Annotated in this window: 104 protein-coding genes, 3 tRNA genes and 1 pseudogene (2 of these 108 running past the window's edge); 45 read left to right on the forward strand and 63 right to left on the reverse strand. The window is 63.4% G+C overall.

All coding sequences use genetic code 11. The features are described from left to right. From ABHM97_RS13740 to asd, 4 genes are all read left to right on the forward strand, one after another. Positions 1-658: the 3' portion of a thymidylate synthase gene (locus tag ABHM97_RS13740; RefSeq protein WP_284986457.1), read on the forward strand. The gene continues 146 nt to the left of window position 1, outside the view; the window shows 658 of its 804 coding nt (coding positions 147-804); the start codon falls outside the window, past its left edge; its stop codon occupies positions 656-658. Further along, a complete protein-coding gene (locus ABHM97_RS13745; RefSeq protein WP_349471151.1) occupies positions 655-1254 on the forward strand; it encodes a dihydrofolate reductase in 600 nt (199 codons plus the stop codon). The genes ABHM97_RS13740 and ABHM97_RS13745 overlap by 4 nt, the downstream gene beginning before the upstream one ends. A 10-nt stretch (positions 1255-1264) precedes the next feature. Beyond that, a complete protein-coding gene (locus ABHM97_RS13750) occupies positions 1265-1486 on the forward strand; it encodes an NF038396 family protein (RefSeq protein WP_235517158.1) in 222 nt (73 codons plus the stop codon). Positions 1487-1607: 121 nt separating this feature from the next. Next, positions 1608-2750 (forward strand): aspartate-semialdehyde dehydrogenase, encoded by a 1143-nt coding sequence (gene asd, locus ABHM97_RS13755; RefSeq protein WP_235517159.1) that lies wholly within the window; start codon positions 1608-1610, stop codon positions 2748-2750. A gap of 22 nt (positions 2751-2772) precedes the next feature. Here the strand turns inward: asd and ABHM97_RS13760 are convergent, their stop codons facing one another. Beyond that, positions 2773-3456: a DUF559 domain-containing protein gene (locus tag ABHM97_RS13760; protein ID WP_349471152.1), complete on the reverse strand. Its 684-nt coding sequence runs from the start codon at positions 3454-3456 to the stop codon at positions 2773-2775. Positions 3457-4179: 723 nt separating this feature from the next. Beyond that, positions 4180-5304, reverse strand: a complete 1125-nt coding sequence (locus ABHM97_RS13765) for a winged helix DNA-binding domain-containing protein (RefSeq protein WP_349471153.1) — start codon at positions 5302-5304, stop codon at positions 4180-4182. 85 nt (positions 5305-5389) lie between these two features. Between ABHM97_RS13765 and ABHM97_RS13770 the strand changes: the two genes are divergently transcribed. Next, entirely contained in the window at positions 5390-5869 is a 480-nt protein-coding gene (locus tag ABHM97_RS13770) for a hypothetical protein (protein ID WP_235517162.1), read from the forward strand. Between the two features lie 45 nt (positions 5870-5914). Here the strand turns inward: ABHM97_RS13770 and ABHM97_RS13775 are convergent, their stop codons facing one another. From ABHM97_RS13775 to ABHM97_RS13805, 7 genes are all read right to left on the reverse strand, one after another. Continuing rightward, a complete protein-coding gene (locus tag ABHM97_RS13775; protein WP_349471154.1) occupies positions 5915-6982 on the reverse strand; it encodes a UDP-N-acetylmuramate dehydrogenase in 1068 nt (355 codons plus the stop codon). Positions 6983-6991: 9 nt separating this feature from the next. Continuing rightward, positions 6992-8266, reverse strand: coding sequence for an MFS transporter (locus ABHM97_RS13780; protein ID WP_349471233.1), 1275 nt, complete (start codon positions 8264-8266; stop codon positions 6992-6994). Between the two features lie 41 nt (positions 8267-8307). Next, complete coding sequence (locus ABHM97_RS13785) at positions 8308-8745, reverse strand: MaoC family dehydratase (RefSeq protein ID WP_257370581.1); 438 nt, start codon at positions 8743-8745, stop codon at positions 8308-8310. 2 nt (positions 8746-8747) lie between these two features. Further along, the gene (locus ABHM97_RS13790; protein WP_284986452.1) at positions 8748-9197 is read right to left on the reverse strand and encodes a MaoC family dehydratase N-terminal domain-containing protein; all 450 of its coding nucleotides are present in this window, start codon (positions 9195-9197) and stop codon (positions 8748-8750) included. 30 nt (positions 9198-9227) lie between these two features. Next, entirely contained in the window at positions 9228-9452 is a 225-nt protein-coding gene (locus tag ABHM97_RS13795) for a DUF3188 domain-containing protein (RefSeq protein ID WP_349471155.1), read from the reverse strand. 105 nt (positions 9453-9557) lie between these two features. Continuing rightward, positions 9558-10472 (reverse strand): DUF2797 domain-containing protein, encoded by a 915-nt coding sequence (locus tag ABHM97_RS13800; RefSeq protein ID WP_502921289.1) that lies wholly within the window; start codon positions 10470-10472, stop codon positions 9558-9560. Between the two features lie 2 nt (positions 10473-10474). Beyond that, entirely contained in the window at positions 10475-11338 is an 864-nt protein-coding gene (locus tag ABHM97_RS13805) for an HpcH/HpaI aldolase/citrate lyase family protein (RefSeq protein ID WP_235517166.1), read from the reverse strand. A gap of 375 nt (positions 11339-11713) precedes the next feature. Here ABHM97_RS13805 and ABHM97_RS13810 point away from each other — a divergent pair, with 375 nt between their 5' ends. From ABHM97_RS13810 to ABHM97_RS13825, 4 genes are read left to right on the forward strand one after another with little or no spacing between them, the layout of a single operon-like run. Then, positions 11714-12736, forward strand: a complete 1023-nt coding sequence (locus tag ABHM97_RS13810; protein ID WP_349471157.1) for an ABC transporter substrate-binding protein — start codon at positions 11714-11716, stop codon at positions 12734-12736. A 2-nt stretch (positions 12737-12738) separates the two neighbouring features. Further along, a complete protein-coding gene (locus ABHM97_RS13815) occupies positions 12739-13629 on the forward strand; it encodes an ABC transporter ATP-binding protein (RefSeq protein WP_349471158.1) in 891 nt (296 codons plus the stop codon). After that, entirely contained in the window at positions 13629-14537 is a 909-nt protein-coding gene (locus tag ABHM97_RS13820; RefSeq protein WP_349471159.1) for an ABC transporter permease, read from the forward strand. The genes ABHM97_RS13815 and ABHM97_RS13820 overlap by 1 nt, the downstream gene beginning before the upstream one ends. Before the next feature lie 55 nt (positions 14538-14592). Further along, positions 14593-15525: a TauD/TfdA dioxygenase family protein gene (locus ABHM97_RS13825; RefSeq protein WP_257370586.1), complete on the forward strand. Its 933-nt coding sequence runs from the start codon at positions 14593-14595 to the stop codon at positions 15523-15525. A gap of 97 nt (positions 15526-15622) precedes the next feature. Here the strand turns inward: ABHM97_RS13825 and ABHM97_RS13830 are convergent, their stop codons facing one another. From ABHM97_RS13830 to ABHM97_RS13850, 5 genes are all read right to left on the reverse strand, one after another. Next, positions 15623-16576, reverse strand: a complete 954-nt coding sequence (locus tag ABHM97_RS13830; protein ID WP_349471160.1) for an aldo/keto reductase — start codon at positions 16574-16576, stop codon at positions 15623-15625. A gap of 15 nt (positions 16577-16591) precedes the next feature. Further along, positions 16592-18346 carry a glycoside hydrolase family 13 protein gene (locus tag ABHM97_RS13835; RefSeq protein WP_257370588.1) on the reverse strand — a complete coding sequence of 585 codons (1755 nt, stop codon included), beginning with the start codon at positions 18344-18346 and terminating at the stop codon, positions 16592-16594. A gap of 78 nt (positions 18347-18424) precedes the next feature. Continuing rightward, complete coding sequence (locus ABHM97_RS13840) at positions 18425-19336, reverse strand: carbohydrate ABC transporter permease (protein WP_235517173.1); 912 nt, start codon at positions 19334-19336, stop codon at positions 18425-18427. After that, positions 19336-20250 carry a carbohydrate ABC transporter permease gene (locus ABHM97_RS13845; RefSeq protein ID WP_235517174.1) on the reverse strand — a complete coding sequence of 305 codons (915 nt, stop codon included), beginning with the start codon at positions 20248-20250 and terminating at the stop codon, positions 19336-19338. Before ABHM97_RS13845 ends, ABHM97_RS13840 begins: the two co-directional genes overlap by 1 nt. Positions 20251-20272: 22 nt before the next feature. Then, positions 20273-21544, reverse strand: coding sequence for an ABC transporter substrate-binding protein (locus ABHM97_RS13850; RefSeq protein ID WP_257370695.1), 1272 nt, complete (start codon positions 21542-21544; stop codon positions 20273-20275). 232 nt (positions 21545-21776) lie between these two features. On the opposite strand from ABHM97_RS13850, the gene ABHM97_RS13855 reads away from it, so the two are divergent. Beyond that, a complete protein-coding gene (locus ABHM97_RS13855) occupies positions 21777-22988 on the forward strand; it encodes an ROK family protein (RefSeq protein WP_349471161.1) in 1212 nt (403 codons plus the stop codon). A 13-nt stretch (positions 22989-23001) separates the two neighbouring features. Here ABHM97_RS13855 and ABHM97_RS13860 read toward each other — a convergent pair whose 3' ends face one another. From ABHM97_RS13860 to ABHM97_RS13880, 5 genes are all read right to left on the reverse strand, one after another. Then, the gene (locus ABHM97_RS13860; protein WP_235517177.1) at positions 23002-24570 is read right to left on the reverse strand and encodes a Na+/H+ antiporter; all 1569 of its coding nucleotides are present in this window, start codon (positions 24568-24570) and stop codon (positions 23002-23004) included. Between the two features lie 94 nt (positions 24571-24664). Further along, positions 24665-25321 (reverse strand): SDR family oxidoreductase, encoded by a 657-nt coding sequence (locus ABHM97_RS13865; protein WP_349471162.1) that lies wholly within the window; start codon positions 25319-25321, stop codon positions 24665-24667. Between the two features lie 65 nt (positions 25322-25386). Beyond that, positions 25387-25460, reverse strand: a tRNA-Met gene (locus tag ABHM97_RS13870). 61 nt (positions 25461-25521) lie between these two features. Continuing rightward, positions 25522-25593 (reverse strand) — tRNA-Thr (locus ABHM97_RS13875). A 118-nt stretch (positions 25594-25711) separates the two neighbouring features. Next, complete coding sequence (locus tag ABHM97_RS13880; protein WP_349471163.1) at positions 25712-25828, reverse strand: LysM peptidoglycan-binding domain-containing protein; 117 nt, start codon at positions 25826-25828, stop codon at positions 25712-25714. Between the two features lie 9 nt (positions 25829-25837). Between ABHM97_RS13880 and ABHM97_RS13885 the strand changes: the two genes are divergently transcribed. Further along, complete coding sequence (locus ABHM97_RS13885) at positions 25838-25987, forward strand: hypothetical protein (protein WP_349471164.1); 150 nt, start codon at positions 25838-25840, stop codon at positions 25985-25987. 155 nt (positions 25988-26142) lie between these two features. Here ABHM97_RS13885 and ABHM97_RS13890 read toward each other — a convergent pair whose 3' ends face one another. From ABHM97_RS13890 to ABHM97_RS13905, 4 genes are all read right to left on the reverse strand, one after another. Beyond that, a complete protein-coding gene (locus ABHM97_RS13890) occupies positions 26143-28290 on the reverse strand; it encodes a DEAD/DEAH box helicase (RefSeq protein WP_349471165.1) in 2148 nt (715 codons plus the stop codon). Between the two features lie 397 nt (positions 28291-28687). Continuing rightward, positions 28688-29341 carry an MOSC domain-containing protein gene (locus ABHM97_RS13895; RefSeq protein WP_235517182.1) on the reverse strand — a complete coding sequence of 218 codons (654 nt, stop codon included), beginning with the start codon at positions 29339-29341 and terminating at the stop codon, positions 28688-28690. A 30-nt stretch (positions 29342-29371) separates the two neighbouring features. After that, positions 29372-30046 (reverse strand): response regulator, encoded by a 675-nt coding sequence (locus ABHM97_RS13900; protein WP_235517183.1) that lies wholly within the window; start codon positions 30044-30046, stop codon positions 29372-29374. Beyond that, entirely contained in the window at positions 30043-31542 is a 1500-nt protein-coding gene (locus tag ABHM97_RS13905; RefSeq protein ID WP_349471166.1) for a sensor histidine kinase, read from the reverse strand. Before ABHM97_RS13905 ends, ABHM97_RS13900 begins: the two co-directional genes overlap by 4 nt. A gap of 151 nt (positions 31543-31693) precedes the next feature. Between ABHM97_RS13905 and ABHM97_RS13910 the strand changes: the two genes are divergently transcribed. The 4 genes from ABHM97_RS13910 to ABHM97_RS13925 are packed head-to-tail and all read left to right on the forward strand — an operon-like array spanning position 31694 to position 36337. Beyond that, entirely contained in the window at positions 31694-32413 is a 720-nt protein-coding gene (locus ABHM97_RS13910; protein ID WP_349471167.1) for a Tat pathway signal protein, read from the forward strand. A gap of 2 nt (positions 32414-32415) precedes the next feature. Beyond that, entirely contained in the window at positions 32416-33621 is a 1206-nt protein-coding gene (locus ABHM97_RS13915; protein ID WP_284986435.1) for a glutathionylspermidine synthase family protein, read from the forward strand. Further along, positions 33618-35144, forward strand: a complete 1527-nt coding sequence (locus ABHM97_RS13920; RefSeq protein ID WP_349471168.1) for an APC family permease — start codon at positions 33618-33620, stop codon at positions 35142-35144. The genes ABHM97_RS13915 and ABHM97_RS13920 overlap by 4 nt, the downstream gene beginning before the upstream one ends. A 17-nt stretch (positions 35145-35161) precedes the next feature. Next, positions 35162-36337 (forward strand): acyl-CoA dehydrogenase family protein, encoded by a 1176-nt coding sequence (locus tag ABHM97_RS13925; protein WP_349471169.1) that lies wholly within the window; start codon positions 35162-35164, stop codon positions 36335-36337. Between the two features lie 75 nt (positions 36338-36412). Here the strand turns inward: ABHM97_RS13925 and ABHM97_RS13930 are convergent, their stop codons facing one another. Then, positions 36413-37810 (reverse strand): MFS transporter, encoded by a 1398-nt coding sequence (locus tag ABHM97_RS13930; protein WP_349471170.1) that lies wholly within the window; start codon positions 37808-37810, stop codon positions 36413-36415. Beyond that, positions 37807-38337 (reverse strand): winged helix-turn-helix transcriptional regulator, encoded by a 531-nt coding sequence (locus tag ABHM97_RS13935; RefSeq protein ID WP_349471171.1) that lies wholly within the window; start codon positions 38335-38337, stop codon positions 37807-37809. Before ABHM97_RS13935 ends, ABHM97_RS13930 begins: the two co-directional genes overlap by 4 nt. A gap of 159 nt (positions 38338-38496) precedes the next feature. On the opposite strand from ABHM97_RS13935, the gene ABHM97_RS13940 reads away from it, so the two are divergent. Beyond that, positions 38497-40614, forward strand: coding sequence for a phosphocholine-specific phospholipase C (locus ABHM97_RS13940; protein ID WP_349471172.1), 2118 nt, complete (start codon positions 38497-38499; stop codon positions 40612-40614). An 82-nt stretch (positions 40615-40696) separates the two neighbouring features. Here the strand turns inward: ABHM97_RS13940 and ABHM97_RS13945 are convergent, their stop codons facing one another. From ABHM97_RS13945 to ABHM97_RS13955, 3 genes are all read right to left on the reverse strand, one after another. After that, the gene (locus tag ABHM97_RS13945; protein ID WP_349471173.1) at positions 40697-41860 is read right to left on the reverse strand and encodes a cystathionine gamma-synthase; all 1164 of its coding nucleotides are present in this window, start codon (positions 41858-41860) and stop codon (positions 40697-40699) included. A gap of 59 nt (positions 41861-41919) precedes the next feature. Beyond that, positions 41920-43305, reverse strand: coding sequence for a cystathionine beta-synthase (locus ABHM97_RS13950; protein ID WP_235517193.1), 1386 nt, complete (start codon positions 43303-43305; stop codon positions 41920-41922). Positions 43306-43369: 64 nt separating this feature from the next. Next, positions 43370-43762 (reverse strand): VOC family protein, encoded by a 393-nt coding sequence (locus tag ABHM97_RS13955; RefSeq protein WP_235517194.1) that lies wholly within the window; start codon positions 43760-43762, stop codon positions 43370-43372. A 142-nt stretch (positions 43763-43904) separates the two neighbouring features. On the opposite strand from ABHM97_RS13955, the gene ABHM97_RS13960 reads away from it, so the two are divergent. After that, positions 43905-44876 carry a DNA-3-methyladenine glycosylase family protein gene (locus ABHM97_RS13960; protein WP_349471174.1) on the forward strand — a complete coding sequence of 324 codons (972 nt, stop codon included), beginning with the start codon at positions 43905-43907 and terminating at the stop codon, positions 44874-44876. Here the strand turns inward: ABHM97_RS13960 and ABHM97_RS13965 are convergent. Next, on the reverse strand, positions 44873-46549 hold the full coding sequence (locus ABHM97_RS13965; protein ID WP_349471175.1) for an AMP-binding protein: 1677 nt from the start codon (positions 46547-46549) through the stop codon (positions 44873-44875). The genes ABHM97_RS13960 and ABHM97_RS13965 overlap by 4 nt on opposite strands. An 83-nt stretch (positions 46550-46632) precedes the next feature. On the opposite strand from ABHM97_RS13965, the gene ABHM97_RS13970 reads away from it, so the two are divergent. Beyond that, on the forward strand, positions 46633-46911 hold the full coding sequence (locus tag ABHM97_RS13970) for a putative quinol monooxygenase (RefSeq protein WP_211712056.1): 279 nt from the start codon (positions 46633-46635) through the stop codon (positions 46909-46911). A 96-nt stretch (positions 46912-47007) separates the two neighbouring features. Here ABHM97_RS13970 and ABHM97_RS13975 read toward each other — a convergent pair whose 3' ends face one another. Further along, positions 47008-47385, reverse strand: coding sequence for a thioredoxin family protein (locus ABHM97_RS13975; RefSeq protein ID WP_211712055.1), 378 nt, complete (start codon positions 47383-47385; stop codon positions 47008-47010). A gap of 126 nt (positions 47386-47511) precedes the next feature. Between ABHM97_RS13975 and ABHM97_RS13980 the strand changes: the two genes are divergently transcribed. The 3 genes from ABHM97_RS13980 to ABHM97_RS13990 are packed head-to-tail and all read left to right on the forward strand — an operon-like array spanning position 47512 to position 50003. After that, the gene (locus tag ABHM97_RS13980) at positions 47512-48219 is read left to right on the forward strand and encodes a TetR/AcrR family transcriptional regulator (protein WP_349471176.1); all 708 of its coding nucleotides are present in this window, start codon (positions 47512-47514) and stop codon (positions 48217-48219) included. Next, on the forward strand, positions 48185-49210 hold the full coding sequence (locus ABHM97_RS13985) for an ABC transporter ATP-binding protein (protein WP_349471177.1): 1026 nt from the start codon (positions 48185-48187) through the stop codon (positions 49208-49210). Before ABHM97_RS13980 ends, ABHM97_RS13985 begins: the two co-directional genes overlap by 35 nt. Beyond that, positions 49203-50003 (forward strand): ABC transporter permease subunit, encoded by an 801-nt coding sequence (locus tag ABHM97_RS13990; RefSeq protein WP_349471178.1) that lies wholly within the window; start codon positions 49203-49205, stop codon positions 50001-50003. Before ABHM97_RS13985 ends, ABHM97_RS13990 begins: the two co-directional genes overlap by 8 nt. Here ABHM97_RS13990 and ABHM97_RS13995 read toward each other — a convergent pair. Further along, positions 50000-50545: an acyl-CoA thioesterase gene (locus ABHM97_RS13995; RefSeq protein ID WP_349471179.1), complete on the reverse strand. Its 546-nt coding sequence runs from the start codon at positions 50543-50545 to the stop codon at positions 50000-50002. The genes ABHM97_RS13990 and ABHM97_RS13995 overlap by 4 nt on opposite strands. A 165-nt stretch (positions 50546-50710) precedes the next feature. Here ABHM97_RS13995 and ABHM97_RS14000 point away from each other — a divergent pair, with 165 nt between their 5' ends. Then, entirely contained in the window at positions 50711-50932 is a 222-nt protein-coding gene (locus ABHM97_RS14000; protein ID WP_235517202.1) for a hypothetical protein, read from the forward strand. Positions 50933-50968: 36 nt separating this feature from the next. Next, on the forward strand, positions 50969-51727 hold the full coding sequence (locus ABHM97_RS14005; RefSeq protein ID WP_349471180.1) for a potassium channel family protein: 759 nt from the start codon (positions 50969-50971) through the stop codon (positions 51725-51727). Positions 51728-51860: 133 nt separating this feature from the next. Here ABHM97_RS14005 and ABHM97_RS14010 read toward each other — a convergent pair. Together ABHM97_RS14010 and ABHM97_RS14015 are read right to left on the reverse strand one after the other, a co-directional pair. Beyond that, a tRNA-Tyr gene (locus ABHM97_RS14010) sits at positions 51861-51942 on the reverse strand. 128 nt (positions 51943-52070) lie between these two features. Continuing rightward, positions 52071-52337 (reverse strand): hypothetical protein, encoded by a 267-nt coding sequence (locus tag ABHM97_RS14015; RefSeq protein ID WP_349471181.1) that lies wholly within the window; start codon positions 52335-52337, stop codon positions 52071-52073. Between the two features lie 182 nt (positions 52338-52519). Between ABHM97_RS14015 and ABHM97_RS14020 the strand changes: the two genes are divergently transcribed. Next, the gene (locus ABHM97_RS14020) at positions 52520-53011 is read left to right on the forward strand and encodes a YajQ family cyclic di-GMP-binding protein (protein WP_017200185.1); all 492 of its coding nucleotides are present in this window, start codon (positions 52520-52522) and stop codon (positions 53009-53011) included. Between the two features lie 331 nt (positions 53012-53342). Here ABHM97_RS14020 and ABHM97_RS14025 read toward each other — a convergent pair whose 3' ends face one another. Then, positions 53343-53840: a hypothetical protein gene (locus tag ABHM97_RS14025; RefSeq protein WP_349471182.1), complete on the reverse strand. Its 498-nt coding sequence runs from the start codon at positions 53838-53840 to the stop codon at positions 53343-53345. Between the two features lie 565 nt (positions 53841-54405). Between ABHM97_RS14025 and efeU the strand changes: the two genes are divergently transcribed. The 3 genes from efeU (at position 54406) to efeB (ending at position 57924) form a co-directional block, all read left to right on the forward strand. Continuing rightward, a complete protein-coding gene (gene efeU / locus ABHM97_RS14030; RefSeq protein ID WP_235517204.1) occupies positions 54406-55260 on the forward strand; it encodes an iron uptake transporter permease EfeU in 855 nt (284 codons plus the stop codon). A gap of 43 nt (positions 55261-55303) precedes the next feature. Beyond that, positions 55304-56491 (forward strand): iron uptake system protein EfeO, encoded by a 1188-nt coding sequence (gene efeO / locus ABHM97_RS14035; RefSeq protein ID WP_349471183.1) that lies wholly within the window; start codon positions 55304-55306, stop codon positions 56489-56491. Positions 56492-56586: 95 nt separating this feature from the next. Then, positions 56587-57924, forward strand: a complete 1338-nt coding sequence (gene efeB, locus ABHM97_RS14040; RefSeq protein ID WP_502921292.1) for an iron uptake transporter deferrochelatase/peroxidase subunit — start codon at positions 56587-56589, stop codon at positions 57922-57924. A 124-nt stretch (positions 57925-58048) separates the two neighbouring features. On the opposite strand, the gene htpX is transcribed toward efeB, so the two are convergent. Both htpX and ABHM97_RS14050 read right to left on the reverse strand, forming a co-directional pair. Beyond that, positions 58049-58918, reverse strand: coding sequence for a zinc metalloprotease HtpX (gene htpX / locus ABHM97_RS14045; RefSeq protein ID WP_349471185.1), 870 nt, complete (start codon positions 58916-58918; stop codon positions 58049-58051). A 104-nt stretch (positions 58919-59022) separates the two neighbouring features. Next, positions 59023-60293 (reverse strand): annotated as a pseudogene (locus ABHM97_RS14050) (MFS transporter). Between the two features lie 84 nt (positions 60294-60377). Here ABHM97_RS14050 and ABHM97_RS14055 point away from each other — a divergent pair. From ABHM97_RS14055 to ABHM97_RS14070, 4 genes are all read left to right on the forward strand, one after another. Further along, on the forward strand, positions 60378-61139 hold the full coding sequence (locus ABHM97_RS14055) for a hypothetical protein (protein ID WP_349471186.1): 762 nt from the start codon (positions 60378-60380) through the stop codon (positions 61137-61139). A gap of 30 nt (positions 61140-61169) precedes the next feature. Next, positions 61170-61646 carry a Fur family transcriptional regulator gene (locus tag ABHM97_RS14060; protein WP_257370618.1) on the forward strand — a complete coding sequence of 159 codons (477 nt, stop codon included), beginning with the start codon at positions 61170-61172 and terminating at the stop codon, positions 61644-61646. A gap of 13 nt (positions 61647-61659) precedes the next feature. Beyond that, positions 61660-63141, forward strand: a complete 1482-nt coding sequence (locus ABHM97_RS14065; RefSeq protein WP_257370619.1) for a catalase — start codon at positions 61660-61662, stop codon at positions 63139-63141. 124 nt (positions 63142-63265) lie between these two features. Continuing rightward, positions 63266-63901, forward strand: coding sequence for a DUF2461 domain-containing protein (locus ABHM97_RS14070; RefSeq protein WP_349471187.1), 636 nt, complete (start codon positions 63266-63268; stop codon positions 63899-63901). 126 nt (positions 63902-64027) lie between these two features. Here the strand turns inward: ABHM97_RS14070 and ABHM97_RS14075 are convergent, their stop codons facing one another. The 6 genes from ABHM97_RS14075 to ABHM97_RS14100 all read right to left on the reverse strand — a co-directional run bounded on the left by ABHM97_RS14075 (position 64028) and on the right by ABHM97_RS14100 (position 71741). Further along, a complete protein-coding gene (locus tag ABHM97_RS14075) occupies positions 64028-65581 on the reverse strand; it encodes an APC family permease (protein ID WP_235517212.1) in 1554 nt (517 codons plus the stop codon). Positions 65582-65738: 157 nt separating this feature from the next. After that, positions 65739-66155: a DUF779 domain-containing protein gene (locus ABHM97_RS14080; protein WP_235517213.1), complete on the reverse strand. Its 417-nt coding sequence runs from the start codon at positions 66153-66155 to the stop codon at positions 65739-65741. After that, positions 66155-67165, reverse strand: coding sequence for an alcohol dehydrogenase AdhP (gene adhP / locus ABHM97_RS14085; RefSeq protein WP_235518613.1), 1011 nt, complete (start codon positions 67163-67165; stop codon positions 66155-66157). The genes ABHM97_RS14080 and adhP overlap by 1 nt, the downstream gene beginning before the upstream one ends. 42 nt (positions 67166-67207) lie before the next feature. Continuing rightward, a complete protein-coding gene (gene exaC / locus ABHM97_RS14090; protein ID WP_235517214.1) occupies positions 67208-68731 on the reverse strand; it encodes an acetaldehyde dehydrogenase ExaC in 1524 nt (507 codons plus the stop codon). Positions 68732-68827: 96 nt separating this feature from the next. Beyond that, positions 68828-70177 (reverse strand): GAF domain-containing protein, encoded by a 1350-nt coding sequence (locus ABHM97_RS14095; RefSeq protein WP_235517215.1) that lies wholly within the window; start codon positions 70175-70177, stop codon positions 68828-68830. A gap of 121 nt (positions 70178-70298) precedes the next feature. Beyond that, on the reverse strand, positions 70299-71741 hold the full coding sequence (locus ABHM97_RS14100; RefSeq protein ID WP_349471188.1) for an FAD-dependent oxidoreductase: 1443 nt from the start codon (positions 71739-71741) through the stop codon (positions 70299-70301). Positions 71742-71857: 116 nt separating this feature from the next. Between ABHM97_RS14100 and rarD the strand changes: the two genes are divergently transcribed. Together rarD and ABHM97_RS14110 are read left to right on the forward strand one after the other, a co-directional pair. Continuing rightward, on the forward strand, positions 71858-72922 hold the full coding sequence (gene rarD / locus ABHM97_RS14105) for an EamA family transporter RarD (RefSeq protein ID WP_349471189.1): 1065 nt from the start codon (positions 71858-71860) through the stop codon (positions 72920-72922). A gap of 153 nt (positions 72923-73075) precedes the next feature. After that, on the forward strand, positions 73076-75481 hold the full coding sequence (locus ABHM97_RS14110) for a polysaccharide lyase 8 family protein (protein WP_349471190.1): 2406 nt from the start codon (positions 73076-73078) through the stop codon (positions 75479-75481). A gap of 188 nt (positions 75482-75669) precedes the next feature. On the opposite strand, the gene gabT is transcribed toward ABHM97_RS14110, so the two are convergent. Further along, positions 75670-77025, reverse strand: a complete 1356-nt coding sequence (gene gabT, locus ABHM97_RS14115; protein WP_349471191.1) for a 4-aminobutyrate--2-oxoglutarate transaminase — start codon at positions 77023-77025, stop codon at positions 75670-75672. Between the two features lie 56 nt (positions 77026-77081). Then, entirely contained in the window at positions 77082-78512 is a 1431-nt protein-coding gene (locus ABHM97_RS14120; protein ID WP_349471192.1) for a gamma-aminobutyraldehyde dehydrogenase, read from the reverse strand. A gap of 143 nt (positions 78513-78655) precedes the next feature. Here ABHM97_RS14120 and ABHM97_RS14125 point away from each other — a divergent pair, with 143 nt between their 5' ends. The 3 genes from ABHM97_RS14125 to ABHM97_RS14135 all read left to right on the forward strand — a co-directional run bounded on the left by ABHM97_RS14125 (position 78656) and on the right by ABHM97_RS14135 (position 82141). Next, entirely contained in the window at positions 78656-80098 is a 1443-nt protein-coding gene (locus ABHM97_RS14125; RefSeq protein ID WP_235517221.1) for a PucR family transcriptional regulator, read from the forward strand. Between the two features lie 67 nt (positions 80099-80165). Continuing rightward, complete coding sequence (locus ABHM97_RS14130; protein ID WP_349471193.1) at positions 80166-81464, forward strand: MFS transporter; 1299 nt, start codon at positions 80166-80168, stop codon at positions 81462-81464. Further along, on the forward strand, positions 81461-82141 hold the full coding sequence (locus tag ABHM97_RS14135) for a FadR/GntR family transcriptional regulator (protein WP_235517223.1): 681 nt from the start codon (positions 81461-81463) through the stop codon (positions 82139-82141). The genes ABHM97_RS14130 and ABHM97_RS14135 overlap by 4 nt, the downstream gene beginning before the upstream one ends. Before the next feature lie 3 nt (positions 82142-82144). Here ABHM97_RS14135 and ABHM97_RS14140 read toward each other — a convergent pair whose 3' ends face one another. The 6 genes from ABHM97_RS14140 to ABHM97_RS14165 all read right to left on the reverse strand — a co-directional run bounded on the left by ABHM97_RS14140 (position 82145) and on the right by ABHM97_RS14165 (position 89370). Next, on the reverse strand, positions 82145-83509 hold the full coding sequence (locus ABHM97_RS14140; protein WP_349471194.1) for an MBL fold metallo-hydrolase: 1365 nt from the start codon (positions 83507-83509) through the stop codon (positions 82145-82147). An 81-nt stretch (positions 83510-83590) separates the two neighbouring features. Further along, positions 83591-85057, reverse strand: a complete 1467-nt coding sequence (locus ABHM97_RS14145; protein WP_235517225.1) for an FAD-dependent oxidoreductase — start codon at positions 85055-85057, stop codon at positions 83591-83593. A 20-nt stretch (positions 85058-85077) separates the two neighbouring features. Next, on the reverse strand, positions 85078-86355 hold the full coding sequence (cobA, locus tag ABHM97_RS14150) for a uroporphyrinogen-III C-methyltransferase (RefSeq protein ID WP_349471195.1): 1278 nt from the start codon (positions 86353-86355) through the stop codon (positions 85078-85080). 90 nt (positions 86356-86445) lie between these two features. Beyond that, positions 86446-87264 carry a DNA alkylation repair protein gene (locus ABHM97_RS14155; RefSeq protein WP_349471196.1) on the reverse strand — a complete coding sequence of 273 codons (819 nt, stop codon included), beginning with the start codon at positions 87262-87264 and terminating at the stop codon, positions 86446-86448. Between the two features lie 15 nt (positions 87265-87279). Continuing rightward, the gene (locus ABHM97_RS14160) at positions 87280-88191 is read right to left on the reverse strand and encodes a glutaminase (RefSeq protein WP_235517228.1); all 912 of its coding nucleotides are present in this window, start codon (positions 88189-88191) and stop codon (positions 87280-87282) included. 135 nt (positions 88192-88326) lie between these two features. Further along, positions 88327-89370, reverse strand: coding sequence for an LLM class flavin-dependent oxidoreductase (locus ABHM97_RS14165; RefSeq protein ID WP_349471197.1), 1044 nt, complete (start codon positions 89368-89370; stop codon positions 88327-88329). A gap of 158 nt (positions 89371-89528) precedes the next feature. On the opposite strand from ABHM97_RS14165, the gene ABHM97_RS14170 reads away from it, so the two are divergent. After that, complete coding sequence (locus tag ABHM97_RS14170) at positions 89529-91451, forward strand: hypothetical protein (protein ID WP_349471198.1); 1923 nt, start codon at positions 89529-89531, stop codon at positions 91449-91451. A 131-nt stretch (positions 91452-91582) separates the two neighbouring features. Continuing rightward, complete coding sequence (locus tag ABHM97_RS14175) at positions 91583-92002, forward strand: hypothetical protein (protein ID WP_235517231.1); 420 nt, start codon at positions 91583-91585, stop codon at positions 92000-92002. A gap of 50 nt (positions 92003-92052) precedes the next feature. Here ABHM97_RS14175 and ABHM97_RS14180 read toward each other — a convergent pair whose 3' ends face one another. After that, positions 92053-92610, reverse strand: coding sequence for a dihydrofolate reductase family protein (locus ABHM97_RS14180; RefSeq protein ID WP_349471199.1), 558 nt, complete (start codon positions 92608-92610; stop codon positions 92053-92055). Positions 92611-93313: 703 nt separating this feature from the next. Here ABHM97_RS14180 and ABHM97_RS14185 point away from each other — a divergent pair. Next, entirely contained in the window at positions 93314-93934 is a 621-nt protein-coding gene (locus ABHM97_RS14185) for a DUF305 domain-containing protein (RefSeq protein WP_349471200.1), read from the forward strand. 88 nt (positions 93935-94022) lie between these two features. Here ABHM97_RS14185 and ABHM97_RS14190 read toward each other — a convergent pair whose 3' ends face one another. From ABHM97_RS14190 to ABHM97_RS14230, 9 genes are all read right to left on the reverse strand, one after another. After that, the gene (locus tag ABHM97_RS14190) at positions 94023-94967 is read right to left on the reverse strand and encodes an ABC transporter permease (RefSeq protein WP_211712003.1); all 945 of its coding nucleotides are present in this window, start codon (positions 94965-94967) and stop codon (positions 94023-94025) included. Next, positions 94957-95688 carry an ABC transporter ATP-binding protein gene (locus tag ABHM97_RS14195; RefSeq protein WP_211712002.1) on the reverse strand — a complete coding sequence of 244 codons (732 nt, stop codon included), beginning with the start codon at positions 95686-95688 and terminating at the stop codon, positions 94957-94959. Before ABHM97_RS14195 ends, ABHM97_RS14190 begins: the two co-directional genes overlap by 11 nt. Before the next feature lie 95 nt (positions 95689-95783). Beyond that, entirely contained in the window at positions 95784-96929 is a 1146-nt protein-coding gene (locus ABHM97_RS14200; protein WP_349471201.1) for an ABC transporter substrate-binding protein, read from the reverse strand. A gap of 152 nt (positions 96930-97081) precedes the next feature. Then, entirely contained in the window at positions 97082-98035 is a 954-nt protein-coding gene (gene mmuM, locus ABHM97_RS14205; protein WP_349471202.1) for a homocysteine S-methyltransferase, read from the reverse strand. A gap of 99 nt (positions 98036-98134) precedes the next feature. Further along, positions 98135-99538, reverse strand: a complete 1404-nt coding sequence (locus tag ABHM97_RS14210) for a sulfate adenylyltransferase subunit 1 (RefSeq protein WP_349471203.1) — start codon at positions 99536-99538, stop codon at positions 98135-98137. Next, positions 99539-100585 (reverse strand): sulfate adenylyltransferase subunit CysD, encoded by a 1047-nt coding sequence (gene cysD, locus ABHM97_RS14215; protein ID WP_349471204.1) that lies wholly within the window; start codon positions 100583-100585, stop codon positions 99539-99541. Then, entirely contained in the window at positions 100582-101301 is a 720-nt protein-coding gene (locus ABHM97_RS14220; protein ID WP_235517238.1) for a phosphoadenylyl-sulfate reductase, read from the reverse strand. Before ABHM97_RS14220 ends, cysD begins: the two co-directional genes overlap by 4 nt. Beyond that, complete coding sequence (locus ABHM97_RS14225) at positions 101298-103034, reverse strand: nitrite/sulfite reductase (RefSeq protein WP_349471205.1); 1737 nt, start codon at positions 103032-103034, stop codon at positions 101298-101300. The genes ABHM97_RS14220 and ABHM97_RS14225 overlap by 4 nt, the downstream gene beginning before the upstream one ends. A 135-nt stretch (positions 103035-103169) precedes the next feature. After that, on the reverse strand, positions 103170-103931 hold the full coding sequence (locus ABHM97_RS14230) for a sirohydrochlorin chelatase (RefSeq protein ID WP_235517240.1): 762 nt from the start codon (positions 103929-103931) through the stop codon (positions 103170-103172). On the opposite strand from ABHM97_RS14230, the gene ABHM97_RS14235 reads away from it, so the two are divergent. The 3 genes from ABHM97_RS14235 to ABHM97_RS14245 all read left to right on the forward strand — a co-directional run bounded on the left by ABHM97_RS14235 (position 103932) and on the right by ABHM97_RS14245 (position 106300). Then, positions 103932-104603 (forward strand): trimeric intracellular cation channel family protein, encoded by a 672-nt coding sequence (locus tag ABHM97_RS14235; RefSeq protein ID WP_235517241.1) that lies wholly within the window; start codon positions 103932-103934, stop codon positions 104601-104603. Between the two features lie 13 nt (positions 104604-104616). Continuing rightward, on the forward strand, positions 104617-105039 hold the full coding sequence (locus tag ABHM97_RS14240; RefSeq protein WP_211711993.1) for a hypothetical protein: 423 nt from the start codon (positions 104617-104619) through the stop codon (positions 105037-105039). Between the two features lie 391 nt (positions 105040-105430). Then, positions 105431-106300 (forward strand): type IV toxin-antitoxin system AbiEi family antitoxin domain-containing protein, encoded by an 870-nt coding sequence (locus tag ABHM97_RS14245; RefSeq protein WP_349471206.1) that lies wholly within the window; start codon positions 105431-105433, stop codon positions 106298-106300. A gap of 125 nt (positions 106301-106425) precedes the next feature. Here the strand turns inward: ABHM97_RS14245 and ABHM97_RS14250 are convergent, their stop codons facing one another. The 3 genes from ABHM97_RS14250 to ABHM97_RS14260 are packed head-to-tail and all read right to left on the reverse strand — an operon-like array spanning position 106426 to position 109672. Further along, on the reverse strand, positions 106426-107529 hold the full coding sequence (locus ABHM97_RS14250; RefSeq protein WP_235517244.1) for a polyprenyl synthetase family protein: 1104 nt from the start codon (positions 107527-107529) through the stop codon (positions 106426-106428). Between the two features lie 9 nt (positions 107530-107538). Continuing rightward, positions 107539-108882 (reverse strand): geranylgeranyl reductase family protein, encoded by a 1344-nt coding sequence (locus ABHM97_RS14255; protein ID WP_349471207.1) that lies wholly within the window; start codon positions 108880-108882, stop codon positions 107539-107541. Between the two features lie 28 nt (positions 108883-108910). After that, positions 108911-109672, reverse strand: a complete 762-nt coding sequence (locus ABHM97_RS14260) for a demethylmenaquinone methyltransferase (RefSeq protein ID WP_211711989.1) — start codon at positions 109670-109672, stop codon at positions 108911-108913. A gap of 91 nt (positions 109673-109763) precedes the next feature. On the opposite strand from ABHM97_RS14260, the gene ABHM97_RS14265 reads away from it, so the two are divergent. From ABHM97_RS14265 to ABHM97_RS14275, 3 genes are all read left to right on the forward strand, one after another. Next, positions 109764-111110, forward strand: a complete 1347-nt coding sequence (locus tag ABHM97_RS14265) for an isochorismate synthase (protein ID WP_349471208.1) — start codon at positions 109764-109766, stop codon at positions 111108-111110. A gap of 158 nt (positions 111111-111268) precedes the next feature. Next, positions 111269-112066, forward strand: a complete 798-nt coding sequence (locus tag ABHM97_RS14270; RefSeq protein ID WP_309992532.1) for an ABC transporter substrate-binding protein — start codon at positions 111269-111271, stop codon at positions 112064-112066. Positions 112067-112146: 80 nt separating this feature from the next. After that, a protein-coding gene (locus tag ABHM97_RS14275) for an amino acid ABC transporter permease (protein WP_211711986.1) crosses the window boundary here: on the forward strand, positions 112147-112751 show its 5' portion. The gene runs 187 nt beyond the window's last position; the window shows 605 of its 792 coding nt (coding positions 1-605); its start codon is at positions 112147-112149; the stop codon falls past the right edge of the window.

Here is a 112751-nt window from a genome sequence, read left to right on the forward strand (position 1 = left end):
CACCAAACGGGTTCACTTCAAGTCCGTGGCAGTGGAGCTTCTGTGGTTCCTCCGCGGCGACTCGAACGTGAAGTGGATGCAGGACCAGGGCGTCTCCATCTGGGACGAATGGGCGGATCAGGACGGCGAGCTCGGGCCGGTATACGGAGTCCAGTGGCGCAGCTGGCCCACTCCTGACGGTGGACATATCGACCAGATATCCGAGGTCATGAAGGGCCTGGCCAGCAACCCGGATTCACGACGACACATTGTGTCCGCGTGGAACGTGTCCGAGCTCAAGGACATGGCCTTGCCACCATGCCATGCGTTCTTCCAGTTCTACGTGGCAGACGGCAAGTTGTCCTGCCAGTTGTACCAGCGTTCGGCGGACACTTTCCTGGGCGTCCCCTTCAACATTGCCTCGTACGCCCTGCTCACGCTCATGGTCGCGCAGCAGTTGGGCCTCGAACCCGGTGAGTTCGTGTGGACGGGTGGGGACGTCCATGTCTACGACAACCACGTGGAGCAGGTTGCCGAGCAGCTCAGCCGCGAACCGTACGAATACCCGCAGCTGAAGATCCTCCGCAAACCTGACTCGATCTTCGACTACACCCTGGACGACTTCGAGGTTGTGGACTACCGCCACCACCCCACCATCAAGGCGCCGATCGCCGTATGAGCACGCCTTCCGCCGACGTTCCCGCGCAACTCCCCGGCGTCATCTTTACCCAGGAGACGGCTGCCGCCATGACCGGGATCGGAATGATCTGGGCCCAAACCAAGGCTGGCGTGATCGGCAAGGACGGCAGCATGCCGTGGCACTTGCCGGAAGATTTGAAGCACTTCAGCCAACTCACCACCGGTCACCCCGTCATCATGGGACGCAAGACCTGGGAGTCATTCCCCGCGAAGTACCGCCCCTTGCCAGGGCGCACCAACATCGTAGTGACCCGGAACGCTGAATGGGCCTCCACGCCAGAAGCAGAAGGTGCACTGGTGGTTTCCTCGCTTGACGAGGCCCTCCTGGAATCCCAGTTCGCACCCGGCGGCCAGAAGGTGTGGATCATCGGCGGCGCGCAGATTTTCGAGCAGTCCATGAACCTCGCCAACCTTGCAGTGGTCACCATCATCGATGCCGACTTCGACGGCGACACTTTCGCGCCTGAACTCGGTGATGATTGGACTTTTGACACCATGGCGCCGGCCGAGGGCTGGCTCACCGCCAAAAATGGTACAAACTACCGGTTCACCTCGTGGCGCCGGAACGAACGCTAGGAACGACTGCATGCTGAAGAAACCCGAAACCCTGTTCGTGCTGGGCTACATGCTGCTGCCGCTCTTTGCCCTGATCTCCGCCATCGTGGGCCTGACGATGATCCTGGGCGGAAACAAGATCGTGGGCATCATCATCCTGGTGATCGTGACCCAGGTATTCACGTTTGGCTCATTCTTCGCCGTCCGGGCACGCAAAGCTGCTCTGGTTCAGGAGCATGAAGCCGGCAACTAGCTTTCCAGCCGGAAGCGGGCGTGGAGGTTGGATCGGCCGCCTGGCCGGGTGTCGTCGTCGTGCGTCCCGCCCGTGACGTAACCAACAGCGGCAGTCCGCTCCGAAAGTTTAGACTTGGTGAATGACTACAGCAGCTAATCCGTCCGTTGGACTGGTCGGTTGGCGTGGCATGGTCGGCTCCGTCCTGATGCAGCGCATGCAGGAAGAGAACGACTTCGCCAACATCAACCCGGTATTTTTCTCCACCTCGAATGCAGGAGGTGCCGCCCCGTCCTTCGCTGAGGGGGCAGGCAAGCTCGAGGATGCGTTCGATATTGAGACGCTGGCCAAGCTGCCTATTATTGTCACCGCCCAAGGTGGCGACTACACCAAGCAGGTTCATGGTGAACTCCGCAGCCGTGGCTGGGACGGCCTCTGGATCGACGCTGCTTCCACCCTGCGCATGAACGACGACTCCATCATCGTGCTGGACCCCATCAACCGCGACGTCATAGACGCAGGCCTTTCCGGCGGGGTGAAGGATTTCATCGGCGGAAACTGTACGGTCTCCTGCATGCTGATGGGCCTCGGCGGCCTCTTCAAGAACAACCTCGTGGAGTGGGGTACGTCCATGACGTACCAGGCCGCTTCCGGTGGCGGTGCCCGCCACATGCGTGAGCTCCTGAACCAGTTCGGCACCCTCAACAACGAGGTCAGCAGTGAACTGGAAGATCCCGCCTCCGCCATCCTGGAGATCGACCACAAGGTCCTCGCGGCACAGCGCACCGGCGTTGACGCCACCCAGTTCGGCGTCCCGTTGGCTGGCTCCCTGATTCCCTGGATCGATGCCGACCTCGGCAACGGCCAATCCAAGGAAGAGTGGAAAGCCGGCGTAGAAACCAACAAGATCCTCGGCACCGGAAACGGTACCGCCGGCAAGGACCACATCGCCATGGACGGTCTCTGTGTCCGCATTGGTGCCATGCGCTCCCACTCGCAGGCACTGACGCTCAAGTTGCGTGAGGACCTGTCCGTCACCGAGATTGAGAACCTTCTGGCCAAGGACAACGAGTGGGCCAAGGTTGTTCCCAATACCAAGGAAGCCTCCATGGCGGACCTGACCCCGGTGGCTGCGTCCGGCACGCTGGACATCCCCGTGGGCCGTATCCGCAAGCTCGAAATGGGCCCGGAATACATCAGCGCCTTCACCGTGGGCGACCAGCTCCTGTGGGGTGCAGCCGAGCCGCTCCGCCGTATGCTCAACATCGCGACGGGCAAGCTCTAGTACCCGCCCGCCCCGAACGTCGCTAACCCGCTGTTCTGTTGCTGCCCAGCAACGGAACAGCGGGTTTTCGACTTCCTGCCTTGGCCAAGGCGGTTTTGAGCAGACGCTCAACCTCCCAGGGCCTGCTGAGGTCTCCCCACTCGATCCTGATGACGTTCCAGCCCATTGCCATAAGGGCTTTCTCCCGCCGCCGCTCCTGGAATATGACGTCCTCAGTTGGTGCGTAGTCGAAGTACTTGGCTCGACCATCGAACTCAAGGATGAGCTTGTGGTCCCTCCAGCCGAAGTCTCCCCTGTAGGTTCCGATGGGCGTCGTGACCTCTACCTGAAGGTCTGCGCCAACGATGCCGAGCCGGTCCAGAAGCGCACGTGTGCGCGTCTCCCCTACTGATTCGGACCTCCCATCCATGGCGTCCAGGATCCGCCACAAGCGTCGGGCACCCCGCGTGATCGCTCCGGTGCTTAGGTAATCCCGCAGAACCTGCGGATCAGCACCCTTTCGAAGAGCTTGGTCCGCGATTACCAGAGCCCGCTCAAAGTCCAAGGTCCGTGCACAGTCCACCACGGTGCGCTCAAGGCTGGTGATCGGGATGGGCCTTTGCCAGGGGGCCAGCACCTCGACGATCTCAGTACCCGACAGCGGCCCTCCGTGGGCCACGACATCGTCACCAGAGCTCCCCTGGGACGGGGAAAACGGTGTGGTCACGTGCACCTGGGCACCACTGTCCCAAGGGGAACATCCGTGCAACCGTGCGGCACTGACATGACTGTAGACACTGGTTGTCCGCGCGCCACGATGATGCGCCTCTATACGCAGCAGGTCCTGTTCCCATGGCTTTCTCCGATGCCAATCCTGGGCCCTGACGTAGGCACCACGCCTAAGCCTGATCAGTTTCCCGGAGCGGACGCCAGTTGTGAGCACCCGATCACTAAAGCCGAGTCCGGACAAGTCTGCTGTTGTCGCTACCGAGGTGCCGGGCCAGAGGCGCGAGATGTGGTGATCAAGTTTCTTTGTTTGCATGTGTCCATCCTCCGGGCGCGCGGACATAGCCCACCATGGGTCAGTTCCCGTATGTGGACAACCCCGACCAGCCCATCGGAGTCGGGGCGCCGAGGAGTGCCCCAGCCCTCCCACTTCCCACCCAAACCCGTGGCCAACCCGCTCCAACGTCGTTGGGCAGCGACGGAACAGCGGGCCAGCAACGGATTACCCGGCCCACGCCCAGACCTACCCACACGGCCCCACCCAAACCCGTCGCCAACCCGCTCCAACGTCGCTGGCCAGCAACGGAACAGCGGGCCAGCAACGGATCACCCGGCCCACCCCCCGAGCCACGCCCACCGCCCCACCCAAACCCGTCGCCAACCCGCTCCAACGTCGCTGGCCAACCACGGATCAGCGGGCAAGCAACGGAACAGCGGGCCGGCCTCAGCTCGCCATGAACTTCAGGTACGCCCGTCCCTGAGCCTGGAACGCCCGCTCGGCGGCAGGACCAAGCTCGCCTGCAAACGGTTCCGGGACCACCCCGGCGTTCTTCCCGGAGCCCAAATGGGCCCAGGTCCCGACTACGTCGCCCCCGGACACGATGACGCGCTTGAAGACGCCGTTCTTCCCCGGCACCACCCGTTCGGCGTACTCCGGGGCGAGAACCAGGCTGCGGTCCTGGTAGCCGAGAAGGTATTCGTCAAACCCAGGCAGTGCCAGCAGCGAGCGGGAGCCGGGAACGCCGTCGTCGAGCATTACTGCCGCTTGGGGTGACAGCCAGTAGCTGGCGCCGCGGAATTGAAGCTCCTCCAGGCGGTCCCGCACGGCTGCCAAGGCAGCGCGGGCCTCGGTGAGCGGCACTTGGCTCCACCACGAAAAGTCCTTGATGGTCGCCGGACCGTGGCCCCGGAAGTACCGGAAGAGGAGTTCGGCTATCCCTTCCTCACGGCCCAGGTCCCTGGACTCCGGAATCCAGTCCTCGAAGGGTACAAACAGTTGCTGGACGCCGGCTTTTCCGCCAGAGGCCGCCATGGGTCCTTGGACCAGCCACGCTTCGCGGCACAAAGTTCCCAGGATGTGGATGCCCCGCTGGGAGGTAGTGGGCTGGCCGGCTTCCTCAAAAGCGGTGAACAGCTGTTCGCGGGTTGCCCCGGCGGCACCCTCTCCTGTCTTGAGGACTTCGGCGGTTTTGTAAGCTATGTCCCGGCAGTGGCTGATGTCGTCGGCAGTAATGGCCAGTTCGCGGTGCCGCCCCGCCACGACGGTTGCCAGCCGACCGCTAGTGATCCCCAGGATCCAGCGCAGATCTTCGGGTGCCAGCAGGTGCAGGGTCCCGCGCATGGGCCAGGAACGAACCACCGTCCCGGCATCGAGGGCTGCGCGGACGTCCGAGGCCGCAATACCGGGCACGCGTTGCCCCACAGCCCAGAAAGCCATTCCCAGATCCTGGGCCTGCATGGCGGTCATCCAGCGGACAGCGTCGGCGATACCGGGGAAGCCTCCGGCCAGCAGGCCCTGGCTGGCGAGCCGGAGCCGGCCCATGACGCGGGGAGTCAGCGGTGTAGGCATGCTTCATCCTAAGAGCGCGTTCGGGCACAGGGAACCTTGCCGTGCCTCCCAGCCGTCACCCAGCAGGGGAACCTAGGATGAGTTCATGCTTTTTGGTGACCTCGCTCCGTTCGTGCGGCCGATGAGCCGGTGGTTGGCTACCGCCGGCTGGTTCTGCACGCTCGTTGGACTTGGTGCCGGGCTGATCGTGGCCGTCGGGACCGGCGTCAGCCTTTCTCCATCGATGCAGGCCATCCAAACCGTCAGTCTGGTCGCAACGGCTACGGCCGCGCTCCTCATTGGAACAGCGGCGGCCAGCCAGCCCGTGTCCGATCGTGATGATGACGCCCCCGAGCCGTGGTTCTACCCGGCCGCGGCCGCCCAGGTCCGCAGCTTCCTGCTCGGGTCAGTTGTCATGCTCCTGGGCTTGGTGGGCTTCGCTGCAGCCGGGCTGTTCATGCCGAGTGGTCCCTCGCCCCAGAGCATCGCGTTCAGCCAGATATTCCTTCTGGGCTCCATCAGTTGCGGGTTGACGTTCTTGCTGCTCAACAAGGTCCTGCCGATCGCCGAGCGGCGAACACGCTAGGACCGCCGAGGGGCAAGATCCTGGGAGCCCCCCAGCGAACGCGCCTTAGAGGGACACACCGATCAACAGCGGCTCCGGGTGCAGCTCAATACCAAAACGCTCGACGACGCCGGAACGCACCTCGCGCGCGATCGCCACCATGTCCGCGGCTGAGGCTGACCCACGGTTGGTGATGGCCAACGTGTGCTTGGTGGACAGGGACGCCCGGCCCCCGGAAACACTGCCCTCCTCAAGCCCGAAGCCCTTCCCGAACCCGGCTTGGTCGATGAGCCAGGCGGCGGAGAGCTTCACCAGTCCATCCGTTCCGGCGGGGTACTGCGGTGCGTTCGCGGGCAGCCCCGCGGCGCGCTCTGCGGGCACGATCGGGTTGGTGAAGAAGGAGCCGGTGGAGTAGGTATCCCGGTCCTCTGCGTCCAGTACCATTCCCTTGGAGGCCCGGAGCCGGAGGACTTCACGGCGGACATCGTTGGAGTAGGCGCGCTTGCCTGCCTCCACGCCCAGCACCCGGGCCAGCTCGGCGTACCGGATAGGGGCACTCATCCGACCCAGCGGCAACTGGAACTCGACTGTCAGGACCACGTAGCGCGGCGAGCCCTCCACCGTGGTCTGCTTGAGGATGGAGTCGCGGTATCCGAACTTGAGCTCGGAGTTGGTGAAGGTCTGCACGGCGTTGCGTTCACGGTCCCAGGTCCGCACGGCCGCAATGGTTTGAGATACGTCGGCACCGTAAGCTCCCACGTTCTGCACGGGCGTAGCTCCTGTGGCACCCGGAATGCCGGACAGTGCTTCCAAGCCGGACCATGCGTGCAGGACGGCGTGTTGGACCAGGGCGTCCCAGTTGTGGCCGGCCTGTACCACCACCGACACGCCTCCGCAGCTGTCCTCGGAGTTCACTGTGAACCCTTCGGATGCGATCTTCAGGACAGTGCCGGGGTAGCCTTCGTCCGAGATGAGAAGGTTGGATCCGCCGCCGATGATGAGGAGTTTTTCGCCTGCAGCGTCAGCCGACCGTACGGCGTCGATGATTTCAGCCTCGGTGCGGGCCTCCACAAAGTTTCCTGCGGGGCCGCCAACAGCGGCGGTGGTCAATTCGGAAAGCAGCGTCTGGGTCACCAATCAAGCCTAACGGGCTTCGTTGGGCTCCATGGACTTCCTTGTGGTTTGGCCGGCGAGGGGAGCCAGGAAGAAGCTGACAACCAGCATCACAAGAGGTGCAAGCAGGGAGTGGAGGATGCCAAAGTGTTCGGCCAGCAGGCCAAGGAGCGGCGGTCCGCACAGAAACGCACCGTAGCCAATGGTGGAGACGACGGAAACGCGGGCGGCAGCGTGCACGGGGTCATCAGCTGCGGCGGACATTCCCACCGGGAACCCCAGCGAGGCACCGAGGCCCCAGACCGCCAAGGCCACGAACGCGAGCCAGGGCACCGGAGAAAACACAAAAAGCGCCAGACCCACGACGGCGGTGGCCGAGCACCAGCGCATCACCACTACCCGCCCAAAGCGGTCAAGGATGACGGTGCCGGCGAAGCGTCCAATAGTCATGAACGTCACGAACAGTCCGTAGCCAACCGCTCCTGCCGCGTCCGATTGGCCGTAGCCGTCGGACAGTGCCAAAGCCACCCAGTCTCCAGCAGCGCCTTCGGCCAATGCCAGGCCGAGGACAAGTACGCCGATCAGCAGCGTTCGACGGTCACGCCAAGCAAGGGCCACGAGCCGTTTGTTGTCCAGTGGTGCAGCCGCGGTCCCGGTTTCCGCCGTAATAATGGGCAACGGTCCAGTAGAAGGGTCCTGGAAAGTATCGGTTTCCTCCGGACGCGGAGCACGGGCCGGCGCCGCAGTCTTCTCGGCCCGGAAGAAGAATCCTGCGGTCACCACGGAGCCCGTCACTACGACGCCCGCGATGAGGAAATGCCAGAACACGGCCAGGTGCACGGCGGCGGCCCAGGCACCAAACCCCGCAGCCGCGACAGTACCGAGGCTGAAGGCGCCATGGAGGTGCGGCATGACGTGCCGTCCCAGAGCCCGCTCCATGGCTGCGCCTTCGACGTTGGACGCCGTATTCCAGCTGGCAGTGCCAAGGCCCAGTACCACCAAACCCGTGGCAACAACCGCGGGGTTCGCCGCGATGGACGCCCCGACGCCAACAGTGACCAGGCCTGCCCCCACCATGCAGCTTCCAATCCAGCTGGTGAGTTTGGGCCCGAGCCGCAGCACGATGAGCCCGGATGCGGAGATCGAAATGAACGACGCCACGGTCATGCACATGAGCAGAAGCCCGATGCCGCCGGGGGTCAGGTTCAGTCCGTCACGGATCGCCGGGAGCCGCGACACCCACGTGGCGAACGCAACGCCGCTGGCCGCATAGGACGTCAGGACAGCGACGCGCCACTGGATCATCTGGGTCGCAGTGGCGCGTTGCGGGGAAGGGTTCGGTTGATTCAAGAGACCTTCACGACCGCCTGCGACTTCATGAGGACTTTCTGTCCGCCGGCGACGACAGTGAGGTCGATACGGGCGGTGTGGGCGTCGGCGTCGAGGGCTCCCACCACACCGGTGACATCGATGACAGCGCCGGGTTCGTCCGTGCCGGTGGTGTCCGTGACCAGGACTGGTTTGGTGAAGCGGGTCTGGTAATCGACGACGGCGGCCGGGTCGCCCGCCCAGTCACTCACCAGCTGCACTGCGGCTCCCATGGTGAACATGCCGTGCGCAATAACTCCGGGCAGTTCAACCGAGGTAGCGAAGGCTTCGTTCCAGTGGATCGGGTTGAAGTCGCCCGAGGCCCCCGCGTACTTGACCAGGTCCTGGCGGGTGACGTCGATGCTGCGGGTACCGATTTCCTGGCCAACAGCAAGTTCTTCGAATGTGAGGCTCATGGTTACTGTCCCTCTCCGCGGACCAGGATGGATGAGGTGGTGGTGGCGACCTTTTCGCCCGCTTCGGTGGAAATTTCGGAGCGTGTGGTGATCATGGCCCCACCACCCATGGCCCGGACGCCGTCGACATGCAGTTCGGCCACGAGACGGTCACCGGCAACAATGGCGCGGTGGTGCGTAAACCGCTGGTCGGCGTGGACCACGCGGGAAAAGTCGATGCCGGACGCGGGGTCCTGTACAAGCTGCGCGTCTGCGCGCTGGGCGACGATGATGGCGAACGTTGGCGGGGCTACGAGGTCGCTGTGTCCGAGGGCTTTGGCCGCCTCCACGTCAAAGTGCGCGGGGTTGGTTGCCTTCACGGCCTGGGCGAACTCGCGAATCTTTTCGCGCCCGACGTCGTATACCTCTGCGGCAGGGTAGCTTCGGCCCTGCAGGTCCGGATTGATACTCATGATCCAACCCTATCGGCCCGAAGGGTTGGTTTACTTCCTGTAGTCCTTGCGGATTTTCTGGCCGCGGACCACGAGCCCCGCAACGTGCAGGAGCAGGCCGACGCCGATCAGCGGAAGCGATGCCAATGCCAGTCCCTGGTTGCCGGACGTGTTGCCCACAATGCTCAGGATAATTCCGACGGCGATCAGGCCCATGGCGCCAAAGACCAGCACTTTGTAGGACGTAGGGGCGGTGGCCCAGAATTCGTTCAGCACCGTCCAAGTCTACCGGCGGGCGTTGAAGGGGTTGCGTTGCGGGGCCCACTCTGCGCCCCACGACCACGAAATACCCCGCACAACAGGCCCCACAACGGGAGGGGGTTAGAAGAGGGAGTCCTGCAGGGCCGGTATCTCGGTGGTGTGCGGGCCGAACTCCACTTCGCGGCCCTTCAGGGCACCGAGGTCTGCCACGAAACTGCCTTCAACCTCGTTTCCCGAAGCATCGGGGAGGCCAACCAAGGCGATTGCTCCGCTCAGCGAGCGGACCCGCACACCGTGCCCACCGCCGTCGAACGTTGCCGGATAACGGTGGCGAAGGCCGGTGTGCGCGGCGCAGAGGGTGTCGGCCAGCTCGGGCCTCTCCCACTCTTCCTCCACCACCGCGTAACCGGTCATGGCCAGGCCGCCCAACAGTTCCCGCACGCGCCCGGCATGCCGGCGGTTCGCAGCGGCAAGCTCGACGCCGGAACGCGGCTCCACCAGGCCGGTCACCTTTGCCGCCGAGCGGACCTGCTGGACGAGGCCGAGTTCGCGGGTTACCAGGTCCTCCAGGACACGGACAATGCGGCCGTCTTCGGCGTGCGCCACGTAGGAGGCATGCACGGCGCCCTGTTCAGCAAGGCGGTTCCACTTGCGTGGCGCTGAAGCTGTCCCGACCTTGCTTGCACCGTTCGCGAAGGTGGCCACGTAGAGCCAGTGCGGTTGCATGAGGTAGGCCCTCAGCCCTGACGGTACGGAGCCACCCCGGTGGAAGTCATGCATCAACCGCGGCTCGTCGCGCGCAAAGCACGCACCGCACTGCTTGCCCCGCTCCGCCGGGGCACCACTGGGGCAGGGAACATACGTCCGGTCTCCGGGTCCGTGGACCCTTGTATGGCCAAGGCACCACAAACCGGGGGCAACGCGAAGGCCCAGGGACGTACCCCGGGCCAACGCAACATCAGTAAATTCCGCCTGCGGCGACCACAGTCTCAACGCAGGGACGGAAGAGTCCCATGAGACTCCGTGGACCATCATCCCTACAGGGAAGGCTGGACTCCGAAAGCCACTGCGAGCTTCATGATCTTCTCGGCACGGCCCAAACGCGGGAGATCGGAACCGTCGCGGATGACACGGCCGTTGGCTTCGAAGTCGTTCATGAAGTCCGTGGCCCAGGCGACGTCTGACGGGGTGGGGCTGATGACTTCGTTGATGACCGTGGTCTGGTCAATGGCCAGGCACAGCTTGCCGGTCATGCCCATGGTCACGGTGATGCCGGTCTGCTCGCGCAGGATCGGGTGGTTGGTTCCCACGGTGGGTCCGTCGATGGGGCCCGGCAGGTTACCGACGCGGCTGGCGACAACCAGCTTGGCGCGCGGGTAGGCCATGGCCTCGGGCGTGGCCGCCATGCCGGTGTCGCGGCGGAAGTCGCCGGAACCGAAGGCGAGGCGGAAAGCGCCCTGCGCACGGGCGATGTGGTTGGCTTCCTCGATGCCGAGGGCCGATTCAACCAGGGCCACAACGGGGGTCTTGCCATCCATGCGGTGGTACGACTCGGTGACCTGGTCAGCGGACTCGGTCTTGGCGAGCATGACACCCAGAAGTCCGGGCGTGCCACGCAGTCCGGCAAGGTCGTCGGCCCAGAACGGACTGGTGGCGTCGTTGATCCGGACCCATGCCTGTCCACCTGCGGTCAGCCAGTTCACCACGTTCTCGCGGGCGGCATCCTTCTGGGAGGGGTCTACGGCGTCTTCAATGTCGAGGATGATCGCGTCTGCCCGCGAACCCGCAGATTCTTCAAAAAGCTCCGTTTTCATGGCATTGACAAGAAGCCAGGAACGGGCGATATCGGCAGGAATATTGCGGGTAGGCCGAATGGACTCGGCGGCGATGCTAGACGTCATGTATCTACCGTATCCGTCCCGCGCGCCGCAAGGCGAAGAATTTCGCCCGGTTGTGAGGATCAATACGAACTAAACCCCATATGACTGTGGGGTCCGGCAGTATGAACGCCCGACGGCGGTACCCGCCAGTCACACGACGCCCACCGGACGTTGTTGTTCACAGGGCTCAACGCAGCGTCTTGTGTCCCCCGGTTGCCGGGAATTGCCCGCGATTTCTTCCCGTGTCGGGCTGTTTCGTTGCGTTTCCGGGCGTTACCGCGGCACTTTCCAGCCACCGTCGAAATGGGCTTTCATCGTTCCCAAGCCGTTGCACGGGTATTACATCTCCGGCATCGGCCGACCACCCAACACCCCCATCATCTGAAAGTAGCTCCCATGAAACTGCATCTGCCCCTCCTGAGCGTCGCGGCCGCCGTCGTACTAGCGCTGACGGTGTCCGGCTGCGGCGGTGCAGCCGAAGCCGGACAAGCCAACCAAGCAGGCAACGAGGTCAAGGAACTCCGCTACCAGGGCTCAGCGAACAACGTGACCTTCCCCGAACTCGCAGCGGACCTGGGCTACCTGGGCGACCTGAAACTGAACTGGGTTGGCAACACCACCAGCGGCCCGCAGGACATCCAGTCGACAGCGACCAACCAGACCGACTTCGGCGGCGCCTTCTCCGGTGCGGTGGTGAAGCTGATCGAGGCCGGAGCGCCCGTGAAGGGCGTCGTCAACTACTACGGCTCGGACGACAAGAACTTCAGCGGATACTACGTCAAGGCAGACAGCGACATCAAAGGTCCGAAGGACCTGATCGGCAAGAAGATCGCGGTCAACACCCTCGGTGCCCACCACGAGGCAGTCATCAACACGTGGCTGACCAAGAACGGACTGAGCCAGGACGAAATCAAGCAGGTCCAGCTTGTCCCGCTGGCACCGAACGACACCGAGGAAGCGATCCGCCGCGGCCAGGTCGATGCCGGAACGCTCGGCGGGATCCTGCAGGACCATGCCGTCGAAGCAGGCGGACTGCGGTCCCTCTTCAGCGATGTCCAATTGTTTGGATCGTTTGCCGGCGGGCAGATCGTGCTCCGCAACGACTTCATCGAGAAGAACCCCAACACCACCCGCACCTTCACCACAGGCGTGGCCAAGGCCATCAAGTGGGCAACGGAAACGCCGCGCGCGGAAGTGATCGCCCGCTTCACCAAGATCATCGAAAGCCGCGGCCGTAACGAAAGCACAGCCAACCTGAAGTTCTGGAAGAGCCCGGGCGTTCCGGACGCAGGCGTGATCAAGGACGAGGACTTCACCCGCTGGGAGGCCTGGCTCAAGTCCTCGGGCATCCTCAAGGGCGACCTGGCGCCGTCCAAGTACTACACCAACGACTTCAACGACCTCGCGAAGAAGGGATAGCCATGACGGCGAAAATCAGCTTGCGCAACGTCAGCAAGGAATTCACGGTCCGCGCCACCAAGACTGCTGCGGCCACCCGGTTGACCGCCATCGATGGGCTCAGCCTTGACGTCCGCGACGGCGAATTCCTCACCCTGGTGGGACCAAGCGGCTCCGGCAAAACCACCCTGCTGGACCTCCTCGCCGGCTTATCATCCCCGACGTCCGGCGAAGTCCTGGTGGACGGCAAACCGGTTACCGGTCCGGGCAAGGACAGGGCCGTGGTGTTCCAGCAGTACGCCTTGTTTCCGTGGCGGACGGCGTCAGCCAATGTGTCGATCGGCCTCGAAGGGGTGGGTCCCGACGGGAAGAAGCTGAATCGCCGGGAACGTGCGGCAAAAGCCAAGGAGTACTTGGCGTTGGTAGGCCTTGCCGGCTTCGAGGACCGCTACCCGCATGAACTCTCCGGCGGAATGAAGCAGCGGGTTGCCATCGCCCGCAGCCTGGCCTATGAGCCGGACGTGCTTCTCATGGATGAGCCGTTCGCCGCACTGGATGCCCAGACCCGTGAACAGTTGCAGGACGAACTGCTCCGGATCTGGAAGGCAACCGGCAAGACGATCGTGTTCATCACCCACGGCATCGACGAGGCCGTTTACCTCGGCGAGCGCGTTGCCGTGCTGAGCGCGCGACCGGGGCGGCTCAAGGAGATCGTGGACATAAACATCCCGGACCGTGAAGGCGACGAAGACAGCCGTTCCAACCCTGCCTTTGTTGAGCACCGGCACCAGGTCTGGACCCTGCTGCACGACGAAGTCCGCCGGGCACAGGACGCCGGGCACCGCAAGATCCTCCCGGATGGCAGCGCACCGGACGAACCTGTGACCACCACTATTGAAAGGAGCGCGGCCTGATGACCACCACGTTGGCACATCCAGAAACCGCAGCCTCCGCGGCTGACGCACGCACCGCCGTCGAACCTTCCGTGACGGCAGCCGCCGGAGAGGGTACGACGCCGGCACCCGGAATAGTGCGTCGTGTCGCCGCGGTGCTTGGTTCAGCCGTGTGGAAGTCCGCGGCGGTCCTGGCGTTCCTGGCGCTGTGGGAGTTGGGGCCCACGTACTTGGCGAGTCCCTCCACCCGGGTGTTCCTGCCACCGCTGCACGAAGTGCTCCTGGCCTGGGGCAAGCTTTTTGAATCCGGCACCATCCAAGGCCACATCGCGGCCAGCCTCACGCGCTCCGTTGCGGGCTTCGGCGCCGCGCTGGTCGCGGGTGTCTCGCTGGGTTTGCTGATCGCTTGGTACGGGCGGCTGAACTCGGTCCTGAACCCGCTGCTGGAGCTGTTCCGCAACACGGCGGCCCTGGCGCTCCTGCCTGTGTTCACGCTGTTGCTGGGCATCGGCGAGGAATCCAAGATCAGCATCGTGGCCTACGCGGCCTTCTTCCCGGTGCTGCTGAACACCATCGCCGGGGTGAAGACCGTGGATCCGCTCCTGATCAGGGCAGCGCGTTCCTTGGGACTCAACAGCTTCCGGCTCTTCCAGAAAGTCATCCTGCCCTCCGCGGTGCCCACGATCTTCACGGGCATCCGCATGGCCGGTACCGCATCCATCCTGGTGCTGATCGCCGCCGAAATGGTGGGCGCGAAGGCTGGCCTGGGCTACCTGATTGTCAATGCGCAGAGCAGCTTCCTGATCCCGGACATGTACGCGGGCATCCTCACGGTGTCCTTGCTGGGCCTCGGTGTGAACTTCCTGCTGGTGGCCTTGGAACGGCACTTCTCCCGGTGGCGGACCGCCGTCGGTTCTGCAGCCTCCTGAATTTTTACCCGTGGCGACCCAGCCACACACATCACAGAAACGAAAAGGAAAAACAATGACCGTCATTACCGAAACCAAACTCGAGTTCGCCAAGCTCGGCTCCCGCATCGGTGCCGAAATCCGTGGGCTGGACATCAGCGGAGACCTCAGCGAGGAAACCGTGGCGCAGATCAGGGCAGCCCTCAACGAGCACAAGGCGCTGGTGTTCCGCGAGGCCAACATCCTCACGGATGAGGCCCAGGTGAAGTTTGCTTCACACTTCGGACCACTGACCAAGGCCCACCCGACCGTGGCTTCGGTGGAAGGGGAAGAGAACGTCCTGCCCGTCGACAGCGAAAACGGCTCGGCCAACAACTGGCACACGGACGTCACGTTCGTGGTGAACCCGCCGCAGGCATCCACCCTGCGCAGCATCGACCTTCCGGCCTACGGCGGAGAGACGCTGATTGCCTCCTCGGGCGGGGCTTACCAGGACCTGCCCGAGGAACTGCGCACCTTCGCGGACAGCCTGTGGGCCATCCACACCAATGACTACGACTACTCGGTGCCCAAGAACCTGGAGCACTCCAACGCCGAGGAACGTCGCAAGGAGTTCACCCGGCTGAAGTTCGAGACCGCCCACCCCGTGGTGCGGGTCCACCCATTGACCGGCGAGCGCGGATTGTTCATTGGGGGCTTCGCGCAGCGGCTTCGCATCGTGGGCCTGTCCAACACGGAGTCCAAGGACATCATCCGCCTGCTTCAGGCGTATGTGACGCGACCGGAGAATGTGGTCCGCGTGAACTGGGAGCCCAACCAGGTGGTTTTGTTCGACAACCGCATCACCCAGCACTACGCACCGGACAACTACGATGGCCAGCCGCGCAAGCTCAACCGAGTGACCATCGCCGGCGACATCCCCGTAGGCATCGACGGAAAGCCAAGCCAGGCGATCCAGGGTGACTCCAGCACGTACTCCGTGGTGGCTCCGGCCAGCCCCGTCTCGTAGCCATGTGTTGCTGTAAGCACCCAACTGAGTCGCAGCTGAGCGCGTTTTGAGAGGTCATCACGCACACAGCTGCGGCTCAGTTGGGTTAAAACCAGCGTTACGGGATGTTGCTTCCCCTCGCCGATATCCATAGTCCGTACCACTCGGCACGGGACATGCCGGCGGCCACAGAGGCGGCATCAGCGCATGCGCGAATACGCGCGGGGTTAGTGGTCCCTACAACAGGCGAGATCCCGGCCGGGTGCTTCATCAGCCAGCCCAGCAGCACTGATTCGGGCGTGGTGTTCTTCCCGGCCGCCAACTGTGCAAGCTTGTCTGCAGTTGCCGATTCGGCCGGCGAAAGCTCTGCAGACTGCGTCCCCGTAAAACGGCCTTGGGCCAGGGACCCGTACGCCTGAAGTTCCACCCCATTAGCCACGCAGTACTCGACGGTCCCGTGCGGAAAGCTGTAGCCCCGGCCTTCCGGATGGTTCACCAGCACGGTGCTCTCCACCCAGTCCCGCCGCAGCAGGCTCATTTCCAACTGGTTGGCCACGATGGGTGTCTCCAACTCGTCCTGGAGGAAGGCAATCTGCGCGCCGGACATGTTGGACACCCCCAACTGCCGCACCTTTCCTTCTGCCATCAACTGCCCGACGGCGGCCGCCACCTCATGCGGGTCCATCAGGGGATCCGGCCGGTGCAGGAGCAACAGGTCCACGTAATCCGTTTGAAGACGTTTCAGACTCCCGTTGACCCGTTCAAGGATGGCTTCCCGGCTGAGGTCGTAGTGCGTATCCAACCCCCGCTCCCCCAGCCTGATCCCGCACTTGGTCTGCAACTGGATGTTTTCGCGCAGGCCCTGCGAACGGGCGAGGACCTCCCCAAAAACTGCCTCGGACTTGCCGCTGCGGTAGATGTCCGCATGATCGAACAGCTCAACACCGATCCCGCGCGCGGCGTCAATCACTGCAGCGGCCTGGTCGATTTCCGCAGCTCCGTAGGACGTACCGTCCCACGATCCGCCAAGTCCCATGCAGCCGTATATAAGGCGTCCACGCCCGTTCGCCATAGCGTCAGTACTCCCCTACGCCTTGCTGACAACCCAGGCAGTGGTGTTCGACGGCAGTTTGCCCTCTTCCAATGGTCCGCTGGAGACCACAACCTCGCCCTCAGGAAGATCAACGGGCTCACTGCCGAAGTTGGTCAGCGTGTGCCACCCTCCGGGACGGCTGAAGTGCAGCACATCCGGGTTGCCGGTCTCCACCCATTCGAGTTCCTCATCGGCCTGGAGTTCGCTTCGCAGGTGCAGCGCCTTCCGGTACAGCTCAAGCGTGGAACCCTCAACGCCGTCCTGCTTGGCCACTGCGTACTCCGCAAACCACGCAGGCTGCGGGAGGTGCGCGCCGCCGGACCCGAAACCGAACGACGGGCCCTGCGCTGTCCACGGCAGCGGGACACGGCACCCATCACGGCCGATCTCCACTCCCGGGTTGCGGAAGAAGGACGGGTCCTGACGCTCGGAGTCGGGAATCTCCGTCACTTCGCGCAAGCCCAGCTCTTCACCCTGGTACAGGTACGCGGAGCCCGGCAGCGCAAGCAACAACAGCGTTGCGGCGCGGGCGCGACGCAAGCCAAGTTCGACGTCGAGCTCCTCAGCCGGCGCGCCGGCCAGAAGCCAGCCCTTGCCGTCCTGGCCCTTGGGTTCGCTGCCGGTGATGTCCTGCGCGGCGTTGGTTCCCTGTGCCACTGAGCCGCCCTTCGGCAGCCCGTAACGGGTGGCGTGGCGGACGACGTCGTGGTTGGAGAAGACCCACGTTGAAGATGCGCCGGATTCCTTGGCGTGGACCAGGTTGTCCGTGATGATCTTCCTGAACGATGCGGCGTCAAAGTCGGACTGGAGCAGGTCGAAGTTGAAGGCCTGGCCCAGTCCCTCAGGGCTGGCGTACCGGGCCCGGCGGGACTCGTGGACCCATGCCTCGGCAACGGCTGTCCGCGGCGGGTTGTATTCATTGAAGAGCTTGCGCCACTCGGCGTAGACCTCGTGCACCTCGTCACGGTCCCAGAAAGGGTGGGAGCCATCGGTGAAACCGTCGGTTCCGTGCGCCTTCTTCAGCAGGTCTGCCTTCATGGGCATCGGCTCGGACAGGTCCTTGGCCATGCCGTGGGCAACATCGATGCGGAAGCCGTCCACACCACGGTCCGACCAGAAACGCAGGGTCTTGAGGAAGTCTTCGCGGATTTCCGGGTTCTCCCAGTTAAAGTCCGGCTGTTCCTTGGCGAAGATGTGCATGTACCACTGCCCGGGAGTGCCGTCCGGCTCGGTGATGCGCTCCCAGATGGGACCGCCAAAGACGGAATCCCAGTCGGAGGGAGGAAGCTCACCGTTCTCGCCCTTGCCGTCACGGAAGATGTAGCGCTCGCGGGCGGCCGACCCTTTCGGCGATGCCAGGGCCTCCTTGAACCATTCGTGACGGTCCGAAGAGTGGTTGGGCACGATGTCCACCACGATCTTGATCCCTGCCGCGTGCAGGGCTGCTGCCATCTCGTCGAAGTCTTCCAGGGTTCCCAGCTTGGGGTCCACATTGCGGTAGTCATCCACGTCGTAGCCGCCGTCAGCCAGGGCCGAGGGATAGAACGGGCTGAGCCAGACGGCATCGATTCCCAGTTCCTTCAAGTACGGGACCTTGGCTGTGATGCCCTTGATGTCGCCCAGCCCATCCCCGTTCGCGTCGTGGAAGCTGCGGGGATAGATCTGGTAGACCGCTGCTTGGCGCCACCAGTTCGGATCCGTCATGCGTCCGGCGTCGGTACGGTGTGCCTGCGTAGTGGGGGTGCTCACGGAACTCCTTTGATTTAGATTCTAAATTTAGATCCCGGACCAGTATGAAACGCTGGACGCGGGAAGGTCAACAGTGGGTCAGCCCTTGACTGCGCCTTGGGTGACGCCCGCCATGACCCACCTCTGGGTAAAGAGATACGCAACGATCGCGGGTGCCATGGCCATGAGGTAGGACGCGAAGGACACGTGGTAGTTATTGCTGAATTGGGTCTGGAAGAGGTTCTGCCGCACCGGGAGGGTCTGCAGGGCCGGATCGGAAATGATCAGGGACGGCATCATGAAGTCGTTCCAGGCATAGAGGAACGCGAAGATGCCCACCGTTGCGCTCATCGGCGCCAGCAGCGGAAAGATCAGCTTCCAGAACGTTTGCCACGTCGTGGCACCATCGATCCGGGCGCTCTCTTCCAACTCCATGGGGATTGAACGGAGGAACGCGGTGAAGAGCAACACGCTGAAGCTCAGTTGGAACATGGTGGCGAGCAGGATGACGCCGAAGGGATTGTCCAGGCCCAGCCGGCCGGTGAGCTGGATTTGCGGCAGTGCGACCACAGGGAACGGGATGAACATGGCCGCGAGCAGGTAGAAGAACGAGTACCGGAACAGCTTGCGCTCCCAGTTACGCACTATCGCGTACGACGCGAACGCAGCCAGGATGATGGTTGCCACCACCGTGCCTGCCGTGACCAGCAGCGACATGGCAGCGCCGACGGGGAAGTTCGTCAACGTCCAGGCCTGGACGAAGCCGTCCAGGCTGAATGGCGCCGGGAAGGAGAACGCATTGCCGTCAACTGCCTGCCCCTGGGTCTTGAACGCCATGGAAACCGTGACGTACAGGGGAAGCAGGACAGTAACGGCGCACAACAGGAGGATGGCGGTCCCCGACCAGTTGGCCCGCTCCGGCTTAACTCCCGCAGCGGAGCGGGAACGTCCGACGGCGGTGCGTGGCTTGGTTTGCCGGGCTTCGGTTTCGATGGTGGCTTGATTGGTCATCAGAGGGCATTCCGTCCGCGGGTCAACGAGAGCTGTACAAGGGAAATCAGGATGGCGACAACGAAGAAGATCGTTGCGTTGGCCATCTGGTAGGCGTAGTCGCCGCCGTTGAAGCCGGCGATCACGGTCATTGCGATGCTTCGGGTCGAGGTTCCCGGGCCGCCGTTCGTCAGCCCGACAATGATGTCGTAGGCGTTCAGGAAGCCCTTGAACCCGAGAATGATGTTGATGACCACGTATCCGGCCACCAGCGGGAGGGTGATCTTGACGAGCTGCTGGAACTTGCTGGCGCCGTCGATGTCCGCTGCCTCATAAACATCCCCGGGAACAGCGACCAGGCCCGCGATGTAGATGAGCAGGGCGCCGGGAACTGCCTGCCACGCGGTCACCAGCACGATGGCAATCCATGCCAGGTCCGGGTTGGCCAACAGGCTGCTTTCCAGCCATGGAATCCCTGCTGCCGCCCCGGCCGCGGGCAGCGAGTTGGAAAACAGGAAGTTGAAGACGTAGGCGATGATGATGCCGGAAACCACCATGGGGATGACGAAGACGGTGCGCAGCGCAGACTTCATCCGGATACGCGAGGTCAGGCCCACTGCCAGGAGGAAGGCCACGACGTTGACGGCGATTACCGTAACCAGCGAGAAACCGAAGGTGAAAAGGTAGCTCTGCAGGATCGCAGGATCACCAAAGATTGCAACATAGTTGGTGAGGCCAACGAACTTCCAGTCACCGATGCCAATGGAATCCGTGAAGCTGAAGAAGATACCGATGATGGCCGGGACGGTGATGGCAAGGGTGAACAAGAGAAGGCTGGGCAGAAGGAAGAGGTAGAAGATCGGTTCGACGGGACGCTTGGCGCGTTGCCGGGGAAGGCCCCTGCCGGAGGTGGTTTTGTTGGTGAGGATTGACATTTCTTGGCTCCAGGGTCCGGCGCTACTGGCGAAACGCCAGGCGCGCCCAATCTGCGTCGAGGGTGCGGAGGGTGGATTCAGGTCCCGCGCCGAAGACGAGCGCCTGGGTGTAGTTCATGATCGGGATGGTCTTTGGCACCAGGACCGAGGGGCCCTGATAGACCTTTCCCTGCTCGTAGTACCCGGCCATGCCCGCGATCCGCGGGTCCGGGACCACCGTGGAGTCCTTGGTTGGGGTAAAACCGAGCTGGGACTTGTTATAGGCGTCCATCACTTCCGGCTTGTACAGATACTCAAGGAAGTCACGTGCGGCGTCCTTGTGCTTGGACGCCTCAGGAATCCACGCGGCGAGGTCCACGTTGACGCGGACGCGCAGGTCCTCCGGATTCTCGGTCATCGGCAACGGGAAAGTCCCGAGCTTGAGGTCCGGTGCGGTCTTGGCCACTTCGCTGAATGCCCAAGGCCCCTGCAGGTACATGGCCGCCTTGCCTTGTGAAAAGGCCAGGTTTCCGTCGCCATAGGCCCGGCTCGCCGCATCCTTATTGACGTAGTTCTTGGTCAACTGCAGCATCCTGGAAACCGGCTGGTCGAAGTCTTTCTGGAACGACACCGAGGAATCCGGACCGACGCCCGTTCCTTCATCGGCGAGCTTCTTGAAGAAGTCAAGGGTGTCCACTTGACCGCCAACGGAGTAGTCGAACCATCCCTGCGCGATGGTCCAGTCGTCCTTCCACGTGGCGTAGAACGGCGTCACGCCAGCGGCTTTCAATTTCTCGCAGGCGGCGATCAGCTGGCTCCAGGTTGTCGGGACCTCAATGTTGTTCGCAGCGAAGATGTCCTTGTTGTAGATCACGGAGGACGCCATCACCGAATAGGGAAGGGCACTGGTACGCCCTGGGTACTTGCCGTACTGGTCCATCAACGGCTGGAGGTCTTCCCTGATGCGGGAGGCAGCGTTGGTTCCGGAAAGATCGCTCAAAACCCCGCGCTGGACGAACCGGGACGATTCCATGTTGTAGTTGGCCAGTGCAATGTCCGGCGGGTTGCCTCGTACGAAGCTGGCTGAGACGACGTCGACGCCGGAGGTGTCCATGACAACCTGCGTCTTGTCCTGCGAAGCGTTGTAGTCGGCAACGAGTTTGCCCATGAAGCCGATGGCCTCACGCTTACTGAACGTGAACCGGATTGTTTCCTTGCCCGGTTCGCCCGTGCAACCCGAGAGGAGGCCTGCCAGCAGGGCCAGCCCCAGCCCCATCGCTGCCAGGCGTTTCTTGCGTGTCGATTGTGCAGACACCATAGTCCTTTCATCCTGCGGACCCCAACGGCCGCGTCACCATCAGAGGGCCATCCGTCCTGCCCGCCGAGTTTAGATAGGAGATAAATTTACAACCTAGCGCTAAGCTTGGGTGACGGCCGCCACACCGTCAAGACTTTCGGCGAAATGTGTCGGGATCTAAATTTATGAACTAAATTTAGAGAGGCCGCTGTCTCAGTTCCTGCAGGCGGTCGGGAAAGTGAGGAAGCGCATGCTGACCGGTACCGCACCGTCAACGCAGCTGGTCCGCCGGGTTAACGCCAGCGCAATGCTCAAGGCAATGCGCGGCGCGGGAGTCGTTACAGGCACCGAACTGATGGCCTCCACCGAACTGTCGCGTGCCACCGTCATCTCGATCTGCGATGAACTGGTCCGGCTGGGATGGCTCCAGGAACTGGAAAATCAACGGGTGGCCGGAGATTACGTGAAGGGCCGCCCGGCCCGCCGCTTCGTCTTCGACAACAGTGCGGCCCACGTCCTGGGCATAGACATCGGTGCCACCAAGATCACCACCATCGCGGCGGACATGGCCGGCACCCCCCTGTCCCAGGTCACCATGCCCTTCCGGACCGACAACGTGGCCGCCGATGAACGGGCCGACGTCCTGGACCGCATCGCTGCAGATGCCATGCACAAGGCCGGCATCACGGCCAACTCCGTCCTCGCCGTATCCGTCGGCGTAGCTGCCCCCGTCAACCGCCAAGGCGAAGTGCCCACGGTCCAGGAATTCTGGCGCTCGTTCGATGTGCGCCGAATAGTTTCCGAGCGGCATGGCTGGCATGTGCTCCTCGAAAACGACGCTAACCTTGCGGCCCTGGCCGAACGGTGGCAGGGAACAGCCCAGGGAGTGGACAACCTGGTGGTCATGCTGGCCGGTGACCGCCTGGGCTCGGGCATCCTCGAGTCAGGACGCCTGCTCCACGGCCAACTGGGCGGCTTCGGCGAGCTCGGCTACCTCGACAACGTCGACGGCGTCGGCGACACCTACGGAATTGCCCACTACGCTGCCTTGTGGGGCCGCGAAGCCCTCAAAAACGACGCTGCCTCGGCGCTCGGCGGCCTGTGTGGAGGTGACCCATCAGCCCTGACCGCAGAGATGGTCTTTGCAGCGGCAGCCGACGGCGACCCGGCCGCGCAAAGCGCCCTGGACCGTTTGGCACATCGAATGGCCCGGGTCATCGGCTCGATCAGCACCCTGGTGAATCCCGAACTGGTAGTGATCGCGGGCGGTGTCGCAGCGTCCGCCAACGCCCTGATTCCCGCCATCGAACAGCAGTTGCCGGAGTTCACCTTCACTCCCCCACGACTTGCCAGCTCCACCCTGGGCGATGGCATCGTGTCTCTCGGAGCGGTTCGTCACGCACTGGACTACGTGGAAGAGAATGCCCTGGACCTCTCCCCTGCGTCGTTGAACAGAGCCTAGGCTTGCCCGGGACTTAGTCGGGCATCGACATGGTCCGGAGGTCCAATTGCCGCAGCACCCTGTCAGCCACCTCCGGGTCGGTCCCGGGCTCGTTACGCGCTGAGACCACTTCCTGTCGGGCGGCGTCCAGCGCGATCGTCTGAACGGCGATTGACAGTTCCCGCCCGCGTTTGCGCTTCTCGGCCGTGGTCTCGTTCTGCAACGTGCCATCCAGCAGCTCGGCGTGAAGCCGGCGCATCTTCTCCTTGACCAAGGCCACCTTCTCAGCAGGCAATTCCTTCATGAGGTCGTGTTCCTTCAGCGCCGCAACGGCCGCCGACTGGGCACGCCGTGCCAGGACCCGCGCTGCGTCCTGTTCGTGCGAGCCATCCTCGGTGGCCTTCAGGACCCGCATCAGCCACGGCAACGTCAAACCGGGGAGGACCAAAGTGGCCAGGAGGACGGCGCACGCAATGACCAGGATCTCGTGCCGGGCCGGGAAATCGCTGCCATCGGGCAAAGTCATGGGGAGCGCCAGAGCCAAGGCCAGCGTTGCCAGCCCACGCATACCGCACCACGTCAGGATCAGCACCTCCTTGGGGGACGTCGGCAGGAGGTTACGCCGCCGTCGGGCTGTCAGGGAGAGCAGGCCCAGCCAGAGGAAGCGCACCACGAAGACCAGGACGCAGATCACCACGGCCATGCCGATCATCCCGAAAATGGCCGTCCCCTCATCCCGGATGACGTGACGGATTTCGAGGCCCACCAGGCCGAAGGCCAACCCCGTGGCGAGCAGTTCCACCACGTCCCAGAAAGCCGTCCGGGTGATCCGTTCGGCAGCGTCCTGGGGTCGCGTATGGCGTTGCAGTTCCAAGGCGGTTACGACGACGGCCACCACGCCTGAGGCGTGCAGCTCTTCCGCGAGGATGTACGCGGCGAAAGGCACAACAAGGGTGACAGCGCTTCTGGCCACCATGGAGGTAACAAGCTTGGTGATGACCTTGGTCACCCAGCCCATCGCGATGCCGATGAGGATGGCCAAGGCCGCGCCCACGACGAACTGAAGTATCACGTTCGGCCCCACGTCACTGCCTGAGACCGTTGCCGCCACTGCGGCCTGGAAGATCACGATTGCCGCAGCATCGTTGAACAGGCCTTCACTTTGGAGGACTGTGATGAGCCGCCGCGGCATATGGACGCGTCCGGCAACGGATTCCACGGCTACAGGGTCCGGGGGTGCCACCATGGCGCCCAAGGCTATGGCGGCAGGTATGCCGATGCCGGGAATCATCAGCCACGCGGCGCCGGCTACCGTGGCAGTGGACACCACCACCAGGGCCACAGCCATGAGCAGCAGTGTCCGCCAGCGCACGCGGAAGACTGCCCAGGAACTCTTCTGCGCCGTGGCGAACAGCAGTGGCGGGAGGAAGATCGGCAGGATCAGGTCCGGCGAGATCTCAAACTCGGGAAAGCCCGGAATGAACGTCAGTGCTACAGCGAGCAGCAGCATCAGCACCGGATACGGAAGGCGCAGCCGGTCGCCAAGGCCCACAGCCACCACCGTCGCAAGCAGCAGCCCGATAATGAGCGCCAACTGATCCATAACCCTGCTTCCCCAGATGTTGTACGGCCCTTCCCGGCATTGCCGAAAAAGTTCCCTACCAACATATCCCGGGTCATCCCCCGGTCAGGAGCAGTCAGTCCTTGGTCAGGGCGTCCACCACGTCTTCGGTGCCGTCTTTGAAGGGGATCGTCCGGTGGGCTGTCCCCGGTAGTTCCAGGACGGCAGCGGCCACCAGCGCAACGTTCGCCCGTGACGTTTGGGTCCCGTCTGCTGTGTTGCGGGGGTCCGTTTCGATCAACCCCGTGGCCGGCTCATCCGTCAGCGTGCCCGGACCCAGGACAGTCCAGTCCAGGTCTGTGCTCCGCAGGTAATCGTCGGCGGCAGCCTTGGCCTCGGCGTAGGCGAAGAAAGGATTGTCCGGTGGCACGCCGTGGTCCTTGGCGGCCCCAAGATAGGAGACCATCACATATCGTGAAACGCCGGCTTGCCCCGCAGCATCCATGGAGCGGATCGCGGCGTCCCGGTCCACCGCATAGGTCCTGTCCGGGTTGCCCCCGCCAGCTCCGGCCGACCAGACCACGGCGTCGTGGCCGCTGAGCGCCTGGGCGAGTTCCGCCGTCGTCGAGTTCTCCACATCCAGCACCTCAGCAGAGGCTCCCGTTTCCGTGACATCGGACACATGGTCGGGATTTCGGATGAAGGACGTGACATCGTGACCTTCGCCACTGAGGATTTTGGACAGATGCAGGGCCACTTTGCCGTGGCCGCCAATGATTGCGATTCGGCTCATGGACCCATTCTGTCCCAGGAAACGAAAAAAGACCCCGCAGGTGAATTCTGCGGGGTCTTGCTCTGTAGCGGTGGGGAGGCTCGATCTCCCGACCTCACGATTATGAGTCGTGCGCTCTAACCAACTGAGCTACACCGCCACGAATGAGAAAAACCTGTGTCAAGCCGGTCAAAACCGCCCTGACACAGGCCCTCATTCAGAGCCCCCCACCGGAATCGATCCGGTGACCTCGTTCTTACCAAGAACGCGCTCTACCACTGAGCTAGGGGGGCAACGAGTAAATACTCTACCGGACGTTTTCAGAAGCTACAAATCGGCGAAACGACGCGGAAAAACCGCCGCGACACAATTTGCAAAAGTGCCCCGGAGTTGATCTCCGAATGGAGAAGATCAGGGCAAGCGGAGCACCTGGCCGGGGTAGAGAAAATCGGAATTTGGCACGGTGTCCGCGTTGCTTGCAATCAGGGCACCGAGGTCCACACCAAACTGGGCCGCAATCCCACTCATGGTGTCCCCGTGCTCAACCACCACCTCGGTGACCCTGCCGGCACCCGGGGAGAGCCCAGCGGAGCCCTCAGGGGCGCCCTCCTGGGCTTCCTGCGGCTGCCTGGCGCTGTCGGTGTCTGCCTCCGCCTGCCTGGCCGCCTTCTCGCCCGCGCACCGTAACCCGGTCTCGTACGAAACAGCCGGCGTACAAGGGCGGGCCCGGCCAACAATCCCGGGACAGTGCTTAAACGCAACAGGGGGCCGGCTCGAAAGCCGACCCCCTGAGGGAACTACTGAGTGGTCACCGCCAAGCGGTGATTACCACCGGGCCGTGTTTACCACTTGCCCTTACGGTTGAAGTCGCGGTGTCCGCCTTCGCCGCCACTGCGGGGCTTGCGTGCGCCGTCGCCGTGACCACCGAAGCGGGAGCCGCTGGCCTGGCCGCGGTCGCGGTCGCCGAAGCTGCCTGCGGTGCGCTCGGAACGGTCGCTGTAGGAGCGTCCGCCACGGTCAGCGGAGGTACGCTCGCCGTCGTTCTTGCGGAAGTCCTTCTTGAAGCCGCCGTTGCCCTTGAAGTTGCCGCCACCACGGTTTTCGCGGTCGCCGTAGCCACCACGTCCACCGCCGGAGCCGCCACGTTCGCTGTTGGGCCTGCGGCCGTTGTCCAGCTCAAGGTGGATCAGTTCGCCACCAATGCGGGTGCGGGACAGTGCGCGCAGCTGCTCGGGGCTGAGGTCTGCCGGGAGCTCCACCAGGGAGTGGTCCGAGCGGATGTCGATGCCACCGATCTGTGCGGAGGAAATGCCGCCCTCGTTGGCAATGGCGCCCACGATCGACCCCGGCATGACGCGCTGGCGGCGTCCGACGGCGATCCGGTAGGTTGCATTGCCCTCGGTGAGTGCACGGGTCGGGCCGCGGGAACCGAAGCCGTCCTTGGAGCGCTCACGCTTCTGGTACTCAGGAGCTGCAGGCAGTTCCTTGACCAGGAGGGGCTGACCACCCTGGGCCATGACGGCCAGGGCTGCGGCAATCTCCGAGGCCGGCACGTTGTGCTCTTCCTCGTAGGAGGAGATGAGGTCGCGGAATGCTGCAACATCCTCGGACGCCAGGGTCTCGGTGATGCGCTCGGCGAACTTGCCAAGGCGCAGCGTGTTCACGGTCTCGGCGGCGGGCAGGTGCATCTGCTCCACCGGCTGGCGCGTGGCCTTCTCGATGGAACGCAGCAAGTACTTCTCTCGCGGCGTCATGAACAGGATCGCGTCACCGGAACGGCCTGCACGGCCCGTGCGTCCAATGCGGTGCACGTAGGACTCGGTGTCGTGCGGGATGTCGTAGTTGATCACGTGGCTGATGCGCTCAACGTCAAGGCCACGGGCCGCGACGTCGGTGGCCACGAGGATATCGATGCGGCCTTCTTTCAGCGCGTCAACAGTGCGCTCACGCTGCTGCTGCGGGATATCGCCGTTGATGGCGGCAGCCTGGAACCCGCGGGACTTCAGCTTGTCGGCGAGGTCCTCGGTAGCCATCTTGGTGCGCACGAAGGCAATAACGCCGTCGAACTCTTCAACTTCGAGGATGCGGGTGAGTGCGTCCAGCTTGTGCGGGCCCATGACCTGCAGGTAACGCTGGCGGGTGTTGGCACCGGTGGTGGTCTTGGACTTCACCGAAATCTCAGCCGGGTTGTTCAGGTACTGCTTGGACATGCGGCGGATCTGGCCCGGCATGGTGGCAGAGAACAGGGCAACCTGGCGGTCCTCGGGGGTCTGCTGGAAGATCTGCTCCACGTCATCGGCGAAGCCCATGCGCAGCATCTCGTCAGCTTCGTCCAGCACGAGGTACTGGAGTTCGGACAGGTCCAGGGAACCCTTGGCGATGTGGTCGATCACGCGGCCGGGGGTACCGACAACAACCTGTGCGCCACGGCGAAGGCCGGCAAGCTGCGGACCGTATGCCGAGCCACCGTATACCGGGAGAACGGTGAAGTCATCGATGTGCTTGGCGTAGGAGGTGAAGGCCTCGGCAACCTGAAGGGCCAGTTCACGCGTGGGAGCCAGGACCAGGGCCTGGGTCTTGCGGGAGGGGCCGTTGAGATCGTGGAGCTCTGCCAGGCGGGACAGGGCAGGAACAGCGAACGCTGCGGTCTTGCCCGTACCGGTCTGGGCCAGGCCCACGACGTCGCGGCCCTCAAGGAGCAGCGGAATGGTGGCGGCCTGGATGGGAGACGGCTTTTCGTAGCCAACATCCTGGAGTGCGGCCAGAACGCGGCCATCGATGCCGAGCTCGGCAAAGCGGACGCCTTCTTCGTCGTCCTCAGCCTTGGGGGCGGGAGCGTCGGTGGAGGCGGGGGCTGCAGTCTCGGCTGCAGCGGTCTCGACGGGGGCAGCGGCAGCAGCCGGTGCTTCGGCTTCGGCGGGAGCGGTGGTCTCGGCTTCTGCGGAGACGGTGTTCTGGGCGTCGAAGTCTTCGTTGAGATTTTCGGTCATAAGGGGAAATTCCTCATCCATAGGGCATCGGCGCGACCCGGTTGGGCTGGCCGCAGTACTCGTCGCGAAGAGACAGGGAAAAGGTGCCCTGCTTTCGCAAGAAGTCCGGCGCTATCGCAATCCCATGGCAGGACTTCCCGCTGCATCTCTTGGCTGCTATCCCAGCAGTCTGTACAGCGTTTTCTTTAGCCGGCTCTCCCTATGAAAATGCCCGCACACAGTTGCGGGCCCCAACACTTACCAGTCCTGCCTCAAGAATTGGGCAGGATAAAGGGATTTCCGGAGTGGGGGATATTTCAAGTGTAGGGCACAGGACGTAAGGTCCGCGACCCGAAGTCCGGTGAGCTTGTTCACATTCTCCCGGCCGGGTAGTGAACGCAGGCCCGCAAAGCCGGTTTCAGAGGCCGCTGCGGCGCAGGACCTTTTCGAACTTCGCGTGATATTCGTCCTGCAGCCGGATCTCCCCGTCTGCCTCGGCATCCAAAAGGGCCTGGATGAGCTCCGGGGTGGGTTCACTGAACCACTGGCCCACGGTGACACCGTGCTTCGGAACGAACGTGCGGTGGATGTGGTCCCCTGCCGAGATGGTGCCGGCCCGGATCACCCTGAGGTAGTTGCCAACCCTGCCGGCCTGCGTGAACCTCTTCACCCACTGTGGCTCGTCGACTGCCCGTTGGAAGGTGGCGCAGGGAACCCGAGGCGAGGTCACTTCCAGTTCCACGTCCAGACCGATCCTCCAGCGTTCGCCGATCACCGCGCCCGTGGTTTCGATTCCGGTGACGCGCAGGTTCTCGCCGAAGAAACCTGGTGCGAGCTCCCGTCCCAGCTCCGCCGACCAGTAGTCAGCGTCCTCCTGCGAATAGGCGTACAGTGCCTGGTCCTCTCCGCCGTGGTTGGCCCGGTCCGCCTGCACATCACCATGGAGCCCGAGTTTGTGTACCTTGACCGGCCCTTCAACGGGACGCTTGTCAATGGCGGTGACGCCCACGTTGCCGGGATCGGGCAGCAACTGGTGGACACGGCAGACGGCCAGGAGGGAAGCGGTGTTCATGGACAACAGTGTACGGATGCCCACACCGAACTAGGGATCGAAACGGTAGCCCATGCCCGCTTCCGTGTGGAGGTGGCGTGGCTCCGCAGGATCCCTCTCCAGTTTCCGCCGGAGCTGGGCGATATACACCCTGAGGTATTGGGTTTCCTTGGCGTACGCCTGGCCCCAAACCTGGGTGAGGATCTGTTGTTGGCTCACCAGTTTCCCTTTGTTGCGGACCAGCAACTCCAGAATGTTCCACTCGGTGGGGGTCAACCGCACGTCCGCACCATCCCGGACGATCTTCTTGCCCGCCAGGTCCACTACGAAGTCGGCGGTGGCCAGGGTGGGTTCTTCTTCTCCGGTGACTACCCTGCGGGAGGCAACGCGCAACCGGGCAAGAAGCTCATCCAGACCGAAAGGCTTGGTCACGTAGTCGTCCGCACCGGCGTCGAGCGCTTCCACCTTGTCTTCGGACGCGTGCCGGGCGGACAGCACGATGATGGGCATGTTGCTCCAGCCGCGGATACGGCGAATGACCTCCACACCGTCCATGTCAGGCAGGCCGAGGTCCAGGACCACAATCTTGACCGGTTGCTTGGCCGCGGCATTCAAGGCATCGGCGCCGTTTCCCACGGTCAGGGCCTGGTAGCCGTGGGCCTGGAGGGTGACCTGCATGGCGCGTGCGATGCGCGCCTCGTCCTCAACGATCAGCACCAAAGTCACAGCTGCTCCCCGGTCCACAGCGGCAGCGTGACCACCAGCGTCAGTCCACCACCCGGCGTCGGCTCCGCCGCGAGGCTTCCACCCATGGCCTCGGTGAATCCTTTGGCGACCGCAAGCCCCAGCCCGATCCCACCGGCAGGGCCCGGTGTGGGCGCATCTCCAAACCGCTGGAACGGTTGGAACATGGTGAGGACCTCCTGTGGGCCTATCCCCTGCCCGTGATCGACAATCCGCAACTCGCTGGCCGGCCGCTCCCCCAAGGTGATCCCCGCACCGGCCGAGGCCCTCAGCACCACGTCCGAGTCAGGTGCATACTTCACAGCGTTCTCCACAATGTTCGCCACCACGCGTTCGAGCATGCCGGTATCAGCCTGAACCGGTGGGAGGTTGGGCGGCAGTTCGTTGCGGAGACGGTCCCGGGGAATGCCTTGCACCGCTTCCGGCAGCACGTCGGCCCACGCAGTACCGGTCAGCAACGGATTGACGGCGTCCGCAGTGATGCGCGACATGTCCAGGAGGTTGTCCACCAAGTGGTCCAGCCGGTCCGCATAATCCTCAATAGTCTCCAGCAGCTCCCGCTCCACATCCGGCGGAAAATCCACGTCGTCCTGGCGCAGGCTGCTGACCGCCAATTTGATCCCGGCCAACGGCGTCCGCAGGTCATGCGACACGGCGCGCAGGATGGAGGTGCGCATCTTATTGCCCTCCGACAACCGCACGTTATCGCGCCGGCTCTGCACCAGCTGCTGCCGCTCTCGCACGGCGACAACGAACGCGCCGAAGGCCGCAAGCATCCGCTGATGCTGCGGCGATAACGGCCCGCCGCGCAGCAACAGGGTGTAGTGGGGATCGACGACGGCGGCATGGTCTGCGGCGGCATGGGTCACCGGTGCATCTGAGCCGGCAGTGGCAAGGACACGCCACTCCGGTGCCGCACCCTGCGCCGTAATTCCCTGGCTCCCCAGCAGTGTCACCGCCTCCATGCCCAGATTGCCACGGACCTTCTCAAGGAACGACTCCAGGCTGCCGTCGGAGCTGAGGATCCGCAGGGCCAGCTCGCTGAGCGCCGTGGCCTCCGCCCCCGACCTCGCAGCTTCCTGCGCCCGCCGGGTGGCCAGGCCCACAGCAAGCCCTACCCCACACGCCACGGCAAGGAAGACCACCACGGTGAACAGGGTGCTGGGGTCCGCGATGGAGAGCGAACCCACAGGGTCCGCTGAGAAGTAGTTGAGCAGGAAGCTGCCCAGCACAGCTGCCACTACAGCCGGCCACAAGCCCCCGATCGCGGCCACGGCCACTGCAACCGCCAGTTGCAGGAGCATGATCATCGCAAAGTTACGGAAACCCAGCACCGTGACGAGAAGTTCGACGGCGGGAGGCAGCAATAGTGCCAGGACCAGCCCGCTGATGACCCTACCTTGGCCGATGCCCCGCACCGATGGAAGCCGCAGCAGTACGCCGTCCTCGCCGTTGCCGTGTGTCTCAGGTGCCGCCATGGCTACATCCTTACACGGTTGCTTGGTGGGCAGTTGTCCCCATGTGGGACTGTCACCGGTGCCAGCGATGCGCTTAGGTACTAGGCTTGCTCTGAGCATTCTGGTCCGGCGTGGCGCCGGACACTTCCACGGTCTATCCAGGGGGATACGCATGGGCCCAAAAGACAACCCTGACGCTGCCGGCACCAACGGCAACGGCGGGGACAACAACCCCGATTTCGCAGCGGGCAACAATCCGCCCAAGCCCCCGCCCTGGCAGGTGCCCAAACCCGAACTCCACCCCGAACTGTTCGCGCCCGTTGAAGAACCGGCCCAGGAACAGCAGAACAAGACCCGAGCCACCAGCAAGGGCAAGAAGCGAACCGTACCTGCTGGGGCATCCCCGGACCAGGCAGGAACTCCTGAACCCGGCCAGCCCCTGCCCGTTATTGATCCTTTCGCCAAGGAACGCGAACGCGGCGCGGCGGAAGCAGCCAAGAAGAAGAAGCGCTCGCAGCGCCGCACCGTCGTGGTGGGCCTGGGCGTGACTGCCTTGTTGGCCGGAACCATTACCGCGATCGTGGCCAGCAACGAGCAGGAAGCCGACTACGCCCAGGTTTGCTTCAACGAGGAAACCGGCGAGCGCGTCGACGACAACCAGTGCGACAACAGCAGCTCGGCGGGCCGCAGCTCGGGCGTCTACGCCTGGTACTTCTACTCGCGGGGCGCCAGCGTCCCGGCTGTCGGGCAGAACAGGTCGGCCTACCCGAGTTACACCAAGAACGTGCCGTCCGGCGCCAAGTCGTCCACCGGGTACAGCACCAAGGGCGGCACAGTGAGCCGTGGTGGCTTTGGCAGCAGTTCCAAAAGCGGCGGAAGCTCGGGAGGCTAGGGATGCGTCGACTACCCTCCGTGCCGAGGCCGGACTGGAAGAAGAAGATCGAAGAACAGGGCCTGGTTTTTTCCACCACCACAATGCCCGATGGCCGCAAGATCGAATACTGGAACGAATCGGCGTACTACGAATTCACCATGGACGAGGTGGAAACGCTGGAAAAGACCGCCGAGGACATGCACATCATGTGCTTGGAAGCGGCGAAATACCTCGCTACCGGCGCCATGGGCGACATCGGGATCGGGCCACAGGCGCTGGAGCTTGCCAGTGACTCCCTGCTGGCTGCGGACATGGACATCTATGGCCGCTTCGACTTCATCTATGACGGCAAGGGCGGTCCAGCGAAGATGCTGGAGTACAACGCCGATACCCCCACAGGGTTGATCGAAGCTTCGGTGGCCCAGTGGTTCTGGCTTCAGGACGTCTTCCCGGAAAAGGACCAGTGGAACGGCATCCATGAGGCCCTGATCCGGCAGTGGAAGAAGCTGCAGTTCCGCACCGGCATGAGCACCCTGCACGTGGCCCACTCCGAGGCTGAGGAGTCAGGCGAAGACTGGATGACGGCCGCCTACATGCGGGACGTCGCGAGCCAAGGCGGGTGGACCACCATCGGCATCAACATGTCCGATATCGGCTGGGACCCGAACCTCAACCGCTTCGTGGACCTGGACAACTTCATGATCAGCACCATGTTCAAGCTGTACCCGTGGGAACTCATGATGAAGGAGCCTTTTGGGCAAAGGCTGCTGCAGCGTGCCCACAATCCACGCTGGGTTGAGCCTGCCTGGAAGATGCTGCTGTCCAACAAAGCCCTGCTCGCAGCACTCTGGCACCTCTACCCCAACCACGAGAACCTGCTGCCCGCGTACCTGGGAGACCCGGGTCCGCTCAAGGAATGGGTAGCCAAGCCGTTGCATGGACGTGAGGGCGACAACATTCGCATCCACGCCCCCGGCATCGACATACAGCAGCCTGGCGGTTACGGCAGGGAAGGCTGGTGCTTCCAGCAGTACCACTCCCTCCCCGACTTCGACGGCAACCACCCGGTCCTGGGCCTGTGGGTAGTGGATGGTGAATCCGTGGGCTGCGGCATCCGCGAATCGGACGGCCCCATTACGGACTACTTCTGCCGCTTCGTGCCCAACACCATCGATGCCCCGGCGCCTGTGGCGCCCCCTGCTACTTCCTACGGAGCTGCCCTATGAGCACTGAAATTACGACGCCGGGTGGCGGCACGGCGGGCGGCGACCGTTCCGCCGTCGTGCCTTCCAAAGGCCTCCGCGCCGGAATCCTGGACCTGGGCGACTCCGTCATGCTGGGCCTGGCCTCCACCGCGCCCGTGTATTCGCTGGCCGCGACGCTGGGGCTCATTGTGGCTGTCAACGGCAACTACACTCCACTGATCCTGGTCCTCGGCTTCATCCCGGTTCTGTTCATTGCCTATGCCTTCCGGGAACTCAACAGCGCCATGCCCGACTGCGGCACCACGTTCTTTTGGGCCCGCAAGGCCTTTGGTCCGTGGGCTGGATGGCTTGGCGGCTGGGGGGTTGCCCTGGCCGGGATCGTGGTGTTGGCCAACCTGGCCCAAATCGCCGGCAAGTATCTCTGGCTGCTGGTGGGCGACGGTTCCCTGGCGGACAACACCTGGTTGGTGACGGCCACGGGAGTGCTTTTCATTGTGTTCATGACGTACGTGAACCATCGCGGGATCCGGCTTGGCGAGCACGTCCAGCGCACCCTGACGTACATCCAGTACATTTCCTTGGGCATTTTCGCCGTGGCCATCGTCTTCAGGATCACCGGCGGCGCGCCTGAAGGGCAGCCTTTCGACATCGAATGGTTCAACCCCACGGGGGCCTTCGCGGACCCAGGCGCCGTGGTGCACGGGGCTCTCCTGGCGCTGTTCATTTATTGGGGCTGGGACACGTGCTTGGCGCTCAACGAAGAAACCGAGAACCCGGCGAAGACCCCGGGCCGCGGCGCCGTCATTTCAGCCACCGTCCTCCTGGCCATCTACGTTTCCGTGGCGCTGCTGGTCATGATGTACGCCACCATCGGCACGGACGGCATCGGGCTGGGCAATGAAGCCAACCAGGATGACGTCTTCCTGGCCATGAAGGACGTTGTGCTGGGCCCCTGGGGTTGGTTGATCGTTGTTGCCGTGCTGGCCTCCGTCCTGTCCTCCACCCAGACCACCATCCTTCCGACTGCCCGCGGAACCCTGTCCATGGGTGTTCACGGAGCCCTCCCTCCGCGTTTCGGCAAGATCCACGAGCGTTTCCAGACGCCGGGTTTCTCCACGCAGGTCATGGGCGTGGTGGCCGTTGTCTATTACGTAGCCATGAGCTTCCTCAGCCAGAACCTGCTCTCCGATTCCATCAGCGCCATCAGCCTTTTCATCGCGTTCTACTACGCCTTGACCGGGTTCTCCTGCGTCTGGTTCTTCCGTTCCACGCTGCGCGACTCAGCCCGCAACCTGTGGTTCCGTGGCATCCTGCCGTTGCTCGGCGCGCTGTCCCTGACCGCTGCGTTCTTCATCTCGGCCGTGCAGATGTGGGATCCGTCGTACGGCGACACCCGGATATTCGGCATCGGTGGCGCGTTCGTCAGCGGCGTCCTGCTCCTGGCCCTCGGCGTGGTGCTGGCCGTTGTGTGCAGGTTCGCGCCGTCCACCCGCGGGTATTTCACGGGCGAACGTGCCGAGGCTGGGATCGTCCGCGGCGAGTAGCCGCCTAGGATGCTGGAATGAGCGATTCAACGACGAACCCCTCCGACATCCTGGCGCTTGATTCCTTGTTGACGGCGGACGAGGTAGCCCTCCGTGACAGGGTGCGGGACTACACAGCGCAGCGGATCAGGCCGAACATCGCCCGCTGGTATGAGGACGCCGTCTTTCCCCGGGAAATTGCCCCTGAACTGGGTGAGCTTGGGGTGCTGGGAATGCACCTGGAGGGGTATGGATGCCCCGGCAGGACCGCGATCGAATATGGCTTGGCAGCGATGGAACTGGAAGCCGGCGATTCCGGGATCCGCACCTTTGTCTCGGTGCAGGGCTCCCTCGCCATGACGGCCATCCATAAGTGGGGTTCCGAGGAGCAGAAAGAGCGATGGCTTCCGCGGATGGCGGCGGGCGAGCTGATCGGCTGTTTCGCCCTGACGGAGCCGACGGCGGGTTCGGACCCGGCGTCCATGACCACGTTTGCCCGACGGACCAACGACGGTTGGGTCCTGGACGGAGCCAAGCGTTGGATTGGCCTCGCCTCGATCGCGGACGTCATGGTGGTGTGGGCCAATACCGAGGACGGCATCCGCGGTTTCCTGGTCCCGGCGGGAACCCCAGGAGTGACCGCTACGCCGATCGAACCAAAGTTGTCGATGCGCGCCTCGATCCAGTGCGATGTGACGTTCGACGCCGTGGGACTGGGAGCGGACGCGATCCTCCCGGGCGCTGCGGGGTTGCGGGGGCCGTTCACTTGCCTGAACGAGGCACGTTACGGAATCGCGTGGGGCGCGATGGGTGCAGCACGGGATTCCTACGAGGCAGCCCTGGACTACGCGGGCGAACGTTTGCAGTTCGGCCGCCCCTTGGCCGGATATCAACTGACGCAGGAAAAGCTGGTGAACATGCTGGTGGAGATCCAGAAGGGCACCCTCCTGGCCCTCCACCTGGGCCGTTTGAAGGACGCCGGTCACCTGGAGCCGCAGCAAATTTCGCTCGGAAAGCTGAACAACGTCCGTGAGGCCATCAAGATCGCCCGGGAGGCACGGACCATCCTGGGCGGGAACGGCGTCACGCTGGACTACTCCCCTTTGCGCCACGCCAACAACCTGGAGTCCGTTCGGACCTACGAGGGCACTGACGAGGTCCACACCCTCATCCTGGGGCAGCACATCACGGGGATCGGGGCATTCCGCGGCTAACGGCCCCGAGTTGCGAGGCCCGCTCTGCGCTTTCCCCGGCCGAAATACCGTGCAGAGCGGGCCCAACAAACGCCATCAAGCCACCGCGGCTGGCACTTTCTTGGCGGCGTCCTTTCGGATGGTGGCGCTGATGACGGCCGCCACGGTGCACATGGCGGCTGCGCCGAGCCAGGCGTAGTTGTAGTGTCCGGTGGCGTCGCGAATGAACCCGGCTGCCAGTGCTGCGGCAGCGGCACCGAGCTGATGGGCTGCGAATACCCATCCGAACACCACGGAGCCGTCAGCGCCGAACACTGACCGGCAAATCGCTGCTGTGGGAGGCACGGTGGCAACCCAGTCGAGCCCGTAGACCACCACGAAGATGATCATGCTCGGTTCCACCGATGAGCCCAGCAGCAACGGCAGCACCAGCAGGCCGATCCCACGGAATTGGTAGTACACGGCCAGCAGGACCTTGGGGTTGAACCGGTCGGTGAGCCAGCCGGAGGCGATAGTCCCCACGATGTCGAAAATTCCGACGACGGCCAACAGGCCCGCCGCTGTGGTTTCCGGCATGCCGTGATCGTGGGCGGATGGAATGAAGTGTGTGCCGATAAGCCCGTTGGTGGTGGCTCCACAGATAGCGAACCCGGCCGCCAGCGCCCAGAAGGTACGGACTTTACTGGCACGCTTGAGGACCTGCAGGGCACGGACGGCAGCGTTGGCGGAGTCGGACGTTGCCGGCGACGCAACCACAGCGCCGGCTGCGCCTGACAGCGGCGGCGTGGTACCGGCGTCGGCGGCTACGGCGTCGGCGGCTTCCGCATTGGGTTCTTCTGCGCCATAAGGCAACACCCCGACGTCGGCCGGTGAGTTCCGCAACCAGCGCAGCACCAGCGGAACCACGGCGAGGGCACCCGCGGCAATGAGCAGGGAAGCACCCCTCCACCCGGGGTTCTGGGCGAGCGCTGCGATGAATGGCAGGAAGACCAGCTGTCCGGCTGCGCTTCCCGCGGTGAGGATCCCGATGACCAGGCCACGGTTCTTTGCAAACCAGGTGTTGGCAATTGTCGCGGCGAAGACCAATGCCATGGATCCCGTGCCGAGCCCGATCAGGACGCCCCACGTGAGCAGGATCTGCCAGGACTGGTTAACGAAGACCGTCAGTGCCGAGCCCAGACCGATCAGGCACAAGGCCAGCGAGGTGACTTTGCGGATGCCGAACCGTTCCATCAGCGCGGCGGCGAAGGGCGCGGTCAACCCGAACAGGACCAGGTTGATGCTGACGGCCAAGGACAGCACCGTGGTTGACCACCCGAACTCCTGCTGGAGGGGGACCATGAGCACGCCTGGTGCCGCCCGGAACCCGGCCGCGCCAACCAGCGCCAGAAAGGCTACCGCGGCAACGATCCAGGCCGGATGCAGGCGTCGTCGTTTGCCCGAGGGAGCGCCTTTTGTTCCGGCGGGGGTTCCTGTGAGGTCGGGAGCGGTCATGCGGGAACCTCCGATGTGAGGACGGAAGCGTGGTTTTCGCGGGGTGCCACGGCGAGGGGAAGGGGATGGTCGCTCCGCTTGAAACTGTGCCAGCTGGTGTTGGCGGCAGTCAGTGCGACGCCGCAATGCGCGCAGGTGTCAGCCGACGATGTCGCTTGCCCACAGTCTGTATGGATGACTCGCATGTGGGAGACCTCGTTGGGGGCGTTCAGGTGCTTTTCGGCCCAGATGATGATGGCGTTCAGGACAGGGAGCGCGTCCTCGCCCTTGGGAGTGAGGACGTATTCCTGGCGGGTACGTGCTCCGTCCTGGTACGGGCGTTGGACGAGCAAGCCGGATTCAACCAACCAGGCCAGGCGTTTGCTCAGGACATTGTCTGCCACCTCGAGCCGCCGTTTGATGGCGTCGAAGCGGCCGTTTCCAAAGAAGATTTCGCGGAGGACCAGGCTTCCCCATGGGTCGCCGAGGACATCCAGGCCGCGGGCGAGGCTGCACGTGCGGGCGGACCAGTCAGATCGGAGGGGCATGTGCACCAAAGTAGCTGACTTCTCTAAAGAAAGCCAGAGTCCCGGCACGCCCCGGTGGTTTGCCGCGGTTTCATCATCGGTTCATCTGGAGTGCCTAAGCTGGCGTGGTCAACCCTGACCATGAAAGGCCCCTTGATGTCCTCGCACTCCCCTGACTTGGTGAAACGTTCAACCGATGGCTCGGCCGGACTGTCCCGCCGCGGCTTCCTCGGCACCGCTGCCGCAGCCACGGCACTGGCCGCGACCGGATCCCTGCTGCCTCCGTCCGTCCAGGCGGCGATGGCCAAACCCGTTCCGCCAGGAAACCTCCAGTCCATCAAGCATGTGATCGTGCTGATGCAGGAAAACCGTTCCTTCGACCACTACTTTGGTGCCCTTCGCGGCGTCCGCGGCTACGCCGACAAGTCCGTCACCCGCCTGCCCAACGGCAAGTCCGTGTTCGAACAGCCCCGCGCCACCGGGGAGACGGTGTTGCCCTTCTCCCTCCGCAAGGCCGCCGAACTCGCCGGCCGGCCAGGCTCGGACATCCAATACCTTGGCGACCTCGACCACTCCTTCGCCGGCACCACCACGGCTTGGAACAACGGCTGGTGTGACAAATGGATTCCCGCCAAAAGCGCCTCCACCATGACGTTCTACGAGCGCCAGGACATCCCGCTGCAGTACGAACTCGCTGACACCTTCACCATCTGCGACGCCTACCACTGCTCCGTCAACGGTTCCACCAACCCGAACCGCACCTACCTTTGGAGCGGCACTACGGGCAACGAACCCGGGAGCAGCAAGAGGGCCGTCACCAACGCAGCCTACGGCTACGACCACGGCGGATACGACTGGACCACCTACCCTGAGCGGCTGGAGCAGGCCGGTATCCCGTGGCGGATCTACCAGGACTGGGACAACTTCACGGACAACGCCGTGGAGTACTTCCAGACATTCAAGGCAATTGGCAGGAAGATGCTGGCCTCCGTAGACGGCAAACTGCGCACCACCGAAGAGTTCTACGACAGCCTCGCCGGCAAGGACCCTGCAGAGCAGGATCGTCTTCTCGCCCAATTGGAAGCGGGCCGGAGCACACTGACCGATGCCGAAAGGTCGCTGTTCGACAAAGCCATGTGGAGGGGGCGGCCCAACACCCTCCTTGAACGCCTCAGCAACGACATCGCCAACGGCACCTTGCCACAGGTCAGCTGGCTCGTCCCGTCGGCGGCGGATTCCGAACACCCCGGAGCTTCCACGCCCGTGGGCAGTGCCAACTTCGTGTACCGCCTGCTGGATACCATTGCCAGCGATCCCGCGACATGGGACAGCACGGCCATTTTCCTGAACTTCGATGAGAACGACGGCTACTTCGACCACGTTCCGCCGCCCGTCCAGCCGCGCCCGGCCTCCGGCGAATCCACGGACTGGACCACGGCACGGCCTATCGGCCTGGGCCCGCGCGTCCCCATGACCGTGGTCTCCCCCTGGACGATTGGCGGCGTGGTCAGCTCCGAGGTCTTCGACCACACGTCCGTCCTGAGATTCCTGGAGCTATGGACCGGCGTCGAGGAACCCAACATCTCGCCATGGCGGCGCGAGGTCTGCGGTGACCTCACCGGTGTCTTCAACTTCGATTCCCCGGGCACGCCCCCAACCCTCGACCACCCCGCCCCGGTGCCCGCCAAGATCAGCCGCTGGCACCCGAATCCCCCTGCCGTCCAGGTTGCCCCGATCCAGGAAACGGGCACCCGGCCTGCCCGGCCGCTGCCGTATCGGCCGCGGGTTTCCGCCACGGTCCAGCGGGGGAAGATCAACCTGGCCCTTGCAAACAGCGGGACGCGCTCCACCCATTTCACCGTCTACGGTTACGCGGGCGAAGTCTCCGAACCCCTGCACGCGGATGTCACGGGCAGCCGGACCGTTGAACTCCCGCTGGCCACGGGAACGTTCGACGTCGTTGTCACCGGACCCAACCGGTACCAGTACGAGCTGAAAGGCACGACGGCGGGTGCGGCCTCCGGCGTCGACGTCGCCGTCACGGGGCGCCGCGGTAAGAAAGCCGTGGAAATCGAAGTGCGCAACGCGGGCAATGCGACCGTGACGGTTTCACTGGAGTCGTTGCAATACGTTGCCGGCAAGGAAACGGTGAAGCTCAAGCCGGGCCAGAGCAGGAAGATCGGCTGGGACACTGCAAACGGCTGGTACGACGTCCAGGTCACCTCCGCGGAGGACAGATCCTTCAGGCGTCGGCTGACCGGCCGTGAGGAAGACGGGCAACAGGGCATCTCGGGCTAGCGAGTCCCCCGTTCCCGCCTCTGTCCGTCACGCCCACCGTAGAAGGGTGGGTGTGGCGGGCAAGAGCGGGTTCACGCGATGGTTAGCCGATCTTGGCGAAAGCCTGCTCGAGGTCCGCAATCAGGTCCGCTGCGTCCTCGATGCCACAGGACAGGCGCAGGAGGTTCACGGGAACGGCAAGTTCTGTGCCCTTGACCGATGCGTGGGTCATTTCCGAGGGGTAGTTCATGAGCGACTCGATGCCGCCCAATGATTCCGCGAGCGTGAACACAGTGGTGTTCTCGGCAACGGTCCGGGCCGCTGCTTCGCCGCCCTTGAACTGGACGGAGACCATGCCACCGAACTTCTTCATCTGCTTCGCCGCGAGATCGTGGCCGGGGTGGTCCGGGAGGCCCGGGTAAAGCACCGCTTCAACCTCGGGACGCTGCAGCAGCCATTCAGCAACGGCCTGGCCGTTCTCGCTGTGGCGATCCATGCGGACGCCCAGTGTCTTCAAGCCACGGGTCGTCAGGAACGCGTCCATGGGACCGGAGACGGCACCCACTGCGAACTGGATAAAGCCGATCTTCTCCGCCAGCTCAGCGTCCTTGACCACAAGGGCACCACCTACGACGTCGGAGTGCCCACCGATGTACTTGGTGGTCGAGTGGACCACGACGTCCGCGCCCAAGGCGAGCGGGGTCTGCAAGTAGGGAGACGCGAAGGTGTTGTCGACCACCAGGAGGGCCCCGGCGTCGTGCGCTACGGCGGCGAGCGCCTCAATGTCGGTGATCTTCATCATCGGGTTGGACGGCGTTTCGACCCAGACAATACGTGTCTTGTTGGCCCTGACTGCCGCAGCTACGGCATTGAGGTCGGACATGTCCACGGGGGTGTTGCCGATGCCCCAGTCCCCCAATACACGGTTGATGAGCCGGTAAGTGCCACCGTACGCATCGTTGCCGAGGACGATGTGGTCACCGGGGCGGGCCAGTGCGCGGATCAGTGAGTCTTCGGCGGCGAGGCCGGAGCCGAAGGAAAACGCGGCCGATCCGCCTTCCAGGGCGGCCAGCTGTTCCTGCAGTGCGTCACGTGTTGGGTTGCCACCGCGGCCATACTCGTAGCCGGACCGCAGGTTGCCGATGCCGTCCTGCGCGTAGGTGGTGCTGAAATGCAGCGGCGGAACGACTGCCCCGGTCCGGGGCTCGAAAGCTTGTCCCGCGTGAACGGCTCGCGTGTTGAATCCGGCGTTGTTGTTGGCAGTCATGGAAGCACCTCTTTGTTTCTTGAAGGTTTGTTCGTTCAGCGGGTGGATGGGGCGCACGCTTAGTTGCTCAGGTACGCCAAAAGGTCGTGACGGGTCAGGATGCCCACCGGGGCCCCCGCGAAGGTCACCATGACCGTATCGACGTCGGACAGCAGCTCACGGGCGGCGGAAATGGTTTCCAGCGAGCCGATGACCGGGAGGCGTTCACCCATGTGTTCGGAGATCTTGTCTGCCAGCTTGGCTTCGCCACGGAACAGCTTGCTGGTGAGGCTGCGTTCGTCCACGGCACCCAGGACCTCGCCCATGACCACAGGCGGTTCCTGCGAGAGGACCGGGATGTGGGAGACACCAAACTCGTTCATGATATTGATGACGTCGCGGACGGTTTCGTTCGGGTGGATATGCACCAGGTCCGGCATTTCGCCGGTCTTGGACTTCAGAACTTCACCCACCGATGCTTCCTCGCCACCGGAAAGGAAGCCGTAGGAGCGCATCCATTGGTCGTTGAAGATCTTGGCAAGGTATCCACGGCCGGAGTCCGGAAGAATCACCACGACGACGGCGGACTCATCCAAATCCTTGGCCGCCTCGAGGGCCGCGACCACGGCCATGCCGGACGAGCCTCCCACCAGGAGTCCCTCCTCGCGGGCAAGGCGTCGCGTCATGGAGAACGAGTCGGCATCCGAGACGGCGATGACCCGGTCAGGGACGGCGGGATCGTAGTTGGCCGGCCACATGTCCTCGCCCACACCCTCAACGAAGTAGGGCCTGCCGGTGCCGCCGGAGTAGACCGAACCTTCCGGGTCCGCCCCGATGACCTTGACCGGGCCGCCGTCGGACTCTGCCCGGTCGGCTGAAACCTGCTTGAGGTACCGCCCGGTGCCGGTGATGGTGCCGCCGGTACCTGCGCCGATCACCACGTGCGTGACCTTGCCGTCGGTGTCGTTCCAGATCTCCGGGCCGGTTGATTCGAAGTGGCTGCCTGGAGCGGCAGGATTGGAGAACTGGTCAGGCTTGAAGGCGCCCGGGATCTCCTTGACCAGGCGGTCGGACACGCCGTAGTAGCTTTGCGGGCTTTCGGGAGCAACGGAAGTGGGCGTTACCACCACGTCAGCGCCATACGCCTTCAGGACCGCACGCTTGTCCTCTCCCACCTTGTCCGGCACCACGAAGATGCACTTGTAGCCCTTTTGCTGGGCCACGAGCGCCAAGCCCACGCCTGTGTTGCCCGACGTCGGCTCAACGATGGTTCCGCCCGGCTTGAGCCGGCCATCCTTCTCGGCATCTTCGATCATCTTCACGGCGATCCGGTCCTTGATGGACCCGCCGGGATTGATGTATTCGAGCTTGACCAGGACGGTGGCTTTGATGCCGTCGGTGACGTGGTTGAGCTTGATGAGCGGCGTATTGCCGATGAGGTCCAACACGGACTGGGCGTACTTCATAGATACAAAGCTACCGCTTGCCTGCGCCCAGCCCTGCCTCAGCCATGTGGGCCGCCACCCCCGACTAGCTACCCGCCCCCGGATCAGTTTGCCAGAGGCCCATGATGTTTCCTTCGGTGTCCTTGAAGTAGGCGTACCAGCCCATGGTTGGTACCGCGTCTTTCCCTTGAACCACACTGCCTCCGGCCGACTCCACCTGCGCAAGGGCCGCGCCGATGTCATCGACGTCGATGGTCAGTATGGGAGTCCTCAGCGCCTCCGTCCGGGGAAACAGGGCACCGTTGATGGCACCTGGCTCCTTGGGGGCACCGGTCTTCTCGTCGGATGGGGTGGTCATGGCGATGGTGTAGTCCATCCCCTGCATGGGGCTGAGGTTCCAGCCGAAAGCACTCTGGTAAAAGGTGTTTGCCCGTTCTTTGTCATCCGTGGGGATCTCGAAATGCACTATTGCGGCCATGGTTGGCGCTCCTTGTTCCTGGAAGTCTTTCCTGGGATGCGGCGCGGCCCACCCGTGCCACATCAGGGAGTCTAGACCCGGGCGGCCGCTGCCGTAAGGGGCTATTAATGGGATTGTCAGCCGGGCGTGGGACCATGAAAACATGACCATCGCAGAAGCCCCGCCACGCATTGCGGCCGCGGCAGATGCAGCCATCAGGTGGCATCCCGGCAGTTCCTTCCGTTTGGATCAGACCATGTTCCCCCTCATGCGGGGCAACGCCGATCCATCTTTCGCTTCGCACTCCTCCGGTTATTGGATGGCGTTCACCGCTGCTTCGGGACCGGTTACGCTGCGTCTCTCGGGAGGCGGCCTCGGGGCTGGCTGCTTCGTGGATGCCCAGGCGTGGGGCCCCGGCGCCGCGGATGCCGTGGCCGGGGTGCCCAGGTTGCTCGGCGCCGCCGACGACTGGTCCGGTTTCGATGAACCCGCCTTCCATGCCACGCTCCCCCGTCTGGTCACAGAATCACGACGACGGAACCTGGCTGTGCGGCTACCCTCCACCGGGCGGATGGTTGACTCATTGGTGCCCACCATCCTGGAGCAGAAAGTCACCACCTTGGAGGCACGGCGCGGGTACCGGGACCTGATGTACAGGTATGGAACGCCGGCCCCTGGCATGGCCCCCGCGGGGCTCCTCGTTCCCCCAACCGCCCGGCAGTGGTTGGCCATCCCATCATGGGAGTGGCACAAAGCCGGAGTCGGGCCACAGCGCTCGGCAACAGTCATGCGGGCGCTGCAGTCCGCCGTCGCGCTTGAACGTCTCGCGCAACTGGACTCAGCGGAAGCCGGAGCCAAGCTGCAGACCATCCCGGGCATCGGGATCTGGACCGCCGCCGAGGTGGTCCAAAGGACCCACGGCTGCCCCGACTCGATTTCCGTGGGCGACTACCATTTGGCTTCCTACGTCGGGTACGCGCTGACCGGACAGAAGACCGACGACGCCGGCATGATCGAGCTGATGAAGCCCTGGCAAGGGCAGCGGCAACGGGTGGTCCGGATGCTGTACTTGAGTGGCTTCCGGAAGCCCACGTTCGGGCCCCGGATGACAGTGCAGGACCACCGCTCCCATTAGAGGTGGAGGCGGGAGACCGCCTCTTGGCGCATGTCCACTTTCCGTACCTTGCCGGACACCGTCATGGGGAAGCTCTCGCGGACATCCACGTAGCGCGGGATCTTGTAGTGGGCCAGTTTGCCCCGGCAGTACTCGGCCAGGTCCGCGGCAGTCAGCGGACCGGCTCCGGGTTTGAGGATGATGCAGGCCATGAGCTCCTCGCCGTACTTTTCGTCGGGGACGCCGATTACCTGCACGTCCTGGATGGACGGGTGCAAGTACAGGAACTCCTCGATTTCACGCGGGTAGATGTTTTCACCACCGCGGATCACCATGTCCTTGATCCTGCCCTCGATCACGAGGTAGCCGTCCTGGTCCATGCGGGCCAGGTCGCCGGTGTGCATCCAGCCCTCGTCGTCGATGGCCTCGGCGGTCTTGTCCGGCTGGTCCCAGTACCCCTGCATCACGGCGTAGCCCCTGGTGCAGAGCTCACCAATCACTCCCCGCTCCACCACCTCACCGGTTCCAGGATCAACGATCCGGCTCTCGAGGTGCGGCATGGTCCGTCCCACGGTGCTGGTCCGCTGCTCCAACGTATCTCCGGCGCGCGTCATGGTGGACACGGGCGAGGTCTCGGTCATGCCATAGCAAATGGCCACATCCACCATGTGCATCTCATCGATGACCCGCCGCATGACCTCGATGGGACACAGGGATCCTGCCATGACACCTGTCCTCAGAGTCGACAGATCATAGGAGTCGAAATCCTCCAGGGCCAGCTCCGCGATGAACATGGTTGGAACGCCGTACAGCGAGGTCCCGCCGAAGTCCTGCACCGCTTCCAGGGCCGCCGACGGGCTGAACCCACGGCTGGGAATAATGGTGGCAGCCCCGAAGCTCAGCGCATTCAGGTTGCCGATCACCATGCCGAAGCAGTGATAGAAGGGCACCGGAATCACCACACGGTCATGCTCTGTATAGTTCAGGAGCCTGCCGATCGAGTGTCCGTTGTTGAGGATGTTGTGGTGGGTCAGGGTGGCGCCCTTCGGGAAGCCCGTGGTGCCCGAGGTGTACTGCAGGTTGATGGCGTCGTGTGGGTCCAGTCCGGCCATGCGGTCGCGTAGCGCTGAGGGCCCGACGCCGTCAGCTCGGGTCAGCAGCTCGGCGTAGGACAGTTCGTGGCCGGCTTCGGGGACGCCGGCCGTGAGCCCGTTCGCCGGGTTGCCCGGGAGGAACACCACCTCGCGAAGCTCTGGACAGGAGGCAGCCGCGGCACGCGCCATGCCCACGTAGTCGCTGTTCCTGTCAGAGGGCGCAGCAACCAGTATCCGCATGCCGTTCTGCTTCACCACGAACTCCAGCTCATGGCTGCGGTATGCAGGATTGACGTTGACCAGCACCGCGCCGATCTTCGCTGTGGCGTACTGCAGGATGGTCCACTCAGCGCAGTTGGGGCTCCAGATACCCACCCTTTCGCCCTTCGCCACGCCCGTGGCCAGCAGCGCGCGGGCCAGGCGGTCGACGTCGTCGTTCAGCTTTTGGTAGCTCCAGCGGCGGGCGTCCCCTCCCGGTGTGGGCGCCGCCTCGATCAGGGCATCCCGGAGGGGAAACCGGGCGGCGATGCGCTCAAAATTGGCACCAATGGTCTCTTCGAGCAGCGGGACGTCAGTGTCTCCGGCGGTGTAGGACAACATGACGGAACGCTACCAAGACAGTGCCCGCAACAGAACCGTCATGACCTCCAGCGCCGCCGTGTCCTGCCGGTAGGGTTGGAACCATGAGTGCACCCATTGACCTGCAGGCCACATTTATCCCCAACGAGGGCGAGTTCTTCCGCGTGAAGCTCGCTTTGGAAATCGCGATCGATGAGGTCGTCAACGAACCCGGCTGCATCCGTTACGAACTGACGGAAGCCACCGAAGAAAAGCTCGTCCTCACGGAGCGCTGGGAATCCGAGGAACTCCTCGAGAAGCACTCCAAGGGCATCGCGGTGCAGGACCTCAACGAGTCGCTGAGCGCCCTGCTTGCCGAGCCCGTCAAGCTCGACAGGCTCTAAGGATTCGCCGGAGGCTGCGAGAACGCCTTAAAGCACCGAGGTCGCCGGAATTTTCCGGCGACCTCGGTGCGTTTCCGGCGAATTCACCGGAGGGGCTTAGCTTTCCTGGGCCTCGGCACGGGCCTTGGCAACGTGGGCGTGGACTTCTTCCATGTCCAGGCCCTTGACGGCCTCAATGACCTGTTCCAGCTGGGGTCCGTTGAGGGCGCCGGGCTGGGAGAAGACCAGAACCTTCTCGCGGAAGGCCATCAACGTGGGGATGGAAGTGATCCCGGCTTCGGCGGCGAGCTGCTGCTCGGCTTCGGTGTCCACCTTCGCGAAGACGACGTCAGAGTGCTTCTCCGAGGCTGCCCCGTACGTGGGAGCAAACTGACGGCACGGGCTGCACCAGGCAGCCCAGAAATCCACCAGGACAATATCGTTGTCCTCGATGGTCGATGCGAACTGTTCTCCAGTGATGTCAACTGTAGCCATGCTTCCACGGTACGCGACCCTGCCTGCTATGTCCCGCGGTGTTCGCTTCCCGCGTCACAGGGAATAAAACCAGCCCCCTCCGTACACCTCTTGCCAGCGACTGAACAGGTGTTTAGTGTTTGAAACATGCGTTCAGTCGCAGAGGATCTGACCACCCGCGCACGCATCCGGGACGCCGCCATCGGGCTCTTCGGACGTGAAGGTTTCGCCCGTGCCACGGTCCGCTCAGTGGCCACCAAGGCGGGAGTAAGCCCGGGCCTGGTGATCCACCACTTCGGCAGCAAGGCCGGGCTCCGTGAGGCCTGCGACCAGCACGTTCTGTCCCAAACCGCCACCCAAGGCCGGGAGAAGACGGACCCGGGAACAACCCGGATGCTTATCCAGGATTACCTCAACCACCCCGACGAATACGCCGATGAGATCGCCTACATCCGGCGCGCATTGAGCGATGAATCAGATGCCGGCAACGCGTTTTTTGACGGCGTGGTCAACCAGACAGAGGACATCATCAACGCCGGCATCCAGGCCGGAACCATCCGGGCCTTTGCGGATATCCGGGCCACCGCCGTCGTCATCGCTTCCAACAGCCTGTCCATGCTCATGCTGGGCAGGCACCTGTCCCGGGTGCTGGGCGCTCCGGTGTCCGGGCCACACGGCATCGGCCCGGAGTTGCTGAGGGAGCTGACGTTGCCCGCCCTGGATGTCTACACGAACGGTTTCTACACAGACTCGCGGTTCCTTGATGCGGCCCGCGAAGCCCTCCAACAACAAGAAAGCACCACCGAAGGGAGCATGCCCCGTGACCCAGGCAATCGTCGTCGAGGGGTTGCGTAAGAAGTTCGGCCGTCGCGAGGTCCTGCACGGACTGGACTTCGCCGTCGAGGCCGGAACGGTGTTCGGAGTCATCGGACCGAACGGCGCAGGGAAAACCACCACCATGCGCTGCCTGCTGGACATCATCAGGCCCAGCGCGGGAACCATATCGGTGCTGGGCCAGGATCCGCGGCACGCGGGGACAGGTCTTCGACGCCGGATCGGGTACCTGCCAGGTGAGCTGCAACTTGAAAACCGGACCACCGGACGCCGCATGCTGGATCACTTCGCGGCAATCAGCGGGCCAGTGGAACAGCGCTACATCAACGAGTTGGCGGAACGGCTGAACCTGGATCTGGACCGGCAGACCCGCAAGCTCTCCAAGGGCAACAAACAAAAGCTCGGTCTTCTGCAGGCGTTCATGCACCGACCCGAGCTGCTGGTGCTGGACGAACCCACCAGCGGCCTGGATCCCCTGGTCCAGCAACAGTTCCACGCGATGGTCCGTGAGGCGGTCGGTGCCGGCGCCACGGTGTTCCTCAGTTCTCACGTCCTCAGCGAAGTCCAGCAGGCAGCAGACGCGGTAGCCATCCTTCGCGACGGCGACATTGTCACCGTTTCCACGGTGGAAGCCCTCCGCACCGCCGCCGTGCGGCAGCTGAAGTTCAACGCAATAGGCACACGGACGGACGACGTCGGCGCGTTGCTGGCCAGGGTGCCGGGAGTCGCCAACGTGGTAGTACGGGAGCTCCCCGCCGACGGCCATGCGGCCAGGACAGTGGAGGCCACCGCCTCGCTCTCCGGACCCGTCCAGGCCCTTGTCCAGGAGTTAGCGCGTTTGAACCTCACGGACCTTGTGCTCGAAGAACCCGATCTTGAAGAAGCGGTGCTGACGCTTTACGCAGGAAGTGACGTTGCGGAATCGGATAACACCGGTATATCTGACGGCGCCGCAGCCAACCGCAGCCCTGGAGCCGGCCGCAACCTTAAGGAAGGGGCACACCATGCCTAGGATCCTCCCACTCTTCACAAAAGCCCTGACGGACTCCTGGCGCTCCACCCTCGCGTGGGCTTTGGGCCTCACCGGAGCGTGCATGCTGTACCTGCCGATCTATCCCTCCATCGGGGGCAGCTCGCAGATGCAGGAGCTGATCAATGCGTTGCCACCACAGATGACCAAAGCCTTGAACTACGACCAGATCGCGACCGGTCCCGGCTATACGCAGGCCACCCTGTTCGGGTTGATTGGCTTCCTGCTGATGTCCATGGCTTCCGTTGGCTGGGGCGCGGCCGCTGTTGGCGGCGACGAGGAATCAGGGTTGCTGGAACTGACACTGGCGCACAGCGTTACCCGTGTTCAGGTGGTGCTGGAGCGGGCACTGGCGATCGTTGTCCGGGTTGCAGCCCTCTCCATCCTCGTCTTCGTGTTGGTGCTGGGACTGAACGGTCCGGCGCAACTGAATATCGACGTCGGGCATCTCGCCGGCGCTGTCCTGCTGTTCGCCGCGCTGGCCTTGCTGAGCGCGACGGCCGCGCTCTTCGTGGGCGCCCTGACGGGCCGGAAGGTGTTCGGCGTCGCGGCTGGTGCCGCCGTGGCGGTCCTGGGCTACGTCTTCAACGCCGTGGGCAGGCAAAGCCCCAAGGTTGAGTGGTTGCTGAACCTTTCGCCCTACCACTGGGCATACGGCAACTCCCCGGTGGTCAATGGGGCCGATTGGGGAGTTGCCGCGGGATTGCTCGGGATCTCGGCAGCACTGATCGTGCTGGCGGCCGTGGCACTGCAGCGGAGGGATGTGGGAGTCTAGCTCCACGCATGCGGGGCTGGGCGGCGTGCTCCCGGGAGGGCATTGTTCTCCCGCCATTCATGGATCCATTCCGGCAGTTCAAGGCCTGCGGGAGGTGCACCGAATTCTGCGATGATTTCTTCCTGCGTGACCGGCTTGCCCTTGTGGACCAAGCGGGTAGCGATGTGCGCGCGGGCGTAGATCTCGCCGTCCACCACCATCCGCTGCTCAAAGTAGATGGCTTTGGTGTCCAAGCCAATGATGCGTGTTTCGATGCTGTATTGCTGCCACAGCTGCAGGGATTTGCGGAAGGCAATGGTCTCCCCGGCTGCAACCGGGGTCCATCCGCGTTTGCGCATCTTGCTCCAGATACCGCTGCGGACCATGAGGTCGAACCGGCCCAGGTCCATGAGCGAGAAATACATGCCGTTGTTGACGTGCATAGCGATGTCAATGTCCGTCGGCAGCACCCGCAAAGGCAGGGACGACTCCTCCCACACGCCCAGCCGGGGGCGTCGTGACGAGGTGAAAAGCAGCATGAGAGTGCGAATTAACAGGTGCATACCGCAATGTTACCCGCGGGTAACTTCCGAGGGAATAGACGAGTCCGGATTGGACGCATGCCGCACTCTATGTCCAACGATTGCACTAACGTTTACCGCCGGTTCATCAAACCCGTGCACAATATCTGGAACTGTATCGATGGAAGAACATACAAGGGGACCCCTTTGAGCACGCTGCAAACCACCACGCCTCACGGTGAAGTCTGGCCGGAACTCTCCCGCCACCAGGTTGTTGTCCTTCAGGATGCCCGCGGCAACCGCATCGAAGGAACCATTGACGGTATGACCAATGACCGCAGCACCCTGTGGATCCAACTCAAAGGCGGCCTGGGCCGGCAACTGATTCACTACCTGGATGGTTACTGGCTCGAAGCACCTGCCGCCTAACGCAGGCGTGGCTTCCGCGGTGGCTAGTATTCCCCTATGACTCAATCGCGATACCGCGACCTGGTGGAATGGCCGCTCATGGCCACGGCACTTATCTTCCTCACTGCCTACGCCTGGCAGGTCATCGGGCGCGTCGACGGTGCAGCGGGTACGCCCTTCGAAGTCATCATGTGGATCACATGGGGCATCTTCGCGCTGGATTACTTCGTAAACCTCTGGCTTGCCGAGAACAGAACACGCTGGTTCCTGTGGAACCTGCATGAACTCCTGATCGTCGTGCTTCCCTTCTTCCGCCCCCTGCGTCTGTTGCGACTGGTGACACTCCTCTCGGTCCTCCAACGCACGGTAGGAGAAACGCTGCGAGGGCGCGTGGCCACCTATGTGGCGGGGGCCGCCGCGATGCTCATCCTTATTGGCGCTCTCGCGGTCCTCGACGTCGAGCAAAACGCCCCCGACGCCAAAATCCTGACCTTCGGCGACGCCGCCTGGTGGGCTGTCACCACCATCACGACAGTGGGCTACGGCGACCTCTACCCGGTTACCCCCATTGGCAGGGTGGTGGCCGCTGCCCTCATGATGAGCGGCATCGCCGTCTTGGGTATCGTCACCGCGTCCATCGCATCCTGGCTCGTGCAAAAGATCGAGGAGAACGCGGAGGGCATGGCGGCGGCCGCCGAAGTGAAGGCCGCAGCGGCCGAGGAGCCTGTCCGCGCGGAGATGGCCGACCTGGTTGCTGAAATCGCCGCACTGAGGCTGGAGATCGCCGAGCTCCGGCGGATCACCGAACGCCCCTAGTTGTAGGTTCCGCGGGCTCGCGCGCCCCGTTGGACCCGCGGGCTCGCGCGCCCCGCTGGACCCGCGCTGGACCCGCGCGTTTTTGGGCATAAAAAAATCCCCGGAACCATTGGTTCCGGGGATTTTTCCTGGGTGGCAGATGAGGGATTCGAACCCCCGTAGGCGTTGCCAGCTGATTTACAGTCAGCCCCCTTTGGCCGCTCGGGTAATCTGCCGAACTTCAAAAGAAGATCACTTCCGGAGACCGTTTCTTTTCGATCCGGTAACCGAAGGCAGAGACAACCTTACAGAAGTTTGTGCGAAGAATCTAATCGAGGCTCAGGACGGTGAAATTCCGCGTGACTCAGGCTTCGCCGAGGATCCGGCCGGCCAGTTTCGCTTCGAACTTCTCGGCCTGCTCCGGAGTGATCTGGTTCAGCTGTACGGCCCGGAGCAGGTCCGCGTGCACACCGTCCATGCGGGACGTTGCATCCGGAACGGGGCTCAGGACAATCGAGGCTGCCACAGCCGCCGCTGCCACCGCACTCGCCGCAGCCACTGCCGCCGTCCCAATGGAGCCCGCTGCCACGGAAGCGGACTTGCTGATGGACTGGACGGCCTTGCTGCTCATGCTGTTCCTCCGACGTTGCGCTCTTCCAACTGGTACAACTCTCGGCGCGTTGCCTCAGTTCCAACCTTGCGTGTGCTGTGAGCGAACTGTGAAAGCCGTCCACCGCCCCTAAAGGCGCCTTCCGTATTAGGCTGGATGGCAGACCAACCCCGCCCTACAGGGCCCCAAACCTAAGGAGAGTCATGGCAGGCGAATCCACATTCGACGTCGTCAGCAAGGTAGACAAGCAAGAGGTCGCCAATGCGCTCAACCAGTCCCAGAAGGAAATCGCGCAGCGATACGACTTCAAGGGCGTCGGCGCGGAGATCGACTTCAGCGGCGAGAAGATCCTCATGAAGGCCAACTCCGAGGACCGCGTCCTGGCTGTCCTGGATGTCTTCCAGTCCAAGCTGATCAAGCGCGGCATTTCCCTGAAGTCCCTGGACCAGGGTGAGCCCTTCCCGTCGGGCAAGGAGTTCCGCCTTGAGTGCACCATCAAGGAGGGCATTGCCCAGGACATCGCCAAGAAGATCAACAAGATCATCCGCGACGAGGCTCCCAAGTCCGTCAAGTCCCAGATCCAGGGCGATGAACTCCGCGTTACCTCCAAGTCGCGCGACGATCTGCAGGAGACCATGAACATCCTCAAGAAGTTCGAAGAGGCCGACCTTCAGTTCGTGAACTTCCGCAGCTAAGCCGGATCTGGCCGCGTGATTGTTGGGCACTTGTCCCGGTAGTCCGCATAGGGTCCGCAGAATCTCCGAGGACCGCAGCGATCAGCCTTGATCCTGCGGTCCTCGTTTTTGTCTTCGGCGGTAGGCCAGAGGTGGGAGTGGGTGTTTAGCGTGGTCGACGGCGCCGCATGCCCCAGCGACCGCTGTACGGTCACGACGTCGCAGCCATCGGCGATCAGACCGGATGATAAGTGGCTGAACTCGTGAAGGGTGAAGTCCCCTATCCCGGCTGCCTCGCGGGAGCGACAGTAAGGACCGCGTGGCGGACAGCGGGTGTGGTCGCCTCGCGGAGCTATTGCGTGGGGTCTTCTCGAACGACCAGGCCTTCGTCTCCGGGGAGTACTTTGCCCTGATCCCGCTCGGCCTGATCCTCAACGTTGAGCTCATAAGCGTCTCCCGGCGAGCAGGGAGCAGTGGCACCAACGCTGTACGACTTGTCAGATGCGTCAGTATCGAACTCAGCCCGAAGGACCGGACCACCCTCTGCGAAGACAGTCGGATGTGTCGTTGGATTAACGGTGCGTACGGTCATCCCCAAGGATTTCCAATACTCGGCTACGCGTTTGGCGTCCTCGATATGGTCGGTTCCTTGGGGTGCCCAGTGGTCGTATCCATAGCTGGCTCCCTTCTCGCCCTTTCCGAGGGAGCACTCCTGCGCTCCGGCGACGCCGTTGCGGGGCCACCAGCCGGTGACGTCGAGCTGCTTGGTGGTGTTGATGACGAGTTCGACCACGCGGTCCCGTCCTTCCCTGGCACTGATGGTCTCTTCCGGCGTCGCATCGTCAGACATTGTCGTGCTTGGCTCCTTCTCAGCGCATGCGGTTATTGTCATTCCCATCATGAGCACAGCCGTCGCGGCCGTGAGAATCCTTATATGCGTCTTAACCGCTGGCATTCGACAACACACGCGACATAGAAACCCCCAAAGTGACAATCATAAAACCGCCAGCGGCATCACCACCGGGGCCGGACATGGCCGAGACTATCAATACCCAACCAATAAATCCAACAAATGGCTAAATAGCTTGTCCGATAGCTTGATAGCGTCAGGGAGTCAGTCGTGACCCCCCGCAGAAGCTGGAAGCGTCTCGACCTGCTCGCCGGCTCTATTCGGTTGACGGCTACCCGAGTGAACTCCCTGGGTAGCTCAGCCGACTTCGATACAAGGTCGGCCACGGAGTTGCGAATCCATAAGGAACCGGTCAAGCAGGCAGCGAGCCCCAGCCCCTCGGCGACATGATCACCGTAATGCAGCCCCAAATTAGGACATAAATAGTTTGCGTAATCGATGCAACCCAGTATTCTTCTTCCTTAGGCGGGCCTAAGTACGGCTCCCCTTAGTGAAAGAAACCTACATGACCGCCAACTTCCTGATCGGCCTGCGCGAAGGCCTTGAGGCATCACTCGTCGTGGTCCTCCTGATGGCCTACCTCGTCAAGACCGACCGGCGGCACCTGATCCCCCGGCTCTGGGCCGGAGTGGGACTCGCCATCGCAGTTTCCCTCGCCTTCGGTGCAGTCCTCACCTTCGGTCCGCGCGGCCTGACGTTCGAAGCCCAGGAAGCCATTGGCGGCGGACTGTCCATCGTCGCGGTAGGCCTGGTGACCTGGATGGTCTTTTGGATGGCACGCACTGCGCGCAGCCTGGGCAGCGAGCTTCGCTCCCACGTCGACAAAGCAGCCGACGGCGCCGCCTGGGGCCTGGTGCTCGTGGCAGCACTCGCCGTGGGACGGGAAGGGCTGGAGACAGCGCTGTTTATTTGGGCCGCGGCGCAAGCCACCGGACAAACCACGTTCCCGCTGCTCGGCGCGTTGTTGGGCCTGCTGGCCGCCGCGGGCTTGGGCTACCTGCTCCACCGGGGCGTCCTCAAAGTAAACCTGGGCCGGTTCTTCACCTGGACCGGGGTAGGCCTGATCGTCATCGCAGGCGGCGTCCTGGCGTACGGAATCCATGATCTCCAGGAAGCCGGAATCCTCCCGGGCCTCCACAACCTTGCCTTCGACGTCTCAGCTGCCATCCCGCCGTCGTCCTGGTACGGGACATTGCTGAAGGGCACCCTCAACTTTTCCCCGGCCACCACCTGGCTTGAAGCCGCGGCCTGGCTCCTCTACGTTGTTCCCGTCTTGTTCCTGTACATCCGGGCCAACCGCAAGCCTTCAACCCAGGCAGCAAGCAAGACGTCCGCTCCCGTCGTCGCGGCCCACCCCTGATCCTGCGCCCCGACGCCACTCCCCCTCAACGAAGGAAACACCTATGTTTGGCACTTTCCTGCCCTCATCCCCCACGTTCCGAAAGGCCCTTGCCGTCATCGGAGCAGCGGCTGCCGTGCCTTTGGTCCTGACGGGCTGCACGGACAACACCAAGCCGGCGAGCGCCACCGATGGACCCATCCAGGTCTCCAGCACCGCCAACGAGTGCAAGGTGTCCACGGAAACCGCACCCAGCGGCAACCTGACCTTTTCCGTGAAGAATGAGGGCACCGAAGTCACCGAGTTCTACCTGCTCGCCGAGGATGGCCTGCGGATCATTGGTGAAGTGGAGAACATCGGCCCGGGCATTTCCCGAAACCTGGTGGTGACTGCTCCCGCAGGAAAGTACACCACGGCGTGCAAGCCGGGCATGCAGGGTGACGGCATCCGGGCGTCCTTCGAAGTCACTGAGTCCGGCAACAAGCCCAGCGTCGATGCCGATCTCCAGAAGCTCGTGGACACCGGGACCCAGCAGTACGCGGCCTACGTCAAGGACCAGACCGAGCAGTTGGTCACGGGCACCAAGGCGTTCGCAGACGCTTTCGCTGCCGGTGACGCCGCCAAGGCTCGTGACCTGTACGCCGCCACACGAATGCACTGGGAGCGCATTGAACCCGTCGCGGAGTCCTTTGGCGATCTGGACCCCAAGCTCGACGCCCGCGAAGCGGACCTGGAGCCTGGCCAGGAATGGACTGGCTGGCACCGGGCCGAGAAGGACCTCTTCCCGCCGGCAGGCTACACGGCCATGACCTCCGCCGAGCGGACCGCCATCTCCACGCAGCTCGTCGCCGACACCGAGGACCTTGCCAAGCGTACCCGCACAGTGGAGCTCACGGCGGACAAGTTGGGCAACGGAGCCAAGGAACTGCTGGACGAAGTAGCCACGGGCAAGGTCACGGGCGAGGAAGAGATCTGGTCGCACACCGATTTGTGGGACTTCCAGGCCAACATTGACGGGGCCCGGATCGCCTTCGAGAGCCTGAAGCCGGCCTTGGAGCAGAAGAACCCTGAGCTCGCCACGTCCCTGGCAGGCAAGTTCGACGCCCTCCAGGCTGAGCTCAAGAAGCACGCAAAGGGCGAGGGCTTCGCCTACTACAACGAGCTGACCCCTGAGCAGGTCCAGCAGCTCGCCGCTTTGGTCGATTCGCTGGGTGAGCCCCTGTCCAGGCTCACGTCAGCCGTAGTGTTGTGAGCGGCTGCCCCTACGGGCACACCAGCGGTCCCGCCGACGCGGACCGCGCTGGTGAGGTCGCCGGCGTCGAACGTTCCGGCGGGACTGCCGCCGTCGTGAGTTCGCAGGAAGCGTCCGACGGCGGTACGGCAGCTGCTGCGGGAACCGGCAGGTCGCGCTTTTCCCGCCGCGGGCTCCTGTCCCTCGCCGGTGTTGGCGGCGCGGGCGCCGTTGCGGGCCTCGCGGCCGGTTTCCTCGGCCACGACGTGGTGACGGCTGCCGAAGCGAAGGCAGCAACACCAGATGCTGCGTCAGGCGTTGTCCCGTTCTTCGGCCAGCACCAGGCCGGCATCACGACGCCTGCGCAGGACCGTCTACATATGGCCGCGTTCGATGTCACCACCGAGGACCGCAAGGAACTCATCAAGCTCCTCAAGGATTGGACGGCCGCAGCTGAGGCCATGACCACCGGCGCTCCGACGGGTAAAACCGGCGCGGTGGATGGACCTTACGATGCCCCACCGGAGGACACCGGTGAAGCGTTGGACCTGCCGGCGGCAAAATTGACCCTGACGTTCGGTTTCGGCGCTGGGTTGTTTGAAAAGGACGGCAAGGTCCGCTTTGGCCTGGAGGGGCGCCGCCCCGAGGCTTTGATCGATCTCCCGCATTTCCCGGGTGACGACCTGCAGCCAGCGCGCACCGGCGGAGACCTTGTTGTCCAGGCCTGCGCCGACGACCCCCAGGTTGCCGTGCATGCCATCAGGAACCTGGCGAGGATTGGCTTCGGCAAGGTCCGGGTCCGTTGGTCGCAGCTGGGCTTTGGCAGAACGTCGTCGACGTCCAGGGCGCAGGTGACACCACGGAACCTCTTCGGCTTCAAGGACGGCACCAACAACCTCAAGGTTGAGGACAATGCACTGCTGGACGAGCACGTCTGGGTTTCCGACACGGCTCGTTTGTCCGAGCAGTGGATGGCCGGCGGCAGCTATTTGGTAGCGCGCAGGATCCAGATGCACATCGAAACCTGGGACCGGACCTCGCTCCGGGAACAGGAGGGACTGATCGGCCGGACCAAGGGTGCCGGCGCTCCCCTGTCAGGCGGCGATGAATTTACCGCTCCCGACTTTGCCTTGGCCGGCCGGGAAGGCGCTCCGCTCATCCCACTCGACTCCCACATGCGCCTCGCCCACCCGGACCAGAACGGCGGTGTGAGGATGCTGCGCCGCGGCTACAACTTCACCGACGGTTCAGACGGACTGGGACACCTGGACGCCGGGCTGTTCTTCATTGCTTTCGTCAAGGATCCACGGACGCACTACGTTCCCATGCAACTGGCGTTGGCCAAGGGTGACACCTTGTCCGTGGAGTACTTGAAGCACACCGGTTCGGGTCTCTTCGCGGTGCCTCCGGGCGTGGAGGCGGGCGGGTTTATCGGCCAGGGGCTGTTCGCGTAGCTCTTCCTTGCCTCAATAGCGTTGCCATCCCGCTGTTACGTTGTTGGCCAGCAACGGATCAGCGGGTTGGCGACGGATCAGCCGAGGCGCGGCAGCCGAGACCCCGCAGCCGAGCAGGAACCCGCTAGGAGAGCGGCCGCCCGGCCATCTGCTCCAGCCTGCTGATCCGGTCCTTCATCGGAGGATGGGTGGAGAACATCCGCCGCATGCCACCGCCCCGGAACGGGTTGGCGATCATGAGGTGCGAGGCATTGACCAGATTCTGGTCCTGCGGCAGCGGCAGTTGGCTCACGCCGGACTCGATCTTGCGCAGGGCCGAAGCCAGGGCCAGTGGATCACCTGTCAGCTGGGCGCCGTCCTCGTCGGCGTCGTACTCGCGCGTCCGGGAGATAGCCATCTGGATCAATGAGGCCGCGAACGGTGCAAGCAATGCCATGGCAATGGTGGCAAGCGGGTTGGCGTTGCGGCGATCACCGCTGCCGAAGATCAGCAGCATCTGGCCCACCGAGGTAATGACACCGGCCACAGCCGCCGCGACCGACGAGGTGAGGATGTCGCGGTTGTACACGTGCATCAGTTCATGCCCCAACACGCCCCTAAGTTCACGGGCATCAAGCAAATGCAGGATTCCCTCGGTGCAGCACACGGCGGCGTTCTTCGGGTTCCGGCCTGTGGCAAAAGCGTTGGGTGTCATGGTGGGCGAAAGGTAGATCCGCGGCATGGGCTTGTTGGCGCGCACGGACAGCTCACGAACAATCTGGTAAAGCTGCGGCGCCTGCGCTTCCGTGACCGGGTACGCGGCCATGGAGCGGATGGCGATCTTGTCGCTGTTCCAGTATCCGTAGGCCGTAGTCCCGACGCCGATCAGCGCCATGATCCAGATAGGAGTTGTGCTCCGGGTCCCGGCTGCGATGATGGCGCCCAACCCCAACAACACAGCCCACAGCACACCGAAAAGCGCTGCCGTCTTGAGTCCATTGTTGTGTTTATGCACGGTTATCGCTTTCTTCCGCTCTTGCTGGGGTTTTGTACGGATTAACGCCGACGCCGGTCCCCGGGTTCCGTTATCAGCCTACGTCGGCGGCCCGGCTGGCGGGGCTAGGGAACGGGATGCTTGGCATCATAGGCGACGAAGCCTGGCTGGATGCGCGTCGCCAGCCAGGCCAGGACAATGCACAAAAGCCCGCCGAACAACAGCACCCCGCCTTCGCTAAGGAACTGGGTGACCCCGCCGGCCAGCATGTCGCCGACCCGCGGTCCGCCCGCAACCACCACAATAAAGACGCCCTGGAGCCGTCCCCGGAGATGGTCGGGGGTAGCCGACTGAAGAATGGTGGTGCGGAAGACGGCACTGATGGAGTCGGAGATCCCCGCGAGCGCGCAACACAGGGCCGCAGGCAGCAACCAGGGCGTGACACCTTCACGGCCCGAGTCCCCGGCCAGCAGCACCACCAGTCCGAATCCAGCAATCGAGGCTCCCCAGCCAACCACGGACCACACCACGGCGCTCCCCTGTTTCCGTACCCGGCCGAGGGGTCCGGAGAAGAGCCCGGCAAGGAAGGCCCCCACGGCTGTGGACGCCAACAATACGCCCACCGTTGTTTCGCCTCCGCCGATCATGACGGCGCCAATGGCAGGCATGAGCGCCCTGGGTTGGGCGCAGATCATGGCGATGAGGTCGATGATGAAGGTCATGCGGACATTGGGCCGGGTTCCCAGGAAGCGGAAGCCTTCCACCACTGAACGCAGCCCCGGCCGCACCGCGTCCTTGGACGGTGGCAGTGGCGGAAGCCGGAAGAGCCCCCAGAGGGCAAACGTGAAGCTGATGACGTCAATGGTGTAGGTCCAACCAAACCCGATGGTGGCAACGAGGACACCGGCCAGCAGTGGTCCGGCCGTCATGGACAAGCCAAAGGTCAGCATGCTCAGGGCGTTGGCGGCCGGAAGCAGGTCCTTCCGGACAAGGAGCGGAATGATGGCGCTACGGGCCGAACCGTTGATGCCCTGCGCTCCGCTTTGGATCGCCACCAGGGCGTAGAGAATCCAGATGTTGCCAATCCCCAGCCAGGCCTGCAACGCCAGTCCAGCCGTGGTTGCCCAGAGGACCAGTGAAGCGATGATCGCCACCTTGCGGCGATCGTAGGCATCCGAGACAGAGCCTCCGTAGAGCCCTGCAATGACCAAGGGAACCAGTGCGAAGATTCCCAGGAGGCCCACGTAAAGACTTCCTGGGTCAGCCTGTAAACCTCCAGGCTGACGGCTACCAGCGTCAGTTGGGTACCGATGGCGGCCACCGATGCACCAAGCCAAAGTCGTCGGAAAGCGGGACTCTCCTTCAACGGAGTGATGTCTGCCAGTAGTTTCGCCACCGTCCAACCCTAACCAGCATGAGGGCGCCTCCCGCACGCGGCTCCCTGCTTGGTAGGCTCAGCCGGGGAGGGAGTTGACCAGCCATGTCGCGACGATTGCTGTACCGTTCGGCCTTCTGGGAAATCGCCCGGCCGCGTCATCCCCTCACCGCCGGCCACGTCCTGCTCCGCTTGTCCGACCCTTCCACGGAGTTCGCCTACCCTTCTGCGATCGACTGGCTGCTCTGCTACAACCTGGCCCGGGCAGCCATGCGCGACGTCCTGGGCGTCGCCCGGTGCACCATCATGTTCAGCTACCGTTGGCACCCGCTCGGTGGCGCGATCGGTGAACCCGTCGCCGAATCCTCCACCCCCACCTTCCACCTCTTCGGGCGTGGACCGGGTGAAACCTCGACGCCGGGACACCAGTTGCTGTTGCCGGCGCACCGACGCGTGGGGGAACCGCTGGAACGGCTGGAAGCAACCGACGATGCTATCAGGGATGCGCTGGTACGTGCCCGACCAGCAGCGACGGCTCCGTTGCCGGACGGGGTGGGTACCGCCGTCGAGCCCATCCTGGACCCGGGCGGGCTGGTTGAATCGACGGGCGCGGGGCGCAACCACGCAGTGATCCAACCGATCAGGGCCGTGGGGTCGATCGCGGAAGTCTCTCCGGCGGAGCTCTTGGCCATGGGCGCTGCCCTGGGCTCGCTGTCCCTGGCCGGCGGGCTCAGCGGGTTCAGCTGCCTGGCGCCAGACAACGGGGCCACAGTACGCGTCCATGCACTGGGACGGTCGGCCGCAGAGGAAGCGAATCCCTTGGAGTCTTTGCTCTGTTCACCCGAAGTTAGTCTTGCCTTATTGTGAACTCCTCATAATAAGTGTTTTACTGAATACATGACCGATCACACAGCCGAGCAAGCAGAATGGGCCGCAGCCCTGCATGCCCACGGCCGGCGTGTGACCAAACAGCGCCTGGCAGTCCTCGCCGCCGTCCAGCACCACCCGCACTCCCCGGCAGAAGGCATCCTTGCTGCTGCCCGCAAAGAGCTTCCTGAACTGACGGCGCAGTCCGTTTATGTAGTGCTTAGCGATCTCACGGACCTGCAGATGCTGCGCCGCTTCGAACCCCCGCACTCCCCGGCGCTTTATGAGACCCGGGTTGGCGATAACCACCACCACGCTGTGTGCATCAGCTGCGGCAGGGTGGAAGACGTGGATTGCGCCGTGGGACACGCCCCGTGCCTGACACCGCACTGGGATGAAAACTCCAAGCCAATGACCATCCAGATCGCAGATGTCCTGTACCAAGGCATCTGCCAGGACTGCCAGTCCAAACAACAGCTTCCCGCAACTTCCGTAACTCATAAATAGAAATAGGAGAACAATGACTGCCATTTCAACAACCCAGTCAGGTGCCCCCGTTACTTCCGACGCGCACTCGAAGTCCGTCGGCGCTGACGGTGCCATCATCCTCACCGACCACTACCTGGTGGAAAAGCTCGCACAGTTCAACCGCGAGCGGGTGCCGGAGCGCGTAGTGCACGCCAAGGGCGGCGGCGCATTCGGTACGTTCAAGACCACCTCGGACGTTTCGGCCTACACCAAGGCAGCTTTCCTGCAGCCGGGTGCCGAGACCGAAATGCTGATCCGTTTCTCCTCCGTCGCAGGCGAGAACGGCTCCCCCGACACGTGGCGCGACCCCCGTGGTTTCGCCGTGAAGTTCTACACCTCCGAGGGCAACTACGACCTCGTGGGCAACAACACCCCGGTCTTCTTCATCCGCGACGGCATCAAGTTCCCGGACTTCATCCACTCCCAGAAGCGCCTCCCGGGCAGCCACCTGCGCGACGCCGACATGCAGTGGGACTTCTGGACCCTGTCCCCCGAGTCCGCACACCAGGTCACCTGGCTCATGGGCGACCGTGGCCTCCCGGCTTCCTGGCGTGAAATGCAGGGCTACGGTTCGCACACGTACCAGTGGATCAACGCCGCAGGCGAGCGTTTCTGGGTCAAGTACCACTTCAAGTCCAACCAGGGCGTCAAGACCATCACCGGCGACCAGGCTGAAGAGCTTGCTGGTTCGGACGCGGACTTCTACATCCGCGACCTCAAGGAAAACATCGACGCCGGCAACTTCCCCTCCTGGGAACTGCACGTCCAGGTCATGCCTTACGAAGACGCCAAGACGTACCGCTTCAACCCGTTCGACCTGACCAAGGTTTGGCCGCACTCGGACTACCCGCTGATCCACGTGGGCACCATGGAGCTGAACAAGAACCCGGAGAACTACTTCGCGCAGATCGAGCAGGCCACCTTCGCGCCGTCGAACTTCGTACCGGGCATCGCTGCTTCCCCGGACAAGATGCTGCAGGCCCGCATCTTCTCCTACGCCGATGCACACCGTTACCGCGTGGGCACCAACCACGCCCAGATCCCGGTGAACCAGCCCAAGAACCAGGTCAACAACTACAGCCAGGACGGCCAGGGACGTTACCTGTTCAACTCCCCGTCCACCCCGGTGTACGCACCGAACTCCGTGGGTGGCCCGGCCGCTGTCGAGCCCACCTCACCCGCAGGTGGCTGGGAGAACGACGGCGAGCTCACCCTCTCCGCCCACACCCTGCACGCTGAGGACGACGACTTCGGCCAGGCCGGTACGCTGTACCGCGAGGTCTACGATGACGCCGCCAAGGCCCGCCTCCTGGACACCATCACCGGTGCTGTTGGCGGCGTGAAGAACGCTGACATCAAGGAACGCGCCATCCAGTACTGGACCAACGTTGACGCCGACCTCGGCGCCAAGCTCCGCGCCAACCTCGGCGCAGGCCAGACCGAGTCCGACGCAGAAGCAGCCAACAAGCTCTAAGCGTCTTCGCTCTCCAGCAATTCCTGGAACACCCCGTTGCGGATCTCCGCAGCGGGGTGTTCTTTTTCCACATAGCGCTTTGAACCTATGGCTCCGACCACCGCGCGGTTCATAGGATCCTTGCATGAGCACATTCAAAGGCATTTCCCCGGCTGCATTCCGCTTCTACGAGGAGCTTGAAGAGAACAACAACCGTGAGTGGTGGCTGGAGCATAAAGCAACGTACGACGCCGAGGTGAAGGAGCCGCTGACAGCCCTGCTTTCGGAGCTGGAGCCGCAGTTCGGCCCGGCCAAGATCTTCCGGCCGAACAGGGATATCAGGTTCTCCCAGGACAAGTCACCGTATAAGACAGCGCAGGGAGCCTTCGCGGCAACCCAGGAAGGTGTGGGGTTCTACGTCCAGATCAGCGCGGATGGCCTGCTGATTGGCGGCGGATACCACTCCCACACGCCGGCGCAGCTCGCACGTTTCCGGGCCGCAGTGGACGCTCCTGCCAGTGGTGAAGAACTGGAGGGCATTGTTGATGCTGTGGCGGCGTCAGGCTTCGTCATCGAAGGCGAAAAGCTGAAGACCGTACCCCGGGGCTTCGACAAGGACCACCCACGGGCTGAGCTGCTCAAACACAAGTCCCTGTCAGCGGGCGTTGAGGTGGGCCAGCCTGAATGGTTGGCCACCCCCGGGGCCAAGGATGAGATCGCTGCCCGCTGGGAAGTGCTGAGGCCTTTGGTGGAGTGGGTCAGTGAGCATGCAGCGCCGTAGGGTGGTGACACCCAAAAGCGCCCGGAAACTGTTGTTTCCGGACGCTTTTGTGGCTGATTCGTCATGGCTGTCTGACAGGCAGACGCTCTGACAGGCAGCCGCTCTGACGGTCAGGCGTAGGTCGTGTCAGACCTTGGTGAAGGTGTCTTCGTCCTCGTCGCCCTTGGACTGCTTGCTTCCGGCCGGAGCGTTGACAGAAGCCTTGGCAGAAGCGAACCTCTCGTTGAGGCGTGAGTGGCGCTGGCCGTAGGAGAAGTAGATGACCATGCCGATAACCAGCCAGATCGCGAAGAAGATCCACGTTTCCACAGCCAGGTTGGTCATCAGGTAAAGGCAGAGTACAGCGGAGACCCAGGGGATGACCTTGCCGAGAGGGACACGGAAGGCAGGCTTCAGGTCCGGGCGCTTCTTGCGCAGCACCAAAATGCCCAGGCTGACCATCACGAATGCGGAGAGCGTACCGATGTTGATCATTTCCTCGAGCAGATCCACCTTGGTCACGCCGGCCACCACTGCCACTGCGGCACCACAGATGATCTGCAGACGGGCTGGAGTGGAGCGCTTGTCGCTGGTCTTGGACAGGGAGCGCGGCAGCAGGCCGTCGCGGCTCATGGCAAGGACAACCCGGGACAGGCCCATGAGGAGCACCATGATTACGGTGGTCAGGCCAACCAGGGAGCCAAACGCGATGACCTTGGCTGCATCCGTGTTGCCGACGGCCTCGAAGGCTGTGGTCAGGGTTGGGTTCTTGACCTCTGCCAGTTGCGTGTAGGAGACCATGCCGGTAAGCGCCAGGGAGACCAGGATGTAAAGCAACGTAACAACGGCCAGGCCACCGAAGATGCCGCGCGGCAGGGTCTTCTGCGGGTTCTTGACCTCTTCGGCGGAGGTTGCCACCACGTCGAAGCCGATGAAGGCAAAGAACACCAGAGCGGCGCCGGCGAAGACGCCCAACGTTCCGTACTGGGCCGGGGCGGCGCCGGTGAGGAAGCCGAAGAAGGACTGCTTCATGACATCGGCAGCTCCGGAATCAGTGGGCTGCGAGGCCGGGACGAACGGCGTGTAGTTGGAGAACTTCACATAGCTGAAGCCAACAACGATCACGAAGAGCACCACTGCGATCTTGATCAGCGTGAAGACGTTGCCGACGCGTGCGGACAACTTTGTCCCCAGCACCAGCAGCACGGTGAAGATCGCGACAATAAGGAAAGCGCCCCAGTAAAGGTCAACGCCGCCAACGCTCACTGACGGCGGCATGTCCACGCCCATCAGGCCAAAGACGGTGCTGAGGTAGATCCCCCAGTACTTCGCGATAACGGCAGCGGCGGTGAACAGCTCAAGGATGAGGTTCCAGCCGATGATCCACGCGAGGACTTCGCCCATGGTGGCGTAGGTAAACACGTACGCTGAGCCTGCCACCGGGATGGCCGTAGCGAATTCTGCGTAGCACATGATGGCCAGCGCACAGGTGACGGCGGCAATGGCAAAGGAGATGGTGACGGCCGGGCCTGCAAAGTTTGCGGCGGCTTTCGCACCAACGGAGAAGATGCCGGCACCGACGGCTACGGCGACACCCATGATCATGAGGTCCCAGGTGCTGAGGCTGCGTTTCAGCTTGCGCCCGGGTTCGTCGGCATCAGCGATCGACTGCTCGATCGACTTGGTCCTGAAAATGTTCATAAAAATGCCACATTCTGGATGGGAGTGGTATAGGACTCATCAAGGATAGTGTCCGGCCAATGGACGGCCATATTTATCCCAAATAGTGAGACGCGCCCCGAGACTCCGTGACTCCTGTGGCTGGTGTGACGAAGGCGGGTAGCCTCCGTCACACCTTTCACGTGCTCGGTACGTCCCAGTCCATCAGGGTGGAACGGATAAGGAATCTCTTCCCTTCCGGGGACTCCACCGAGAAACCGCTGCCCCGTCCCGGAACCACGTCCACGGTGAGGTGCGTGTGGGACCAGTAGGCGAACTGTTCCTTGGACATCCAGAACTCCAACGGTTGCGCTTGGCCGTCGGACCCAAGGTCGAACCGGCCCAGCAAAACATCGGAATCGCTGGTCAGGAACTCCCCCGCCGGGTAGCACATGGGCGCGGAACCGTCGCAGCAACCACCGGACTGATGGAACATCAGCGGGCCATGCTGCTCCCATAGCTTCCGCAGCAGTTCCACGGACGCTGCGGTGAGCGCCACCCGGGAAAAGTCTTCCCCTGGCAGCGTCACCGCAGCTTCCAAGCTGGTGTTGTTCATCAGAACTTCAGCACCACTCGGCCGTCGATCTTGGCGTGTTTCATTTCGTCAAAGACCGCGTTGACCTCGGAGAGCTCACGGGTGGAGACCGTCGGCTTGATCTTCCCCTGGGCATAGAACTCCAGTGCTTCCTCGAGGTCCTGCCGGGTACCGACGATGGAACCGCGTACGGTGAGGCCCTTGAGAACAATGTCAAAGATCGGGGCAGGGAAATCCCCCGGAGGAAGACCGTTGAACACAATTGTTCCGCCGCGACGGGCCATGCCAATGGCTTGCCCAAATGCGGATGGATGCACGGCAGTCACCAGCACGCCGTGGCAACCCCCGGTCTCACGCTGGATGACCTCGGCCGGATCCTCATGGAGGGCATTGACGGTCAGCTCGGCACCGTGTTCTTTCGCCAGCGCCAGTTTGTCGTCTGCGATGTCCACCGCTGCCACCCGAAGGCCCATCGCCACCGCATACTGCACCGCGATATGCCCCAGACCGCCAATGCCCGAGATGGTGACCCACTGGCCGGGCCTGGTCTCCGTCATCTTCAAACCCTTGTAGACAGTGACGCCGGCGCACAGTACAGGCGCCACTTCCACGGGATCCGAACCCTCCGGGATGCGCGCTGCGAACCTGGTGTCCACCAGCATGTACTCACCGAACGAGCCATCAACGCTATAGCCGCCGTTCTGCTGTGACTCGCACAAGGTCTCCCAGCCGGTGCGGCAATACTGGCAGTCGCCGCACGCGGACCAGAGCCAGGCGTTGCCCACCAGGTCCCCGATTGCCACGTCCGTGACTCCTTCACCCAAGGCAACTACTTCGCCAACGCCCTCGTGCCCCGGCACGAAAGGAGGAGTCGGTTTGATCGGCCAGTCGCCTTCGGCGGCGTGCAGGTCGGTGTGACATACCCCCGATGTGATGAGGCGGACCAGCGCCTGGCCGGGACCCGGCGTCGGCCTTTCCATTTCCTTGATCTCGAGGTCGGTACCGAACTTGGTGACGACTGCAGCTTGCATGGTGGTCATTGACGATCTCCTTTGATCGGTAGACAAGACGGTTTAGAAGAAGCCGAGCTTGTTCTCGTTGTAGCTGACCAGGAGGTTCTTGGTCTGCTGGTAGTGGTCCAGCATCATGGCGTGGTTCTCACGGCCAATACCTGAGGACTTGTAGCCGCCGAAAGCGGCACCTGCCGGGTAGGCGTGGTAATTGTTGACCCACACGCGGCCGGCCTGGATTTCCCGGCCTGCGCGGTAGGCGACATTTCCGTTGCGCGACCAGACGCCGGCGCCAAGCCCGTAAAGGGTGTCGTTGGCAATTCCGATGGCGTCGTTGTAATCGCTGAACTTGGTCACGGACACCACCGGTCCGAAGATCTCCTCCTGGAAGATCCGCATCCGGTTGTGGCCTTCGAAAATGGTGGGCTGGACGTAGTAGCCCCCGGCGAAGTCCCCGTCCAGTTCGGCTCGGGCGCCACCGGTGAGGAGCTTGGCGCCTTCCTGCTTTCCGATGTCGATGTAGGACAGGATCTTCTCCAGCTGGTCGTTGGAGGCCTGGGCACCAACCTGGGTATCGGTATCCAACGGGTTGCCCTGGATGATTCTGTTGGTCCGGGCCGTGACGTCGGCCATGAAGGAATCGTAGATACCTTCCTGGACCAGGGCCCGGGAAGGGCAGGTGCAGACCTCTCCCTGGTTGAACGCGAAGAGGGTGAAGCCCTCCTGCGCCTTGTCGTAGAAGGCGTCGTTCTGGTCGGCGACGTCGTCGAAGAAGATGTTGGGGCTCTTGCCACCAAGTTCCAGGGTGACGGGGATGAGGTTGTTCGACGCGTACTGGCTGATGAGCCTGCCTGTGGTGGTCTCACCCGTGAAGGCGATCTTGCGGATACGGGAACTCGAAGCGAGCGGCTTGCCGGCCTCGACGCCGAAGCCGTTGACCACGTTCACCACACCCGCCGGAAGGAGATCACCAATGAGCTCCATCAAAACCAGGATTGACGTCGGCGTCTGCTCGGCGGGCTTGAGCACCACGGCGTTTCCGGCCGCGAGCGCCGGGGCCAGCTTCCAAACAGCCATGAGGATGGGAAAGTTCCACGGGATGATCTGGCCAACAACGCCCAGTGGTTCCTTGAAGTGGTAAGCCGTGGTGTCCTCATCCAGCTGGGAGAGGTGGCCTTCCTGTGCTCGCACAGCAGAGGCGAAGTAGCGGAAGTGGTCGGCGGCCAGGGGGATGTCGGCGTTGAGGGTCTCGCGGACGGGCTTGCCGTTGTCCCAGGTCTCCGCAACCGCAAGGAGCTCCACATTCTCGTCGATGCGGTCGGCGATCTTGTTCAGGATCGCTGCCCGCTCAGCGGCGGAGGTCTTGCCCCAGGACGGCGCAACCTTGTGGGCGGCGTCCAGTGCGAGTTCGATGTCTTCCGATGTTCCGCGGGCAACTTCGCAGAAGGCCTTGCCCGTGACCGGGGTGATGTTCTCGAAGTAGGCGCCCTTGACCGGGGCAACCCACTCTCCGCCAATCCAGTTCTCGTAGCGGTCCTTGAAGGTGACCTTCGAACCCTCGGCACCCGGCTGTGCGTAAACGGTCATTGCTAGCTCCTTTGCTGCGAATCACGGTGGCTGTCGCCATTGATCCGAGCCTAGGAGCGATGAGGTTGCAGTTACGTTGCAACCCTGTGATTCAGCTCACGCAGTCATGTCCGCTTCGATCCGTTCAAGGTCGGCCACGACGGCGGCCCGCTTGGGTGAGCGCGGCGGCAGCAGCTTCAGCACCGCCAGACGGAGGTCGACGTCGTACCTCGCCTCCGGCAGCTCCGCATACTTGAGGAGTGAATCGACGCTCCCGTCGCTGAGCAACGCCTCACGCATCAAGTGCGAGACACGTTCACGCAACAGCACGACGCCGGGCGCCTCCGACCGCGGAAGGACAGCACCTTTGTAGATTTCCAAGGCGATGCGGTGGGCGCCGCGTTGCAGGCAGTTCAGGACCTGTCCGGAGTCGGGCAGCAATTCCACGGGCAAACGGTACGGCCGGGACTCGGGAACAGCATCGGGGCTGAGCCCCTGGATGACCTTGCGGAGCCGCACCATCTCGGCTCGCAGCGTCACGGCAGAACCGTCTCCTGGGTACAACTGGGCGCAAAGGTCATCGGCGCTCAACCCGGAAGGGTGGTTACCGAGGATCGCCAGGATTTCGCTGTGCCGGGCTGACAAGGAGACGGTTCGGCCATCAATGCTCAGCAACGCCTGATCGCGACCCAACAATTGCAAGCTGTTCCGGTACAGCGCACCAGTGGTTTGGGTCGACGTTGAAGGCGCGCTCCGCCGTCGTGGTTTGTCTCGAATGGCTGCGGCGAGTTGGAGCCGCTCAATACGCAACTGTGCCTGGGCCGCAGCAACAGTTGCCTCCACCAGGGACAGGGTGTGCGGCGCCACTGCTGTTTCCGTGCCGGTAATGTCCACGACGCCCAGCACGGCACCCGAATCAGGGTCATGGAACGGCACGGCTGTACAGCTCCACGGGTGAACGGACCGTTTGAAATGTTCGGCACCGGAGATCTGGATGCTGCGGTCCAGGGCCAAGGCAGTTCCGGGGGCGCTGGTCCCAACGGAGGCTTCGGACCAGTCCGCGCCGGCCACGAACATCATGCCCTCGGCGCGCCGCTGCATCACAGGGTCGCCGTCAACCCACAGGAGCCGCCCGACATCGTCTCCTACCGCCACCAACAAACCACTGTCATGGCTGGGTTGGACCAGGAGCTTCTTGATCACCGGCATGATCGCAGCCAACGGATGCTGCCTGCGATACTCCTCGAGTTCGTCCCTGTCCATCGCAAGGGGCGCCTCGGCGACGTCCGGATTGGCCTGCAGGGTCGCAGAACGCTGCCAGGACTCACGGACCAGGCGACGCAGGCCAACGATGCCTTCATCGTCCAGGAGGCCGCTGTGATTCAGGCGCTCATGGCCTGCCAGCGCACGCCTCTGCACCAATTCCGCGGTGTCGCCTGGAACCGGCGGATGGATTGGATTCCTCATCGAACTCCCCTGGGTACCGTGCATGTGGTGGGCGGCACAGTACCCAGCAGTCTAGTTCGGGAGCCGGAGTTTTTGTACAGCCAACGCCCTCGGAGCGGCCAGGTGGACAAAAACTCCAGGGTCAGCCGCGCGAAATCCGGACCATTTCCTCGCGCGGGACCACTTTGATGCGCTCGCGGACCACGCCGTCAGTCGAATCATCAGCGGCAGCCGCCTCAGTCCACGACGCACCCAACGCGGCCTCATGGGCATCCAGGCGGTTCCAGCCCTCCCACGTCGTGTATTCAATCCCGCGCTCTTCAAGAAGGTCGATGATGGCCTGCGGATCCGGGTTTTCCGCCGGCGGCAGCGTGAGCCGGTCTTCAAGGAGGAAGCCGATGGTCTCCAGCGCATCGCCCTTGGTGTGGCCGATGAGGCCTACGGGACCGCGTTTGATCCAGCCGGTGGCGTAGATACCCGGGACGTGGTTACCGTCCGCATCCAGGACCCGACCGCCGTCGTTCGGGATGACACCACGGCGGGCGTCGTACTCAAGTTCCTCCAACGGCGAGCCGTGGTAGCCGATGGCGCGGTAGACAGACTGGACCGGGTACTCGATGAACTCCCCCGTGCCCTTGACGTTGCCGGTGCCATCAAGTTCCATCCGCTCAAACTTGATTCCGGACACCTTGCCCGGGGTGTCGGGTGAGTCCAGGATTTCCACGGGGCTGTGCAGGAAGTGCAGGTGAAGTCGACGCGAGGAGGGCTGCTCGGACTCGGCGTGCTCCTCCACCAGCCAGTTCGTCATGGTGTTCACCATCGTCTTGATCTGGTTGTTGGTGCGGATGGCTTCATCGGAGGCTTCGTCGAACTCGAAATCCTCCGGGTAGAGCACGATGTCCACGTCCTTGCAGTGCGAAAGCTCCCGCAGTTCCAAGGGGGTGAATTTCACTTGCGCAGGACCGCGGCGCCCGAACACGTGGACGTCGGTGACAGGCGATTTTTTGAGCCCGGCGTACACATTGTCCGGAATCTCGGTGACCAAGAGCTCTTCCGGGTGTTTGACCAGCATGCGGGCAACATCGAGGGCGACGTTGCCGTTACCAATGACCGCGATCTCCTTGGCATCCAAGGGCCACTCGCGGGGCACATCGGGGTGCCCGTCGTACCAGGACACGAAATCTGCGCCGCCGAAGGAACCCTCAAGGTGGACGCCGGGGATGTTCAGGTCCGCATCCTTGATGGCACCCGTGGAGAAAATCACGGCATCGTAGAACGCCCGGAAATCATGGAGAGTCAGGTCCCGGCCGTAGGTCACATTGCCCAGGAAGCGGATGTCGCCGCGGTCCAACACCTTGTGCAGGGCATTGACGATGCCCTTGATCCGGGGGTGATCGGGCGCAACTCCATAGCGGATCAGACCGTACGGTGCGGGGTATGCCTCGAAGAGATCGATGCTGACCTCAACCTCGCCGTCCTTGACCTCGTTGGACTTGGTCAGGATATCCGCAGCGTAGACACCCGCCGGGCCAGCGCCAACAATGGCAACGCGTAACGGACGATTGGTTGCGGCTGAATTTGGCACCGTAAGCCCTTCCGAAGCAGTGAGCCGCGCCGTTGGTGGGCGCGCAGGGTTCAATTCTAGATGTCGACCCTGCGGTCGGAGGCTTATATGGCAGGAGTCACAGAAATTCATAAAGATTGCGGAATATTGCGCCCATGAACGGTGTTGGCGACATTGTGTCGACTCCGGAACAGATCATCCCAAGCTCCTCAACAACTACGTCAACGACGGCGGGTGGCAAGGGCGGCGGTACCGGCAACGCCGGTAAACCGGTGAGGAGCGAATCGACGGCGGGCGTCCTGTTCGGCATTGGCGCGTACGGGCTGTGGGGTCTGCTCCCCCTCTACTTCTTCATTCTCATGCCGGCCAGTGCCGTGGAAATCGTCGCCAACCGGGTTGTCTGGTCGTTGATCTTCTGCGCGCTGCTCATCACCATTACCCGCGCGTGGCGCGTCTTCGGTGCCGCAGTCAAAGATCGGTCCGTCTTTGGTCCTTTGGCGTTGGCCGCCGGCCTGATCGCCATCAACTGGCTCACCTACACCTTCGGCGTGACCACGGGACACGCCGTCGAAACGTCCCTGGGGTACTTCATCAACCCGCTTGTCTCGGTACTGCTGGGCGTCTTCGTCCTGAAGGAAAAATTGCGTCCCCTCCAGTGGGCAGCGGTGGGCATCGGCTTCGTCGCAGTTGGCGTCCTGACGTTCTCCTACGGACAGCTTCCTTGGATCGCTCTGATCCTGGCCTTCAGTTTCGGCTTGTATGGCTTCGTGAAAAAGCGCGTAGGACCCAAGGTTGACGCACTCACGAGTCTGTCGGTTGAAACGGTGGTGCTGGCCCCGTTCGCCGCGATCACCATGGTGGTCCTCGGCGTATCGGAAGCCGCAACCTTGACCACCCACGGCGCCGGACACTTCTGGTTGCTTGTGGCATCGGGCGTCATCACGGCCGTCCCCTTGCTCTTCTTTGGTGCTTCGGCCCGCCGTTTGCCCATGACCACCATCGGCCTGCTCCAATACTTCGCCCCCGTCCTCCAGTTCATCGTCGCCCTGACAGTCTTCAACGAGACCATGACCACGGCCCGCTGGATCGGTTTCTGCGTGGTGTGGCTCGCTCTGGTTCTCCTGACCATCGACATGCTCCGGACGACGCGGAAAAACTCCGTGCTCAAGAAGAAAGCCCGGCTCGAGGCGTCACACCCGTAAGGGATTCCGCTATCGGGAGCCATGAGCACTTTTGTTCATTTCTGCTGAGGGGCCCGGGAGTCGGACATAAAGTTGCGGAGACTTTTTACCGCAATGTCCACTCCCCGCACCCAGAGTTTGAACGGAGCAGTTTTGAACTTCAATGGACCCCCAGTGAGCCGCAGGACCCTTTTCCGCGCCGGAGGGGCGGCCGCCCTTGCTGGCGTCATGCTTTCCCAGGCTGGACCTTCTTTTGCGGCTTCCGGGCTGCAGGAACTCATCGACCGACGGCGGCTGGTCCTCACGGGTGGACAGAGCGCAGCGGGCATTCCGGAATTGGCCTCGCAGCTTGAAGGCATGGGCCAGACCACCGAAAAATGGTGGTCCTCCATGGACAAGGCATCCTCCCGGACAGCATTGTGGGCCGACATTCCGCTGACTGGCATCGGGCAGTCCACGGCCGCAACCGGAAACATGGGCCTGCACTTCAACCGCCTCTACGACATGGCCCTCGGATACGCAGTCCCAGGCAATCCCTGGGCCGGCAACGCGAACCTGGCCGCTGACATCGTTGCCGGCTTGCAACTCCTGAATGACACTGCGTACAAGCCGTCCATCAAGGCAGCGGGCAACTGGTGGTTCTGGGAGATCGGCGTCCCGCGCAAAGCCGTCGACATACTGACGCTTCTTCATGCCGAAGTTCCCGAAGCATTGCGGACGTCCCTGTTGGCAGCTGTCCGCTGGTTCGCACCCAACCCGAACTGGCGCGGCCGCGCTACCTCCCTGGCGGAGACCGGGGCCAACCGCGTGGACAAGTCGCTGGCCTGCTGCATGCGCGGGATTTTGGATAACAAACCGGACGAGATCGCCCTGGGCAGGGACGCTCTGAGCGACACAGTCCGCGGCGGAACCAACAGTGTCTTCACCTACGTCACCAGCGGAGACGGCTTCTACGCGGACGGCTCCTATGTCCAGCACTCCTATTTGCCCTACGCAGGAACCTACGGTGTGGTGGCTTTGGCTGGGATCGCCGAGATCATCGCGATGCTCGGGGGAAGCAACTGGGCCGTCAACGATCCCAAACGTTCGGTGCTCCTTGATGCGGTGGAGGACACTTACGCACCCTTCGTCTGGGATGGGCGGATCATGGACACCATCCGCGGCCGCGCAGTCTCCCGCCAGCGCGAACCCGACTACGTCAGCGGCTTCGGTCTCATTTCAGCGGTCCTTCTCCTGGCGCCTGGTTGCGACGAGCCGTACCGTTCCCGCTTCCTGGCTCTGGCGAAAGGCTGGCTGGAACGCTGCGCGGACCAGAAACTCGTCGGGCATCCTACCCAGAGCCTGGCAAAGTCGTTGCTGTCCCTCGGAGTGCTTTCTGATTCCGCAGTGGTTGCCGCGCCGGCTCCCGTCTACAGCCGGATGTTCGCCGACCAGGACAGGTTGGTCCACCACCGACCGCAGTGGGGCTTCACAGTGAACCTGTCCTCCAAGCGGATTGGACGCTATGAGTGGGGCAACAGCGAGAACAACCTCGGCTGGTACCAGGGCGATGGCATGACGTTCCTTTACACGCGGCAGGATCCGTCCCAGTTCAGTGCTGATTTCTGGCCCACTGTGGACCCCTATGCCCTTCCTGGCACCACCGTTAACGACCAAGTTCGTGCCACTGGGGCGGGGGCCGCAGGAACCGGAATCCCCCGCGCCTTCCAGGCCTTTGCCGGCGGGCTTACCGTGGACGGCCGCTGGGGCGTCATCGGCATGGACCACCTCAACCACGACAAGACCCTGACCGGCCGGAAGTCGTGGTTTTTCCTGGATGACGCTGTGGTCTGCCTCGGCGCAGGCATCACGGGAACGGGCGGAGCTGCGGTGCGGACCACCATTGAGAACAGGTCCTTCGCCACCGATTCCGCCCCGGCGGTCCGGACGGACTCCAGGAACCGGCGGATGGCGCCCGGTGAAGCGCCCGTGGTCTTGAAGCGATCCGTGCATCTTGAAGGCCACGGCGGGTACGTCTTCCTTGATGCTCCGGGCGTTTCCGGGGCTCCCGACGTTGCGGTGGTGCGCCGGACAGGGACCTGGTTCGACATCAATTCAGGTGCAGACACCGGCGGAAGCACGGATCCCGTCACCAGGGACTATGTGACCATCACGCACCGCCACGGCGTCGACCCTGCGGGATCGGGCTACGCCTACATGATCCTGCCTGCCGCCGACCATTCGACCACGTTCTCCCAGTCGGCGAACCCGGATGTGAAAGTTCTTGCCAACTCGGCGGATGTGCAGATGGTCGAATCCGGCAAAGACAGCCTGGTCATGGCCAACTTCTTCGCTGCAGCATCCGGGGGCGGATACACAGCATCCGGGCCATGCACGGTGTCCGCACGCAGGATCGGTGACAAGCTCACTGTGTCCGTGGCGGACCCGTCACGGACACAGGCTTCGGTGCGTGTGAAGCTTCCCGGCTCGTGGAACACCGTGGTCCAGGCGGATGCCGGTGCTGTGCTCACTGCCGGCAACACCATCGAGGTCCAGCTCGACGGACACGGCCACCATAAGGACCTGACGCTGGGCAGCTAGGCAAGCACCGCCGTCGTGAATCCGCGCAGGGAAGGCGCCGCGCCCAAATCGTGGGAAGAGCGCCAAACAGTCCGGAGCTGGACATCGAACTCGCGCGGTTCCCACGAACTCGGTCCTTGGTGGAAACGCAAAAGAGGCGGGCCGGGGAAGTAAAACCCCGGCCCGCCTCTTGCGCTGGAAAACAGCCCTTACGCGTGGGCCTTGATGGCTGCGGCGAGGACCTCCAGGCCGTCCAGCAGCAGCTCGTCGCTGATGACCAGCGGCGGGAGCAGGCGGATGACGTTGCCGTAGGTGCCGCAGGTCAGGATGACGACGCCTTCCTGGAGGCAAGCAGCCGCAACGGCCTTGGTGAGCTCGGGGTTCGGTTCCTTGGAGCCGGCCTGGACCAGTTCGATGGCCAGCATTGCACCGCGGCCACGGACATCGCCAACCACGGACACTTCGGCGGCCAGTTCGCGGAGCTTGCCCAGGGCCAGCTCTTCGATGTGGCGGGCGCGTCCGTTGAGGTCGTGCTGCTCCATGGTGTCGATGGCTGCCAGAGCTGCTGCACAAGCAACCGGGTTGCCGCCGTAGGTGCCGCCGAGGCCGCCCGGGTGAACGGCGTCGAGCAGGTCCGCGCGGCCGGTGATGGCCGAGAGCGGAAGGCCGCCGGCGATGCCCTTGGCCATGGTGATGATGTCCGGGACAACACCTTCGTGGTCAACGGCGAACCATTCGCCCGTGCGGCAGAAGCCGGACTGGACCTCGTCAGCGATGAACACGATGCCCTTTTCCTTGGCCCATGCGGACAGTGCCGGCAGGAAGCCTTCGGCCGGAACAATGAAGCCACCTTCACCCTGGATGGGCTCGATGATGATCGCGGCAACCTGGTCGCCACCGATCTGCTTCTCGATCATGGTGATGGCACGCTTGGCGGCCTCGGCACCGGTGATCTCCGGGTTCTCTTCACGGAACGGGTAGCTCATGGGCATGCGGTAGACCTCGGGCGCGAACGGGCCGAAGTTGGTCTTGTACGGCATGGCCTTGGCAGTCAGTGCCATGGTCAGGTTGGTGCGGCCGTGGTAGGCGTGGTCGAAAGCAACCACAGCGTCGCGGCCGGTGGCCAGACGTGCAACCTTGACGGCGTTCTCCACAGCTTCAGCGCCGGAGTTGAACAGGACGGTGCGCTTGGCGTGGTCGCCCGGGGTGAGGCGGTTGAGCTGCTCGGCAACTGCAACGTAACCCTCGTACGGGGTCACCATGAAGCAGGTGTGCGTGAAGTGTGCGGCAGCTTCCTGGACGGCGGCGACGACGGCGGGATCTGACGCGCCGACGCTGGTCACGGCGATGCCGGAGCCGAGGTCGATGAAGGAGTTGCCGTCGACGTCGCGGATGATGCCGCCGTCGGCGTCTTCAACGTAGACGGGAACGCCTGAAGCAACGCCAGCAGCAACGACGGCGGCGCGACGCTCGGCAAGTGCCTGCGACTTGGGGCCGGGGAAAGTGCCGTTGATGTTGCGCTTCTGCTCGATGCGGTACGAGAGCTCGTTCGCGGTGGTGGTCATGGGTTTGCCTTTCTGGGAAATTCGTACGGGTGGGGCGGACGCGCTACGCGGCTGTGTCATGCATCCAATGCAGACATCACGTGCTTGATGCGCGTGTAGTCCTCCACGCCGTACATGGAGAGGTCCTTGCCGTAGCCGGACTGCTTGAAGCCACCGTGCGGCATCTCTGCCGTGAGGAGGATGTGGGTGTTGATCCAGACTGCACCGAAGTCCAGGTCGCGGCTCATGCGCATGGCCGTGCCGTGGTCGGTGGTCCAGACGCTGGAAGCCAGGGCGTACTCGACGTCGTTGGCCATTTCAATTGCTTCTTCTTCGGTGCTGAACTTCTGGACGGTGATGACCGGTCCGAAGGTTTCCTTCTGCACGATGTCGTCGCTCTGCTTGGCGCCGGAGATGATGGTGGGCTCGAAGAAGAAGCCCTTCTCGCCTGCACGGTGGCCACCGGTTTCGATCTTGCAGTTCTCCGGGAGGTGCTCCACCACGGAGGTCACGGCGTTGAAGTGGTTCACGTTGTTGAGCGGGCCGAAGTAGTTGTCTTCGTCGTTCTGCGAGCCGGTGTGCAGGGTCTTGGTGTGCTCCACCATGGCTGCCACAACGTCGTCGTGGACCGAGTTCTCGATCAGCACGCGGGTGATGGCGGTGCAGTCCTGGCCGGCGTTGAAGAAAGCGAACTCGGCGATGGCCGCTGCGCTCTTCTTGATGTCGGCATCCTTGAAGACGATGGCCGGGGCCTTGCCGCCAAGTTCCAGATGAGCACGCTTGAGGCCCTTGGCTGCGCCGCTGGCGACGGCGATGCCGGCGCGGACGGAACCGGTGATGGACACCAGGCCGGGGACCTTGTGGTCAACCATCATGGCGCCGGTCTCACCGGTGCCGAGGACGACGTTGAGGACGCCGGCAGGGAAGATCTCGCCTGCGAGGCGGGCCAGCACCAGGGTGGATTCCGGCGTGGTGTCGGAGGGCTTGAGGACCACCGTGTTTCCGGCGGCAAGTGCGGGGCCGATCTTCCAGATGGCCATCAGGAACGGGTAGTTCCAGGGCGCAACCTGGGCCACGACGCCGATGGGTTCGCGGCGCACGTAGGAAGTGTGGCCTTCGAAGTACTCGCCCGCGGACTTGCCTTCCATGATGCGTGCAGCACCGGCGAAGAAGCGGAGCTGGTCTGCGCCTGCCGCGATTTCCTCGGAGGCGATCAGGGAGCGGACCTGGCCGGTGTTGCGGTGCTGCGCTTCGACGAGTTCGTCGCTGTGTGCCTCTACTGCGTCCGCGAGCTTGAGGAGCATGAGCTGGCGCTGGCCCGGGGTGGCCTTCTTCCAGGACTTGAACGCTTCGTTGGCTGCGGTCATGGCGGCGTCCACGTCGGCCTGGACCGAAATGGGCGACTTGGCAACGATGTCGCCGGTGGCAGGATTGACGATGTCCAGGAGACCCGTACCTGCCGGCGTAACGAATTCGCCATTGATGAAGTTCTGCAAGGTTTGAACCACGGCGTGCAACCCTCTTTCGCTGTCTGGGCATGGATTTAGCTGATCAGAGCCTATGCCAGGCAGGGGGTCCAAGGAATAGTCAGCTGCACACAGACGAACCCTCCCCTTAGTGCGCTTGCCCAGCGCCGGGTTACCCTTAAACCATGGCAATGTCCCTCGCTTCGCTCGTCGCTGTCCCCTCCCTCAAACTCCGCCAGGCGGGCCTCGCAGAGACCACGATTAACCAGGACATCAGCTGGGTCGCGGTAACGGAGCTCGAGGATCCACAGCGCTTCCTGAGCGGTGGCGAGCTGGTCCTCACCACGGGATTGCGCCTCAAGAGCGCCGCGGACCAACGTCGTTTCGTCCGGCAGGCCCAACGCGCCGGTGCCGTCGGGATCGGTTTCGGCATCGGCCTGACCCACGAGTCCGTTCCGGAGGCCCTGGTCGCAGAGGCCAACCGTTGGGGTCTGCCACTGGTGGAGGTGCCCTACGAGATCCCGTTCATAGCCATCGGCAAACTCGTGGCCGAGTCGCACTCCGCCGACCACTATGCCAACCTCGAACGCCTCCTGGCCGGGCACCAGATCCTGGCCCGCTCGCTCCTCACCGGAGGCGGGCTCAACGAACTCCTCAAACAGTTGGGCAGCATGCTCCGCACCGATGTTGTGCTCACCCAGTTCAGTGCCCAGCTTTACAACAGCGTGGTTGGGAAACCGGCGCCGACGGCGGATGGCTGGGCGTCGTACCCGATTCCCACCGGCCGCAGGGACGCCTGCACGCTGTGGTTGCGGCAGCCTTTCGTGGACTCCGGGATTGTGAGTTACGCGCAGAACCTGATCAGCGTGGAACTCAACAACATGGTCAAGCAGCGGCAGTCGCAGCGGGCCATGGCGGGTCAAGTGCTGGACGACGTCATTCACGGCACCTTGGAAACCATTGAAGCTGCCCGCCGCTTGGCCGGGGTAGGCATCAACAGCACACGGAAGAATGTGGTGTTGGTTGCCGAGTCCACGGCGCACCACAAACAACTGGTCAGCATCTCGCTCCCCCAAGCGCTGGAAGCCGGCGTCAGCGCCGTCGTCGGGAAGGACCTGGTCACGGTCATCAGCGACGACGGCAGCTCGGCCACCGCCCTGGCCAAGAGCCTCAGCGATCACCTGCAGGAAGCCGGCATCCACGCAGTGATTGGAATCGGTGGCGCCTACACGAAGCCGAACGGCTTGCGCTGGAGCTACTTTGAGGCGCGCGACGCCGTGGCGCACGGCTTGCCGGTCAACGAGCCGGAACGGCTGAGCCTGACGTCCTTGTTGCTCGCCAGCGAGGATGTGCCCCTGGCCGATATGGCGAGCGAATCGCTGACTCCCCTCCGTAAGTTCGATGCCGCCCACGGAGCCGAGCTGGTGGCCACGTTGGAAAGCTACCTCAACCACAACGGCTCGGTCGCAGCCGTCGCCGAAGCCCTGACGCTGCACCGGAACACCGTCCGCTACCGGCTGGCCCAGATCACTGAACTCACCGGCTACGACCCCTCCCAGACGCAGGATCGCGTGCAGTTGTGGCTGGCGTTGGCCGTCCAGCGTCTGGGCTCGCGGAACCCCAGGTAGGCACCCAGGGCGGAGAGGTTCGCCACAGAAGTGTGGACATTAGACGTCAAACGTCTAACCTTTAGTTATGGCTGCGACGACCCCTTTGACTCCCACGACAGGAAACATCCCTACGACCTGCCCCGCTGACGCTGCTGGTTCGGCGAGTTCGGCGAGTTCGGCGAGCCAGGCAGTTCCAAAGACGCGCGTCGTCGCCGTCGTCGGCATTATCGCCGTGGTGCTCATCGGCCTGAACCTTCGCGCCGGTATTACCAGCGCCGCCGCCTTGTTCCACGATCTCCAGCAGGTCCTGGGGTACGGCGCACTGGTGGCGTCCATCCTGCCGTCCATCCCGTTGCTCTGCTTCGCTGTCGCCGGAATGGGAACTTCATGGCTGACGCGCCGCGTAGGAGTCGAGAAGGCCATCGCCATCGCATTGGCACTGCTCGCCGCTGGCTTGCTGGTGCGGGGTATTCCCGCGACCGGGGCCCTGCTGGGTGGAACGGTGCTGGCAATGTCCGGCCTGGCCGTCTGCAACGTGGCCATGCCGTCGTTCATCCGGGAGCACTACTCCGAGCGCACCTCCATGATGACCGGCCTCTACACCTTCACCATGTCAGGCGGGGCCACCTTCGCCGCAGCGGTCAGCGTCCCCCTGTCCCAACAGCTCGGCTCTCCCTCGATGGGCCTGGCCGCTTGGGGCCTGCTTGGCGTTGCCGCGCTCCTGGGCTTCCTGCCCATGGTCCTGCACACGCACCGCAACAGCACCAGGACCGAGCGCGCCCGCGTCTCCATGTGGCCGCTCCTGCGCACCCGCCTCGGCATCCTGATCACCGCGATCTTCACGTTCCAGGCCTTCCTTGCCTACGCCGTGATGAGCTGGTTCGCCTACATCCTGACCTCACAGGGCCTCAGCGCTTCCGAAAGCGGCCTGCAGTTCGGCGTCATGCAGCTCGTCTCCGTCGCTGCTGGCATGATCCTGCTCGCGTTCGGCTCCCGGCCGGGCATGCTGCGCCCGGCGCTGTACCTCGCCAGCAGCTCCACGCTGTTGGCCATCGCCGCCATGATCTGGTTGCCCACATCCCTGGCAGTCGTGCCGGCTGTGCTGTTCGGTTTCGGCTTGGGCATCTTCCCGTTGGTCCTGGTGATCATCAGCCGCAGCGGACGTTCGACGGCGGAAACCACCGCCCTCTCCACCATCGCCCAATCGCTGGGATACTTGATTGCGGCAGTTGGCCCCTTTGGCATGGGACTCCTCCACAGCGCCACCGGCGGCTGGGTGCTGCCCCTGAGCCTGCTGTCGATCGTGGCAGTGGCACTCATGGTTACCTGCCACATGCTCACCAGCAAGCGCACTGCCACCAAGACCGGACCGAGGACAGCATGACCCTGACCCCTTCGCATCGCCCAGCCTTGGCCGAGGAAATCACGGCCAAGCTGCGGGACATGATCAAGTCCGGAGAGTGGCCCCTGCAGGAACGCATTCCTGCAGAACCGGAGCTGATGGCCTCGCTGGGCGTTTCCCGCGGCACCCTTCGGGAAGCCATCAAAGCCCTGGCGCACTCCGGGATGCTGGAAGTCCGTCGCGGCGACGGCACGTACGTCCGGGCCAACAGCGAGATGTCCGGCGCCGCCCAGCGCATGTACCTGGAGCACACACAAGAGCACATTGTGGAGGTCCGGCTCGGCCTGGACACGCAGGCAGCCCGTTTGGCCACGAAGCATGCCACACCGGAGGACATCGCAGAGATGCGCCGCCTCCTCGCCCGTCGTCACGATGCGTGGCTCGCCGAAGACTACCCCGCGTGGGCCTCAGCCGACTGGGAATTCCACGAACGTGTGGCCGTGGCCTCCGGAAACCCCCTGCTTCACCAGTTGTACGTCTCGTTCGGCGGTGTCTTCCATAACGACCTCCTCCGCCAGCAGCGCAAGGGCGGCTTCAATGGCATTCCCCGCGAAGGGCATGACGAGTTGGTGGATGCGCTGGAAGCCCACGATCCCGACGCTGCGGTGAGCAGTGTGTATCGGAACCTGGACTTCTGCGCTGACCAGGCCCAGCCGTAAGTCTTAAGGCACCGTTTCGATTCCCGCCCCGGCCGCGTCCTTGAACCTGGCATCAATCAGCACCACGTTCCGGCCCGCCCGGTCCAACAGGCTGGCCGCAATACTCGCGCGGTAACCCGTGGCGCAGTGCACCCAGGTCCTCGCCTCTGGCAGCTCCGCCATCCTCCCGAGCAGCTCATACACAGGCATGTTGAGCGCTCCACCCACGTGCGATGCTTCGAATTCCTCCGGCCTTCGAACGTCCAATACGACGTCGTGGGGCGCCCGTTCTTTGGCCAGGAGGCTCCAGTCACCGTGGGGGTAGGAGGTTCGCTGAGAGTCAGGCGCCAAAGCGCCCGGTTCAGGCCCGACGGCGGTATCCGGACTTTCGATGCCGATCCTCTCCAGATCACGGATCGCCTGTTCCACCTCGTCCGCCGGCCCCAGCAAAGTGAGCGGCTGGTTCCACGGGATCACCCAGCCGATGTAGCTGGTGAAATTGTCCCCGCGACCGTATTCGAAGCTCACGCTGCCCTGAAGATGGTTGTCCGCGAAGGCCACCCGATGCCTGAGGTCTACTACCCACTCCCCTGCCTTGAGGCGCCGCCCCAGCTCTTCGGCGTCCACGGACTCCGGCACATCCAATGACGCAGGCCCAACCCCGGCAGCATTGAGTGGGCTCATGTGGGTGTAATAGGACGGGTAGGCCGTGATGTTCGCCAACAGCTCTGCGACGAAGTGGTCCTCATTGGCGTCGGTCAGCGCGTGGTTGGACGCTGTTTGCTCGGAGATGGTGGACGTTTCCTGGTGGCTGGCGGGCCCTATGGAACAAAACGATCCGAAGCCGTGTGTCGGGTACAACGCCGCGTCGGGGCTGGTTTGGGAGGCCAGGCGCCGGACCGATGCGTACTGCTCATGCGCCAGCGCAGCGGTGTCGTGGGGCGAGACCAGGTCCGTCCGTCCAACTGAACCGTAGAGCAGGCTGCCGCCGGAAAACACGGCCTCCGTGCCGCCGTCATGCGTTTCATCCCGCACCACGTACGAAAGGTGCGTGTGGGTGTGGCCCGGGGTCGCCACGACCCTTACCGACAAACGGCCAATGTGCAGGACCTGGCCGTCGGTGACCGGGACGCGGGAGAATGAGACGTGGTCATCGGCGTTTACCAGGTAGTCAGCGCCGTGTTTCAAAGCCAGGACCAACCCGCCGGTGACGTAGTCGTTGTGGAGGTGGGTTTCGGCCACATGCGTGATCCGCACGCCCGCAGCTGTGGCGGCGGCTTCCACCCGGTCAATGTCCCGTTGGGGGTCGATCACCAACGCCACGGTGCCATCATGCACCAGGTAGCTCCGGTCCCCCAGCTGGGGTGTCTCGATGACCACGACGTCCATACCCCACCATAAAACAACGCGGGGTCACTTAGGGCCCATCCGGAAGCCCCGGACCGGCCCTAAGTGACCCCGCGTTGTTCTTTAGACGTCTACGGAAACGCCGTCGCGGGAGATGTTGACCATGTCCTCGCGCGGCACAACCTTGATGCGCTCACGCTTGACCTCAACACCGTGCGAACCGCCGGCTTCGGTAGCCGCGGCGCCGAGGGCGAGCTCGTGCGCGTCGAGCGCAAGCCAGCCTTCCCAGCTGGTGAACTTCACGCCGCGGGCGTCGAGCAGTTCCACGACGGCGTCTGCCGCAGGAACCTCGGCGACCGGCAGGTTTTCGCGGTCCTCCAGCAAATAGGTGACGGTTTCCAGGGCATCGCCCTTGGTGTGGCCGATGAGGCCAACCGGACCGCGCTTGATCCAACCCGTAGCGTAAAGGCCCGGGACGTGCTGGCCGTCGGCGTCCAGGACACGACCGCCGTCATTCGTGATCACGCCCTTCTTGTGGTCGAACTCGACGTCCGGCAGTGCGGAACCGAAGTAGCCGATGGCGCGGTAGACGGCCTGGACGGGGTAGTCGATGAACTCGCCGGTGCCGCGGGCGTTACCCGTGCCGTCCAGCTCGGTGCGCTCGAACTTGATACCGGCAACCTTGCCCGGAGTTTCGGTGGAGTCAACAATCTCAACCGGGCTGTGCAGGAAGTGCAGGTGCAGGCGACGGGATGCCGTGAGCTCGGAAAGGTCCTCGGGCTGCTCGGCGATCCAGTTGGTGAGTGTGCCAACCATGGTCTTGATCTGGTTGTTGCTCTGGATCTGGCGGTCGGACTCTTCGTCGAATTCGAAGTCCTCGGCGTAGAGAATGATGTCCACGTCCTTGGAGTGCGAGAGTTCGCGCAGTTCCAGAGGGGTGAACTTCACCTGCGCCGGACCGCGGCGGCCGAAGACGTGCACGTCGGTGACCGGGGAGGCCTTCAGGCCGGCGTAAACGTTGTCCGGGATTTCGGTGACCAGCAGGTCATCGGCGTGCTTGGACAGGACACGGGCCACGTCCAGGGCCACGTTGCCGTTGCCCAGGACGGCGATTTCCTTGGCTTCCAGCGGCCATTCGCGGGGAACGTCCGGGTGTCCGTCGAACCAGGACACGAAGTCGGCGCCGCCGAAGGAGCCCTCGAGTTCGATGCCCGGAATGTTGAGGTCGGCGTCCTTGATGGCGCCGGTGGCGAAGATGATGGCGTCGTAGTGCTTGCGGAGGTCCTCGATGGAGATGTCCGTGCCGTAGTCCACGTTGCCGAAGAAACGGATGTCGCCGCGGTCCAGCACCTTGTGCAGGGCGTTCACGATGCCCTTGATGCGGGGGTGGTCCGGTGCGACGCCGTAGCGGATCAGGCCGTACGGTGCCGGGTAGCGGTCAAAGAGGTCGATGCTGACGGTGAGTTCGCCGCTCTTGACAGCTTCGCTCTTGGTCAGGATGTCCGCTGCGTACACGCCGGCCGGGCCGGAACCGATAACGGCGACGCGGAGCGGACGGTCCGCAGAACCTACGGGGGTGCTAATTGACACGGCTGTGTTCCTTCTTCTTCTCAGTTACTGCGGACGCGGGGACGGTTGGGGGTGATGGTGCTGTAGTCAGCGGTCTTGAAATGCTGCGGCGCAAAGGGGCTGACACGGACCACATCGCCGATCACGATGACTGCCGGGTTGGCCACGCCAACGGCTTCCGCCTGGTCCGCGATGGTACCCAAGGTGCCGATGGTGACGCGCTGATCCGGCAAATACCCGTTCTCTACGATACCTACTGGCGTGTCCAAAGGCAGACCCGAGCCTGCCAGGGCAGCCGCGGAATCGCGCAATTGTGCTACTCCCATGAGCAACACCACAGTGTGGTCAGGGCGTGCGGGGACTTCGGACAGCTCTTCGTGGCCGGTCACCACGCTGAAGCCTTTGGCCAGTCCGCGGTGCGTGACAGGAATGCCCGCTGCGGCCGGGACCGAGATGGCCGACGTCACGCCGGACACCACTTCAACCTCGACGCCGTTCTGCCGGCAGAATTCTGCTTCCTCGCCACCTCGGCCCAGCACGTAGGGGTCACCGCCTTTAAGACGGACCACTCGGTTGCCCTTGAGGGCTTCCTCAACGAGGATGCGGTTGATCTCAAGCTGCGGGACGGGATGGTGGCCGGGTGTCTTGCCGACCTCAATCACACGGACATCCGGCGCGAGTTCGTTCAGCAGCTCGCGTGGGCCAAGACGGTCGGCAACCACGACGTCGGCCTGGCCCAGGAGGCGCCGACCACGGACTGTGATGAGGCCGGAGTCGCCGGGACCGCCGCCCACCAGGGCGACGGAGCCAACCGGAGCCGTGCCGGAGGCGTCCGGTTTGCGGTGGCGGCGCAACGGAAGGTCACCTGTTTCCAGGGCAGTGGCAACGGCATTTCGAAGAGCCATGGCGCGGCGCGGGTCTCCCCCGGCGTTGATGGCGATCTTGACGTCCTCCACCACGGCTACGGCCGGTGTCCACGCGGCTGAAGCTTCATGATCCAAGGCGTTGACGCACCAGATGCGCTGCGCCTCGGCGTCGGCGGCTACCTGGGTGTCCACAGCGGAAGTGCCGGTTGCAGTCTGGACGAACCAGACGCCGTCGAGGTCTGCCGTGCGGTACTCGCGCTGCTCCAAGGTGAGCAGCCCTGAAGCGGCCAGGCCGTGAAGGTTTTCGGTGGCAACGGGGGCGACGACGGTGACTTTCGCACCGGCGTCGAGCAGTCCCTTGGCGCGGCGCTCAGCCACGGGTCCGCCGCCCACCACCAGCACCGGGCGCCCGAGCAGCCGCAGCGCGGTGGGGTAAATGTCCTGTATTGCCATGAAAAAACTGTAGGGCGGGCTCGTAATATGCTTCAAAGGCTCGGAAACACCCGGTAACGCTGGGTAATCCGGCGTCACATATCTACCGCTCTAGTTCGGAAAAACCCTGTCCTTCAGGGTCAGGTAATAGGCCCGTTGCTCCTTGCCGAGGTGCTCGATCGCGTAACGAAGCGTGGTCCGCGGCATGGTGGCTGCGTGCTCGTCTAGGAAAGCCAGAAGACGTTCGCGGCTGCTCCGACCCGCGTCACGGATCCATCCGCCCACGGCTTTCTGGATCAGGTCCTCCGGGTCGTGCAGCAGGACCTCGGCGATGGCGAACGTGTCATCCAGCTGGCCCTCGCGGATGAACGCGGACGTCGCTACGATTGCCGTCCTGCGCTCCCACATGTTCTCCGAGCGAGCCAGTTGGTAGAGCGGGTCACGAGGCTTGTCCAGCAGCCAGCCACCCACCACGCGTCCTGCCCCCAGGTCCACCAGGTCCCAGTTGTTGATTCGGTCATGCTTCCGCAAAAAGAGCTCGTAGAGGCGTTGGCGCCTTTCTTCCGTGGTCTTCTTTTTCTGCGTTTGCAGGGCCATGATTTTAACGGCGCCGGCGCGGGCCTCGTGGATATCCTGCTCCAGAAGCTGCTCGATGTCCTCCATTGACATGGCTGCGAACTCCTTCGCCAGGGTGAAAACCTCACCCATGCGCACGCCCATGAAGAAATCGCCCTCGGCATAGTCGCCCTTGCCGGTCTTGAAATACCGCTGGTATTTAGCTTGCTCCACGTCCGACTGACGGATTTTCAGGCGCTCCAAGAACGCGACGGCGGTGGGTTGGGTTCCCGGCGCCGGCGCCGCGGGCTTGCGGGCCTTTCCGTCTTTGGGCGCCTTTCCGTCTTTAGGGGCCTTTCCGTCCTTGGGCGTCATGCCTCCATCATGCGCCTAAAACACGGACCAGCCAGTGCGGGTGGTGAATTCGTCCAGTGCCGCTACTCCCGCAACCGAATTCCCGGACCTTCCCAAGCCGGGACTCCACACGCTGATGGAGCACTTGTTGGGAACCACGGCAACGATTCCGCCGCCCACCCCGCTCTTGCCTGGCAGTCCGACCCGGTAGGCGAACTCACCCGCGGCGTCGTAGGTTCCGCAAGTCAGCATGACGGCATTGATGCGCTTGGTCTGGGCTGGAGACAGCAGCAGGTTTCCGTCCGAGCCCAGGCCATTCGAGGCAAGGAAACGGGTGGCGAGCGCCAAGTCCTCGCAGGTCATGGCAAGCGCGCATTGCTTTGCGTACGAGTCCAGGACATCCTCGACTGGATTCTCCAGGTTTCCGCAGCTCGCAAGGAAGTGGGCCAAGGAAGCGTTGCGGTGGCTATTGGCCAGTTCCGAGCCGGCAACACGCTCATCGGTGTCGATACTTTCCTTGGTGGTTTCCTGCCGCATCAGGTCCCGCACGGCGTGCGCTGCATTGCCGGTCAGGCTCAGGAGCCGGTCCGTCACTACTATTGCACCGGCGTTGATGAAGGGGTTGCGGGGAATGCCTTCCTCGCTCTCCAGCTGAACCAAGGAGTTGAACGGATTGCCCGACGGTTCGCGGAAGACCCTCTTCCAGATGTGGTCACCGTCGGAAGCCAGCACAAGGGCGAGGGCGAACACTTTGGAGATGCTTTGAATGGAGAACTCCACGTGCGCATCACCCGCCGAGAAGACTTCACCGTCGCGGGTAACTACCGAGATCCCGAATTGATACGGGTCAACAGCACCGAGTTGGGGGATGTAGTCAGCCACATTTCCTTGGCCGATATGCGGTTGAACTGCTCCGACGATGTCGTCGAGGAGGTTCTGAATGTCCATGGGCAACCTTTGCTCTCTGCCTTGCCCCTTCGCCGTTGAAGGGGCAAGCACGTGCTGCTGCGCTGTTGGCGCAATTGGGCACAGCTAGCAAGAGTACCGGCCTTTCACTTTTCTGGCCCTCCACCCGCGGCCACGTTACACCGGCTTGTTGGCACTCCATCCGAACGCGGGGGCGATGTACCTGGCCACGTTGCCCAGCAGCTTGGCGTTGTAGTTGACGCCAAGCTGGTTGGGAACTGTGAGCAGGACCGTGTCGGCTGCTTGCACGGCTGCGTCCTTCGCCAGTTCGTCTGCCAATTGATCGGGCTCGCCGATGTAGCTCTTTCCGAAACGGGACAACGCGCCGTCGAGAATTCCTACTTGGTCCTGGCTGTCCGCTTGGGCGCGGAGGCCGAAATAGTGGTTGTCTTGGCTGTCGACGATCGGAATCACGCTTCGGCTAACGGAGATCCGTGGCTCAAAGTCGTGCCCGGCGGCCGCCCAGGCTTCGCGGAAAAGGCTGATCTGCTCGGCCTGCAGTTCATCGAAGGGAACACCTGTGTCCTCGGTAAGGAGGGTGGAACTCATGAGGTTCATCCCCTGCTCAGCCGCCCAGACAGCGGTCTTCCGGGTTCCTGCACCCCACCAGATCCGCTGCGGAAGGCCGGGTGACTGGGGCTGGATGGGAAGCAGACCTGTGGCCCCGCCAGCGTACTGTGGGTCCGCTTCGGCCACGCCGTGCCCGGTGATTGCTTTCCGGAACAGGGCAGTGTGGCGGCGGGCCATGTCACCACCGTCCTCGCCGTCTCCGGGAACGTAGCCGAAGTTCGCTGCACCGTTCCGCGCGGGTTCCGGTGAACCACGGCTCACGCCGAGTTGCAGCCTGCCGTCACTGATGAGGTCTGTGGCTGCTGCCTCCTCAGCCATGTAGAGCGGGTTTTCGTAGCGCATGTCGATGACGCCGGTGCCCATCTCGATCCGGCTGGTCCGCGCCGCAATAGCGCTCAGCAGTGGAAAGGGCGATGCTTGCTGCCTCGCGAAGTGGTGCACCCGGAAAAGGGCTCCGTCGATGCCCAGTTCCTCAGCGGCCACAGCGAGTTCAATGCCCTGTTTCAGGGCTTCCCCAGCCGTTGGCACGAGGGAACCCGGGACGCGGGCCCAGTGTCCGAAGGAGAGGAAACCGATCCGTTTGTTGTGCATGTTCGGAACAACTCTTCACGGTCCGGGGAAATTCCACTGGCACGGTGCACGCGCCCTCATGGTCCCGAGTCCGTCACTTCGCGTTACCTGTGCAAATAGATCCGCGGGATTAGGTAGAGTAGGCGTCGGGGATGCTTTATCTATTCGATGGAGTTTTTATGGAATTCGATGCTCATGCTGCTGATCGCCTGATCGCCGCATGTCGGGACGCAGCGCGTACGTTGCAGGATCAACGTGGCGGACGGGAATCGGCCTCGACTGCTGCTCTCACGGAATTTCGGGGCGTGTTCGCAGACTGCTTCCGGGAAAACGTTGCCTCTGAAAGGGCGGCCCGGTCCGAGCTGGTCCATATGTTGGAAGATGTTGCCCGTCAAGTCCAGGACGCGAAGAGCGCGGCCGAGGTTGAGCAGCGTCGCTTGGACGACATGACCGAGTGGGCGCTGGCCTCCGGCTGGGCCCGTGCTGGCGGCGGTTTTGGCGTGGATGTAGGGCCGCGCCCGTCGACGGCGGAGACTGACCGTCCGGTGGTGAGCGTGGAGACGGCCCGGCAAGGCTTGCGTGTCTGGGCGAGCGGAAGCACTGCTGGGGCGAGTTCCGCTGATCCGGACACCTTGGACTCAGCAGTGTCGACCTTCAGGATCCACGACGACTCAGACCGAGCTTCGGCTGACAAAGTCAGTGCAGCTGTGTCCGATTTCGAGGAGAAGTGCTCCTGGGTGCACTCTGACCTCCACGCTGTCCGTGGCGGGCTACGACGGTTCCTCGAAGACAACCATCAGGACGCGAGCCGGCTTTCCGACATCGCGTCGACGTTCCGCGCTGCCGGTGGCGGCGGGGACGTTGGCCAGGTGACGGTATCGAACGGCCTTCTTGTGCTTGCCACGGCACCGATGTCGTTGTCGGGCGCGGCGCTGCTGAGCTACTTGTCCAGTGCCACCGAGGCGGACGTGAAGGCGTTGGCCACAATGCCTGGATGGAAGCAGGCCCTGCAAGGCATCGAGCCATCGAAAATCGGGACTTGGTGGGCCGGAATGAACCCTCGGGCCGGCACCGTCATGGGCGTGCCCGGGTTTTCGCGGGTGCAGGAGTTGCTGTTGGCTGCTGCTCCGTCCGTGTTCGGCGCTTTGGACGGGATGCCCGCACTGGCCAGGGTCCGCGCGAACCAGTTGAACGCGCCAAGCGTGCTTCGCGCGGCAGAGAAAGACCTGGAAACAGCCCGGAAGTTGTCCGAGGTCGGGCAAAGCCACCACGACCCGAACCGAACAAAGATGCTGCAAAATGAGGTGGCATATCTTAAGCAGGTGGTAGCCGGGGAGGTACAGCTTTACCTCTATGACCGGGACCGGTCCAGGATTGTGGAAATGATCGGCACTCCGGGTTCCGACACACGGCACGTGATCACCTACGTCCCAGGAACCTTCACCGGGATGGACATCTTCTACGAAGGCGGGGTACAGCAGGTCTCGACATATCTCACTAGCAAAGTGCCGGGGACGGTGGCGTTCGTGTATAAGGATGGGCGGTTCCCCGGAGAGGAGGACACCGCCGGCGGTCCCAACATGGCGAGAATCGGTGAGGCGAACGATGAAAAACTCGCACGCACGTCCGGCCAGCAACTGGCATCGTTCGAGGCCGGGATGCGCACTGATCCCTACCTGAACGGTGCCGAACAAACCGGCATCGGGCACAGCTGGGGCCTGGCAAACCTCACCAGCTCCGAAGTCGCCGGGGCCCGATACGACAAGGTGGTCTCCCTCGCCGGGGCCGGCATGCTCCCGGACTGGAAACCACAGCCGACCACGGAATATTCGAACCTGTACTACTATGATCTGCTCGTCCAAGGTCAGGTAGTTCCCAACCTCATCACGAATAAAGGGCTGGTGTGGGATGGAAACAACCCGATCTATCGCGATGAGTTCGAACAGCACTACTACCGCGGCCCCGACGACGACAAAATCAACGGTGCGATCAACACCCTCGAAGAAGGGAACATCCTCATGGAAAATCACAACCTCATCGCCACCAACAGCGAGGACAACAAGCAAGTACTCAAAGACATGCGCGGAATTGTGGCTCGATGAGGGCGCGACACGGTGCCATGGCGTTGTTGCTATTGACGGGTTCGATCGGGCTCGCGGGTTGCGCCGGGCTACCCAACGCGGGTTCGACAGAGTTACCTGTGCCAACTGCGACCAAAACACAGGAGGAACCGATGAAAGCTGAACTGACCTGGCAGGAAGCTAAGACCCAGGCCCAAGCAATGGAACTGGAGCTTGCCGCTCTGATCCCAAAAGACGCTGTTATCTCGATCGATCAGAAGAAGAAGGGCATGCTTCTGTCTTGCAACAAAACCCAACACAACTGGAATGGTTCCACGACCATCACGGTTGCCGAAGGAACGAACATTGAGCCGATCGTGAAGGACATAGAAGCCCACTATCAGAGCGGCCTCTTTGGAGTCAGGAACAGGCTTGACATCAGGGGTTCCTATGAAGTCCAAATAATCGCTCGCAGCGGAGGCGGGGAGAACTATATTGTCGCCGAAGGCCTAGCCCCAAACCAGATTGACATCGATTCAGGTTCACCGTGCTTCACCTTGCCCGAGGGCATCTACCCCGGTGGGGATTTCTAAACCAGAGCTCATCAGGATGGTTCGGCGTTTTCACGTCGCATCTACAATCGTCAAGCAGCCTGGCGATAATGCGTGGCTACCGCGCCGTTACTGAGCGGCTCGGCCGAAATCAGCTCAAGATGCCGGGTGCTGGGCAGGCCGCCTTGGTACAGGGTGGGGCCGTGACCGGTGATCATGGGGTGGATGAGAAATTTGTACTCGTCGATCAAGCCCAGCCGGTCCAGCTCTGTTGCTAGTTTCCCGCTGCCGATAAGTACCCCCTTGGGAGTCCTGTCCTTGAGTTCCTGAACGGCCGTACCCAGTTCGCCGACCAGCCGATGGCTATTGGTCCAAGGGAAGTCGCTCCGCGTTGTGGAAACGACGTACTTGGGTTTCCCCTCCAAGGTAATCGCCCACTCACGAAGGGCTGGCGGCGCTTCGACCTCGCCCCGGGCCACCAAGGGCCAGTACTCCTCCATCATTTCGTAAGTGGTGCGTCCCCAGAGCATCGCACCGCTCTGATCCAGAAGGCGTGTGAAGTGGGCGTGGGTCTCATCATCTGCGATCCCCTCCCGGTGGTCGACGCAGCCATCCAGAGTGACGTTGATGCTGAACGTGAGAAGGCCCATTCGCCGATTCTAGGCCGTTGCCGGCGTTAGCGCAGCGGAATTGCCGCAGTAGTGTGCTTGTCCTTGCATTGCAAAGACCGATACCCTCCAGGGGTATAGTATTGCGAATGGACGCCAAGGAGGAGTGCGCGTGAGCGGGTCACCGTCGCGGGTTTCATCGCCCCTTCTCAGACGAGGATCACTCTTGATGCTCGTAGGTGCCATCATTGCGGGCTTGTTCGGAATGCATGTGATTGGCGGATCCCATGGGGAACATTCGGCCACGCCTATAGCCACTGAGACGATCACCCTTCAGTGGCAGGGAACTTCCCATCACGTGCACGACACTTCGAAACCCCTCCCTGCAGGTCATCCTGCGGAAGCCGAACAGTGCACGTCCGGAAGCTGTTCCTGCGCCGAGGCGCTAGGTGCCACCTGCACACCGTCGCTAAAAACCGGTTCCTTGGTTGCGCCTCTTCCAGCAAGCGCGGCTACCTGCAATCTCACTGCCACTGGGTACCAAGATCCATTGCCATCTTGGTCCTACCGACCAGACCAGCCCACGCCCGGGCAACTCAGCATCAGCAGGACGTAAGCACTGGTAGGGGCCGCCAACATGCGGGCCCTTCGCCACACCCCGGACCCCTATGGCTCCGGGTGCCCAACTGCTTACCCTTGGCGGCAGACGATGGTGCCGCCTGAATTGGCAAAGGACCAATCACTGATGAACAAAACACGCTACATTGTCACGGGAACTGCTGTGGCAACCCTGCTCGCACTGGCCGGCTGCGGATCCAATTCCGGCTCGGGCTCGATGCCGGGCATGGATCACGGCACCTCCAGTGCACCAGCAAACCCGTCGGCGGGCAGCACGGAGCCGGCCCATAACGCGGCGGACTCGATGTTCGCGCAGATGATGATTCCCCACCATGCCCAAGCCGTGGAAATGGCCGACACGATGCTGGCCAAGCAGGACATCCCGGCGGCCGTAACCGAGCTGGCAACCAGGATTAGGGCCGCACAGGCCCCCGAGATCGAAAAAATGACCGGCTGGCTTACAAGCTGGAATGAATCGGCCACCATGGCTGCCGGCGATCACAGCTCCCACAGCATGGACGGCATGATGAGTGACGACGACCTGCAAAAACTCGAAGCGGCACAAGGTACAGAAGCTGCCAAACTCTTCCTGACGCAAATGATCGCGCATCACGAAGGTGCCGTGACGATGGCCAAAACCGAAACCAACCAGGGTCAGAATCCTGAGGCCGTCCAGCTCAGCAAGGGTATCGTGGCCTCGCAGGAGAACGAGATCCAGGAAATGAAGGACCTCTTGGCTGGACTCTAGCTCCACGCCAACGTGACACAAGGGCCCGACGGCGGTAGGTCGCCGTCGGGCCCTTGCGTTTAGGTCGGGCGCGCCGACCAAAGGAGCCTTAGCGGGAACTGCCCGCCAGCAAACCCCGGCGCTGCAGGAGGCGCTTCTCGATCGGTCCGAACACCAGGAGCTCAATCAGGATGCCTACGAACAGAATGAGCAGGATTGCGGACATCACGATGGTCATGTCGGACAACAGCCTGCCCTGATCCAACAGTGAGCCCAGCCCGAAGCCAATGGTGCCGCCCACCGCGATGATCTCGGCGGCCATGAGGGAGCGCCAGGAGAAAGCCCAGCCCTGCTTCAGACCACTGATGTAGCCGGGAAGTGCTGCGGGCAGCACAATCTGCAACGCCATCTGGAGCCGGTTGGCGCCAAGCACCGTTCCGACGCTCCGGTACTGGGGCGGGATCTGGTCCACACCGGAGATGAGGCCGTTGATGATGGACGGGATGGCACCCATGAACACCACGAAGTAGACGGTGGCATCGGTCAGGCCGAACCAGATGATGGCGGCCGGAACCCACGCCACGGACGGGAGGACCTGCAACCCGGAAATGAGCGGCCCGAACGCGCGGCGCAAAGGAGCTACCTGGGCGAGCAAAAGACCAACGGGGGTCGCGATGACCACCGAGATCAGGAAGCCGATGACACCACGCTGCAGCGAAGTCCACACCGCTTCCTGGACTTTGCCTTCTCCCCACATCGTCACGAACTGGGTGAGTACGTCAAGGGGCCCGGGCACGAGGTCGCGCCGCTTGAACTCCAAGGAAACGTAGAGCTGCCACGCCAGGATCAGGACCACCAACGCGGCGACGGGCAGCAACACCCGCTTCCACTCGATGCCCCGCTTCCGGCCATTGTCCGACTGCAGATTGTCCAGGCCGGCTTCAAGGTCGCGGAGCTCCGAGGCGTTGCCTTTCAGCAGTGGCGAAGTGATGTGCTCTTTGGATTCGGTCACGGGAAGGGTCCGCTCTTCGGTGGTGAGGGGGTTACTTGGCATGGCGGCGGATCTCCTCGCGAAGGCGGCGGGTAATTACTCCGGTCAGTTCCCCAGCGCGACCGGCATCGGTACGGTGTTCCTCGGTGACCTCCCACTCGGCCACCACACGGCCGGGGCGGGAGGACAAAAGCAGCACGCGCTGGCCCAGTCGCACGGCTTCGCGGACGTTGTGCGTCACGAACACGATGGTCCGGCCGGTTTCCTTCCAGATCCGTTCCAGCTCATCGTGCAGGAGGTCGCGGGTGATGGCATCGAGGGCAGCAAAGGGCTCGTCCATCAGCAGCAGCTGCCGGTCCTGGGCCAGGGAACGGGCCAACGCCACGCGCTGCCTCATGCCACCGGAAAGTTCGTGCGGGCGCTTGTCGCCGGCGCCGCCCAGGTGAACCAGGTCGAGCAGCTCCGTGGCGCGGGCACGCCGGCTCGCCTTGGTGCTGGACTTGTCGGCCAGTTGCAGCGCGAGTTCGATGTTGCCGCGGGCGGTCAACCACGGAAAGAGGGACGCGTCCTGGAACATGAAGGCGGCGCCGTCGCTGGGGACTTCGAGGGCGCCCGACGTCGGCTTTTCCAGTCCCGCCATGATGTTCAGCAGGGTGGACTTGCCGCAGCCGGAAGCGCCGAGGAGGGCCACGAACTCGCCTTGGGCGATGGTGGCGTTGACGTCGTCCAGCACCGGAGCGCCGTCGCCGAAGCGCTTGCCCAAGTTCTCGAGTACGACTGGCATGGTCCCGTCCTTCATGTTGATTGGTAGAGCTGATGTGGCTGAAGGCCGGCCCGCTTCCCGCCCAAGGGGAGGGAAGCGGACCAGCCTGTTACTGCTTAGTCCTGGCCGAGACCTGCAGCCGAGGTCTTCTTGCCTTCAACCTCGTTCAAGGTGCGGAGGTCGAAGATGCCGTTAATGTCGGCCTGCTTGGTGGTTCCGGCCTTCACGCCGTCATCCAGGAGCTTCTTGTACGTTCCGGCCAGCGGGTCGGTGGTGAACTTGATGTTCTGCAGCGCCCGCTCAATCACGTTGGCTGGAAGCGGTTTGCCGGCCGTGTCCTTCAGGACAGCGTTGATGGTGGTTGCCTTGTCTGCCGCTGAGGCGGAGTTGAGCCAGTTCACGGATTCCACGTGGCCCTTGAGCAGTGCCTTCACAGTTTCAGGGTGTTCTGCAGCGAACTTCTTGTTCACGATCAGGATGGTCGTGGTGAAGTCGCCCTTCTCCCACAGGTCCTTTTCGTCAACGAGGACCTTCGCTCCGGCTTCGAGGACCAAGCGGGACGCCCACGGCTCAGGCAACCAGGCGCCGTCGAGCTTTCCGTCCTGGAAGAGCTTCAGCGACTGGGCGTTTTCGGTGGGGTTGATGTTCACATCACCGCTGCCGTCAACGTTGGTCTTGAAACCCTGGGCGCCCAGCCAGGCGCGGAGTGCTACGTCCTGCGTGCCGCCGAGCTGCGGCGAGCTGAGGATTTTGCCCTTGAGGTCGGCGGCGGAGTTGATCTCCGGCTTGACCACCAGCTGGGCACCGCCGGAAGCCGCCCCGGCGATGATGCTGATGGACTCACCGTTGCTCTTGACGAAGGAGTTGATGGCCGGGTTCGGGCCGATGTACGTGGCGTCGATGGCGCCGGCGTTCAGGGCTTCGATAGCGGCGGGACCGGCGTTGAAGACCTGGGTGCTGAGCTTGGTGTCGCCCAGTTCCTTGGCGATGAAACCCTTGCTGGTACCTACCAGCGCCGGGCCGTGGGTGACGTTGCTGAAGTAGCCGAGCTTGAGTTCGGCGGCAGGCGTCGTGGCGGGGGCCGGGGCGGCTTGGTTGTTGTTCTGCGAAACAGCGGAAGCAACTGCGGCGCCTGCGCCGATGAGCAGCACCAGGCCGACGGCCAGTGCGATCTCAACGGTGCGGCGGCGCTTGGGCTTGGCGGTCTCACCCGCGACGATGCGGGTGGTACCGGTGTTGGGTGACTCGGGGTTGTTCGACATGAGGGGTCCTTCGGAGATTCGGGATGCGAGTGGGGCGACGATCAGGCCCCGTGACATCGCCCGTCGAGGGCAAGCAAGGACCATTCCGGAGAGGTCATGCCTTCACAGTAGGGACTGTCATATTTCGGCTTCAATCCCGTAGAAATCAAGGTTCACGCAGGTTCACGTGGCGTCATATTGGCCACGAGGCCTTCAATGTCACGCGGAGTTGTGCGGCAGCATCCACCTATGAGACGGGCTCCCCTGTCGAGCCAATCTGCAGCGGCGCCGGCCAGTGTTCCGCTCCCCTGAACACCCACAGCCGGACCCCATGTTTTGGTCACGGCGTCGTAGGTCTCCCCCGAATTCGGGTAGGCCACCAGGGCTTTGTCGCTCACAGCCTGGAGGGACTCCAGTGCTGGGGTCACCAGCTCCAACGGCACGCAATTAACCCCGACGGCGGCGACCCGCGGTTCCGCGCGGAGCAGCGCAGCCACGTCTGCAACCGGCGTCCCATCACTTATATGTCCGCTGTCCCGCAGCGTAAAAGTGAACCAGGATTCGACGTCGAACTCCGCCACGAGCGCCAACAGCGCCTCAGCTTCGGCGAACGACGGCAGTGTTTCGCAGGCCAGGAAGTCCGCGCCTGCTTCCACGAGGGCGGCGATGCGGGGGCGGTGGAAGTCCCGGAATTCCGCGGCAGAAAGCGTGTAATCGCCGCGGTACTCGGAGCCATCGGCAAGGTACGCGCCGTAGGGTCCAACAGATCCGGCAACCAGCAGCGGGCGGGACCCGGGGTTGGCTGCGAGGTATTCCTGACGGGCTTCGTCGGCCAGCCGGACACTCAACGCCACCAGCTCCAACGATTCCTCCACGGACAGCCCACGCCGCGCAAAGCCCTGCGGAGTGGCCTGGTAGCTGGCTGTAATGGCCACGGACGCACCGGCGTCGAAATAGTCGCGGTGGACCTGCTTGATCAGGTGCGGCTGTTCCAGGAGGACCTTGGCGGACCACAAGGCGTCTTCCAGGTCGCAGCCGTGGGCTTCCAATTCCGTGGCTAACGCGCCGTCCAGGACCAGGTCCTTGCCGGCGGCCAAGTGCGTGCTGAGCGTGGTGTTCTGTGGCATGGGTCCTTCCCCAAAAAGAAAACCGCAGCTTGTTCGAAAATCCCGCCGTACAGCGTGAGGAGTCGCGAACAAGCTGCGGTTTTGTGACTACGTGTGACCCTAGATGACGTAACGTTCGTCCTCGTGGTCGCCCGGGTGGTCCTTGACCAAGCCGGCGGCCAGGGTGTTGCCGTCGATGGGATCGATCACCAGGAACGCGCCCGTGCGGCGGTGGTGCAGGTAGTTCTCCAACGGCAGCGGAGCAGAGAGCCGGAGCTGTGCGTGTCCGATGTCGTTAAGCTCCAAGTTGGACGCCGGCTCCACGTTGAACGTGGCCAGGTCCAGCTTGCCGGTGACGTTGCGGACCAGTGCCTGAACCGTGCGCGTGCCGTGCTTCACCAGGACTTTCTGGCCTTCGCGGAGCGGTTTCGGCGAGAGCCACGCCAGGGATGCATACAGGTCGGCCGTGCTTTCACGGACCGTACCGGTAGCGGCAATGGTGTCACCGCGGGCGATGTCGATCTCGTCAGCCAAGCGCACAGCCACAGACTGCGGTGCAGCGGCTTCTTCCAACGACTGTCCGGCGAAGTCGATGCCGATCACCGTGGTGGTGCGCGGTTCGTGGCCCGGGCTGATGACGGACACTTCGTCGCCAACCTTGACGGAGCCTTCGGTGATCTGGCCGGCGTAGGCACGGTAATCGCGGTACGCCTCCACATCGAGCCCGGCAGCGACAGCATCGGGCGCCAGGGCGCCCTGGGGACGGATGACCAGCTGGACCGGGAAACGGAAGCTCTCCAGTTCAGCCTCGAGCTCGTCAGCAGCCGGCAGGGTTTCGAGGACCTCCAACAGCGCAGGACCGGTGTACCAAGGGGTGCGATCGGAGCGGTCCACCACGTTGTCGCCATCAAGGGCCGACACCGGCACTACCAACAGGTCGGCAACTCCATCCGAACCCAGGCCGAGCTCACGGGCAACCTTCTGCACATCAGCTTCGATGTCACGGAACACCTGCTCGCTGAAATCAACCAGGTCGATCTTATTTACGGCCACAATCACGTGGGCAACGCGCAGCAACTGCAGCACGGACAGGTGGCGGCGCGTCTGCTCAAGGACACCCTTGCGGGCGTCAATAAGTACGACGACGGCATCCGCAGTGGACGCGCCGGTCACCGTGTTCTTGGTGTACTGAACGTGGCCCGGGCAGTCCGCCAGGATGAAACTGCGGCGGTCCGTGGCGAAGTAGCGGTAGGCCACATCGATGGTGATGCCCTGCTCGCGCTCGGCACGCAGGCCGTCGGTCAGCAGTGCGAGGTCGATCCCGCCCTTCTCGCCACCAAAGCCGCGGTCCGCGGAGGTGCGGGCAACGGCGTCGAGCGTGTCAGCAAGAATCGCCTTCGAATCGTGAAGGAGGCGGCCCACCAAAGTGGACTTGCCGTCGTCGACCGATCCGGCAGTGGCAAAACGGAACAGGGTAGTGGGCAGGGCTGTCTCCAGCCCGGCAGTCAAAGTTTCGGTGCTCATTTAGAAGTAGCCGTCCTTCTTGCGGTCTTCCATGGCTGCCTCGGAGATGCGGTCATCTGCTCGGGTGGCGCCACGTTCGGTCAGGGTGGAGGCAGCGACTTCAACGACGACGTCGGCCACGGTGCGGGCATCGGACTCGACAGCACCGGTGCAGGACATGTCCCCCACCGTGCGGTAGCGGACCAGCTTGGTGATGACTTCCTCGTGCGGCAGCGGCTGGGAAACCTCGCCCACTGCACGCCACATGCCATCGCGGGCAAAGACCTCGCGGTCGTGGGCGTAGTACAGGCTGGGGAGTTCGATGTTCTCGCGCTCGATGTACCGCCAGATGTCCAGCTCGGTCCAGTTGCTGATGGGGAACGCACGGACGTGCTGGCCCACCGTGTGGCGGCCGTTGTACAGGTTCCACAGCTCGGGGCGCTGGTTGCGCGGGTCCCACTGGCCGAACTCGTCGCGGAGGCTCAAGATGCGCTCCTTGGCCCGGGCCTTGTCCTCGTCGCGGCGGCCGCCACCGAAAACGGCGTCGAACTTGTTGCGCTGGATCGCGTCCAACAGCGGAACGGTCTGCAACGGGTTACGGGTGCCATCGGCACGCTCAGCAAGCTCACCGCGGTCGATGAACTCCTGCACCGAGCCCACAACCAGCTTCAGGCCCAGTCGCTCCACCGTACGGTCGCGGAAGTCGATGACCTCTGGGAAGTTGTGGCCCGTGTCCACGTGCAGCACAGGGAAGGGAACCTTGCCAGGCCAGAACGCTTTGGTGGCCAGGTGCAACATCACCACGGAGTCCTTGCCGCCGGAGAACAGCAACGCAGGCTTCTCAAACTCGGCAACAACTTCGCGAATGATATGGATGGCCTCGGACTCGAGGGTGTCCAGGCTGCTCAGGCGACCTGCCCCAAGAGCCGAAGCAGCAGATGCCGCCCCGGGAGTGGCATCGGGCCTGTCGTAGCTGGACGCGATGCTGCTTGCAGCATTGCCGTCCAGCGAAGGGGCGGGGGCGGCATCTGCTGCGTAGGCTTCCGTCGTCGTACTGAAGTTGCTCATGTGTGTAGTCCGCATTCTGTCTTGTCGGATCCTGCCCAGCGGCCGGCGCGGGGGTCTTCTCCCGGGGCAACCTGGCGTGTGCAGGGCTGGCAGCCGATGGACGGGTAACCCTGGCTCAGGAGGGGGTTGACGGGAAGGATGTTGTCTTCGGAGTACTCGATCAGCTGATCGAAGGTCCAGTCGACCATCGGGTTCACCTTGACCAACCCGAAACCTTCATCCCAGGTGATGATCGGCGTGTTGGTGCGGGTGGGTGCCTCGTCGCGGCGGACACCGGTGAACCAGACCTCGTAGCCAGCCAAGGAGCGGCGCAACGGTTGGACCTTGCGCAGCGCGCAGCACTGGGCGGGGTCGCGGGCGAACAGGTCCTTGCCCAGCAGGCGGTCCTGCTGTTCCACGGTGGTTTCCGGAAGGACGTCCACAACGTTGACGCGCAGGTTGGCCGCAACTTCGTCGCGGGTCTGGTGCGTTTCCTTGAAGTGGTAGCCGGTCTCCAGGAACAAGACGTCGACGCCGGGAAGCTGGTCCGCCACCAAAGCCGGCAGGACGGCGTCGGCCATGGAGCAGGCCACCGTCACCGCGGGCAGTTCGAAGTTGCGGGCCACCCAAGCGATCGCTTCGGTGGCGCTTGCGTTCCAACCCAGCTCAGCGGCACCGGCTTCAGCCAGGGCCTTGAGTTCCTCGTTGGAGCGCTTGAGTGCTACAGCTACGGTCACTGTAAGTCTCCTTCGTCTGCGGTGTGTGCCCACTCAGCGAAGGTCTGGCCCTCGGCGCCGACGGCGACAAACTTACGGACCACACGCTCCACGTAATCGGGCAGGTCTTCCACCGTGACCTTGAGGCCGCGGACGGTACGTCCCAGGCCGGCTTCCTCGCGCTCGTTGTTGGCCAGCCCGCCACCGAGGTGGACCTGGAAACCCGGGGTGGGGTCGCCGTCGGGCGTTGGCAGCATCATGCCCTTCAGACCGATATCGGCCGTCTGGATGCGTGCGCAGGAGTTGGGGCACCCATTGATGTGGAGGGACAGTGCCGACGGCAGCTGCTTGGTCTCCACGAGGTCGGCCAGGCGGCGTTCCAGCTCAGCGATGGCCGTCGCTGCCGTGACCTTGGTTTCCACGATGGCCAGCTTGCAGAACTCGATGCCCGTGCAGGCGATGGTGCCGCGACGGAACACTGACGGCCGGGCGGAAAAGCCCAGGGGGTCCAGCTCGGCGATGAGCGGCTCCACCTGTTCCTTGGCAACATCCAGGATCACCAGCTTCTGGTGAGGAGTAGTGCGCAGCCGGTAGGAACCGTGCTTCTCCAACGTGTCGGCCAAGGTGACCAGTGCTTCGCCGGACGTGCGGCCCACAGTGGGTGTGACGCCGATGAAGAACTTGCCGTCCTTCTGCTCGTGCACGCCAATGTGGTCGCCCGGCGCGTTCGGCTTCGGGGCCGCAGGGCCGTCGGGAAGCTTGAAGCCGAGGTATTCGTCTTCGAGGATTTGGCGGAACTTGGCCGGACCCCAATCGTTCATGAGGAACTTCAGGCGGGCCTTGGTGCGCATGCGGCGGTAGCCGTAGTCACGGAAGATGCTGGTGACTCCCAGCCATACTTCAGCGGCAACATCGGCGGAGACGAACACACCCAGGCGTTCGGCCAGGCGCGGGTTGGTGGACAGGCCACCGCCCACCCAGAGGTCGTAGCCGGCGCCGAGCTCGGGGTGGACAACGCCAACCAGGGCGAAGTCGTTGATTTCGTGGACCACGTCCTGGGACGGGTGCCCGGTGATCGCGGTCTTGTACTTGCGGGGCAGGTTGGCCAGCTCGGGGTCGCCGATGAACCGCTCGGCGAGCTCGTGGATCAGCGGCGTGGGGTCGATGATCTCGTCCTTGGCGATGCCGGCGACCGGGGAGCCCAGGATGACGCGGGGAACATCGCCGCAGGCCTCGGTGGTGGACAGGCCGATACCTTCAAGGCGACGCCAGATCTCCGGAACATCCTCAACGCGAATCCAGTGCAGCTGGATGTTTTGGCGGTCCGTCAGGTCTGCCGAGCCCCGGGCGAAGTCCACGGAGATCTGGCCGATGACGCGCAGCTGCTCGGTGGTCAGCGCTCCACCGTCGATGCGCACGCGCAGCATGAAGTACTTGTCTTCGAGCTCGTGCGGTTCAAGTGTTGCCGTCTTGCCGCCGTCGATCCCGGGCTTGCGCTGTGTGTACAGACCCCACCAACGGAAGCGGCCGTGAAGGTCCGTGCCGTCGATGGAGTCGAAGCCTTCTTTTGAGTAGACAGACTCAATGCGCTCACGGACGTTCAGCCCGTTGTCTTCCTGCTTCCAGGTTTCGTTGGCGTTGAGCGGGGCGGTGCCGTCAACCTTCCACTGGCCGTGGGGCTTGGCGGCAGGGCGGGTGCGCGCCGGGCGCTTGGCGGTCTCCGCGGACGCGCCGGCTACAGCTGTATCTGTCATATATCGAGGGTAGGTCTGGCCAGATTTCGCCAGCAAAGGTCTGGAAATGTTGAGTCACCTAGGGAAACATTTCGTCACGAACACGCCGACGGCCTTGTCCAGCGGCGCCACATATGCAGATGGATTCGGAGGCAATCAGCTCGCCAGCACTGCGTCGTAGCGTTCCAACGCGATCTCGGCGAGCACCGGTGAAGGCAGCAGCGGAGCCGCCACAACGTCAGCTCCAGCCTTGGCCAGCTGATCGTGGAAATAGCCGGTCGCCAAGAGGTACGACGCGATGAACACCCGTCCCGTTCCACCGTCGGCGGCGAGCTCCGCACGCAAGGAGGCGACGCCGTCGGGCACTGTCGGCTTGGCACTGGCACCATAGGCGACCCGGACCTTGTTGGGGAGCAGCTCAGCGAGCAGGCGCGCTTGCTCTTCCGAGTCCACCGACCCGTCCGGAAGCGAGGAGCCGGCGGCAGCCACCAGCACGCCGTCGTTCTCCTCCAGGCCTGCCGCCCGCAGATGCACGGCAAGCAGCTCAGCCAGCCGCGGATCCGGGCCGAGCGGCCTGGCCGCAATCACCTCGGGCCGACTCTTGATCGCCTTGGGTACGTCCACTTTGATGTGGAATCCGGTGGACAGCAAAAGCGGGACGACGACGGCGGCAGTCCCCTCGGGCAGGCCCTCCACCACTCCCCCCAACTCAGGTTCCTGCACGTCCACGTAGGCCTCGAGCACCCGCAAGCCGGGGCGAAGGGCCTCGATGTCGGCCATGACCTGGCGGATGGCTGCCTGGCCTTCGGCGTTGCGGGTTCCGTGGGCGCACGCGATCAAAACGGGGCTGTTCATGGGAGCTAGCGTAACGTTGAGCCAGCATCTGTTGAGAGCCGTACCCAGAAAGAAACCGTCCACTTGATTTCCATCGACATCCTTCTTCTGTGGCTTGACCTGTTCGGCGTGTTTTTCTTCGCGGTCTCCGGGTCACTGTTGGCGGCCCGCAAACAGTTCGACATTGTGGGTTCCGTGCTCCTGGCCTCGATTGTGGCGCTGGGCGGCGGCGTGATCCGCGACATCATCATCAACGCCGGTCCCCCGATCGCGTTCACCAACCCCGCCTATCTGGTCCCGCCCCTGCTGGCGGCAATGCTGGTGTACTTCCTGTTCTCCTCGGTTCAGCGCTTCACCTCCCTTTTAACGCTCTTCGACGCCGGCGGCCTGGCTCTCTTCTGCATCACTGGGACGCTCAAGGCCCTGACCGCGGGCGTAAATCCTGTTGCCGCAATCCTGCTGGGTGTGACCACTGCCGTGGGTGGCGGACTGCTGCGCGACATTACGGCGAACGAGGTCCCCACACTCTTCAACGCCCGCGACCTCTATGCCCTTCCGGCCTTTGTTGGTGCCGGCTTAACCACGTTGCTGTGGCATTTGGGGCTGTTCACCGGGCTCTCTGCCTGCGTCGTAGCCGCCGTCGTTTTCGCTTTCCGCGTCACTGCCTGGCGACGCAGTTGGCGCGTGCCGCTCGCGGTCCGTGGATGGCACCGGCCCGGCCGCGGAACGGGCGCAATTTCGGGTGCCCGGGATTAGCTAGGATAAGAGCATGACTGACATGTTCCTCGAGAAGTTCCGCGCGCTGGTCCCAAAGTATCTCGAGGATGAATGGCAGGAAGAGGATGGCCTCACGCCCTCCGAGCTGGACGAGGCCCTTGCCGACCACTCCTTCACCATCCCGCTGGTTCTCCGCGAGTTCTACCTCGCCGTGGGCGGTTGCGAAGACCTCATGGAGGCCTACCACTACTTCTGGGATCCCGAGGAACTCGAGGTCGATGACGAAGGTTTCCTCATGTTCCTGGAGGACGAGGACGAGCAATTCACCTGGGGCTTCCGCACCGCTGATCTGGGCATCCCCGATCCCATTGTCTGGCGCCGCAACAACGCCCGCGGACAGTGGAAGAGCGAAGAAGGAACGTTCTCCGAGTTCGTGTTCGACATGTTCGAGTGGGCGTTCAACGACGAAGACTAGGTCCTTTTTCAGGGCGCCCCCGTGGCTTCCTGACCCTGTTTGAACGACACGCAGCCCCTATGCAACCTTGATTGATTGCATGGGGGCTGTTTTGCATTGAAAGAAAGTCACAAAGCCACGGGTTTCCGGGCTTAAACGGAATGGCCCCGGCTCGCTGCAACGTTACGAGTCATACGCTGCACCGAACCGGGACCACAATCTCCGTTCGCATCAGACCCACCGGAGGCATTTAGTGGATCCGTGAATAGCTTATGACAAGCCTGTCACAAGCGCAACTCTTAGCGTCAACGTAAATTCAAAGATGCCGTTGCGTTTTTACGGCCCGGTGTAGTTATCCACATAGGCCGAAAAGCAGGCTCTGGAGAGTCTCCAACGCCGCAACCATAGCCTGATGGACCTCACCCAATTCCTCCGATCCAGACTCGGCGCGGCCAGAACCGCAGACTTGAAGCGGGCCGGGTTCTCTGAACGAACACTGGCATCGGCGTTGAACAACGGGGTGATCACCCGATTGCAGCGAGGCGTCTACGTCACCAAAGGAGCAGACCCCGACGTCGTAGCCGCCTTTCGCGCGAATGGCCGCCTGACCTGTATCTCGGCAGCGAGGTTCTACGGACTTTGGATACTTCGCGAACCAGAAACTTCGCACTTAAGCTGCGGCAACGGTCTGCCCAACCCGCAGGTTGTTGACCACGCCTGCATGACCCATCCCCCGCATCCCTATTTGCCTGTTGCAGGCGTTGCTGACGTTCTGATTCACGCCCTTCGTTGCCGGCCGGAGCTGGAGTCGCTGGTCATGGTCCAGAGTGCTGTGAGCCAGGCGCTGCTGAGCCCGGATTACCTAAGGTCCAAACTGGCGGGTCCCCGCAATGGCCGGGCGCGGGCTGTTGTGGGGTTGGTCCTTCCCAGGGCAGATTCTTTGCTGGAAGTCCTGGCTCATGTCCACTTCACCAGGGCAGGGCTCAGGGTGAAGATGCACGTGCAGCTACCCGGGGTTGGTGAAGTCGACTGCCTGATCAACGATTGCCTGGTGATCGAGCTGGACGGCGGTACCCACTTGGAAGGCCGGCAGGTTAAGAAGGACCAATACCGGAACAACGCCAGCATGCGTGGCGGGCTGCTGGCTCTTCGCTATTACTACTCCGACGTCGTCCACCATCCGGGGAAGATGGTGGCTGAAGTGCTCATCGTGCTGGGTAACAGGGAAGCCGGGCACTTCGGACCGTCGCGGTGGACACCAAAGTGGGTGCCGGCGTCGTGATTCGACCGTCTGCCGTGGCGATCCAAGCTTCTTTGGAACGAAAACGGCCGCTTTGCAACCCGAAAAGGGTGCAAAGCGGCCGTCAAGCGCCTAAAGCGGGTCAGGAAGCCACAGCACGGAAGAACTTAGCTGCTGCGGTCCACCACAGCGTGGGCAAAGTTCGTCAGCGACGCCTTCACCACGCCTTCCGGCAACGGAGCGAGTGCAGCAACGGCCTCGGCAGACCATTGGCGCGCGATCTTCCAGGACTCACTGGTGACGGGGTGTTCACGCAGGCCGGCAACGGCCTCAGCCAAAGCCGAATCGGAGGACAAGTCGCCGTCGATCAGTTCAAGGAGTTCGGCAGCAGAGGTGTCCCCTGCGGCAGCATCGCGGCGCAGCAACAGCACCGGGAGGGTGGGCACGCCTTCACGGAGGTCGGTGCCGGGGGATTTTCCGGACTTGACCTTTACCCCGGTGACGTCGATGACGTCGTCGGCAAGCTGGAAAGCGACGCCAACCTTTTCACCGTACTCAACCAACAAATCCTCAAAGGATTCATCGGCACCGGCGAAGATCGCGCCGAGCTGCCCGGAGGCCGCAACCAGCGATCCGGTCTTGTCCGCGATGACGGAAAGGTAGTGCTCCACGGGGTCTTCGTCCTCGCGTGGCCCCACGGTTTCGTGCAATTGGCCCAGGCAAAGGCGTTCGAAAGTCCGGGCCTGGATACCGAGGGCACGAGAGCCGAGTTCGGAGACAAGGATGGAGGCGCGGGCGAAGATGAGGTCGCCGGTGAGGATGGCCACCGAGTTGCCCCAGACCTCGTGTGCTGTGGGAGCCCCGCGACGGAACGGAGCCGAGTCCATGACGTCGTCGTGGTAGAGCGTGGCCAAGTGCGTGAGCTCAACAACCACGGCAGCCTGGACAACCTCCGGGCGCGAAGCATCACCGAGGTGTGCACACAGCAGTGTGAGCAGTGGTCGGATGCGCTTGCCACCGGCTTCCACCAGGTGGCGCGACGTCGCGTCAGCCAAGGGGTCAGAGTTGGAAATGGCTTCGCGAAGCTTCTTCTCCACCCGGGCAAGGTTGTTGGTGATGGCGGGGCCGAGTTCGGCGTCCCCTGCGATGGCAGCGAAACCGGCGGGCAGTTGCAGTCCCGTAGCAATCGCTGTGGTGTTCAGGGAAGGCTCGTTGGAGTCAGGCAGGCCGTGCCCGGCATGCGTCCAACTATGTTCGGCAGAGTTCGTCACGGGTTAACCCTAACTAGTTGTTGCGGAAACCGCGGTGTCGGAGCCGGCTGCGGTCAGCGCGCCGGACGAAGAAGTGTTGGACGTCGCCGGAACCAGCATTTCGAGGACCCGGATCACACGGTCCTCAAAGCCTTTCGCTGACGGATCCGTGAGGTTCGCGAGCATGCGGACCACAAACCGCATCAGCACCGGAATCGGCATCCCCGTGCGCAGTGCCAGCTTCATGACAGCCGGCTTGCCAATCAAGGAAGCGAAGAGCCGTCCCAGCGTGAAGTGCGATCCCCACTGGTCCCGCACATAGTCCGCGTACCGCGAAAGGTGCGCATCGGCGTCGTGCGTGTTCCAGCCGGCTGAAGCGGAGCGGGAGGACGCATCAATGATGAACTCGGCCGCGAAGCGGGCCGACTCCATGGCGTAGGAAATGCCCTCGCCATTGAAGGGGGACACCATGCCGCCGGCGTCGCCCAGCAGGAGCAGCCCGGGCGAGTAGTGCGGGGTGCGGTTGAAGCCCATGGGCAGCGCGGCACCACGGATCTCCCCCACCTGGTTCTCCGGAGTAAAGCCCCAGTCCGCGGGCATGCCGGCGGTCCATTCGCGCAGGACCTGCTTGTAGTCGAGCTTGCCGAATTGCTTGGAGGAGTTCAGGATGCCAAGGCCAACGTTGGAGGTGCCGTCACCAACACCAAAAACCCAGCCGTAACCGGGCAGCGGCTTGCCTGACTTATCCGGCAGTTCAAGCCAGCCTTCCATCCAGTCGTCCTCGTGCCGCGGCGACGTGAAATAGGTGCGCACGGCAACACCCAGCGGCCGGTCGTCCCGCTTGTGCATACCCAGCGACACGGCGGTCCGCGTGGAGTTACCGTCTGCGGCAAGAACGACGTCGGCATGGAAGTCGCGCGTTTCGCCCGTCTTGCGTCCGGACTCGTCTAGGATGGCGGCACGTGCGCCAATGACTCGGCCATCGTCCGACTGCAGGGCCGACGTGACGCTGCGATGTTCAAGGACGACGGCGCCCGCGGCCTGCGCGTGACGGGCCAGGTCTTCGTCGAAACCGAGGCGGGTCCGGATCAGGCCGTACGTGGGAAAGTCGGCGACCTCGGGCCAAGGCAGCTCGATGGTGCGGCCGCCCGCAATGAGGCGGAGGCCCTTGTTCCGGCGCCACCCTTCCTCGACTGCGTGCGGGAGGCCGAGCTTCTGGATTTCCCTGACAGCCCGAGGGGTGAGTCCGTCGCCGCAGACCTTTTCACGGGGGAAGGAGGTCTTTTCCAGCACCGTGACGTCAATGCCCGCCTGGGCGAGGTAATACGCGGCGGTGGACCCGGCCGGGCCCGCGCCAACAATCAGTACTTTCACGTCGTCCTAAATCAGCAGGCAGTACGAGCTAGCCGGCCTGGTGGCGCGGCTTTATCTGGCGGCGAAGCTTGGCTACGGGGACACTTTCGCGGTGCTCGGCGGGCTTCTGCGCGCGGTGCACGGCAACGATGCCGCCGCTGAGGTTGCGGTAAGTAACGTCAGTCCAGCCGGCGTCACTGAGCCACTGGGCCAAGTGGTCCTGGTCCGGCCAGGCACGGATGGACTCGGCGAGGTAGACGTAGGCATCGGGGTTGGAGGAAACCTTGGTGGCGATTGCCGGAAGCGCGCGCATCAAGTACTCCGTATAGAGGTTGCGCCACAGCGGCACGACCGGGTGCGAGAACTCGGCAATGACCAGCCGGCCGCCGGGTTTGGTCACGCGCAGCATTTCCTCGAGGGCCTTGCGCGGTTCCACGACGTTGCGCAGGCCGAAGGAGATGGTGGAGGCGTCAAAGCTGTTGTCCGCGAACGGCAGGTTGGTGGCGTCACCGGCAATGAAGTCGATGTCCGGACGGCGGCGCTTGCCGACTTTGAGCATGCCCAAGGAGAAGTCGCAGGCTACGACGTCAACGCCGGCGTCTGCGTAGGGTTCGCTGGAGGTACCGGTTCCAGCGGCGAGGTCCAGGACCTTCTGGCCGACCTTGACGTCCATGGCGTCCACCACGATCCGGCGCCACCGCCGGGTCTGCCCCATGGACAGGACGTCATTGACGACGTCGTATTTTGGGGCGACATCATCAAACATCGTCGCAACTTCGTCCGGACGCTTTTCCAAGGATGCTCGGTTCACCCTGTAATTGTCTCAGACATTCCGCCGACTTTGCTGCGCTGTAGAAGTCGGCTCAGATTCTGGCTGCAGGCGGGAGTACTGTTGTTCCATCATGACCAGCACGCTGCGCACCTTGACAGTCCCCCTCGATGTTGAATCATCCTCCGGGGGGCTGCCGTCGTTTCTGGTGCGGGATGACGTTCTCTGCTGGTCCCGCCGCGAGGCCGGCCTGGTGGGCTTCGGTGAGCTGACCCGCTTCAGCGCCACCGGTCCCGAGCGTTTCCTTGAAGCCGATATGTGGTGGCGGCACCTCATTCTTGAGGCCGAAATCACTGACCAGGTGGAGCTGCCAGGCACCGGGCCGGTCGCTTTCGGCTCGTTCGCCTTCTCCAAAACGTCCCCGCACGTCTCGCGCCTGATCCTGCCCGAGCTGGTGGTTGGCATCCGCGACGGCCGCGCCTGGGCCACCCAATTAACGTTCGACGACGGCGACCTCACCGAGGCCGGTGTCCTCGCCTCCGTTGACCACTGGCTGAGCGGTGGCGAGCCGAACGGCGAGGATTCAGCGGCAGGAGGGTCCGGCGTCGGACTCTCACCGGACGCTGTTGCCGCGGACGGTTACCTGAGCCACGGTTCGCTCAGCGAAGAAGCCTGGATGCAGGCAGTGGCCGACGGCGTGGAGGAGATCCGCGCCGGCAAGTTGGAGAAGCTTGTGCTGGCCCGCGACGTCGTAGCCACCCTTCCTGACGGCGTCAACGCTGCGGAAGTTCTTCGCCAGCTCGCGGCCCGGTACCGCGAATGCTGGACGTACGGCGTCGACGGCCTGGTGGGCGCGACACCGGAGATGCTCATCCAGGTCGAGGGCCGTACGGCGCAGGCGCGTGTGTTGGCCGGAACCTTGGACCGTCGCGACGCTGACGGCATGGACGGTTCTCCGATGGAGTACGCCGAGCGGGTGCTGGCAGGTTCGGAGAAGCAGCGGCACGAGCACGAGATCGCGATCGACTCCCTGACCCGACAGTTGGCCCCGTTCTCCGAGGCAATGAATTCTCATAGCGAGCCGTTCATCCTGGAACTGCCCAATGTGTGGCATTTGGCGTCCGATGTAAAGGCGGAATTGGCCGATATCGAGGGACACGTCCCCACGTGCCTGGCCTTGATCAATGCGCTCCATCCAACGGCGGCTGTGTGCGGAACGCCGACGCTGGTAGCGGGGGCCTTGATCCGCAAGCTTGAGCACCTGGACCGGGGCCCGTATGCCGGGCCCGTCGGGTGGCTGGATGCTGCGGGGAACGGCGAATGGGGCATCGCCCTTCGCGGGGCAGTCATTGAGGATGCCAACACGGTCCGCCTGTACGCAGGCTGCGGCATTGTGGAGGGTTCGCAACCGGAGGCCGAGCTGGCGGAAACCTGGGCTAAATTCCGACCCATGCTTGAGGCACTTGGTATCCGTCGCTGAATCTGGGATCCCGGACAGCTACTCCCTCTTGGCGGTTGATAAGTGCGTAAACTAGTTATCTAATAGTGAAACTTCGTTTCCTGTGATGCACATCTCATGTTCGGCGCTACACTAAAACCGACTCAGTTCAGCATCCACCGCAACAAAAGGTAAACAACATGCAGATCTCCCGTTCGGTTCTGTCCGGCACCAAGATGGCCGCCGTGCTCGCTGCCGGCGCCTTGGCCTTGACCGCTTGTGGCGGCTCGTCCACTCCGGCAGCCTCCAACGACTCCGGCCTCAAGCTCATCAACGCCGGCAAGCTCACGGTGTGCTCGGATGTTCCCTACGAGCCGTTTGAATTCCAGAAGGACGGCAAGATTGTTGGCTTCGACATGGACATCGCGGCCGAGATTGCCAAGGACACCAAGACCGAGCTCAACGTGGTGGACAGCTCCTTCGAGGCCATCGAGACCGGCACCGCACTGACCGGTTGCGACGTCTCCATCTCCTCTATCTCCATCACCGACGTCCGCAAGAATGTCATGGACTTCTCCAACCCGTACCTGGATGACGACCTGACCCTCGTTGCCACGTCCTCCTCGGGCATCAGCAACATCGACGGCGCAAAGGGCAAGAAGGTTGGCGTGCAGCAGGCCACCACCGGCGCCCAGTACGCCAAGGACAAGGGAATCGACGCCCAGCAGTTCGAAGATTCCGGCCTCCTGGTCCAGGCACTCAAGGCCGGTACCATTGACGCCGCTGTTGGCAACCAGTCCGTCCTCGGCTACGCCATCAAGGATGACTCCAACCTCAAGCGCGTCGAAGACTACGCAACGGGTGAGAAGCTGGGCATCTCCATCAAGAAGGGCAACACGGCCATGGCAGATGCCGTAAACGCCACGCTCAAGCGCCTCACGGACGATGGCTCCATGAAGAAGTTCCAGAGCACCTGGTTCGGCGAAACCTCCAAGTAGCTCCCGACATCCACACAGGTGGGCCCCGAAACTACACGCTGTTTCGGGGCCCACCTGCGCAACACGAATGTGAGAACACCATGGCAATGACTGCACGTCAACGAGCCAAAGTCAGCCTGTACGTCCAAGCCGGAATCTTCGTAGTGGTCCTGGCCGCGGTGATCCTTGCCGTCGACTGGAAGACTGTTGGGAACAGCGTCTTCAACTTCGCCAAGATCGGGCCGATGTTCCCGGACATCTTCCTGGTGGGCCTCAAGAACACCCTTATCTACACGGCGTTGGCCTTCGTAGTGGGTTTGTCAGGCGGCCTTCTGCTTGCCCTGATGAAGCTCTCCTCCTTCCCGCTGTACCGCTGGCTCGCAACGGGCTACATCGAGTTCTTCCGCGGGGTCCCTGCGCTGCTGGTCTTCATCGCCTTCGGCTACGGCGTTCCCCTGGCCTTCGGTGTCCAGTGGGACGTCAACATCGTGGTCATGGTTTCGCTGGGCATGGTGGCATCCGCGTACATCGCTGAAACCCTCCGCGCTGGTCTTCAGGCCGTGCCGAAGGGCCAGATGGAAGCTGCCCGTTCACTGGGCATGCCGCACTGGCGCGCCATGGTTTCGATCGTGATTCCCCAGGCGTTCAAGATCGTCCTGCCCCCGCTGACCAACGAGATCATCCTGCTCACCAAGGACTCATCGCT

This window comes from Paenarthrobacter sp. CAP02 (assembly GCF_040137855.1).
Classification (GTDB): Bacteria; Actinomycetota; Actinomycetes; order Actinomycetales; family Micrococcaceae; genus Arthrobacter.

Bases quoted from the DNA above. Each gene is read 5' to 3' on its own strand.
- ABHM97_RS13745 (WP_349471151.1), top strand. From the start codon at position 655: ATGAGCACGCCTTCCGCCGACGTTCCCGCGCAACTCCCCGGCGTCATC.
- ABHM97_RS13750 (WP_235517158.1), top strand. From the start codon at position 1,265: ATGCTGAAGAAACCCGAAACCCTGTTCGTGCTGGGCTACATGCTGCTG.
- asd (WP_235517159.1), top strand. From the start codon at position 1,608: ATGACTACAGCAGCTAATCCGTCCGTTGGACTGGTCGGTTGGCGTGGC.
- ABHM97_RS13765 (WP_349471153.1), bottom strand. From the start codon at position 5,304: ATGCCTACACCGCTGACTCCCCGCGTCATGGGCCGGCTCCGGCTCGCC.
- ABHM97_RS13770 (WP_235517162.1), top strand. From the start codon at position 5,390: ATGCTTTTTGGTGACCTCGCTCCGTTCGTGCGGCCGATGAGCCGGTGG.
- ABHM97_RS13780 (WP_349471233.1), bottom strand. From the start codon at position 8,266: ATGATCCAGTGGCGCGTCGCTGTCCTGACGTCCTATGCGGCCAGCGGC.
- ABHM97_RS13785 (WP_257370581.1), bottom strand. From the start codon at position 8,745: ATGAGCCTCACATTCGAAGAACTTGCTGTTGGCCAGGAAATCGGTACC.
- ABHM97_RS13790 (WP_284986452.1), bottom strand. From the start codon at position 9,197: ATGAGTATCAATCCGGACCTGCAGGGCCGAAGCTACCCTGCCGCAGAG.
- ABHM97_RS13800 (WP_502921289.1), bottom strand. From the start codon at position 10,472: ATGATGGTCCACGGAGTCTCATGGGACTCTTCCGTCCCTGCGTTGAGA.
- ABHM97_RS13805 (WP_235517166.1), bottom strand. From the start codon at position 11,338: ATGACGTCTAGCATCGCCGCCGAGTCCATTCGGCCTACCCGCAATATT.
- ABHM97_RS13810 (WP_349471157.1), top strand. From the start codon at position 11,714: ATGAAACTGCATCTGCCCCTCCTGAGCGTCGCGGCCGCCGTCGTACTA.
- ABHM97_RS13815 (WP_349471158.1), top strand. From the start codon at position 12,739: ATGACGGCGAAAATCAGCTTGCGCAACGTCAGCAAGGAATTCACGGTC.
- ABHM97_RS13820 (WP_349471159.1), top strand. From the start codon at position 13,629: ATGACCACCACGTTGGCACATCCAGAAACCGCAGCCTCCGCGGCTGAC.
- ABHM97_RS13825 (WP_257370586.1), top strand. From the start codon at position 14,593: ATGACCGTCATTACCGAAACCAAACTCGAGTTCGCCAAGCTCGGCTCC.
- ABHM97_RS13830 (WP_349471160.1), bottom strand. From the start codon at position 16,576: ATGGCGAACGGGCGTGGACGCCTTATATACGGCTGCATGGGACTTGGC.
- ABHM97_RS13840 (WP_235517173.1), bottom strand. From the start codon at position 19,336: ATGACCAATCAAGCCACCATCGAAACCGAAGCCCGGCAAACCAAGCCA.
- ABHM97_RS13845 (WP_235517174.1), bottom strand. From the start codon at position 20,250: ATGTCAATCCTCACCAACAAAACCACCTCCGGCAGGGGCCTTCCCCGG.
- ABHM97_RS13855 (WP_349471161.1), top strand. From the start codon at position 21,777: ATGCTGACCGGTACCGCACCGTCAACGCAGCTGGTCCGCCGGGTTAAC.
- ABHM97_RS13860 (WP_235517177.1), bottom strand. From the start codon at position 24,570: ATGGATCAGTTGGCGCTCATTATCGGGCTGCTGCTTGCGACGGTGGTG.
- ABHM97_RS13865 (WP_349471162.1), bottom strand. From the start codon at position 25,321: ATGAGCCGAATCGCAATCATTGGCGGCCACGGCAAAGTGGCCCTGCAT.
- ABHM97_RS13880 (WP_349471163.1), bottom strand. From the start codon at position 25,828: ATGAGTGGGATTGCGGCCCAGTTTGGTGTGGACCTCGGTGCCCTGATT.
- ABHM97_RS13890 (WP_349471165.1), bottom strand. From the start codon at position 28,290: ATGACCGAAAATCTCAACGAAGACTTCGACGCCCAGAACACCGTCTCC.
- ABHM97_RS13895 (WP_235517182.1), bottom strand. From the start codon at position 29,341: ATGAACACCGCTTCCCTCCTGGCCGTCTGCCGTGTCCACCAGTTGCTG.
- ABHM97_RS13905 (WP_349471166.1), bottom strand. From the start codon at position 31,542: ATGGCGGCACCTGAGACACACGGCAACGGCGAGGACGGCGTACTGCTG.
- ABHM97_RS13910 (WP_349471167.1), top strand. From the start codon at position 31,694: ATGGGCCCAAAAGACAACCCTGACGCTGCCGGCACCAACGGCAACGGC.
- ABHM97_RS13915 (WP_284986435.1), top strand. From the start codon at position 32,416: ATGCGTCGACTACCCTCCGTGCCGAGGCCGGACTGGAAGAAGAAGATC.
- ABHM97_RS13920 (WP_349471168.1), top strand. From the start codon at position 33,618: ATGAGCACTGAAATTACGACGCCGGGTGGCGGCACGGCGGGCGGCGAC.
- ABHM97_RS13925 (WP_349471169.1), top strand. From the start codon at position 35,162: ATGAGCGATTCAACGACGAACCCCTCCGACATCCTGGCGCTTGATTCC.
- ABHM97_RS13930 (WP_349471170.1), bottom strand. From the start codon at position 37,810: ATGACCGCTCCCGACCTCACAGGAACCCCCGCCGGAACAAAAGGCGCT.
- ABHM97_RS13935 (WP_349471171.1), bottom strand. From the start codon at position 38,337: ATGCCCCTCCGATCTGACTGGTCCGCCCGCACGTGCAGCCTCGCCCGC.
- ABHM97_RS13945 (WP_349471173.1), bottom strand. From the start codon at position 41,860: ATGACTGCCAACAACAACGCCGGATTCAACACGCGAGCCGTTCACGCG.
- ABHM97_RS13950 (WP_235517193.1), bottom strand. From the start codon at position 43,305: ATGAAGTACGCCCAGTCCGTGTTGGACCTCATCGGCAATACGCCGCTC.
- ABHM97_RS13955 (WP_235517194.1), bottom strand. From the start codon at position 43,762: ATGGCCGCAATAGTGCATTTCGAGATCCCCACGGATGACAAAGAACGG.
- ABHM97_RS13960 (WP_349471174.1), top strand. From the start codon at position 43,905: ATGACCATCGCAGAAGCCCCGCCACGCATTGCGGCCGCGGCAGATGCA.
- ABHM97_RS13965 (WP_349471175.1), bottom strand. From the start codon at position 46,549: ATGTTGTCCTACACCGCCGGAGACACTGACGTCCCGCTGCTCGAAGAG.
- ABHM97_RS13970 (WP_211712056.1), top strand. From the start codon at position 46,633: ATGAGTGCACCCATTGACCTGCAGGCCACATTTATCCCCAACGAGGGC.
- ABHM97_RS13975 (WP_211712055.1), bottom strand. From the start codon at position 47,385: ATGGCTACAGTTGACATCACTGGAGAACAGTTCGCATCGACCATCGAG.
- ABHM97_RS13980 (WP_349471176.1), top strand. From the start codon at position 47,512: ATGCGTTCAGTCGCAGAGGATCTGACCACCCGCGCACGCATCCGGGAC.
- ABHM97_RS13990 (WP_349471178.1), top strand. From the start codon at position 49,203: ATGCCTAGGATCCTCCCACTCTTCACAAAAGCCCTGACGGACTCCTGG.
- ABHM97_RS13995 (WP_349471179.1), bottom strand. From the start codon at position 50,545: ATGCACCTGTTAATTCGCACTCTCATGCTGCTTTTCACCTCGTCACGA.
- ABHM97_RS14005 (WP_349471180.1), top strand. From the start codon at position 50,969: ATGACTCAATCGCGATACCGCGACCTGGTGGAATGGCCGCTCATGGCC.
- ABHM97_RS14015 (WP_349471181.1), bottom strand. From the start codon at position 52,337: ATGAGCAGCAAGGCCGTCCAGTCCATCAGCAAGTCCGCTTCCGTGGCA.
- ABHM97_RS14020 (WP_017200185.1), top strand. From the start codon at position 52,520: ATGGCAGGCGAATCCACATTCGACGTCGTCAGCAAGGTAGACAAGCAA.
- ABHM97_RS14025 (WP_349471182.1), bottom strand. From the start codon at position 53,840: ATGTCTGACGATGCGACGCCGGAAGAGACCATCAGTGCCAGGGAAGGA.
- efeU (WP_235517204.1), top strand. From the start codon at position 54,406: ATGACCGCCAACTTCCTGATCGGCCTGCGCGAAGGCCTTGAGGCATCA.
- efeO (WP_349471183.1), top strand. From the start codon at position 55,304: ATGTTTGGCACTTTCCTGCCCTCATCCCCCACGTTCCGAAAGGCCCTT.
- ABHM97_RS14055 (WP_349471186.1), top strand. From the start codon at position 60,378: ATGTCGCGACGATTGCTGTACCGTTCGGCCTTCTGGGAAATCGCCCGG.
- ABHM97_RS14060 (WP_257370618.1), top strand. From the start codon at position 61,170: ATGACCGATCACACAGCCGAGCAAGCAGAATGGGCCGCAGCCCTGCAT.
- ABHM97_RS14065 (WP_257370619.1), top strand. From the start codon at position 61,660: ATGACTGCCATTTCAACAACCCAGTCAGGTGCCCCCGTTACTTCCGAC.
- ABHM97_RS14070 (WP_349471187.1), top strand. From the start codon at position 63,266: ATGAGCACATTCAAAGGCATTTCCCCGGCTGCATTCCGCTTCTACGAG.
- ABHM97_RS14075 (WP_235517212.1), bottom strand. From the start codon at position 65,581: ATGAACATTTTCAGGACCAAGTCGATCGAGCAGTCGATCGCTGATGCC.
- ABHM97_RS14080 (WP_235517213.1), bottom strand. From the start codon at position 66,155: ATGAACAACACCAGCTTGGAAGCTGCGGTGACGCTGCCAGGGGAAGAC.
- adhP (WP_235518613.1), bottom strand. From the start codon at position 67,165: ATGCAAGCTGCAGTCGTCACCAAGTTCGGTACCGACCTCGAGATCAAG.
- exaC (WP_235517214.1), bottom strand. From the start codon at position 68,731: ATGACCGTTTACGCACAGCCGGGTGCCGAGGGTTCGAAGGTCACCTTC.
- ABHM97_RS14095 (WP_235517215.1), bottom strand. From the start codon at position 70,177: ATGAGGAATCCAATCCATCCGCCGGTTCCAGGCGACACCGCGGAATTG.
- gabT (WP_349471191.1), bottom strand. From the start codon at position 77,025: ATGACCACCACCGCGAACGAGCTCTCGTACCGCATCGAGCAGAAGCGC.
- ABHM97_RS14125 (WP_235517221.1), top strand. From the start codon at position 78,656: ATGGCAATGTCCCTCGCTTCGCTCGTCGCTGTCCCCTCCCTCAAACTC.
- ABHM97_RS14130 (WP_349471193.1), top strand. From the start codon at position 80,166: ATGGCTGCGACGACCCCTTTGACTCCCACGACAGGAAACATCCCTACG.
- ABHM97_RS14135 (WP_235517223.1), top strand. From the start codon at position 81,461: ATGACCCTGACCCCTTCGCATCGCCCAGCCTTGGCCGAGGAAATCACG.
- ABHM97_RS14140 (WP_349471194.1), bottom strand. From the start codon at position 83,509: ATGGACGTCGTGGTCATCGAGACACCCCAGCTGGGGGACCGGAGCTAC.
- cobA (WP_349471195.1), bottom strand. From the start codon at position 86,355: ATGGCAATACAGGACATTTACCCCACCGCGCTGCGGCTGCTCGGGCGC.
- ABHM97_RS14155 (WP_349471196.1), bottom strand. From the start codon at position 87,264: ATGACGCCCAAGGACGGAAAGGCCCCTAAAGACGGAAAGGCGCCCAAA.
- ABHM97_RS14160 (WP_235517228.1), bottom strand. From the start codon at position 88,191: ATGGACATTCAGAACCTCCTCGACGACATCGTCGGAGCAGTTCAACCG.
- ABHM97_RS14165 (WP_349471197.1), bottom strand. From the start codon at position 89,370: ATGCACAACAAACGGATCGGTTTCCTCTCCTTCGGACACTGGGCCCGC.
- ABHM97_RS14170 (WP_349471198.1), top strand. From the start codon at position 89,529: ATGGAATTCGATGCTCATGCTGCTGATCGCCTGATCGCCGCATGTCGG.
- ABHM97_RS14175 (WP_235517231.1), top strand. From the start codon at position 91,583: ATGAAAGCTGAACTGACCTGGCAGGAAGCTAAGACCCAGGCCCAAGCA.
- ABHM97_RS14180 (WP_349471199.1), bottom strand. From the start codon at position 92,610: ATGGGCCTTCTCACGTTCAGCATCAACGTCACTCTGGATGGCTGCGTC.
- ABHM97_RS14185 (WP_349471200.1), top strand. From the start codon at position 93,314: ATGAACAAAACACGCTACATTGTCACGGGAACTGCTGTGGCAACCCTG.
- ABHM97_RS14190 (WP_211712003.1), bottom strand. From the start codon at position 94,967: ATGCCAAGTAACCCCCTCACCACCGAAGAGCGGACCCTTCCCGTGACC.
- ABHM97_RS14195 (WP_211712002.1), bottom strand. From the start codon at position 95,688: ATGCCAGTCGTACTCGAGAACTTGGGCAAGCGCTTCGGCGACGGCGCT.
- ABHM97_RS14200 (WP_349471201.1), bottom strand. From the start codon at position 96,929: ATGTCGAACAACCCCGAGTCACCCAACACCGGTACCACCCGCATCGTC.
- mmuM (WP_349471202.1), bottom strand. From the start codon at position 98,035: ATGCCACAGAACACCACGCTCAGCACGCACTTGGCCGCCGGCAAGGAC.
- ABHM97_RS14210 (WP_349471203.1), bottom strand. From the start codon at position 99,538: ATGAGCACCGAAACTTTGACTGCCGGGCTGGAGACAGCCCTGCCCACT.
- cysD (WP_349471204.1), bottom strand. From the start codon at position 100,585: ATGAGCAACTTCAGTACGACGACGGAAGCCTACGCAGCAGATGCCGCC.
- ABHM97_RS14225 (WP_349471205.1), bottom strand. From the start codon at position 103,034: ATGACAGATACAGCTGTAGCCGGCGCGTCCGCGGAGACCGCCAAGCGC.
- ABHM97_RS14240 (WP_211711993.1), top strand. From the start codon at position 104,617: ATGACTGACATGTTCCTCGAGAAGTTCCGCGCGCTGGTCCCAAAGTAT.
- ABHM97_RS14245 (WP_349471206.1), top strand. From the start codon at position 105,431: ATGGACCTCACCCAATTCCTCCGATCCAGACTCGGCGCGGCCAGAACC.
- ABHM97_RS14265 (WP_349471208.1), top strand. From the start codon at position 109,764: ATGACCAGCACGCTGCGCACCTTGACAGTCCCCCTCGATGTTGAATCA.
- ABHM97_RS14270 (WP_309992532.1), top strand. From the start codon at position 111,269: ATGCAGATCTCCCGTTCGGTTCTGTCCGGCACCAAGATGGCCGCCGTG.